At 57.0% G+C, this 115,343-nt stretch carries 95 protein-coding genes, 1 tRNA gene and 9 pseudogenes (3 of these 105 cut by a window edge); 58 read left to right on the top strand and 47 right to left on the bottom strand.

Going from position 1 to position 115,343, the window contains the following annotated elements:
• Positions 1–150, top strand: the final stretch of a protein-coding gene (gene istB / locus C2U47_RS16780) for an IS21-like element ISAs27 family helper ATPase IstB (RefSeq protein ID WP_043851824.1). Its footprint begins 606 nt before the window's first position; only the last 150 of its 756 coding nucleotides appear in the window; its start codon lies off the left edge, out of view; the stop codon is at positions 148–150.
• 247 nt (positions 151–397) lie between these two features.
• Here the strand turns inward: istB (C2U47_RS16780) and C2U47_RS16775 are convergent.
• A pseudogene (locus tag C2U47_RS16775) lies at positions 398–676 on the bottom strand (ATP-binding protein); the annotation flags it as partial.
• A pseudogene (istA, locus tag C2U47_RS16770) lies at positions 673–1,691 on the bottom strand (IS21-like element ISAeme17 family transposase). The pseudogenes C2U47_RS16775 and istA (C2U47_RS16770), both read right to left, overlap by 4 nt.
• Positions 1,692–1,778: 87 nt before the next feature.
• On the opposite strand from istA (C2U47_RS16770), the pseudogene C2U47_RS16765 reads away from it, so the two are divergent.
• From C2U47_RS16765 to istB (C2U47_RS16740), 7 genes and pseudogenes are all read left to right on the top strand, one after another.
• Positions 1,779–2,252, top strand: a pseudogene (locus C2U47_RS16765) (IS30-like element ISAs2 family transposase); the annotation flags it as partial.
• Between the two features lie 8 nt (positions 2,253–2,260).
• Positions 2,261–2,566 (top strand): type I restriction-modification enzyme R subunit C-terminal domain-containing protein, encoded by a 306-nt coding sequence (locus C2U47_RS16760; RefSeq protein ID WP_199766818.1) that lies wholly within the window; start codon positions 2,261–2,263, stop codon positions 2,564–2,566.
• A 62-nt stretch (positions 2,567–2,628) separates the two neighbouring features.
• Positions 2,629–2,775, top strand: a complete 147-nt coding sequence (locus tag C2U47_RS16755; RefSeq protein WP_158657418.1) for a hypothetical protein — start codon at positions 2,629–2,631, stop codon at positions 2,773–2,775.
• 746 nt (positions 2,776–3,521) lie between these two features.
• Positions 3,522–5,792 (top strand): hypothetical protein, encoded by a 2,271-nt coding sequence (locus C2U47_RS22940; protein WP_158657417.1) that lies wholly within the window; start codon positions 3,522–3,524, stop codon positions 5,790–5,792.
• 510 nt (positions 5,793–6,302) lie between these two features.
• Positions 6,303–6,847, top strand: a pseudogene (locus C2U47_RS16750) (IS630-like element ISAhy2 family transposase); the annotation flags it as partial.
• 221 nt (positions 6,848–7,068) lie between these two features.
• A complete protein-coding gene (gene istA / locus C2U47_RS16745) occupies positions 7,069–8,610 on the top strand; it encodes an IS21-like element ISAs29 family transposase (RefSeq protein WP_001274811.1) in 1,542 nt (513 codons plus the stop codon).
• Positions 8,611–8,624: 14 nt separating this feature from the next.
• Positions 8,625–9,380: an IS21-like element ISAs29 family helper ATPase IstB gene (istB, locus tag C2U47_RS16740; RefSeq protein WP_000194037.1), complete on the top strand. Its 756-nt coding sequence runs from the start codon at positions 8,625–8,627 to the stop codon at positions 9,378–9,380.
• A gap of 200 nt (positions 9,381–9,580) precedes the next feature.
• Here istB (C2U47_RS16740) and C2U47_RS16735 read toward each other — a convergent pair.
• The 6 genes from C2U47_RS16735 to C2U47_RS16705 all read right to left on the bottom strand — a co-directional run bounded on the left by C2U47_RS16735 (position 9,581) and on the right by C2U47_RS16705 (position 17,332).
• A protein-coding gene (locus tag C2U47_RS16735) for an IS3 family transposase (RefSeq protein ID WP_103261968.1) occupies positions 9,581–10,785 on the bottom strand; the annotation gives its coding sequence in 2 pieces (ribosomal slippage) (positions 9,581–10,467 and positions 10,467–10,785; 1,206 coding nt in all).
• A 145-nt stretch (positions 10,786–10,930) separates the two neighbouring features.
• A complete protein-coding gene (locus C2U47_RS16730) occupies positions 10,931–11,776 on the bottom strand; it encodes a universal stress protein (RefSeq protein WP_103261755.1) in 846 nt (281 codons plus the stop codon).
• A gap of 19 nt (positions 11,777–11,795) precedes the next feature.
• The gene (locus tag C2U47_RS16725; RefSeq protein WP_103261754.1) at positions 11,796–13,286 is read right to left on the bottom strand and encodes a SulP family inorganic anion transporter; all 1,491 of its coding nucleotides are present in this window, start codon (positions 13,284–13,286) and stop codon (positions 11,796–11,798) included.
• A gap of 694 nt (positions 13,287–13,980) precedes the next feature.
• Entirely contained in the window at positions 13,981–14,388 is a 408-nt protein-coding gene (locus C2U47_RS16720) for an antitoxin Xre/MbcA/ParS toxin-binding domain-containing protein (RefSeq protein WP_258040169.1), read from the bottom strand.
• 443 nt (positions 14,389–14,831) lie between these two features.
• The gene (locus C2U47_RS16715; RefSeq protein WP_011191341.1) at positions 14,832–16,106 is read right to left on the bottom strand and encodes an IS4-like element ISApu2 family transposase; all 1,275 of its coding nucleotides are present in this window, start codon (positions 16,104–16,106) and stop codon (positions 14,832–14,834) included.
• Positions 16,107–16,474: 368 nt separating this feature from the next.
• Positions 16,475–17,332: an IS5 family transposase gene (locus tag C2U47_RS16705; protein ID WP_199766817.1), complete on the bottom strand. Its 858-nt coding sequence runs from the start codon at positions 17,330–17,332 to the stop codon at positions 16,475–16,477.
• A gap of 280 nt (positions 17,333–17,612) precedes the next feature.
• Between C2U47_RS16705 and C2U47_RS16695 the strand changes: the two genes are divergently transcribed.
• The 5 genes from C2U47_RS16695 (at position 17,613) to C2U47_RS16675 (ending at position 23,236) form a co-directional block, all read left to right on the top strand.
• Positions 17,613–17,939 carry a hypothetical protein gene (locus tag C2U47_RS16695; RefSeq protein WP_010675891.1) on the top strand — a complete coding sequence of 109 codons (327 nt, stop codon included), beginning with the start codon at positions 17,613–17,615 and terminating at the stop codon, positions 17,937–17,939.
• A 93-nt stretch (positions 17,940–18,032) separates the two neighbouring features.
• Positions 18,033–20,012, top strand: coding sequence for a copper resistance system multicopper oxidase (locus tag C2U47_RS16690; protein WP_425973269.1), 1,980 nt, complete (start codon positions 18,033–18,035; stop codon positions 20,010–20,012).
• Positions 20,013–20,023: 11 nt separating this feature from the next.
• Positions 20,024–20,881 (top strand): copper resistance protein B, encoded by an 858-nt coding sequence (locus C2U47_RS16685; protein WP_005303868.1) that lies wholly within the window; start codon positions 20,024–20,026, stop codon positions 20,879–20,881.
• A 20-nt stretch (positions 20,882–20,901) separates the two neighbouring features.
• Positions 20,902–21,435: a cupredoxin family protein gene (locus C2U47_RS16680; protein WP_087756363.1), complete on the top strand. Its 534-nt coding sequence runs from the start codon at positions 20,902–20,904 to the stop codon at positions 21,433–21,435.
• Positions 21,436–21,622: 187 nt separating this feature from the next.
• Positions 21,623–23,236, top strand: a complete 1,614-nt coding sequence (locus C2U47_RS16675) for an IS1634-like element ISAs25 family transposase (RefSeq protein ID WP_049636888.1) — start codon at positions 21,623–21,625, stop codon at positions 23,234–23,236.
• A 117-nt stretch (positions 23,237–23,353) separates the two neighbouring features.
• Here C2U47_RS16675 and C2U47_RS23795 read toward each other — a convergent pair.
• A pseudogene (locus C2U47_RS23795) lies at positions 23,354–23,523 on the bottom strand (IS5/IS1182 family transposase); the annotation flags it as partial.
• A 417-nt stretch (positions 23,524–23,940) separates the two neighbouring features.
• On the opposite strand from C2U47_RS23795, the pseudogene C2U47_RS16670 reads away from it, so the two are divergent.
• Positions 23,941–25,488: pseudogene (locus C2U47_RS16670) on the top strand (IS3 family transposase).
• An 18-nt stretch (positions 25,489–25,506) separates the two neighbouring features.
• Here C2U47_RS16670 and C2U47_RS16665 read toward each other — a convergent pair.
• The 3 genes from C2U47_RS16665 to C2U47_RS16655 all read right to left on the bottom strand — a co-directional run bounded on the left by C2U47_RS16665 (position 25,507) and on the right by C2U47_RS16655 (position 28,065).
• Positions 25,507–26,874 carry a heavy metal sensor histidine kinase gene (locus C2U47_RS16665; protein ID WP_103261751.1) on the bottom strand — a complete coding sequence of 456 codons (1,368 nt, stop codon included), beginning with the start codon at positions 26,872–26,874 and terminating at the stop codon, positions 25,507–25,509.
• Positions 26,864–27,550 carry a heavy metal response regulator transcription factor gene (locus C2U47_RS16660; RefSeq protein ID WP_103261750.1) on the bottom strand — a complete coding sequence of 229 codons (687 nt, stop codon included), beginning with the start codon at positions 27,548–27,550 and terminating at the stop codon, positions 26,864–26,866. Before C2U47_RS16660 ends, C2U47_RS16665 begins: the two co-directional genes overlap by 11 nt.
• 191 nt (positions 27,551–27,741) lie before the next feature.
• Positions 27,742–28,065 carry a hypothetical protein gene (locus tag C2U47_RS16655; protein WP_021140715.1) on the bottom strand — a complete coding sequence of 108 codons (324 nt, stop codon included), beginning with the start codon at positions 28,063–28,065 and terminating at the stop codon, positions 27,742–27,744.
• Between the two features lie 439 nt (positions 28,066–28,504).
• Between C2U47_RS16655 and C2U47_RS16650 the strand changes: the two genes are divergently transcribed.
• The 4 genes from C2U47_RS16650 (at position 28,505) to C2U47_RS16635 (ending at position 31,575) form a co-directional block, all read left to right on the top strand.
• Positions 28,505–29,926, top strand: coding sequence for an IS66-like element ISKpn15 family transposase (locus C2U47_RS16650; RefSeq protein WP_032495448.1), 1,422 nt, complete (start codon positions 28,505–28,507; stop codon positions 29,924–29,926).
• Between the two features lie 265 nt (positions 29,927–30,191).
• On the top strand, positions 30,192–30,491 hold the full coding sequence (locus C2U47_RS16645) for a hypothetical protein (protein ID WP_005303889.1): 300 nt from the start codon (positions 30,192–30,194) through the stop codon (positions 30,489–30,491).
• Between the two features lie 351 nt (positions 30,492–30,842).
• Positions 30,843–31,253 carry an H-NS family histone-like protein gene (locus C2U47_RS16640; RefSeq protein ID WP_005303890.1) on the top strand — a complete coding sequence of 137 codons (411 nt, stop codon included), beginning with the start codon at positions 30,843–30,845 and terminating at the stop codon, positions 31,251–31,253.
• A gap of 61 nt (positions 31,254–31,314) precedes the next feature.
• The gene (locus C2U47_RS16635) at positions 31,315–31,575 is read left to right on the top strand and encodes a hypothetical protein (RefSeq protein ID WP_059169912.1); all 261 of its coding nucleotides are present in this window, start codon (positions 31,315–31,317) and stop codon (positions 31,573–31,575) included.
• A gap of 75 nt (positions 31,576–31,650) precedes the next feature.
• On the opposite strand, the gene C2U47_RS16630 is transcribed toward C2U47_RS16635, so the two are convergent.
• The 7 genes and pseudogenes from C2U47_RS16630 to C2U47_RS16605 all read right to left on the bottom strand — a co-directional run bounded on the left by C2U47_RS16630 (position 31,651) and on the right by C2U47_RS16605 (position 38,994).
• A complete protein-coding gene (locus C2U47_RS16630; protein ID WP_233270792.1) occupies positions 31,651–32,478 on the bottom strand; it encodes a Fic family protein in 828 nt (275 codons plus the stop codon).
• Positions 32,479–32,544: 66 nt separating this feature from the next.
• A pseudogene (locus C2U47_RS23360) lies at positions 32,545–32,778 on the bottom strand (DUF4172 domain-containing protein); the annotation flags it as partial.
• Positions 32,779–33,286: 508 nt separating this feature from the next.
• Positions 33,287–34,171 (bottom strand): zinc ribbon domain-containing protein, encoded by an 885-nt coding sequence (locus tag C2U47_RS16625; protein ID WP_158657416.1) that lies wholly within the window; start codon positions 34,169–34,171, stop codon positions 33,287–33,289.
• Positions 34,172–34,210: 39 nt separating this feature from the next.
• Complete coding sequence (locus tag C2U47_RS16620; RefSeq protein ID WP_001809438.1) at positions 34,211–35,242, bottom strand: IS630-like element ISAhy2 family transposase; 1,032 nt, start codon at positions 35,240–35,242, stop codon at positions 34,211–34,213.
• 101 nt (positions 35,243–35,343) lie between these two features.
• Entirely contained in the window at positions 35,344–36,258 is a 915-nt protein-coding gene (locus tag C2U47_RS16615) for a recombinase family protein (protein WP_103261749.1), read from the bottom strand.
• A 473-nt stretch (positions 36,259–36,731) separates the two neighbouring features.
• A pseudogene (locus C2U47_RS16610) lies at positions 36,732–37,648 on the bottom strand (IS5 family transposase).
• A 1,136-nt stretch (positions 37,649–38,784) separates the two neighbouring features.
• A complete protein-coding gene (locus C2U47_RS16605; protein ID WP_103261748.1) occupies positions 38,785–38,994 on the bottom strand; it encodes a hypothetical protein in 210 nt (69 codons plus the stop codon).
• Between the two features lie 299 nt (positions 38,995–39,293).
• Here C2U47_RS16605 and rimO point away from each other — a divergent pair, with 299 nt between their 5' ends.
• From rimO to C2U47_RS16550, 11 genes and pseudogenes are all read left to right on the top strand, one after another.
• Positions 39,294–40,721, top strand: a complete 1,428-nt coding sequence (rimO, locus tag C2U47_RS16600; protein ID WP_233735823.1) for a 30S ribosomal protein S12 methylthiotransferase RimO — start codon at positions 39,294–39,296, stop codon at positions 40,719–40,721.
• Positions 40,722–41,266: 545 nt separating this feature from the next.
• The gene (locus C2U47_RS16595; protein WP_039040531.1) at positions 41,267–42,949 is read left to right on the top strand and encodes an ABC transporter substrate-binding protein; all 1,683 of its coding nucleotides are present in this window, start codon (positions 41,267–41,269) and stop codon (positions 42,947–42,949) included.
• A gap of 117 nt (positions 42,950–43,066) precedes the next feature.
• Positions 43,067–44,050 (top strand): ABC transporter permease, encoded by a 984-nt coding sequence (locus C2U47_RS16590; RefSeq protein ID WP_010673905.1) that lies wholly within the window; start codon positions 43,067–43,069, stop codon positions 44,048–44,050.
• Position 44,051: 1 nt separating this feature from the next.
• A complete protein-coding gene (locus C2U47_RS16585) occupies positions 44,052–44,957 on the top strand; it encodes an ABC transporter permease (protein ID WP_010673904.1) in 906 nt (301 codons plus the stop codon).
• Positions 44,954–45,975: pseudogene (locus tag C2U47_RS16580) on the top strand (ABC transporter ATP-binding protein). The gene C2U47_RS16585 and the pseudogene C2U47_RS16580 overlap by 4 nt, the downstream one beginning before the upstream one ends.
• 11 nt (positions 45,976–45,986) lie before the next feature.
• Complete coding sequence (locus C2U47_RS16575; protein WP_103261747.1) at positions 45,987–46,985, top strand: ABC transporter ATP-binding protein; 999 nt, start codon at positions 45,987–45,989, stop codon at positions 46,983–46,985.
• Between the two features lie 107 nt (positions 46,986–47,092).
• Positions 47,093–48,820 (top strand): glycoside hydrolase family 9 protein, encoded by a 1,728-nt coding sequence (locus C2U47_RS16570; RefSeq protein ID WP_103261746.1) that lies wholly within the window; start codon positions 47,093–47,095, stop codon positions 48,818–48,820.
• A gap of 104 nt (positions 48,821–48,924) precedes the next feature.
• Positions 48,925–49,797 carry a BadF/BadG/BcrA/BcrD ATPase family protein gene (locus tag C2U47_RS16565; RefSeq protein ID WP_103261745.1) on the top strand — a complete coding sequence of 291 codons (873 nt, stop codon included), beginning with the start codon at positions 48,925–48,927 and terminating at the stop codon, positions 49,795–49,797.
• Between the two features lie 67 nt (positions 49,798–49,864).
• Positions 49,865–51,721, top strand: a complete 1,857-nt coding sequence (locus C2U47_RS16560; RefSeq protein WP_103261744.1) for a beta-N-acetylhexosaminidase — start codon at positions 49,865–49,867, stop codon at positions 51,719–51,721.
• 192 nt (positions 51,722–51,913) lie between these two features.
• Entirely contained in the window at positions 51,914–53,467 is a 1,554-nt protein-coding gene (locus C2U47_RS16555; protein ID WP_103261743.1) for a methyl-accepting chemotaxis protein, read from the top strand.
• A gap of 66 nt (positions 53,468–53,533) precedes the next feature.
• Positions 53,534–53,884 carry an MGMT family protein gene (locus C2U47_RS16550; RefSeq protein WP_103261742.1) on the top strand — a complete coding sequence of 117 codons (351 nt, stop codon included), beginning with the start codon at positions 53,534–53,536 and terminating at the stop codon, positions 53,882–53,884.
• A gap of 82 nt (positions 53,885–53,966) precedes the next feature.
• Here the strand turns inward: C2U47_RS16550 and C2U47_RS23105 are convergent, their stop codons facing one another.
• Together C2U47_RS23105 and topA are read right to left on the bottom strand one after the other, a co-directional pair.
• Entirely contained in the window at positions 53,967–54,137 is a 171-nt protein-coding gene (locus C2U47_RS23105; protein ID WP_164882089.1) for a hypothetical protein, read from the bottom strand.
• A 115-nt stretch (positions 54,138–54,252) separates the two neighbouring features.
• On the bottom strand, positions 54,253–56,874 hold the full coding sequence (gene topA, locus C2U47_RS16545) for a type I DNA topoisomerase (protein ID WP_010673895.1): 2,622 nt from the start codon (positions 56,872–56,874) through the stop codon (positions 54,253–54,255).
• A gap of 359 nt (positions 56,875–57,233) precedes the next feature.
• On the opposite strand from topA, the gene astB reads away from it, so the two are divergent.
• On the top strand, positions 57,234–58,571 hold the full coding sequence (gene astB / locus C2U47_RS16540) for an N-succinylarginine dihydrolase (protein WP_103261741.1): 1,338 nt from the start codon (positions 57,234–57,236) through the stop codon (positions 58,569–58,571).
• 230 nt (positions 58,572–58,801) lie between these two features.
• Here astB and sohB read toward each other — a convergent pair whose 3' ends face one another.
• Positions 58,802–59,809 (bottom strand): protease SohB, encoded by a 1,008-nt coding sequence (sohB, locus tag C2U47_RS16535; RefSeq protein WP_042880316.1) that lies wholly within the window; start codon positions 59,807–59,809, stop codon positions 58,802–58,804.
• Positions 59,810–60,033: 224 nt separating this feature from the next.
• Here sohB and C2U47_RS16530 point away from each other — a divergent pair, with 224 nt between their 5' ends.
• Both C2U47_RS16530 and C2U47_RS16525 read left to right on the top strand, forming a co-directional pair.
• Positions 60,034–60,789 (top strand): YciK family oxidoreductase, encoded by a 756-nt coding sequence (locus C2U47_RS16530; protein WP_103261740.1) that lies wholly within the window; start codon positions 60,034–60,036, stop codon positions 60,787–60,789.
• An 89-nt stretch (positions 60,790–60,878) separates the two neighbouring features.
• Positions 60,879–61,763: a LysR family transcriptional regulator gene (locus tag C2U47_RS16525; protein ID WP_042015608.1), complete on the top strand. Its 885-nt coding sequence runs from the start codon at positions 60,879–60,881 to the stop codon at positions 61,761–61,763.
• A gap of 71 nt (positions 61,764–61,834) precedes the next feature.
• Here C2U47_RS16525 and C2U47_RS16520 read toward each other — a convergent pair whose 3' ends face one another.
• A complete protein-coding gene (locus C2U47_RS16520) occupies positions 61,835–63,007 on the bottom strand; it encodes an MFS transporter (protein WP_103261739.1) in 1,173 nt (390 codons plus the stop codon).
• A 164-nt stretch (positions 63,008–63,171) separates the two neighbouring features.
• Here C2U47_RS16520 and C2U47_RS16515 point away from each other — a divergent pair, with 164 nt between their 5' ends.
• Together C2U47_RS16515 and C2U47_RS16510 are read left to right on the top strand one after the other, a co-directional pair.
• Positions 63,172–64,311 (top strand): MalY/PatB family protein, encoded by a 1,140-nt coding sequence (locus C2U47_RS16515; protein ID WP_103261738.1) that lies wholly within the window; start codon positions 63,172–63,174, stop codon positions 64,309–64,311.
• A 148-nt stretch (positions 64,312–64,459) separates the two neighbouring features.
• Positions 64,460–65,806: a TAXI family TRAP transporter solute-binding subunit gene (locus tag C2U47_RS16510; RefSeq protein WP_103261737.1), complete on the top strand. Its 1,347-nt coding sequence runs from the start codon at positions 64,460–64,462 to the stop codon at positions 65,804–65,806.
• Positions 65,807–65,869: 63 nt separating this feature from the next.
• On the opposite strand, the gene C2U47_RS16505 is transcribed toward C2U47_RS16510, so the two are convergent.
• On the bottom strand, positions 65,870–66,772 hold the full coding sequence (locus C2U47_RS16505; protein WP_041212603.1) for a LysR family transcriptional regulator: 903 nt from the start codon (positions 66,770–66,772) through the stop codon (positions 65,870–65,872).
• 190 nt (positions 66,773–66,962) lie between these two features.
• Here C2U47_RS16505 and C2U47_RS16500 point away from each other — a divergent pair, with 190 nt between their 5' ends.
• The 3 genes from C2U47_RS16500 to C2U47_RS16490 all read left to right on the top strand — a co-directional run bounded on the left by C2U47_RS16500 (position 66,963) and on the right by C2U47_RS16490 (position 69,745).
• Positions 66,963–68,219: an adenylosuccinate synthetase gene (locus C2U47_RS16500; protein WP_042880306.1), complete on the top strand. Its 1,257-nt coding sequence runs from the start codon at positions 66,963–66,965 to the stop codon at positions 68,217–68,219.
• Between the two features lie 177 nt (positions 68,220–68,396).
• Positions 68,397–68,930, top strand: a complete 534-nt coding sequence (locus tag C2U47_RS16495) for a YbhB/YbcL family Raf kinase inhibitor-like protein (protein WP_103261736.1) — start codon at positions 68,397–68,399, stop codon at positions 68,928–68,930.
• A gap of 11 nt (positions 68,931–68,941) precedes the next feature.
• Positions 68,942–69,745, top strand: a complete 804-nt coding sequence (locus tag C2U47_RS16490) for a helix-turn-helix transcriptional regulator (protein WP_103261735.1) — start codon at positions 68,942–68,944, stop codon at positions 69,743–69,745.
• Positions 69,746–70,065: 320 nt separating this feature from the next.
• Here C2U47_RS16490 and tyrS read toward each other — a convergent pair whose 3' ends face one another.
• Positions 70,066–71,265 carry a tyrosine--tRNA ligase gene (gene tyrS, locus C2U47_RS16485; RefSeq protein WP_039040151.1) on the bottom strand — a complete coding sequence of 400 codons (1,200 nt, stop codon included), beginning with the start codon at positions 71,263–71,265 and terminating at the stop codon, positions 70,066–70,068.
• A 114-nt stretch (positions 71,266–71,379) separates the two neighbouring features.
• Here tyrS and C2U47_RS16480 point away from each other — a divergent pair, with 114 nt between their 5' ends.
• Together C2U47_RS16480 and C2U47_RS16475 are read left to right on the top strand one after the other, a co-directional pair.
• Positions 71,380–72,690 (top strand): peptidoglycan DD-metalloendopeptidase family protein, encoded by a 1,311-nt coding sequence (locus tag C2U47_RS16480; RefSeq protein WP_103261734.1) that lies wholly within the window; start codon positions 71,380–71,382, stop codon positions 72,688–72,690.
• A gap of 64 nt (positions 72,691–72,754) precedes the next feature.
• Positions 72,755–73,879 carry an anhydro-N-acetylmuramic acid kinase gene (locus C2U47_RS16475; RefSeq protein WP_103261733.1) on the top strand — a complete coding sequence of 375 codons (1,125 nt, stop codon included), beginning with the start codon at positions 72,755–72,757 and terminating at the stop codon, positions 73,877–73,879.
• Positions 73,880–73,991: 112 nt separating this feature from the next.
• Here C2U47_RS16475 and C2U47_RS16470 read toward each other — a convergent pair whose 3' ends face one another.
• A complete protein-coding gene (locus C2U47_RS16470; protein WP_223929890.1) occupies positions 73,992–74,393 on the bottom strand; it encodes a hypothetical protein in 402 nt (133 codons plus the stop codon).
• A gap of 1,208 nt (positions 74,394–75,601) precedes the next feature.
• On the opposite strand from C2U47_RS16470, the gene C2U47_RS16465 reads away from it, so the two are divergent.
• Complete coding sequence (locus tag C2U47_RS16465) at positions 75,602–76,867, top strand: RidA family protein (RefSeq protein ID WP_103261732.1); 1,266 nt, start codon at positions 75,602–75,604, stop codon at positions 76,865–76,867.
• A gap of 63 nt (positions 76,868–76,930) precedes the next feature.
• Here C2U47_RS16465 and C2U47_RS16460 read toward each other — a convergent pair whose 3' ends face one another.
• The 3 genes from C2U47_RS16460 to tkt form a co-directional block, all read right to left on the bottom strand.
• On the bottom strand, positions 76,931–77,572 hold the full coding sequence (locus C2U47_RS16460; RefSeq protein ID WP_103261731.1) for a hypothetical protein: 642 nt from the start codon (positions 77,570–77,572) through the stop codon (positions 76,931–76,933).
• Positions 77,559–78,086: a hypothetical protein gene (locus C2U47_RS16455; RefSeq protein ID WP_199766816.1), complete on the bottom strand. Its 528-nt coding sequence runs from the start codon at positions 78,084–78,086 to the stop codon at positions 77,559–77,561. Before C2U47_RS16455 ends, C2U47_RS16460 begins: the two co-directional genes overlap by 14 nt.
• A 167-nt stretch (positions 78,087–78,253) precedes the next feature.
• Complete coding sequence (tkt, locus tag C2U47_RS16450) at positions 78,254–80,245, bottom strand: transketolase (RefSeq protein ID WP_103261730.1); 1,992 nt, start codon at positions 80,243–80,245, stop codon at positions 78,254–78,256.
• Positions 80,246–80,585: 340 nt separating this feature from the next.
• Here tkt and metK point away from each other — a divergent pair, with 340 nt between their 5' ends.
• From metK to ruvX, 7 genes are all read left to right on the top strand, one after another.
• Positions 80,586–81,737 (top strand): methionine adenosyltransferase, encoded by a 1,152-nt coding sequence (gene metK, locus C2U47_RS16445; protein ID WP_010673869.1) that lies wholly within the window; start codon positions 80,586–80,588, stop codon positions 81,735–81,737.
• A 67-nt stretch (positions 81,738–81,804) separates the two neighbouring features.
• Positions 81,805–82,344 carry a SprT family zinc-dependent metalloprotease gene (locus C2U47_RS16440; RefSeq protein ID WP_103261729.1) on the top strand — a complete coding sequence of 180 codons (540 nt, stop codon included), beginning with the start codon at positions 81,805–81,807 and terminating at the stop codon, positions 82,342–82,344.
• 73 nt (positions 82,345–82,417) lie between these two features.
• A complete protein-coding gene (locus tag C2U47_RS16435) occupies positions 82,418–83,110 on the top strand; it encodes an endonuclease (protein WP_039040144.1) in 693 nt (230 codons plus the stop codon).
• A gap of 129 nt (positions 83,111–83,239) precedes the next feature.
• Positions 83,240–83,971: a 16S rRNA (uracil(1498)-N(3))-methyltransferase gene (rsmE, locus tag C2U47_RS16430; RefSeq protein WP_041212593.1), complete on the top strand. Its 732-nt coding sequence runs from the start codon at positions 83,240–83,242 to the stop codon at positions 83,969–83,971.
• A gap of 123 nt (positions 83,972–84,094) precedes the next feature.
• Positions 84,095–85,045: a glutathione synthase gene (gene gshB, locus C2U47_RS16425; protein WP_048207179.1), complete on the top strand. Its 951-nt coding sequence runs from the start codon at positions 84,095–84,097 to the stop codon at positions 85,043–85,045.
• A 165-nt stretch (positions 85,046–85,210) separates the two neighbouring features.
• Complete coding sequence (locus C2U47_RS16420; protein WP_103261728.1) at positions 85,211–85,765, top strand: YqgE/AlgH family protein; 555 nt, start codon at positions 85,211–85,213, stop codon at positions 85,763–85,765.
• Positions 85,766–85,874: 109 nt separating this feature from the next.
• The gene (gene ruvX / locus C2U47_RS16415; RefSeq protein ID WP_010673863.1) at positions 85,875–86,297 is read left to right on the top strand and encodes a Holliday junction resolvase RuvX; all 423 of its coding nucleotides are present in this window, start codon (positions 85,875–85,877) and stop codon (positions 86,295–86,297) included.
• On the opposite strand, the gene yidZ is transcribed toward ruvX, so the two are convergent.
• The 4 genes from yidZ to C2U47_RS16395 form a co-directional block, all read right to left on the bottom strand.
• Entirely contained in the window at positions 86,294–87,334 is a 1,041-nt protein-coding gene (gene yidZ, locus C2U47_RS16410; RefSeq protein WP_069651514.1) for an HTH-type transcriptional regulator YidZ, read from the bottom strand. The two genes, ruvX and yidZ, sit on opposite strands and share 4 nt — an antisense overlap.
• Before the next feature lie 10 nt (positions 87,335–87,344).
• Complete coding sequence (locus C2U47_RS16405) at positions 87,345–88,511, bottom strand: MdtL family multidrug efflux MFS transporter (RefSeq protein ID WP_103261727.1); 1,167 nt, start codon at positions 88,509–88,511, stop codon at positions 87,345–87,347.
• A 292-nt stretch (positions 88,512–88,803) separates the two neighbouring features.
• The gene (locus tag C2U47_RS16400; protein ID WP_103261726.1) at positions 88,804–89,955 is read right to left on the bottom strand and encodes a CMY-1/MOX family class C beta-lactamase MOX-15; all 1,152 of its coding nucleotides are present in this window, start codon (positions 89,953–89,955) and stop codon (positions 88,804–88,806) included.
• Between the two features lie 179 nt (positions 89,956–90,134).
• Positions 90,135–91,565 (bottom strand): alanine/glycine:cation symporter family protein, encoded by a 1,431-nt coding sequence (locus tag C2U47_RS16395; protein WP_043155782.1) that lies wholly within the window; start codon positions 91,563–91,565, stop codon positions 90,135–90,137.
• A gap of 724 nt (positions 91,566–92,289) precedes the next feature.
• Between C2U47_RS16395 and tal the strand changes: the two genes are divergently transcribed.
• Both tal and C2U47_RS16385 read left to right on the top strand, forming a co-directional pair.
• Positions 92,290–93,240 (top strand): transaldolase, encoded by a 951-nt coding sequence (gene tal / locus C2U47_RS16390; RefSeq protein ID WP_010673859.1) that lies wholly within the window; start codon positions 92,290–92,292, stop codon positions 93,238–93,240.
• A gap of 180 nt (positions 93,241–93,420) precedes the next feature.
• Complete coding sequence (locus C2U47_RS16385) at positions 93,421–93,600, top strand: DUF3545 family protein (protein ID WP_010673858.1); 180 nt, start codon at positions 93,421–93,423, stop codon at positions 93,598–93,600.
• Positions 93,601–93,693: 93 nt separating this feature from the next.
• Here C2U47_RS16385 and C2U47_RS16380 read toward each other — a convergent pair whose 3' ends face one another.
• Both C2U47_RS16380 and ung read right to left on the bottom strand, forming a co-directional pair.
• Positions 93,694–94,239, bottom strand: a complete 546-nt coding sequence (locus tag C2U47_RS16380) for a hemerythrin domain-containing protein (RefSeq protein WP_041212588.1) — start codon at positions 94,237–94,239, stop codon at positions 93,694–93,696.
• Positions 94,240–94,399: 160 nt separating this feature from the next.
• Positions 94,400–95,080 (bottom strand): uracil-DNA glycosylase, encoded by a 681-nt coding sequence (gene ung / locus C2U47_RS16375; RefSeq protein WP_103261725.1) that lies wholly within the window; start codon positions 95,078–95,080, stop codon positions 94,400–94,402.
• Between the two features lie 613 nt (positions 95,081–95,693).
• On the opposite strand from ung, the gene grcA reads away from it, so the two are divergent.
• The gene (grcA, locus tag C2U47_RS16370; RefSeq protein ID WP_010673855.1) at positions 95,694–96,074 is read left to right on the top strand and encodes an autonomous glycyl radical cofactor GrcA; all 381 of its coding nucleotides are present in this window, start codon (positions 95,694–95,696) and stop codon (positions 96,072–96,074) included.
• 79 nt (positions 96,075–96,153) lie between these two features.
• Here grcA and C2U47_RS16365 read toward each other — a convergent pair whose 3' ends face one another.
• From C2U47_RS16365 to hemA, 7 genes are all read right to left on the bottom strand, one after another.
• Complete coding sequence (locus C2U47_RS16365; protein WP_103261724.1) at positions 96,154–97,437, bottom strand: dicarboxylate/amino acid:cation symporter; 1,284 nt, start codon at positions 97,435–97,437, stop codon at positions 96,154–96,156.
• A 286-nt stretch (positions 97,438–97,723) separates the two neighbouring features.
• Entirely contained in the window at positions 97,724–98,578 is an 855-nt protein-coding gene (gene kdsA / locus C2U47_RS16360; protein ID WP_010673853.1) for a 3-deoxy-8-phosphooctulonate synthase, read from the bottom strand.
• Positions 98,579–98,683: 105 nt separating this feature from the next.
• Positions 98,684–99,484, bottom strand: coding sequence for a SirB1 family protein (locus C2U47_RS16355; protein WP_010673852.1), 801 nt, complete (start codon positions 99,482–99,484; stop codon positions 98,684–98,686).
• Positions 99,485–99,495: 11 nt separating this feature from the next.
• Entirely contained in the window at positions 99,496–99,876 is a 381-nt protein-coding gene (locus tag C2U47_RS16350; RefSeq protein WP_010673851.1) for a SirB2 family protein, read from the bottom strand.
• Between the two features lie 43 nt (positions 99,877–99,919).
• A complete protein-coding gene (gene prmC, locus C2U47_RS16345; RefSeq protein WP_010673850.1) occupies positions 99,920–100,753 on the bottom strand; it encodes a peptide chain release factor N(5)-glutamine methyltransferase in 834 nt (277 codons plus the stop codon).
• The gene (gene prfA, locus C2U47_RS16340) at positions 100,753–101,841 is read right to left on the bottom strand and encodes a peptide chain release factor 1 (RefSeq protein ID WP_010673849.1); all 1,089 of its coding nucleotides are present in this window, start codon (positions 101,839–101,841) and stop codon (positions 100,753–100,755) included. Before prfA ends, prmC begins: the two co-directional genes overlap by 1 nt.
• Before the next feature lie 51 nt (positions 101,842–101,892).
• Positions 101,893–103,152, bottom strand: coding sequence for a glutamyl-tRNA reductase (gene hemA, locus C2U47_RS16335; RefSeq protein ID WP_010673848.1), 1,260 nt, complete (start codon positions 103,150–103,152; stop codon positions 101,893–101,895).
• A 125-nt stretch (positions 103,153–103,277) separates the two neighbouring features.
• Here hemA and lolB point away from each other — a divergent pair, with 125 nt between their 5' ends.
• The 8 genes from lolB to C2U47_RS16295 all read left to right on the top strand — a co-directional run bounded on the left by lolB (position 103,278) and on the right by C2U47_RS16295 (position 110,159).
• Positions 103,278–103,856, top strand: a complete 579-nt coding sequence (gene lolB / locus C2U47_RS16330; RefSeq protein WP_069784693.1) for a lipoprotein insertase outer membrane protein LolB — start codon at positions 103,278–103,280, stop codon at positions 103,854–103,856.
• Positions 103,857–103,876: 20 nt separating this feature from the next.
• Positions 103,877–104,755 (top strand): 4-(cytidine 5'-diphospho)-2-C-methyl-D-erythritol kinase, encoded by an 879-nt coding sequence (gene ispE / locus C2U47_RS16325; protein WP_029314128.1) that lies wholly within the window; start codon positions 103,877–103,879, stop codon positions 104,753–104,755.
• Positions 104,735–104,809: transfer RNA gene (locus C2U47_RS16320), tRNA-Gln, on the top strand. The genes ispE and C2U47_RS16320 overlap by 21 nt, the downstream gene beginning before the upstream one ends.
• A gap of 239 nt (positions 104,810–105,048) precedes the next feature.
• A complete protein-coding gene (locus C2U47_RS16315; protein WP_010673845.1) occupies positions 105,049–105,996 on the top strand; it encodes a ribose-phosphate pyrophosphokinase in 948 nt (315 codons plus the stop codon).
• A gap of 249 nt (positions 105,997–106,245) precedes the next feature.
• Positions 106,246–106,842, top strand: a complete 597-nt coding sequence (pth, locus tag C2U47_RS16310) for an aminoacyl-tRNA hydrolase (protein ID WP_010673844.1) — start codon at positions 106,246–106,248, stop codon at positions 106,840–106,842.
• A gap of 132 nt (positions 106,843–106,974) precedes the next feature.
• Positions 106,975–108,066 (top strand): redox-regulated ATPase YchF, encoded by a 1,092-nt coding sequence (gene ychF, locus C2U47_RS16305; protein WP_010673843.1) that lies wholly within the window; start codon positions 106,975–106,977, stop codon positions 108,064–108,066.
• A 163-nt stretch (positions 108,067–108,229) separates the two neighbouring features.
• On the top strand, positions 108,230–109,483 hold the full coding sequence (locus tag C2U47_RS16300) for a tyrosine-type recombinase/integrase (protein ID WP_324792878.1): 1,254 nt from the start codon (positions 108,230–108,232) through the stop codon (positions 109,481–109,483).
• A complete protein-coding gene (locus C2U47_RS16295) occupies positions 109,461–110,159 on the top strand; it encodes a hypothetical protein (RefSeq protein ID WP_103261723.1) in 699 nt (232 codons plus the stop codon). Before C2U47_RS16300 ends, C2U47_RS16295 begins: the two co-directional genes overlap by 23 nt.
• A 27-nt stretch (positions 110,160–110,186) precedes the next feature.
• Here C2U47_RS16295 and C2U47_RS16290 read toward each other — a convergent pair whose 3' ends face one another.
• Positions 110,187–111,821 (bottom strand): type I restriction-modification system subunit M, encoded by a 1,635-nt coding sequence (locus C2U47_RS16290; RefSeq protein WP_103261722.1) that lies wholly within the window; start codon positions 111,819–111,821, stop codon positions 110,187–110,189.
• Positions 111,818–112,948 (bottom strand): AAA family ATPase, encoded by a 1,131-nt coding sequence (locus tag C2U47_RS16285; RefSeq protein WP_103261721.1) that lies wholly within the window; start codon positions 112,946–112,948, stop codon positions 111,818–111,820. The genes C2U47_RS16290 and C2U47_RS16285 overlap by 4 nt, the downstream gene beginning before the upstream one ends.
• A complete protein-coding gene (locus C2U47_RS16280) occupies positions 112,945–114,192 on the bottom strand; it encodes a restriction endonuclease subunit S (protein ID WP_103261720.1) in 1,248 nt (415 codons plus the stop codon). Before C2U47_RS16280 ends, C2U47_RS16285 begins: the two co-directional genes overlap by 4 nt.
• Positions 114,189–115,343 carry the 3' portion of an RNA-binding domain-containing protein gene (locus tag C2U47_RS16275; RefSeq protein ID WP_103261719.1) on the bottom strand. 18 nt of this gene lie beyond the right edge of the window, so only the last 1,155 of its 1,173 coding nucleotides appear in the window; its start codon lies beyond the right edge, outside the window; the stop codon is at positions 114,189–114,191. The genes C2U47_RS16280 and C2U47_RS16275 overlap by 4 nt, the downstream gene beginning before the upstream one ends.
• A protein-coding gene (locus C2U47_RS16270) for a TrlF family AAA-like ATPase (RefSeq protein WP_103261718.1) crosses the window boundary here: on the bottom strand, position 115,343 shows a 1-nt sliver of it. Its footprint extends 2,642 nt past the window's final position; just 1 of its 2,643 coding nucleotides falls inside the window; its start codon lies off the right edge, out of view — the gene reads right to left on this strand; the stop codon is cut by the window's right edge — 1 of its three bases falls inside, at position 115,343. Before C2U47_RS16270 ends, C2U47_RS16275 begins: the two co-directional genes overlap by 19 nt.

Here is a 115,343-nt window from a genome sequence, read left to right as displayed (position 1 = left end):
GTGGAGAAGTGGTACGGGATGATCGGAGAGGCAACCTTCGCCGAGGCGATCTTGGACCGACTGATCCACAGAGCGGTGCGCGTGACCTTAACGGGAGAATCGATGAGAAAACAGGGCGCCAACTTGACCGATGCCGATCAGGCGGAGTAAAAGGAAGACGCTATAAACGCGGGCAGAAAAAAAGTGATCGGCATGATGTTATTGGCTGATCGACATGATGTTATTAGCCAGGATCCACAACTGCCGCGCTGCGCTTGGCTGCTGGCTTGTTCGGTGAGTCGAAAAGATGCCTCCCCTCAAAGCTCAGCTTCTGCTCGCAGAATCCCTGGCCGCATACTTTCCGGAAATGGTGTTCACAGATTCCGGAATCACTGTTCAAATTCACCGGAATACGCATGGCCAACTCCTGCAACTGGCTGCGAGGTGCGCCACTGGCAAAGCCGAAGTCGTACTGCTCCAGCGTTTTGACCACGGGTAACGTGGCCAATTTGAGCAAGGTCTGGCGGGTGCGCTCGGTCCTCAAGGTCTGCTCTGCGTGCAGCAACCACTCCAGATAATCGGCGAAGCTCGCCTCCTCGTTGGCCGCCTTCTGAGCTAGTGTTGACCACTGGGCAGCAATCCCTTCCAAGCGCAGCGCCTGACTCAGGGCCATCAGGCGTTCATGCTGCAAGTTCATACGTTCACCTCCACCAGCAGGTCTTGGTATACCGATAGCGGATGCTGCAAGCTCTCCAGCGGCATGGGGCGCGCGGTGGCCGTGGTGCCGGGACTAACGGGTAGCGCCTGTGGCAGGGGTAGAAAATGAGGCAGCTCTTGTTGCAATCGGATAGCCGGGACTTCACCGGTAGTGCCATGGCTACGCTGGTTGGTGCGATGTCTTGCAACCAGGGGCCGATATGGGCATTGGCGGTTGACACATCTAGCGCCAGTCCTGCCTGCTTGAGGGTGGCTGCTAGTGGGGTGACAAAACTGCGTTTGAGGTAGCCGTTGAAGCGCTCGACCTTGCCTTTGGTCTGGGCCCGGTAGGGACGGCAGACGCGGGGGCGAAAACCGAACTCTTCGGCCAAGGCGAGCAGGGCCGGGTGCCAACGATGGTCACCTTCACCGTAGGCATCCCGTTCGCGGATGATGGTGCTGGCATTATCAAATAGCACCTCCTGCGGGACCCCACCGAAGAAATGACAAGCCTCACGCAGTCCGGTCAACCAGGCATCATTACGTTCGTGATCGAAGAAACGGACATAGCTGGCGCGGCTAAATCCCAGGGTAGCAACAAAGGCCTTTAGAGGCCGATTGCCGCGGCGGATAATGGTGAAATCGACCTGCATCTGTTTACCGGGGGCCGTTTCAAAACGGACGATGGTGCCAGAGGCGTCATGGCGCAGAGGCGATAACCAGGCCTTGAGCTGGGAGAGCCCGCCAGTGTAACCATGCTCTCGCAGTTCCCTGAGCAGAACCGTCGCCGGGATCCAGTGTGGCTTCGCTGCCTGGATACGCGCTTGCAGATAGGGTTTAAAAGGATCGAGCTTGGTTGGTCGGGCTGCTCGGTTGGGATAGATTGGCAGGCCCGGGTTGCGCAGATACTTGCGAACCGTGTTACGGGACACCCGCAATTGCTGGGCGATAGCCCGGATGCTCATGCCCTGACGGGCCAACACTCTGATTTCCACTGTTAACTCCTGGGTCAACATGGGCGTGGCTCAAAAGCCACGATCTTGGCCCAGGTGGGTCAACTTTACTCCGGCGTGAGTGGGTCATTTTTACATCGGCGGTGACACCAGGGCCACAAGCGCTACCGCAAGGGGGCGAGCAGCCTGCGTTCTCCCATCAAGGAAGCCCGCTCTATTGATGAACGGCCGGCTATCGTCGATAGCCGGGAGCGGCTCGGTGATTGGGAGGCGGACACGGTGCTGGGCAAGCAAGGCACAGGTGCACTGGTCACCCTGGTGGAGCGCAAGAGCCGGCTCTATCTGGTCAAGCGGGTCGCGAGCAAACAGGCTGGGGTGGTGCGGGATGCGATAATCGAGATGTTAACGCCCTACATCGAGCAGGTGCATACCATCACCTTTGACAACGGCGGCGAGTTTGCCGAACACAAGGCGATAGAGGAAGCGCTGGGTGCCGAGACTTACTTTGCGCACCCTTACTCTTCGTGGGAGCGCGGTCTGAACGAGAACAGCAATGGGCTGTTGAGGCAGTTTATCCCAAAGGGAACAGACCTGAGAGAGGTCACGGACGAGGATGTCAGGAGAGCGGAGCAGTGACTCAAGCCGATTTGGACGTGCTAGAAGGGTTGTTGCTCGATGCCAGTGGCATGAGTGATGTGGCGACATACCGTGAGCAGATCTTGCAAGACAAGCCATTAGGCACCTTTATTCGAGAATTGGTGGGCCTTGACCTGAACGCAGCCAAAGAGGCTTTTCGCGCCTTTCTTGATGAGGGCGCTTACAACGCCGAACAAATCAACTTTGTTGATCAAGTGATTGATTACCTTGTGCACAACGGCGTGCTAGGGAAGGTGCGAATAAGTCATATGGCACGAGAGCATTTACTGGTAACTCATTGATATTAAATGACTAAAATTTTCATTTTTTGTTCGTGGGATACTTGTTCGCACTTTCCCTAGACATGGCGCAAATCTTCGAGCCACCGTTTACCGACAACCACGGCGAAAGCGCCTACGGCTTTTTTGATGAAGGCAAAGTGGTCGAGTTATTTGGGGTGATTCGTAAGGTGAATGCCAATGCGGTGGTTGAAATGAGTCAATCTGCATAAGGAGTTAGAATTACCTTTCTTGGGAAGGTACGACCCACTCTAGGGAAGGTGCTAACAAGTCACTTGGCACAAAAACACACCATTCTAAATTATTGATATTAAATGGCTAAACTTTTTAGTTTTGGCACATAGGGTACTTATTCGCACCTTCCCTAGCGTACCTTCTCACCCTTAAGTTTAAAAATGGCCACCTTCTCGCAGAGCGAGGAATGCTCCGACATATTGCCTACCTATGACTCAATCGCGAATCGAGCTATAATTTTTGAGTTTTGCACCACTGTGGTGCATCCACACCAGTTACAATAAATCGCCTCAAAGATCGTTCTTGTCACTAGCTACTCATACTACATCGCTGTGTAGTGGCCCTTTGTATCACATCGGTTATTCAGATAGAGCTCTTGCCACCCCTCAAAATTATTAGAGTTTATAGATAGTTTTGCCATTTTAGGGCTCAATTATAATGTTTAACTAATAATTCAAGAAGAAAGTCAAGATATTTTTCTTTACCCTATTGCAAACGCTTTGGAATAAGCATATCGTTCTTTTCGTACATACCAGTCAGTGTATGTAGATACATAATTTATATTTATGAATTTTTCCAAGAGATTAAAAAATCTCTAAGGGGCATACCTACGCAAAATTTTGGGTGTGAATGCTAGAGAAGTATTTAAATATTTAATAACTATAATAAAAGTGTAGCGTTGAAAAACGCCACCATATTATTATAAAAACTAAATGAGGTGGATATGATTGTGTTGAGTTGTGGCGTTAACTGCCAGTTGAAATTTGGGGTTGATGAATCTAACGCGCTGAGGGATAAAATCGTAGAAATTATTGGCGATGGTGAGTCTAGGAATTCAGTAAGATTAATCAGTGACAATAAATCGGGGTTTGATGCAGTGAAAATTGCATTCGATTATAAGATCACAGTCGTGCTGGATGGGCATGAGTTTAAGCCAGGTTCGAACAGGTTCAATCTAGGGGTGACGCTACTCCCATTTGCTAAAAATGAGGTGGAGGAGAAAGAAGCAATTGATTTAGTGGTGACCAGCTCTCATCATTTGTGCCCAGAGAGAATGTCCGAGGTGTCTCTAATTGATGAAGTTAGGTCTCGAACTTGTAATCAATTCCATAATAGAATCGCTGAGGCTATAAAAAACCACCTAAATGCTAAAAAAAATGCAGTATCTTTAGCGCACAATTTCTATACTAAGAATGATAATATTACTGAAACTAATATCGATCTTTGTCACGAAAGATTGTGTCTAGATCGTTTCCCTGGGATTCACATAGTTGTCACTCCGCCAGGGACTGGTAAAACAACTAATTGCCTAATACCCACATTTGACGAGGCTGGGAATAATGGTATGCATCCTATTTTTTTAAATCCATCTCGAGCTTTCAATAATTCTCTGTATCACAATCTGGATAATCGAAACTATCAGACAGATACTCCCAAAAATAAAACCGGTGTCTATGGTGTTAGTCTGAGCATTTTATATAGTAAAAAATATAAGCATATCCGGGATAAGTGCCAAGTTTTGATTATAGATGAGTTTGAGGATGTTTTTAATTTAATGCACTCAGAATTGGGCATGAGAGTCTCAGTTGATGAATACATTGAAAGGATGGATAATTTCAAAAAAATTATTGCTGATGCCAGCACTGTTGTTATTGCCGATGCGTTTTTAAGTCAGGACTCATTTGATTTTATTTCAAATTTAGCTACGCTCAGTAATAAAAAAGTGTTCGTATATAGATCATCCAAACCTAGGAATATGCCAGAAATCTTTTTAACAACTAAACCAGATATTATAAACAAGATCAATGAGCGTGCATCAAGTGGCAAAAAATGTATTGTATTTAGCGACGAGGCACACAATGCAAAAAAATCAAATGTTAACGTATTGGTAAATGCAATAAATACACCAAAAAAAATATTAATCGATGCTGACACTGCTCGTAAATTCCCTAATGGTGCTATAAACAAAAATGTTAGCAGTAAACTGGTGTCAATTTTTACACCGGTTGTGAAAAATGGATTTAGTTTCACAGATAAGGATCTAACATTTACTGCAATTTTTTCAAATGGGCTCGTTCAGCCTAATGATATTATGCAGTTTGTCCACCGAGCGAGGAATGCTAATAATGCATTTTTAGCACTCCTTGGTGGCAAAAATAGGGTATATAAAAATAGCGATCATATCATTACAGAGTTGGTGATGTCAGCGTTGGGGTGTGATTATTCTATTGAACGTTTGCATGAGTATTGCCACAACCCCACATTAATGCATATGGTTAACCGATTGTTTATTCAACATAAATTGTGTTTGGATTATAATTTCACCCTACTAACAATGCTGGAACAACAGGGGTATAAAATTAGCTATCTTTTACCTGAGATGACGATGAGTGATAAAAAAATGCTTGAGTTAGCGGAGTTGAAAACAGAGGAGGAGCGAATTTGCGGGTTATTAAATAGAAGTGAGTTTTATGCTAAAGAGGCTCTTGATATTGAGCACTTTTATAGTGAGGTATTGAGTGAGGAATTGATTAGGTTTGATGATAGAGGAAATACACGCAGAATAATTACAAATAACATTCCATTATATAAGTGTACTGACGATTATAATAGTCAAGAATCAGTAACATTTGCAATGATAAGATCGCTAGCCAATAATTTAAAACTCAGTGACAATTATTGCTACAGTAGTGATGAGGCTGGTAAATTCCTAGCGTGGATTGAGAATGGAAAATTTGAGTTTGGGCATGAACTCATTGCAGTAAAAAAATTCTTTAATAATGACTATTTTATCATTCCATCTAACAGGAAAATTCCAATTAAGTTTTTAGAGTCATTTCTTAAAAATAATTTTGGCTATGAAACTTATATGAGTCAGGAACAAAATTACTATCGTGATGGACCAGGGGCGGGTCGTTCAAAAAGAACTGTAAAAAAAGCGCGTCTGTCAAATGATATTAGAGAGTGGGTTGCTAAAATTATGAGCCGTTACTAAAATAGATCGCTATTGGTATTGCTGTTACTATCAAAAACACCGGTCTTGAACCGGTGTTTTGTACGCTTATCCAGTCTATTTGTTAGGGAAGGTGCTAACAAGTCACTTGGCACAAAAACACACCATTCTAAATTATTGATATTAAATGGCTAAACTTTTTAGTTTTGGCTCATAGGGTACTTATTCGCACCTTCCCTAGCTCGAAGGAATTAAAAATCTGGATTATCTTCGCTGCGAAGCAGCGGAATGTTGAAATTCTTAAATTTTTTAATTGTTCTCAATAATAGTAAATGGACAGTTTTTCGATTTTTTCAAGTGGGGTAAATGAAAAAATCTCAAAAAAAGATGAGGTTGGTTACTTTTGAACCGTTCTTGCGGGGGTTAGCCTATCAGATACCTTGATCTAAATAGCTGTTCCGAATAGTAGATCACAGGAGGAAGGGAACCGTCCAGTTTGTGCGATCTCATTAGTCGCCAAACAAAACAAGCCACACCAAAAGGACTGAGTTGATGCCTATCCTACCACCCCTGCCACGACCACACAACGGCGCCGCATTCACAAAATCATCCATGCCACCCGTGATAAAGGACATGCTCGTCGCTTGATGGCCATCTTGCTGTTACATGAAGGACGCACGATCACCGATGTTCATCACCTTACCGGCGCTGCGCGCTCGACCATCGGTCGTTGGCTTCGGTGGTATCGAGATGAAGGCATAGATGCGCTAGAAGCCTTACCGGCTGGCCGTGCCCCAGTCTTACCTATCGCCAAGATTGTCACCTTACTGGTGCTGCTCATGCAGTTTTCTCCGCAAGATTTTGGTTATCAGCGCAGCCGTTGGTGTACTGAACTATTGGCTATAAAAATCAATCGATTAACAGGGCTCAATGTGGCAGCCTCCACGCTCCGCCGATGGTTACCTCGTATGGGCATTGTCTGGCGCAGGCCCGTGCCGACCTTGCGGATAAAAGACCCAGCCTATCAGGAAAAAATGGCGAATATCGACGCCGCGCTGGCCCGCTGTGATGCCGATAATCCGGTGTTTTATGAGGATTGCATATTCCGGCCGATCATGAACACCAATTCCGATTCAACGTGAACACCATTTCCGGACCAATGTGAACGCTCATTCCGGTTCAACCTGAACACTTCGCCCCTCCTTTCCGGAAACAGTGTTCAACATCCCGGAATCACTGTTCACATTCACCGGAATCATCCTTAACGCATTGATTTAAAAACCTTTGATACGCTCTCCCTTTTGCCAGGGAAGAGCCTATGTCTGCCAAGAGGATTGCAATGCGTAAAATTCGTGAAGTACTGCGACTGCGGCTGGAAGCTGACCTCTCTGTTCGCCAAATCAGTATCTGTACCAAGGTCAGTGTCGGCTCCATCCAGAAACTCCTCAAAAGTGCCCAGGCGCTCGGCCTTACCTGGCCCTTACCTACCGAGCTTGATGATGGCCGACTGGCTGCCCTGTTCTATCCGCAGGCCGATACCACCATCTCGGCCCGCCATGTTGTGCCGGATTGGCCCTCTGTCCATCAGGAGCTCAAGCGCAAGGGGGTCTCCAAACAGCTGCTCTGGGAGGAGTACACCCAGCGCTATCCCAATAGCTGTTACAGCTACTCCCAGTTCTGTGACCGTTACAAGTCCTGGTGTCAGTTGCAAAAGCGCTCCATGCGCCAGATCCACAAGGCGGGGGAAAAGCTCTTTATCGACTACTGCGGGCCCACGGTGCCCATCGTGTCGCCGACCACGGGTGAGGTCCGTCAGGCACAAGTCTTTGTCGCCGTGCTCGGTGCGTCCAACTACACCTTTGCCGAGGCCACCTGGTCACAGTCACTGCCGGACTGGCTGCAAAGCCATGTCCGTGCCTTTGAGTTTTTCGGCGGGACACCGGCACTGCTGATCCCCGACAACCTCAAGAGCGGTGTCAGCAAGGCTTGCCGATACGATCCCGAGCTCAACCCCAGCTACCAGCAGTTGGCCGAGCACTATCAGGTGGCGGTGATGCCAGCTCGTCCTTACAAGCCCAAGGACAAGGCCAAGGCGGAGGTGGGTGTGCAGATCGTCGAGCGCTGGATCCTGGCCCGTCTACGCCATCAGACCTTCTTCTCGCTTGCCGAACTCAACCAGTGCATCCGTGCCTTGCTGAACGAACTCAACGAGCGTCCGTTCAAGCAACTGCCCGGTAACCGACGTGACGCATTTGAGCAGTTGGACCGCCCGGCACTGGGACCACTGCCGGTGCATCCCTATCGCTATGTCGCCATCAAAACGGTCAAGGTCAACATCGACTATCACGTCAGTTATGAGCAGCACCATTACTCGGTGCCACACCAGTATGTGGGTCAGCAACTGGAGCTCCATGCGGGCGATACCCTGCTTCAGGTCTATCACCAGCAACAGCTGGTCGCGAGCCATCCACGTAAAACCATCCCGGGGATGAGCACGCTCCCTGAGCACATGCCGGAACGTCACAGCAAGCAGCAACGCTGGACCCCAGGGCGTCTTAAACAGTGGGCTGCTGACATCGGACCGAGCACCTTGTGCTGGGTTAGCGAACGGTTGGAAGAGAAAGCCCATGCCGAGCAGGCATACCGACTCTGCCTGGGGCTGCTGAGTCTTAGCCGGGAGTATCCGCCATCACGGGTTGAAGCCTGTTGCCAGTTGGCCAACCGGGAAGGTCTGGTGCGACTCAAACAGCTCAAGTCGGTGCTGACCAGTGGCCGCGACCAACTGCCCGCAAGCCCGCTGAGCTACCCAGAGTTACCGCAAGAGCACGAGAACATCCGTGGCCCCCAGAGCTTCCACTAAAGAGGATACGTCCCATGACCCAACAAACGCTGACCCGCTTGAGACACCTGAAACTGACCGGCATGGCGGATGCCGTGCAACAACAACTGGAACAGGCAAGTACCTACGAAGGGCTGCCCTTCATCGAGCGGCTAAGCCTGCTGGTCGAACACGAACAACTGAGCCGGGAGCAGCGTAAACAAGCTCGGCTGGTCAAGCAGGCGAGGCTCAAACTCCAGGCCACGGTGCAAGAGGTGGACTACCAGTCTGCACGCAACCTGGAGCGGTCACAGGTGGCAAACCTGGCCCAAGGAGAGTGGCTGCGCCGGGGCCAGAACCTGCTCATTACCGGCCCCTGTGGCTGCGGAAAAACCTACCTAGCCTGTGCGCTGGGCTACCAAGCCTGTCAGCAGGGGCACAGCACTCGTTACTACCGGCTGCCGCGTCTGCTACTTGAGCTGAGCCAGGCCAAGGTAGATGGCAGTTACGCCAGACTGCTGGGTCAACTGGCAAGGATAGAGCTGCTGATCCTGGATGACTGGGGACTGGAAGCGGTGAATGCCGAGCAGCGCAACGCCCTGCTGGAGATCATGGATGATCGGTACGGGAAATACTCGACGGTCGTGGTCAGTCAGCTGCCAACGGAAGAGTGGTACGCGAGCTTGGGGGACAACACTCTGGCAGATGCGATCCTGGACCGGCTGATGCACAACGCTCACCGGCTGTCACTGAAGGGAGAATCGATGAGAAAGAGGAGAAGTGAGTTGACCCAATCTGAACACTCGAGTTAGAAACGGGGTGACGTGAGCGCGTTAAGGATCAGGGTGTTCACGTTGGCCGGAATGGCTGTTCAACTTCGCCGGAATACGCAGCATGAAACTATCACGCGCAATCATCAATGTAGAGGAATGGCCAGCCTGCTGGCTCGGGTGATTGGGTGACGTCCCATAACACTGGATTTGACCCCATAGGTCCAGACACTTTTTCCCGCTTAGGGTTGTGATACCCGACTGCGCAGAAATTCCCGTGGTGAACGGTATCCCAAGGCGCTGTGCGGGTGGTGCTCGTTATAATGCTCAAACGCGATAGCCAAATTGCCTACCGCTGTTCGGCTATCCGGTTTTGGCATCATCTCGATATAGTCTCGCTTCATCGTCTTCACGAAGCTTTCCGCTATACCGTTACTCTGTGGGCTTCTCACTGCTGTCGTTCTGGGCTCCAACCCGATTTCTCGTGCAAACGCGCGGGTCTCATGGGCTCGATACGCCGAGCCATTATCAGTCAGCCACTCCACCGGTGATGCCGGCAACGAATCCCCAAAGCGACGTTCGACAGACCTCAGCATGACATCTTGCACAGTGTCACTATCGTAACCCCCAGTACTGGCCGCCCAGTCCAACGCTTCCCTATCGCAGCAATCCATGGCGAACGTGACACGTAGTTTTTCACCGTTATCGCAGCGAAACTCGAAGCCATCTGAGCACCACCGTCGATTGCTCTCCTTGACGGCAACACGCCCCTTATGTGCCTGCTGGGCCAATGGTGCAGCTGGTTTTCTTTCCAGCAGCAAGCAATGCTCGCGCATGACGCGATATACCCGCTTAGCGTTTACCACAGGTTGTTCTGTTGCCTCAGACTGACGCCGTAACAGCGCCCAGACCCGGCGATAGCCATAGGAGGGAAGCTCTGCCATCGCCTCCATGATACGGCCAAGTAAGGCTGCATCATCACGCTGGCGATGATGACGACCATCTTGCCAACCCGGTTTTCGATGAACACGAACGGATAGCTGCGCACGCGATACATTAAGAGCCTGGCTCACAGCACTTAATCGTCGTCCCCCGGCAACAAGGGCGCATGCGCAATCCATTTTTTTGCTCGACCATACTCCACGGCTTCTTTGAGGATCTCGTTCTCCATGGTCTTCTTCCCGAGCAGACGCTGAAGCTCTCGGATCTGCTTGATGGCAGCAGCCAACTCGGAAGCAGGAACAACATCCTCACCGGCGGTGATCGCCGTGAGAGACCCTTCTTGGAATTGCTTACGCCATTTGAAAAGCTGGTTTGCGTTGACGTCGTGCAAGCGAGCAACATGAGAGACGGTCATCCCGGGCTCAAAGGTCTGCTGCACGATGGCGATCTTTTCTTGTGGAGTCCGGCGTCGACGGCGCTCGGCCCCTGTTAACACTTCGACCATCTTCTCGTTGTGACTAGTACTGAACATAGCTCCAAGACTACCTCTTAAGTTAAGAGGGGCGAAGTGTCTGGATCTTCAAGGGGCCAATCTAAACACCAACACTCATAGTGGGGAGGATAGTTCCATCCCCCCCACAGCAGAATTATCACCTGAGCAACATTAAAGAAGCATTAGTCTTTTTCAAAATACCTGTTGTCGTACTTCCCACAATGAACTGCCTGATCCGAGAGTGACCGTAAGCCCCCATCACGATAAGGTCGCAGCCCACCTCGGCGGTATGCTGGCAAATCACTGGCACCACCTCTCCTTGCAGCAGCATTGCTTCAACTCTGATACCTGCACTTTTCAACACCTGTTTGGCTTGTGCCAGCTGCCGTTCGTGCTCGTCACTTGGTTCGCCAACCATCACCAGCTCACACTCAAGCCCCTTGAGCAGTAGGCTGCTTGCGATCAACTCCAGTACCTTCTTGGCAGTCGGGCTTGCGTCATAGGCAAACAGGAAGCGGCTTGGGGCCTGAAAGCCCGGCTGCACCACCATGATGGGATTAGCCAGGGTACGGATGACGCTCTCAATATTGCTGCCAATCAATTCGTGGGCATGGGCCGTGCCCTGCTTGCCCATGATCAACATCCGCATACCGGATGAGAGCTCCTGGGTCGTCTCTACCAGCTGGCCGTGGCGTTGCAGGGTCTCGACCCCTGTCATCCCCAAGCCAGCAAGATACTCCTGGCTGCTTTTGAGCAGCATCCGCCCCTGTTCATGGGCGAGGCGGCTGCGTTGATGATCCAGCTCGGCGAGCTCCTGGAGAAGAAGCTCGCGGCTGCCAAGACCAATATTGCCGGAGAGATCGCTGTGTCCTTCAAACTCGTTTTTTTCCAATACGTGCAGCAAGGTGACGGGTAACCCAGTATTGGCAGAGGCCCATGCCGCCGCATCACACACTGCTGTCATGGCTGGGGAGCCATCGATACAGGCAAAAATGTTTGTCATGATGAATTCCTTCTTGTGATCAGTGTCCAGCCAGCAGCTTTTCAACTTCTTCCGGCTTGTCGTGTACACCAAAGCGGTCAACGATGGTCGCGCTTGCTTCGTTCAGACCGATCAGCTCAACCTCGGTGCCCTCACGGCGGAACTTGATGACCACCTTGTCCAGCGCAGTGACAGAACTGATGTCCCAAAAGTGAGCGTGAGTCAGGTCGATCACCACTTTCTCCACCACTTCCTTGAAGTCGAATCCGGCAAAGAACTGCTCGGCACTGGCGAAGAACACTTGGCCGCGCACCAGATAGGTACGTACTTCACCACTGCGCTCACTATCACTTTTGACCAGCATGAAGCGGGCGACCTTGTTGGCGAAGAACAGTGAGGCCAACAGCACACCGACAAATACCCCGAGTGCCAGGTTATGAGTAGCCACAACTACGATAACCGTGGCTACCATCACGATATTGGTGGAGAGCGGGTGCTTTTTGAGATTGCGCAGTGAATCCCAGGAGAACGTCCCGATAGAGACCATGATCATTACGGCCACCAGTGCCGCCATGGGAATTTGGCGGAGCCATTCGTCCATGAACACCACCATCAGTATCAGGATCACCCCCGCAGCAAAGGCCGAGAGGCGGCCACGGCCACCGGATTTGATGTTGATGATGGACTGACCAATCATGGCGCACCCCGCCATGCCACCCATCAGGCCCGCACCGATATTGGCAATCCCCTGGCCCTTGCATTCACGATTGCGGTCGCTCTGGGTATCGGTCAGATCATCGACAATCGCTGCCGTCATCATGGATTCGAGCAGACCGACCACGGCCAGACCTGCGGAATATGGGAAGATGATCGCCAGCGTCTCCAGATTGAGCGGCACTTCGGGCCACAGGAAGATGGGCAGAGTATCGGGCAGCTCGCCCATATCGCCTACAGTACGGATATCGATGCCCATGGTGATGGCGACTGCCGTCAGGATGACGATGCAGAGCAGCGGAGAAGGCACTAGCTTGCCAACCACCGGAATAAGCGGGAACAGATAGATGATGCCAAGGCCAGCTGCTGTCATGGCATAGACCTGCCAGGTGACGTTGGTGAGCTCAGGCAACTGGGCCATAAAGATGAGGATCGCCAGCGCATTGACGAAGCCGGTGACCACGGAACGGGAGACAAACCGCATCAGGCTGCCGAGCTTCAAGTAACCAGCCGCGATCTGGAGTACCCCAGTGAGCAGAGTTGCTGCCAGCAGATATTGCAGGCCATGCTCTTTGACCAGGGTCACCATCAGGAGTGCCATTGCGCCTGTGGCTGCCGAGATCATGCCTGGACGACCGCCAACAAAGGCTATGACCACGGCGATACAGAAGGAGGCATAGAGGCCGACTTTGGGGTCTACTCCAGCAATAATGGAGAAGGCGATGGCTTCTGGGATCAGCGCCAGGGCGACCACGATTCCGGCTAACAGGTCACCACGGATGTTGGAGAACCACTCTTGTCTTGCACGTTCTAGCATGGGGGGATTTTCTCGCTTGTTTAGGATCCATAGCACAACGCACCCATCGACTTGGGGGTCAGATGGAGTTCGGGCAGGATCAGATTGTTGTATTGGGATCTAATGGGTGTAAAAAAGCGCTCCGGTTGTGACAACCAGAGTCAGGCGGCAGGAGCCGCAGAGGGAGGGGTTAGGGCGGCGTTACAGTCACGCCAGTATGCAATTTGTTCATGGGCTGCGGATGATAGCAGAGAAGCGCTTGCACAGGTAGGGTTATCGTGCCTAGCAAAAACACCTTTTAAATTTTCCGCCCTACAGGGCGAATATAACCACATCTTAACTGAGGTTACATTTCTGTTTTCTGTTTTCTGTTTTCTGTTTTCTGTTTTCTGTTTATATGAATCTAATTTATTACTGAGTGATGGAGCATTGATGTCTTAAGCTAAGTTAAGGAACTTTAATTTATCAGTGCTCTTTAAATTTCATTTATTTAAAAAAATAGCTTATGGGGGGGTAGTAAAACTGGTTTCTCTTCGCTGCGCAGCAGCGGAATGTTGAAATGGAAAAAATTAATTTATAGCTCTCATAATTAGTAAATGGACAGTTTTCCGAATTTTTCAAGTGGGGGGATGTGAAAAAGTTTGAAAATAATTCTGTTTGGTGGAAATTTGGCCAATCTGGATGGTTTTATTCTCACCGCCCCCCGACTTATTGCTTATACGCAAACCCCATGCCTAATCCGTCCCACCAGATCGACAACAGCCTGAACCCCCATCGGTGTATTCAGCAATGTGGCTGGAGTCACGCCACCGAGGCCCCAGGCTGGTCTGTTTAGCCATGACAACGCCTTGGCAGTATCGTTCTTGTTGAGGGATAGTGCCGCATCGAGTGCCTGTACAACGCCGTATACCCTAGCACCCTGAGAGATTGATAGGGGGGCCCCAATCCTCAGCTTGCGAGCAACAGTGTGGCGGCTAATGCCTGCTAGGCGGCATATCAAACCTATGTCTGCACTCATCAATTCAGCCAGTCGATGAATGCTGCCAGGAGCTACGCCAGCCATGATCCATAGATGCGACCCCAACGGGTCGCTGGGGATCCCAAGAGAGCTAGATAGCGTCATCACAGAGGCTTCGGTCTTACCTGGATGATAACTGGAATAGGACATGATGAAATCTCCCCTGAACCTACGATACGCGATTACCCTATCCTATCCGTTCAATGTGGCGGTGGCGATGTTTGTTGGATGAGGCACTGGATGCAGAGGTTGAAGAGCCCAATTCGGGTAATACCAACTTTTTCGTGAATCTCTGTGCATAATTCTATCTGGGGTCTTTATGAGACTTGAATTCTCATATATTTACTATGCTATAACCAAGCTAGCTAGCCGAGAGAACATTCAGTGACCATCAATTTTGATTATCGTTGTGGCATCTTAGAGGCAGCCGACACAAAAACTGGCCGAGAATGGTGTTGGTATAAGGGTGATCCCGAGGTTACCAGAACTGAAAATGGCGAGTTATTGAGTTCGATAGGTGTTCCTATCGTAGCCACATGTACAGAACCTTAAGCGGCAAGCGAATTAATAATACCGTCTAACGTGTTGTTTTGCTTGGATTTTCTCTGCCTACTCTTTTTGCCGTTTTTGGATAAATACACCATTGCCCACTCCAACTTCTCTGTTATTTCCTGCCACGCACCATGGATGATGCTCGCCAATATCGGCATTAACCAAAGCGCGCTGTTTTTGGCAATCTTCAACATCGATAACTCCGCGCTGCCAATCAGCGTCAGCGCCAGCCGACGTTTGACCAGCAAGGCCAGCAAACTAGCCCAGATCAAGCCTTCCGCTATCGCTTTTTGTCGTGTCGCGAACGCCTTCAACCGGTTATGTGATTTCAGCTCTTTGAACAACAGTTCGATCTGCCAACGGCAACGATACAATGCCATCACCTTCTCGGCTGGCCATCGCTCACGCGGAAGATTGGTCATCCATATACAGAACCGTTTTTCCTCTGCAAACCAACGTCTTATGAGTCGATATTTATACTTTCCCGAACTCACATCCAGATCCAGAACCTCGGCTCTGCAGCTTCTCCGATCGATATCCTTGAGCTTTTTTCCGAGTAACTTGGGCATTTCCCTGCCGTCCTGTCGGTAAGCTGCCTGTACTTTGGGATTGAGATTTTGACTCCCTCTGACCAGATAGCTTCCTTTGGCTTTGGTCACATCAGCAAAGTACTCGCGGCTGATGTAACCGGCATCCGCCAATAACAGTTTGTTATTTAACGAATTTGCGGCCGGAAGATGCTTGCGCTCCGATTCGGTATCCGCCGTGATACTCATCGATATCGGCGACTGGTCCAGCAAGGACATGGTCATATGACACTCTACCGCAGCGGGGCTGTGCTTATTGAATCGGCCCGGGAAATGTTCTGCCAATTGCGGATGTAACGCGAATGACGACCCGTCCTGCAGCAGTACCTGCTCAAAGCCTGCCAGTCCGTGGGCGTCCGGTAGACACTCCTTGAGGCGTAAGGCGATGGCTCGTTCAACCAGTGCGCGCATGAACAAGGGAAAACCCTGCTTGCGTAACTGGTTGTGAAAGGGTTTATACGCTATTTGGTCAGTATCATGGAGCTGCAACGCATTGAAATGGCGATGCAAACCAGCAATACCATCCACCTTGTCGCAACCAAGCCCTGAGAGCAGAGCCGGGAGTAGTCTCGCAGGCTGGATATCCCGGAGTCGCTGACAAAAACCGGTAAATTTACCGATCCGGTTGAGTTCAGAAGAGCTAAGAAGTTGCTTGAGGTACTGGGTTGCATTGATAATAGTCATGGCTTCGGGCGTGTCGGTTTTTTTTTGCGATTAAATCAGATCACAAACGAAGCCTTTTTTCTATCTATTTCAATTGGTTGTAGCTAAAGATCCTGTACATGATCGTAGCCACTGTTGTTGAGGTGAAAACCCTTATTCGCATGGATACCAAAAAGTAGCCAAAAACAGGTTGCACCATATATAGTCAGTCCGCGTATGATAACTCCTATTCTCATCAGATTAGGGAAGGTGCGAATAAGCGGGGAAATTCTTCTCGGCTGACTCAGTCATTTCATTTCTTCATGTTTGAGCCGTTTTTTCTCCCGTAAATACCTTGAATCAGCCTATTTAGACCGTTTCTTCGCCATTTAAGGCGTTATTCCCAGTTTTTAGTGAGATCTCTCCCACTGACGTATCATTTGGTCCGCCCGAAACAGGTTGGCCAGCGTGAATAACATCGCCAGTTGGTTATCGTTTTTCAGCAACCCCTTGTATCTGGCTTTCACGAAGCCGAACTGTCGCTTGATGATGCGAAATGGGTGCTCCACCTTGGCCCGGATGCTGGCTTTCATGTATTCGATGTTGATGGCCGTTTTGTTCTTGCGTGGATGCTGTTTCAAGGTTCTTACCTTGCCGGGGCGCTCGGCGATCAGCCAGTCCACATCCACCTCGGCCAGCTCCTCGCGCTGTGGCGCCCCTTGGTAGCCGGCATCGGCTGAGACAAATTGCTCCTCTCCATGCAGCAGATTACCCAGCTGATTGAGGTCATGCTCGTTGGCCGCGGTGGTGACTAGGCTGTGGGTCAGGCCACTCTTGGCATCGACCAAGGTGCCTTGAGTCATCATGACGCCTTCTTCGGCCAGCCAGCGATTGATGGTCTTGAACAATTGGCGGGCCAGTTGATGCTGCTCCAGCAGGTGGCGGAAATTCATGATGGTGGTGCGGTCCGGCAAGGCGCTATCCAGGGATAACCGGGCAAACAGACGCATGGAGGCGATTTCGTACAGAGCATCTTCCATCGCGCCATCGCTCAGGTTGTACCAATGCTGCATGCAGTGAATGCGCAGCATGGTTTCCAGCGGATAAGGTCGCCGGCCATTACCAGCCTTGGGATAAAACGGCTCGATGACTTCCACTATGTTTTGCCATGGCAGAATCTGCTCCATGCGGGACAAGAAAATCTCTTTTCTGGTCTGACGGCTCTTACTGCTGAATTCACTGTCGGCGAAGGTGAGCTGATGACTCATGATGAACCCTGTTTCATGGCTCCAAATGACAAATATGATCTCATATCAGGGACTTGTTCGCACCTTCCCTAGAGAAGCCGGGCGATTCATGCTGCATGAACCGAATCTCTATCTGAGCAGGTCAAAAAATAGGGTATGTCCTGATTTAAGGCATCCAGCGTTCCCCAAACACTCTTCAATAGGTTTATTACTAATTTGTAATTTTTGTGACAGCTTCATGTAATGATTCAGAGTATATAGTTAGTCACGTAACTTGAGTCATAATTAAATGAGGTGGTTTATGAATATTAAAATTGGTGCATTCATGGCATGTACGCTGGTCGTCGGAAGCTTCTCCGCCTTTGCTCAGGCTCCTGTGCCTTATAACGTTCGTGCTGGGCACAACATTATATATATGGATTGGAGTGCCAACGCACTTAGTACCGATACTGTGAGTGTATCTACCCTGGATGACACTAAACTGGGTACTGTAATGGCTACTCCTGGGAAGACAAAGCAACTGCAACTCCCCATGGACAAAAGTATCAACACAGTCAAAGTCAGCTACAACGGTGATGTCCATGTGATTGCACTTCAGCATGGAATGGGTAGTGGGCGAAACAGATAAAGCAAATAAAATCATGCTTTAACGTAAGTTTTGCGCATTTTTTATACGCATTGAGAAAAATTACAGTATTGTAATTGTACATTGATTTCTATAATGAGCATCATCGCACATCACAGTTGTGATGAAATGGAGGCGCTTATGAATGATGTTCATAGTAAAAATGGATTTAATCCTTCTATCTCAAGAAGAAAGTTTGTTAAAGGGATTGCTGCTGGCGGAGTTGTGGCATCGATTCCTATGTCAATTAACGCTAAAGAAGAACTGCCGCAAAAGGTTTACAGCTCAGTTTTAAGTGGAACAGTAATCGATCTGGTAGTTGAAGAAGTTGTTGTCAACTTTACTGGAAGTACAAGAATTGCCACGGTTGTCAATCGCTCCATACCTGCACCGACATTACGCTTAAAGGAAGGCGATGAGGTTACTCTTCGTGTTACCAATAAGCTCAGTGAGCCTACCTCTATTCATTGGCATGGTATAATACTTCCATTTGAAATGGATGGCGTACCTGGTATTAGTTTCAATGGTATTAAACCAGGAGAGACATTCACATATAAATTCACGTTGGAACAGTCCGGTACATATTGGTATCACTCTCACTCTGGTTCTCAAGAACAGACGGGAATGTATGGCGCTTTAATTATAGAGCCAAAAGAAGGCGAGATTATATCAGCCGATAGAGATTATGTTGTTCTCTTGTCAGACTGGACAGATGAGCACCCGATGCGAATTTTATCAAAATTGAAATCGCAAAGTGATTACTATAATTTTAATCAGCCTACAGCTATCGACTTCATTAACGATGTCAGCAACAGTGGATTAAAGGTTGCCTTCACCAAACGCCAGATGTGGAATGAAATGAGAATGAATTCTACAGATTTGGCTGACTTATCCTCTGCAACTTTAACCTATTTAATGAACGGAACAACCCCTAATGGAAATTGGACTGGTGTCTTCAATAAAGGTGAGAAGATCAGACTTAGATTTATAAATGGTGCTGGAGGGTCTTTTTACGATGTCAGAATTCCAGGCATAAAAATGACGGTTGTACAAACCGATGGTGTTGATATTGAACCTATAGACGTAGATGAGTTTCGTTTCGGCCCTGGTGAAACTTACGATGTCATTGTTCAACCCATCGATAACGCCCATACGATTTTCGCACAGTCGATGGATCGTACTGGTTTTGCCCGAGGTACGTTGTCGACGGCGATTGGCCTTTCAGCTCCGATTCCTACTGTAGACAAACCTGAGCCTCTTTCAATGGAAGATATGATGGGCTCCATGGACGGAATGGATCACGGCTCCATGGCAGGTATGGATCATGGCTCAATGCCTGGTATGGCATCAGGTGCAATGCCAGCGATGGATCATAGCTCTATGGCAGGTATGGATCATGGCTCAATGCCTGGCATGGCATCGGGGGCAATGCCAGCGATGGATCATAGCTCTATGGCAGGTATGGATCATGGCTCAATGCCTGGCATGGCATCGGGGGCAATGCCAACGATGGATCATAGCTCCATGGCTGGTATGAGTAATGCTACACCGCCAAGCAAGGTTAGGCATGCCAGTACAGAGTTTGGGCCCAGTGTTGATGCGAGGGTAGATACACCAAGACGCAATCTGAATGACCCTGGTGTAGGGCTACGTAATAATGGGAGAAGAGTGCTTACGTTAGCAGACCTGAAAACTAAAGGTGGGCCCATAGATCCAAGACCAGCAGAACGCGAAATTGAACTTCATTTGACTGGAAATATGGAACGCTATACATGGTCGTTTGATGGCGTTGAGTTCGGTAAATCAACACCAATTCATTTTAATTATGGAGAAAGAGTTAGAATTACTCTCCACAATGACACCATGATGACCCATCCCATGCATTTACATGGTATGTGGAGTGAACTTGAGAATGAAGATGGCTCCTTTTTGGCAAGAAAGCACACAATACCTGTGCAGCCAGCACAACGAATTAGTTTTCTTGTGACCGCTGATGCCATTGGCCGTTGGGCTTGGCACTGTCATATTATGTTCCATATGGATGCTGGAATGTTCCGTGAAGTAGTGGTTTCTTGAGGAAATAAATAATGCTAATTCAAAGTATAGTAAAAAATGGAATATGGTTGATCAGCCTTGGGTTATTTGCTTCTCTTTCTTTTTCTGAGGAGTCAAAAGATGCTGTTAGCGGCTATCACCCTGATTTAACCGCATCTGAGGATAGCGAACAAAGAAGCCCTGATGAATATTCTGATGGACTCACACTTAGTTCAGGCCCAAGCCTTTTTGAAGGCAGAGAGCAGCTTTCCTTAGCAGATGAACATACCTTTTCTTCTCTGTTAATTGACAGGCTTGAATATTCAAATGGACGAGAGGAAAATTATGCTTCCTACAAAGCCCTTGCTTGGGTAGGGAAAGACTATCAAAAAATATGGTTTAAATCTGAAGGTGAATATAAAAATTCATTACAGGATACAGAAAACCAAGTTCTTTATGGGTATGCTACATCTGCATACTGGGACATCCTTTTTGGAGCAAGATATGATACATATCAATCTAGAAGCGATAAAGGATGGCTTGCCCTTGGCCTACAAGGATTAGCGCCATATTGGTTTGAGGTTGACTCCTCTTTATTTGTAGATCAGCATGGTCTAATGCTTTTAAGCCTAGAGGCGGAATATGACCTCTTACTTACTCAGAAATTGATACTACAGCCCCAAGCTGCAATGAATATTTACAGTAAAGATAATGATGATATGTCTGTTGGGCGAGGTATCTCAGACATCAGCACTGGCTTGCGGTTACGTTATGAAATAAGTAGGCAGTTTGCTCCTTACATAGGCGTTGAATGGAAAACTCTCGCTGGCAATACATACGATCTAGCAAAAGATCATGGGGAGAGTACATCTGATACGAGATTTATTGCAGGTGCCAGATTCTGGTTCTGATTACATAAGGAAGGTAATGTATGAAATTCAAAATGATTACTGCTGCTGTGATAGTAATTTCTACGGGTGTGATGGCTTCTGAGCAAGGTCATGACATGAACTCAATGAAGAATGGCATGAACCATGACATGAGTTCAATGAAGGGGAATCCAGCTCCTATGGGGCATGACATGGGGAGTATGGCTGGTTCCCCTGGTGTTGCCAAAGATGTGTCTAGAACCATTGACGTATCTATGGATGACACCATGCGGTTTACACCGAAAACGATATCGGTCAAACAAGGTGAAACAATCCGATTCTTTATAAAGAATAATGGAAAACTACCACATGAGTTCGTTCTCGGAACAACCTCAGAGCTCAAAGAGCATGCGGGAATGATGCAACAAATGCAAGGTATGCAGATGAAACATAGCATGCCAAACATGATCTCTCTTGCACCCAGTCAGAAGAGTGCAGTGCTATGGAAATTTGATAAAGCAGGTACAGTATCATTTGCTTGTCTTGTACCTGGTCATATGGAAGCTGGTATGGTTGGAGAGGTTGTCGTTAAATAAGAGGCTATCTGAGCCTATATGAAAATCAAAGAGGGGCCTGTTCAGGCCCCTCTTTGATTTTCATAATTCAGTTCTAAACTTTACGGATAATGATAAAACCGTCATTCCGCACCTGATTTTGCTATTTTCAGTGCTTGACGGCGATCGGCCGTTCTGATCTATTACTCTCTTTTGCAGGTAGATCATCATGGCCGCACCCGCTATCTCGATCCGTAACCTCGATCACCTTGGTTTGGTCGCCGCACTCTGCCAGGAACTGGGCATTGCCCGCATGATCGATGCCTTGCTCCCCAAAACCCCGCCTTTCAAGGTCTCACATGGTGAAGCCTTGGTCGCCATGATAGTGAACGGCCTCGGCTTTCACAGCAGCACCCTGCACATGTTCCCGCAATTCTTCGCTAACAAGCCGGTTGAGCGCCTGATTGGCCCCGGGATCTGTGCTGATGACCTCAATGATGATGTGCTCGGTCGCTGTCTCGATGCCCTCTTTGAGGCCGATGTCAGCGCCTTGTATCAGGTGATGGCGGCGCAAGTTGTCGAGCGGCTGGGGCTCAAAAGCACCGCAGTGCACCTCGATATTACCAGCTTCCACGTCGATGGCGCCTATGACTGTGCCGATGGGGATCTGGTCGGTAAGCTGCAACTGGTGCGTGGTTATAGTCGTGATCACCGGCCAGAGCTGAATCAAGTGATCCTTGAGCTCATCTGTGAAAATCAGGCCGGCCTACCTGTCTATATGCAGGCCCTGAGCGGCAATAGTAATGACACCAAAGCCTTTGCCCAGACCGTTCGTCGCCATTTGAGCAGTCTCAAGGCCGCGCAGGAGTGCCGTTATCTGGTCGGCGATGCCGCACTGTACTGCGCCGATACCTTGCAATTACTGGCGCAACAGCAGCAACTATTTGTGACCCGGGTGCCCGTCACTCTCAATGAGGCAAAGCAGGCCGTGGCAACCATAGGTGCACAACCGCTGACCGCTCTGGGCAATGGCTATCATGGCCGTTGGCAACACGCGAATTATGCCGGGGTCGCGCAACGTTGGTTGCTGGTGCGCAGCGAACAAGCCAGCCACCGCGAGCAGCAGACATTGGCCAAAAACCTGCTCAAAGACAGTACCCGCGAGCTCAAAGCCTTCGCCAAATTGTGTGCCCGACGCTTTGCTTGTGAGGCGGATGCCCAAGCTGAGTTGAGCTGTTTTACCGCCAGCTTGATGCTGCTGCAACTGGATGCCGAAGTGGTAGGTGAACCCGTTTATACAGGACGTGGCAGACCCAAGCGTGGCGAAGAGCCAATTGGCCATCAGTTTCAAATCACTGGGTTGGCGGCAACTAGCCTGGCTTGCGTTGAAGAGGCCCACAACCAGACCGGGGTGTTCATCCTGGCGACCAATGACCACAGCGATACGCTGACCATGGCCGAACTTTTGGCCACCTATAAAGCGCAGCAGAATGTCGAACGGGGCTTTCGTTTTCTCAAGAGCCCGGAGTTTTTAACCTCCTCACTGTACCTGAAAAAGCCGGAGCGGATTGAAGCGTTGCTCATGGTGATGACCTGTAGCCTGATGATTTACGCAGCGTTGGAGCACCGGATCCGGCAGGGATTAGTGGAGCAGAATCGCAGTGTGGCGGATATGAAAAAGAAACCGACCCAGCAGCCGACGGCCCGTTGGATCTTTTTGCGCTTTGGTGGCATCCATGAATATCGACTGGGAGAAGCTCCGCCACAAGTAACGGAGCTAACAGGAGACCAGCAGATCATTTTGGAGGTATTGGGTGAGCGCTATCGGCAAATTTATTCCTAAATCAGGTGCGGAATGTCGGATAAAAATTAACATAATCAACTGCTTTTTATAAGAAGCAGGAAGAACATACATTGAAGTTAATAAATAGAGCTACTGTGAGAAAAAATGGCCCTGCTCCCTATTTTTCAGAAGGAGGTGACACGCTTTGGTGCCATGGTAACCATCAACACTAACCTGCTCTATCTTGCGCCGCAAGTGATTGAGCAAGGTCGGTACAACCGTCTCCAGGCGGGCCTCAGCTGATAGGTGGCCACATCAACAATTGAATGAAACCTGCGCCAAAACCGCTACTTCTCCTCGCTGTAGTTATACGCTTTCATTCGCATTCGCTATGGATTTAGAGTCGAATTGCATCAATCACCTGATACACCAGCGGTCGGCTACTCGTAGTTTATATCCTCCATATTAGCTGGTTTGTTAATAGAACTGTAGCCTGGTTACTGGAGTGGGGCAGCCAGTGAACAGCAAGTTGATGAAGCTATCCAGGGCTTGCAGGAGCAGCCTGAATATGGGCTTGAATATTAACGCAGAATCCCAGCCATGATGGATGCCGCCTGAAGACGTGTTCATTCCTTCAGATGGTCAGGAAAACTATGTTGAGCCAACGCCAGGTTGTATTGTTTCCAGTCCCCCGGTGTCAGAATAGTTGTCGCCTAATCTGAATAATCTAAATGTGAAGACCGGGGGCGGATAAAGAGTGTCGAATGGCTCGTTATTCAAGTGAGCGCAAGGCTGCTTTGCTCAAGAAGCTGCTGCCGCCCATCAATATGTCGGTGGCCGAGTTGGCTCGGCAGGAAAACATCAGCGAGGTCACTCTGTATAATTGGCGCAAACACGCCAAAGACGGAGGGTCTCCTGTGCCCGGGGACAACAAACTGACCGATGAATGGCCCGCCGAGGCCAAGTTCGCCGTCGTGCTGGAAACCGCTGCGCTTTCCGAGATTGAACTCAGTGAGTACTGCCGCCGTAAGGGTCTCTATCCCGAGCAAGTCCAGCAATGGCGCCAAGCCTGTATTCTGGGCCAGCAATCCGCTCGTACCTTACAACAGGCGGAGAAGGCACAGGCCAAAGCGGACAAGAAGCGTATCCGACAACTGGAGCAAGAGCTGCGGCGCAAAGACAAGGCCCTGGCCGAGGCGGCAGCTCTGCTGATATTGCAAAAAAAGCTCGATGCCTACTGGAGCAACGTCGACGAGGACAACTGACCTCGTTGCCAGAGCGGCAGCAATACGTTGCATGGTGGCGCGAAGCGCTTGAAGCTGGCGCCCGCAAGCATCCTGCGGCCGAGGTGTTGGGGCTGAGTCTGCGCACGCTCCAGCGCTGGTTGGCCGGGCCTGAGCTGAGTGCCGATAGGCGACCGGATGCGGTTCGTTCCATACCTGCTCATGCATTGAGCCCAGAGGAGCGGCAGGCCGTGCTGGACGTCTGCAATAGCCAGGAGTTCGCCTCGTTGCCGCCGAGTCAAATTGTGCCACGGCTGGCCGACCAGGGGCGCTACTTGGCCAGTGAGTCGAGCTTCTATCGCATCTTGCGGGCGGCTGACCAGCAGCACAGGCGTGGCCGGAGCCAGCCACCGCGTCATGTGCCGGTACCAACCAGCCATACCGCGACTGGGCCCAATCAAGTGTGGTCCTGGGATATCACCTACTTGCCGTCACTCGTGCGCGGCCAGTATTACTACCTCTATCTGATAGAGGACATCTACCGCCGCAAAGGGGTGGGCTGGGAAGTGCATGAGCAAGAGTGCGGTGAACGGGCGGCGGCGTTGCTGCAACGGAGCATCATCCGCGAGCAGTGCTGGAAGCAGCCGCTGGTCTTGCACTCGGACAACGGCGCGCCAATGAAGTCAGTCACGCTGCTGACCAAGATGCATGACCTGGGTGACACGCCCTCGCGGGGACGGCCTCGGGTCAGCAACGATAATCCGTACTCGGAGTCATTGTTCAGGACGCTGAAGTACTGTCCGCAGTGGCCATCAGACGGCTTTGCCAGTCTGGAAGCGGCCAGGGAGTGGGTGCGCGACTTTATGGCCTGGTATAACGAAGAGCACCGGCATAGCCGTATCCGCTTCGTCACACCCAACGAGCGGCATCGGGGTGACGATAAAGCCCTGCTGTAATGACCCAGCCGTTCCTGCACAACACCCAGCGAGGTGGAGTGGCAAGACGCGATACTGGACACCTATCGGTGCCGTGATGCTAAATCCGGAGCGGCCCGAGAAACCCGAGCCGGAGCAAAAAGAGGCTGCTTAAAACAGCTTTGCGCGACAACTATCTTGAAAAACGCCGAGCTGGGAATAATAAATAAAATGAAATGTAGTCACCACTTAATTTATTCCAAGCCTTTCCTCCATTAACTTCGGTTATCGATTTAACAATCGATAGACCCAACCCGACACTATCGTTATTGCTAGATCTTGATAAATCTGTCCTATAAAATCGATCAAACATTCTCAAGGATTCATCGTAAGATATATCTTTGCATTTGTTCTTTATTTCAATGATAGAATTATTTCCTTCATCGTTTGATATTGAGATGCTAATGGCAGAGTTGCTCTCTGAGTATTTTATTGCGTTAGATATCAGATTGGATATCGAACGACGAAACATTATTTTGTCAGCAAATATAATCTTATTAGTATTTGCAACGTTAAACGTAAGGCTTTTTTCTTCTGCTAAATACATAAAGAAATCTAAAATAGAAGAAAGTTCATTCTCTGAATCTAAAAATTCTTTATTTGCAGAAATCAAACCTTTGTCTGACCTGGCAATCCACAGCATATCGCTAACCATCTTTGCCAAACGCTCAAGCTCTTCCAGAATTGAATATAGGAACTCTTTATATTCGGAGATGCTCCTGTCTTGATTTAACCCAACTTGAGCCTGCATGATTATATTGGTTAATGGGGTTCTTAGTTCATGCGCTACATCATCTGAAAAATCAGATAACTTAACGAAACTATTGTTTAGTTTAGATAGCATGGTATTGAATGAGTCAACCAACTCCCTTAACTCTCTCGGATATTGGTTGGGTTCTAATGTTGAGCTCAACTGTTCAGCCTGAATAGTCGACATATGTTTGCTTAATATATAAATAGGTTTGTGGCCTTGCCTTATACCCAAGTATGTAGACAATATTATGATCGCCCAAACACCAAAGACTATGATTAATAGCTGCATCCTAAAGTCAGACAAAAAATGAGAGTGAACACTTGAGTCTAAATAGAACACGACTGAATAGGAGTTATCATTTTTTTTAAAATTAATGTTTTTACTGAGATATTTATGTGGAGCGGAAGTGTCAGTTTCAGATACATGAATTAGTGTATTGCTGAACTTTCTCAAATTAAAGCTGTCTCGTTTACTCCTATATATATTTTTACCATCTTTTAATATCTCGATATAAAAATTAGAGTCAGGATTGATTGTATCCCAATTGATAATTCTTTGAACTGCATCTATGCGCTTTGAAAACTGCTCGATAATAATCGTTTTGTTATCTATCGTTTCATTATCAAGGTCTAAGAAATGATTTTTGATAGATGTCTCTACCAAAAATAACAAGGAAATCATACTGATCGTTATGGCGACAGAAACAAAAAGCATAGCACGTATAGTTATAGGCATGTTACTCTTCATCGCCAGCACCTTCTAATTTATATCCCATTCCTCGAATAGTATGAATTAATTTTATTTGATAATCATCATCAACCTTGGCTCTTAATCTTCTGATTGCAACATCTATTACATTTGTATCGCTGTCAAAATTCATATCCCATACCAAAGAGGCAATTAATGAGCGAGGTAATACTTCACCATGCCGCCGAGCTAATAACTCAAGTAATAGATATTCTTTAGGGGTGAGATGTAGTTTTTTACCCGACCGCTTAACTGTTCTTGATTTGATGTTTATAATCAAATCTGAAATTGATATAACCTCTTCAATATGATTGTCTTTGGATCGCCTAAGAAGGTTTTTTATTCTGGCTAGTAGTTCAGTGAATGCAAATGGTTTTGAAAGATAATCATCAGCTCCAGACTCTAGCCCCTTTACTCTATCTCCGACACCATCTTTTGCCGTCAGGAACATGACAGGTACTTGAATGTTTATATTTCTAACTTCCTCAAGAAGCTGCCATCCGTTAATCCCAGGTAACATAATATCTAGTATTATTAAGTCAAATTCATGGCTAAGTATATAAAAGCGACCATCAATTCCATTTGTGGCGAGAGTAACAATGTAGCCTGACTCAGTGAGTCCTTTCTTTAAATACTCACCTATCTTTGGCTCATCTTCAACAACTAAAATATTCATTATGTTCTCCAATATGCAGTATTAAGATAGTCAGTAGTCTATGCTACTACATACACTAAAAAATAAAAAAAATCCAGCTGCATCAAGAGTTTCAATGAAGGTTATATCGAAATTATAAAATCTAGAATGATTATTTTTAATGTTTAAAAAACGGCCAGCATAAGCTGGCCGTTTTTTACATGTGGAAGATCTTAACGGTTACTACCGCTTCCCATACCATGCGGGAGAGAGACGTTATGAATGGTTCCTTTATAGTCCACGATAACTTCTGTAATATTTTTATCAGAAGGAAGTGTTAACTGCTTGGTCTTACCAGGGAGAGCCTTCACAACGCCCAGTTTCGTGCCATCGGGGGTGGATACGTCCACGGAGTCAGTAGGCAATGCAGATATTTTCCATTCTACATAGACTACTCCATGCCCTGCTCTAAGATCGAAAGGCATTGGGGCATTAGCGAAAGCCGCTGAACTACTAATCAACATGGTGAGCGCAGCTAAGATGGTCTTGATTTTCATTGGATTACCTCATTTCTTTGTTATTGCACGGTTATCGCTAATCACTATATACAATCAACATTACATGCTGCTGTCAGCAAGATTACATTACCGTAAGGATATAGATCTTTAAGAGGGCAAGTATGTATGATTCACCCTATTGGGGTATGAGAGATGATTTTACACCACCTGGTTTTCCATATTTTGAATATATCTTAAGGGGCATGGCATGATGAAATTTATTGCAATGTTGTTAGGGAAGGTGCGAATAAGTCATATGGCACGAGAGCATTTACTGGTAACCCATTGATATTAAATGACTAAAATTTTCATTTTTTGTTCGTGGGATACTTGTTGTAAGTATTCACCGGAACAGTATTGACACAGGAAAAATGAGACGATCGTCTCTTGATCCCACTTTCCTGCTTGCTTGATCCTGCTCCTTAGATACGCTCCCCCCATGAGCAAAAACACCATGCATTCCGCGGGAATGCCCACCACTCTGGAGCAGGCCAACGAGCTGATTTATAAGCTCCTCGACCGCATCGCCGAGCTGGAGGACCGCCTCAATCAGCACAGCGGCAACTCCTCCAAGCCGCCTTCCAGCGACGGCCCCGGTGCACCGCCGCCGGCCCGCAAGCGTCCGGCGTCCGGCAAGCAACGGGGGGCGCAGCCCGGTCACAAGGGACATCGCCGCGAGCGGCATCCGCTTGATGCCCGCCTGACCCTGGTCCCGCATTACCCTGCCGCCGATTGCGCTTGCTGTGGCGGGGACATGGTGGCCCATGCCAAACCCTATCAGGTTCATCAGGTGTTCGAGCTGCCCGAGGTGAGCTATCTCGTCACCGAACACCAACTGTATCGTGCGACCTGCTCACGGTGTATCGGCACGACCCAGGCCGCACTGCCAGACAACGTCAGCAGCAGCCAGATGGGGGCCAATCTGCTCAGCTACATCGCGCTGCAAAGCGGCCAGTTTCACCAGAGCGTCAGCCAGATACAGCAGCAGCTCAAACAGCATTTCGGCCTGAGTTTTAGCCGGGGCGCCATCAGTGAGGCGCAGGGGCGGGTGAGTGCCATGCTCACCCCGACCTACCAGGCCATCAAGCAGCAGGTGCAGACGGCCACCCACGTTCATGCCGATGAGACCCGGCATCAGCGGGGTGGAGAGCGCCGCTGGATGTGGCTGGCGCTGAGCAAGATAGCCGTCTGCTTCATGACGGCCTATGGCCGTGGTCAGGAGGCGGCCAAGCGGCTGCTGGGCGCCGAGTTTGACGGGGTGCTGGTGACCGACCAGTACGCCGGCTACCGGTTTATCGACGCCGACCAGCGGCAACTGTGCTGGGCCCACGTGGCCCGCAATCTCGTGGCCATCGCCGAGAGTAGCGAGCAGTGCAACCAGCCCATCGGTGCCCGGTTGGTCTTGCTGGCGGATGCGGTGTTTCGTACCCGGCACCGTTGGGAAAGCGGTGCGTTGAGCAAGCAGAAATACCTGCGCAGGCTCGCGCGTTACCGGCAAAGCTGGCGAAGCCAGTTGGAGCGCGGCGCCCTGTTGTGCAGCAAACGCTACCGTGGACGATGCCAGTTGCTGCTGCGGGATGACGAGATGCTGTGGCGGTTTATGACTGACGACGAAATAGCGCTGACCAACAACGAGGCGGAGCGGGCGCTGCGTGGCTATGTGCTCTGGCGCAAGGGTAGCTACGGCGTGTGGTCTCACCGGGGCGAGCTGTTTCGCCAGCGCATCCTGTCGTTGGTGGAGACCGGCAAGCGATTGGGCCGCTGCCCACAGGAGTGGTTGAGGGCCGTGGTCAGGGCGTGCATCGAGAAGACAGATTATCCCATCCCGGCAGAACTGATGCCGTCAACCCCGTCCTGGTGAATAGATACTACTTGTTCGCACTTTCCCTTAGAGGCAGCCGACACAAAAACTGGCCGAGAATGGTGTTGGTATAAGGGTGATCCCGAGGTTACCAGAACTGAAAATGGCGAGTTATTGAGTTCGATAGGTGTTCCTATCGGCGCCACTGTTGTCGAAGTGAAAGCTCTCATTCGCATGGATACCAGAAAGTAACCAAAACAAGTTGCAATATATATAGTGTGTCCGCGTATGATAACTCCTATTCTCATCAGATTAGGAGCGTAGCATGCTCGTAAAAGAAATTGTGCCAACAGAGCAGGTCGTTGACATTCTCTGTGATGTCTGTGGTCGTAGTACAAAAACGAATTTTGGAACCAATCAATACGGCTCGTTATCGGCGGATTTTGGCTATGGTTCCCGTCACGATGGTGAACGTTATAAGGTGCATCTGTGTGAAATGTGCTTTTTCGGTACACTCGCAACAGTGAGGGAGATGCATCGCGGGGAACATATGTTTGACGATGACTATGAGGCTGCAAACCCAGACACATTTGGGCGTGATTATTCTAATAGGGAAATAATATGAGTAATATGCTCCCATACTCTAGTTTGTATGGAGATAAAAATCTCTTATCATCGACTCATTCTGTGAGCCAATGATACTTTTCAATCGGCTCATTTCGTGAGCCGAACAAGATCCTTCATCGGCTCATCTGGTGAGATGGTCTCAACGCTCACTACCACCTAGATTTAATTTTTGGCTACATAGTTTCATAGCAGATTGGAGCTAGGCTATTAAATAGATTCAAGCGCAATTTAGCTCACGATTTTTGAATGATTCTATTTCCAAACTATCTTGGTGCAAAAAACAGTGGAGCTGATGCTGAGATTGAGAGATAATTTTCATGATATAAAAATGTGATACATGAGGCTATCAATGAACGATTTTTTGAAAACACTGATGAATATTCGTAGTCTGCGAGCTGTACTGCGTGAGTTGTCTTATGAGCAGTTGGTCGAGGCTAAAGACAAATTTGACGAAATCTATGCCGAACGTGAGCAGCAAGAGAGCAAATTGAGAGAAGAGTCAGCTGAACGCCTGCAAAAACTGGCTGAGTTTACCGAGCTGCTGAAACAAGCGGGCATAGATCCGAGTGAGCTGGTTGGCACTGCGGCTCCAGCGAAAGCTGATGGTTCAGCCAACAAAGCCAAACGCGCTCCCCGTCCTGCAAAATACAAGTACACCGAAGGCGGTCAGGAGAAGACATGGACTGGCCAGGGGCGCATGCCCAAGGCCATTGCAGACGCTGTTGCGGCTGGAAAAGCACTGGATGACTTCTTGATCTAATGCTGAGAGCCCATGCCTGCTCGGCGTGGGCCTTTAATTCTATCTGTAGTAGGAGCACCGTATGGGGAGGACATTGGAGGATATGATTTCATCCGAATCACCCGAGGTTGTCCAGAGAGCCAAGGCGCTGGCCGAAGAGCAACTGGTACGTCTCAGTGTGACCAAACTGCTTTCAAATCTCGGGCCTGGTGATGTTCCTGCAATAGATCCCGATGTTCTCGATAGTTTGTTATCACTCAAAAGATTAGTTGAGAGCCATGACTGTCGGTTAAGTCTATTCGTTCATATGCCTGACGGCACACATCATGGCGTCAACATTTAACTAAATAGCGTCATTTGTACACCAATCGCAGCTCTCATCTACCAGATGAAATTAACGCCCCATGGCGATGCTTTTTCAAACTCCCTCGGTGTGCAAGCAGATCTGATAGCGTGTATTGCGTCCGCCACCAGGTAATTTCTCAATGCATCCCCTCTCCACCAGTTCAGCCAGATGGCGTGTGGCAGTCGCCTTGCTGACTCCGGCGACTTTTTGATATTGACTGGCACTGATGCCATTTTCAAAACCCTGTTCGCCGCCATCCAGTAAACGATTCAGCACTTTGGTTTGCTCTGGACTCAGACTGTCATGACAGTGCCGCAACCAAAAATGAGCCTTGGCAAGAGAACGAGCAATAACCTGTAATGCCAGCTCTATGGCGTAATCCAGTGTGTCGAGGAACCAACAAAGCCAGGATGTGATATCCAGCGTGCCCTTCTGTGTTGACTCCAGTGCCCGATAGTAGTCAGCCCGCCATTCTAGAATAGCGACTGACATGGCATACAAACGGATGCCCTGGCTGTCAGCCTGTGACAGCGCGAGATCGGTCAATGCCCGCGTGAGCCGCCCATTGCCATCATCAACGGGATGCAGGGTCACGAACCAGAAATGACAGATCGCCGCACGAAGAAGGGGATCTATCGTTGGATCATGCCGAGTCTGGTTAAACCAGAAGATAAACGCGGCCAGTTGATCGTCCAGAGCTGCTCTGGGTGGAGCCTCAAAATGCACGGTAGGGCGATCAACACGCCCAGAGACAACCAGCATCGGCTCATCTCCTCGCAACTGCCCTACGTTCAGTCGCTGCACCGACCATTCGTTGGCGGGGAACAGCCAACGATGCCATTGGTAAAGTCGTTCAATTGTCAGTGGTTGTTCATGGTTGTCGATGGCATCCAGCATCATTGCCGCGAGCCCCTCTGAGCGATCTGACACGGGATAGGACTGAGTTTCTGATCCCCCTAACCGCCTAGCCAGGGAAGAACGCACGGATTGGGCATTGAGACGTTCGCCTTCGATAGCGGACGAGGCGATGATGTTAGCCAATAACGTGTCCAACGTTTGGTCGGGGTTCCCCAACCTGGAATGACTACCGATTAGAATTCCCAACCTGCGTTGCACCTGCCGTAATCTGGGCAATATCTCGCTATCCCGCCAATGAAAATTGGGCCAGTCGGCTTGTTGCCAAATCCAAAATGGTTCCATTATTTCCTCATCCAACGTGCTAGGGTCTCAATAATGAGCCGACCCAGCCCATCATTCGGCTCAATGTTTGAGCCGAATATAACACATGCAGCACACTATCAGAGCAAGTAATGAGGATGGAGAACCAGGCTGAAAATCTCAGACCGGGGCTAATGAAAAACTGGATTTATTGCTGCTGGGTGGCGCTACAGCAATCAGTAGATAGACCAGGCGGGGTATCAGTGCGGTCGGTATCAAAATAAGTTGCGAGATGGGTACTCAGGCGGGTACTCAGTTTCTGAGGGCTTTGGTGAGCTTGCAGCTTACGCTGCATGGGGCCACATCTAAGAAATACTATTAGGGTATCTCCCCCTCGTGCCACCTCGTCTGCTTGTTCAGATACCTGATGGTACGCATCATGATGTCAATATATAGCATTGCTTATCTTCTCAGGAAAATAAGAGAAATCCCACACATCAATCACTAACAAAAATCAAAAATATTACAACCTACCTATTCTCTGCTGAATTTAAAGGACCCAGCTTTCAAATTTTTCAATTGCAGCACGCATTTCCTCACTCATGGCCTGATTCTTTAAGGTACTTACTCTTTCATTGAGATAAAAGTCATCAGAGGTGATAAAATGTGTGCCATTAACCATGTCCAACATCCTAATACACCTTCCATCTTTATCGATACACTCGAAGTTATTGGCAAATCTATTGTAAGCTAGGAATGCATCCTCGTTTTCCTGCTGATGGTGCATATCAAAACCGAAATCAGAAATATATTTATTGTCAATAACAATACCATCAGTCATCATTCCACCAAACAACTCAACCTGTATGTAGAAACAGCTAGTAACAGAATGTACCTTTACGGATTTCACTGTCTTATATATTATATCCCTGACCTCATCTCTTATATCAGCCTGATTATAGTCAATGAAATTACGTGGTATCTGCATATATATATCTGGGTTAATAGAAGCCTCTGTATGACTAATCTCAATGGTCAATTCTTCATTCAACTTTTTACGTTCCCTAGATAATTTATCTAGTCGTTCAGTCAACAGGATATGTATATCCCCCTCTGTGGTCGCCCCCACAGATTGAATCATAATTTCTATTTTTGAACTTATCGACTCTATTTTATTTTTAATCGAAGCAATTTTATTCTCACTTGTATTTTTCTTAGGCTGAAGTATCACGCTGCCAATCAGCAACATTAGTGCATACTCAAAATATCTATTATCAAATGTTGCAGCTGTGCAGCTTTTCACCGAAGTGTCTGACCTTCCGCTGCATTTATAACGGAGCTTTTCATCTTTTTTCCCAGCTTTGCTACGGTAGACCTGTAGCGAACTGCCACAGTTCCCACAAGTTGCGATACGCATTCCAGTAACGATGCCCATCGCGCTTTTCAACTTACTAAATAACTGATCCCAATAGTGCTACACCTTCGCTGTGCCATAGCCATTCCCCGGGAAAGGAGACACGGTATCCATGAAGTGTTTCACTCGGGCCAGCAGGTTTGCCATCCCTCTGCATTGATGATTGCGCGTGATGGTTTCATGTAACTTGTGCCATAGCCGTTCTATGTGATTAACCCAAGGGCTGTAAACTGGCTGGAACACCAGGCAGAACTTGGGATTCTTCTTCAACCATCGCTCGGTCTGTTTGCTTTTGTGAATGATGTAGTTATCGAGGATCAACGTGATGGTTTTGGCTCGTCGGTAGTGGTGGCGCAGCTTTTCCAGCATGGCAATAAACAGCGATGAGTTTTTCTTGATCCCGCTGACGTAAAGTACCCTTCCGTTGCCTGCGTGGAGAACGCCTGCCAGATAATGCTTGGCATTCTGCCCCGGTGTGACAACCCGCTTTTGCTGCGCTCTGAACATCCAGTCGGCTCCTAATTTGGGATTGAGGTCTATATCGACTTCATCCTCATAAAACACCGGATTATCGGCATCACAGCGGGCCAGCGCGGCGTCGATATTCGCCATTTTTTCCTGATAGGCTGGGTCTTTTATCCGCAAGGTCGGCACGGGCCTGCGCCAGACAATGCCCATACGAGGTAACCATCGGCGGAGCGTGGAGGCTGCCACATTGAGCCCTGTTAACCGATTGATTTTTATAGCCAATAGTTCAGTACACCAACGGCTGCGCTGATAACCAAAATCTTGCGGAGAAAACTGCATGAGCAGCACCAGTAAGGTGACAATCTTGGCGATAGGTAAGACTGGGGCACGGCCAGCCGGTAAGGCTTCTAGCGCATCTATGCCTTCATCTCGATACCACCGAAGCCAACGACCGATGGTCGAGCGCGCAGCGCCGGTAAGGTGATGAACATCGGTGATCGTGCGTCCTTCATGTAACAGCAAGATGGCCATCAAGCGACGAGCATGTCCTTTATCACGGGTGGCATGGATGATTTTGTGAATGCGGCGCCGTTGTGGTCGTGGCAGAGGTGGTAGGATAGGCATCAACTCAGTCCTTTGGGTGTGGCTTGTTTTGTTTAGCGACTAATCAGATCGCACAAACTGGACTGAGTTCCCTTCCTCCGGTGATCTACTATTCGGAACAGCTATTTAGCAAACTGTTTTTTTTCACTACGCACACGCTTAGCTTGTGCAAATTCAGCCTCAGTGCAAACAGCCGGATAATAATTTCCCAACAGATGCTCGCGACCATCAATATGAATTATTTTTTCGCCTAAAACTGCTCGATCACTGATAATCTTTTTAATAAGATTTATTCCCCACCCCTCTTTATTAGAATTTTGAGCTATTGTAGGGGGGGTATAGTTTTCATCTAAATACTTTTTAATTGTTATATGTCCCTTCCCTTCTCGAATCATCACAATTACTTCCTTAACTACAGGAAAATAATATGGATGAGGGCGAACAAACCCAGTTGACGTATCAACCCAAAATTTATTTTTACCGAAACCATTAATCGCTGCCGGATAACCATCCGGATCGCGCTCACCATTCTGATGGCGCTTTAAAGCAACACGTGCAGCACCAGTAACTCGGGCAGAAAGTCTATTTGTATAATCGTTGCTGCTTTCAAGTTTAACTATTGAAAAAATCGCGGATATAAGATTGTCTCTTTGATACACAGTCCCATCAATCCATGTATAAACAAGAACATTAGCTGCAAGAACACTGGTTAAATATTTACTAGCTTCCGTTAACGCTAGGCGAGAGAAACGGTCTATATTCTCCATGGCCAATACAGAGCCGGATGCAATTTGACCTGAATGGTATAGTTCAATAAAATCACCTAGACATCCATGCTCGATATTTTCACCTTTACTGGCTGACATTCCGTTATCTGACATATGAACAACAGGCATGCCACTATATTTTTCCCTTGTTGCCTCAACCAACTTCCCCTCAGTCTGGCGTTGTACGCCAGTTTTATTACCGGCGGCCTGCTTATCCGTACTTACACGACTATACAGATATAGAGTTGGTACAGACGACCTTAAATTCATAACATCTCCAAAAATTGATTCTATGACGAGGCTATATATGCTAGATACGCAACTATACTTGTACGCTACCGGTACAGTTGGATTAAATTAAAGCAGGCATGTCTAGACCAGCCGTCCGGCTATGACACAATAACTTAGCGTTGTTCATTTTCTGAACATAAACACTATTGCCGATACACGGCATATAACCACTAGCAAACATTTAAGTAGAAGGTTATATCCAAAAAAACTAGATATCAACCCCCATCAAAAAAAATAATAACCTAACAAGAAAGAAATTATCTATACCCTCTAACATTAATTTCCACTTATATATTTCAGGCTAGAAAGTGCCACGAAGAAGCGAAGACTCCCGTCACATGCCTTCTGGGAGAGTAGTCATACCATCATCAGGGCGATATTTGGCTCTTTCTCAAACTGGCGTTGTTTCCCAAATCAGCCAGCAAGTCATGACTTCCCAGCCCGAGTAACCGCTACACTCGGGACTTTCTGACAGGTAGGCCCAGGGTATTCAGCTTGTTTATGGCGCTTAAATACGCCATGACCTCTCCCACTTGGCCGTTGTAGTTACGCAGACTGATTTTCCCCGTCAGCAACAGCTTGAACCGATACATAGCCGTCTCCGCCAGCGAGCGACGGTGATACCCCGATATCTTCTTCCTGTGCGCCAGCCCTTCCTTGCACATTACCAGCACGGCCTCATTTCTTGGATGCACCTTTTTCCATAACCCCGCGCTCTTGCGAGGCGGGATACAGGCTGTTGCCCCTTTGCGCGAGATAAACTGATGGCTGGCTTTGCTGTCATAGGCGCCATCCGCATAAACATTTCCCAGCTTACGCCGCAGAGGGTTGAGCAAGGTCGGCAGCACCTCGGCATCATGGACATTCTCCAATTATACTTCTGCTGCCAAGATATCGTGGGTCACCGGATCTACCGCCAGATGCAACTTGCGCCAGACTCGCCGCCCTCAGCGCCATGTTTTCTGACCTTCCATTCGCCTCCGCCAAACACCTTCAGACCCGTCGAGTCGATAACCAGGTCGGTGATGCGCCCCTTGCTGGGCTGCCGATAGGCGGCTGTCACCGTGCGGGCCCGCTTGCTGACACAGCTATAGTCCGGTGCGCACAACGGCACATTCATCAACTCGAACAGGGAGTAGAGTAGTCCCTAAGTGGCCCGCAGAGTGAGGTTGAAAATCCCCTTGAGCATCAGGAAGGTACAGATGGTCTGGTCAGTGTAAAGCTGGCTGCGGCCCCGCCGCCCATGATAGTCGTGGTGGAACCAGTCGTTCATGGCGGCGGCATCAACCCAGAAGGTGAGTGAACCACGGTTAATCAAAGACTTGTTGTATTTAGGCCAGTTGGTGATGGTGTGAAGCGATGTGGTCATGATGCAGACTTGAAGAGGATGGTGGTGATCAGATCACCAAGTCCTCAGTTAGTTCCATTCAAGCCGCATCGATTTGGGAAACAACGCCTCTAAAACTACGCTTGCTCAAGCGCTAGATGAAGATCGCGTATATTCCGGTATAGATAGCAATAGACTTCCAATCATAAAAAATGCTTGACTGAAGTCCTTGACGGCGTAGCACCGAGAATATGGTGGTCAGCCGATGAGGATGGTAAAAATTAACAGGAATAACGTGACTGCGTAAAGAAATTACTTAATGATATTGAATGTCATTTCTTTGGCCAACTGGCAAATCTGGAAGATCTGCACATTTCGGTTCTGTTTTCTGTTTTCTGTTTTCTGTTTTCTGTTTTCTGTTTTCTGTTACTCAGTGATAGCGTACTTATTGCATGAGCCATGCTTAATGAACTTCAATTTATAAGAGAGACCTTCATATCTTTTCTTCAATAAAAAAACCGGCGAGGGCTAGTAAAACTGGTTTCTCTTCGCTGCGTAGCAGCGGAATGTTGAAACGATAAAATTTCATTACCGCTCTTATTATTAGTAAATGGACAGTTTTTATAATTTTTCAAGTGGGGGTATGTGAAAAATGTTGAAAACCACCTCTTTTGATTAAACTGTAACCAAAAATGCTGATCTTTACCTACCCTCCCGTCGACTTATTGCTGATTGACAGACCCCATGCTCAATCCGTCCCATCAGGTCGACAATTACCTGCCCCCTTATCGGTGTAGTCAGGAGTTGCTCTGCTTACGAGCAACTCCTGATACTTGAAGCGCTACTACTGTAACTCAATGAAGAAAAGCTTATCGACTTCTAGAGTTGCCCCCTTGAAGATCCAGACACTTCACCCCTCTTAACTTGACCGAGGTAGTCTGGAACTATGTTCAGTACTAGCATAATCATCCATAGGAGCAACACATCTATACGGGCTAGGAATGACTCCTTGCGGGTTTTACGGCGTGTTCCATTGAACTCGCAATCCGCTAACTCATGCTGAACCTCATCCCTGTTGCCATGTGGGGATCATGGTCGCAGACCGAGGAACTGTTCGCACATTCATTTGCTTGTGCCTGTTATCGTATATTCAGTCATTGTCACTGCGGATAGCATCATCAACGCAATAAATTGATATTGAATTGAACATATCCTTCATGTTTAAGGCTGATTGGCTGCACCGAGGAAAACGCAATCACGCTGTCGCGCGGATTCAGGAGTACACCGATTACCACGCCGATGAGGTTGGAAATCAACTCGACCAGCTCGGCTTTGTCACCAAGCAGGTAAAGGGCAGTGAAGTCCGCAGCGACCAGCAAGATGAACACACCAGACTGCGATCCATGACGCAGGTTGCAATCAAATAGGCACTGCCTGACTGTTTAGTGTAGGTCTCCCGCACATGCTGGCGGCCGTAGATGGCTTGAGGACTGCGAGGCAGAACTCGTAACCGAGGCCCCTGTCGTTGATGATCGCATCGTCTTCACCTCATAGGAAAAGACACAAAATATCGAACATTGAAATCTAATATTACAGGTTAAAAAATGCACACATCACTTCTTCCTCTTTCCTGCTCATCAGGTATAATCCGCCATCTTTTTTTTGCATCAGTGACCAGCGACACCCTATGACTGTCAACCGTTTTGACCCCAGCTCAGAGAGCCTGACGCCTGCAACCACGCCGGCTCAGCCATTGGACAACCAACCTGTCCAACAAGCAACTTCCAGCATTATTAGGTCTCACCACCCAAGGATTGGTTTTGTGAGCTTGGGATGCCCCAAAAACCTGGTCGATTCCGAACGCATCCTGACCCAGCTGCGTACCGAAGGGTACGACGTGGTGCCCAGCTATGACGATGCGGAGCTGGTGGTAGTCAACACCTGCGGCTTCATCGACAGCGCGGTGCAGGAGTCCCTGGAAGCCATCGGCGAGGCCCTGGCCGAGAACGGCAAGGTGATCGTCACCGGCTGCCTGGGTGCCAAAGAGAACCAGATCCGCGAGATCCACCCCAAGGTGCTCGAGATCACCGGTCCGCACGCCTATGAAGAGGTGCTGGGCCACGTCCACAAATACGTGGAAAAACCCACCCACAACCCCTTCACCAGCCTGGTGCCGGCCCACGGCGTCAAGCTGACCCCGCGCCACTACGCCTATCTCAAGATTTCCGAAGGCTGCAACCACCGCTGCACCTTCTGCATCATTCCCTCCATGCGCGGGGATCTGGTGAGCCGCCCCATCGGCGAAGTGCTGGCCGAAGCCAAGCGCCTGAAAGAGGCTGGCGTGAAGGAGATCCTGGTGATCTCCCAGGACACCTCCGCCTACGGCGTGGACGTCAAGCACCGCACCGGTTTCTACGACGGCATGCCGGTCAAGACCAGCATGGTGGCCCTGTGCGAAGAGCTGGCCAAGCTCGGTATGTGGGTGCGCCTGCACTACGTCTACCCGTACCCGCACGTGGATGACGTCATCCCCCTGATGCGCGACGGCAAAATCCTCCCCTACCTCGACATCCCGCTGCAGCACGCCAGCCCGCGCATCCTCAAATTGATGAAGCGCCCCGGCTCCGTCGAGCGCACCCTGGAGCGGATCCAGAAGTGGCGCGAGATCTGCCCCGAGATCACCCTGCGCTCCACCTTCATCGTCGGCTTCCCCGGCGAGACCGAGGAAGAGTTCCAGATGCTGCTGGACTTCATTGACAAGGCGGAACTGGACAGGGTTGGCTGCTTCAAATACAGCCCGGTCGAGGGTGCCAAGGCCAACGAGCTGCCGGATCCGGTGCCGGCCGAGGTGCAGGAAGAACGCTTCCAGCGCTTCATGGAGCTGCAACAGCAGGTCTCCATCCGCAAGCTGGCCCGTAAAGTGGGCAAAGAGATGCTGGTGCTGATCGACGAGGTGGACGAAGAGGGTGCCACCGGCCGCTCCGCCGCCGATGCCCCCGAGATCGACGGCCTGGTCTACCTGAACGGTGAAACCGGCCTCAAGCCCGGCGACATGGTCAAGGTCCGCATCGACGAAGCGGACGAGTACGACCTCTGGGCCAGCCTGGTGGAATAATCACGCCACTCCCCCTCAAAGCCAGTCGGTCTCACCGACTGGCTTTTTTAATGTCCGCCGCCCGTCAGGCTCTTGCATGCCCCCCTGTCATCCCCTGTGCCGCCCCTCGTCACCGGTCTCCCTCTCCTTGCTCTTTTCGCACGTGCCCGTGAACCAGCGCACACTTCTCTCCGCCCACATGAGCCGCTTGTTTCCTGCGCAAAAATAAGCAGTGTCAACGGGGAAAAAACGAGCACGATCCAGCTCACATTATCGTTGCCACAGGGAGTGGAAAGGTGACTTTTTACTTTGTGAGAATTAATGCAACTTTATAATTTAAAAGGATTTAAAATGCATTTTGACGATAATGACGTGCGCCGTGCAATTTTTACGATATCGACGAAATGAAGAGTTGTTGTTTTCCTGTTAATTCTGCTTTTCTAAGGGCGTTGGACGACACAACTACAAGGGTGCAAAACCTGACCAACAGCGAGGGCCGGTATCCAAGCATGCGATGTCGGTGCTCCATTCCAAAACCATGGAAGACCAATAAGAAAGGAAAAAATATGCTTGCCAAAGTATCCAAAATCGCAACCTCAGTCATGCTGGGAACTCTGCTTGCCGGTGCCACCGGCACAGCCATGGCCGCCGACAACAAGACGGTGCTGACCCTGGTTGCCCAGCAGGAAACCGCATGGGTCAAGAACTTCAACCCCTTCCTGCAAGCGGGTCTGCTCCACACCACCCGTCACTTCATCTATGAGCCGCTGGTGATCTTCAACGATATGCAGGGTGGCAAACCCGTCTATCGTCTGGCTACCCACTACGCCTTCAGCGATGATCTGAAATCCGTCACCTTCGACCTGCGCGAAGGGGTCAAGTGGTCCGATGGTGAAGCCTTCACCGCCGACGACATCCTCTTCTCCTTCAACCTGGTCAAGGCCAACAAGGCGCTGGACGAGCGCTCCATCTGGACTCAGATCAAGGGTGTCGAGAAGCTGGGTGACCACAAGGTCAAATTCGACCTGGCCGAGGTCAACACCAACGTGGTGAACGACCTGGTGCTGGTGCCCATCGTACCGGAGCATCAGTGGAAGTCGGTGAAAGACCCGGTGGCCTTCACCAACGACAAGCCGGTCGGGACCGGTCCCTTCACCGAAGTGGACAACTTCTCCGCCCAGCTCTACACCCAGTGCCGCAACCCGCACTACTGGGACAACGCCAGCCTCTCCATCGACTGCCTGCGCATGCCGCAGATGGCCACCAACGACCAGGTACTGGCCGCCGTGATGAAGGGTGACGTGGACTGGTTCGGCTCCTTCGTGCCGGACATCGAGCGTCTCTACGTCGGCAACGATCCCAAGAACAACAAGTACTGGTTCCCCGCCTCCGGCACAGTGGCGTTCAACGTCAACTTCCAGAGCAAGAACCCGGGCAACCACGAAGCCTTCAACGACATCAACTTCCGCCGCGCCTTCTCCATGGCCATGGACCGCCAGTCCATGGTGGACATCGCGGGCTACGGCTACCCCACCGTCAACGAGTACCCGTCAGGGCTTGGCAAGGCATTCGCTTCCTGGGACAACCCGGACGTCGAGAAGAAGTACGGCAAGTACAACAAGTTCGACCTGGAAGGGGCCAAGGCCCTGCTGAAACAGGCGGGCTACAAGGACTGTGACGGCGACAAGTTCCTCGACACCCCGAGCTGCAAGAAGATCGAGTTCAAGGTGCTGGTGCCAAACGGCTGGACCGACTGGGTCAACACCGTCCAGATCGGGGTCGAAGGCCTGCAGGCCCTGGGCCTGAACGCCAAGACCGCCACTCCGGAAGCCACCGTCTGGACCGAGTCCCTGATCACCGGTGACTTCGACGTCGCCCTGCAGGGTTACTTTGCCGGTGCCAACCCGCACAAGTACTTCGAGACCGCCTTCCACTCCCGCAACATGGGTGAGCGCGGCAACCGCTTCGCGGCGCCCCGCTACAAGGATCCCGAGCTCGACAAGCTGATCGACGACTTCACCCAGACCGCCGATGCGGCCAAGCAGAAGGAGATCATGTTCGCCATCCAGGAGCGTGTCGGGGCCAACCAGACCATCATCCCGGTGTTCAACAACCCGACCTGGTACGAATACAGCACCAAGCGCTTCAATGGCTGGTTCAGTGCCGACAACCCGGTCGCCAAGCCGCAGGTACACCCGGACACTCCGGAGCGTCTGCTGCACGTGCTGTCACTCAAGCCAAACAGCTAATCACCCCGGCCCCCTGCGGGGGGCCCTCTTCCCCGCCATGTCTTCCATCCCCCGCACCTGCCGGGGTTGGGGGAGCTTTGCCCGGCGCGGGGCAGGCTTGCAGTAAAAGGTATCACCATGGGATTTATACTTAGACGCTTCTCCTTCTATCTGGTCGCCTTCCTGGTGGCCGCCACCATCAACTTCCTGCTACCCAGAGCCATGCCGGGGGACCCCGTCTCCGTCATGTTTGCCCGGGCCGGCGCCATGATGGAACCCGCCGCACTGGAAGCCCTCAAAGCCACCTTCGGTTTCGTGGACGGCCCCATCGGCACCCAGTTTCTCACCTATGTGAAGAGCGTCTTCACCTGGGATCTCGGCACCTCGGTGCGCTACTACCCCCAACCGGTTGCCGACGTCCTCGGCCGCGCCATCGGCTGGACCCTGTTCCTGGTGGGCACCTCCACCATTCTGAGCTTCTCCATCGGCTCCATCGTCGGCATCTTCGCCGCCTGGTACCGGGGCGGACGCATGGACAGCATCCTCTCCCCGCTCACTCTGGTGATGCAGGCCATCCCCCCCGTGGTGGTCTCTCTGCTCGCCCTCTTCCTGTTCGGAGTGAGCCTCGGCTGGTTGCCCATCGGCTACGCCTACAGCCCCGAGATCCCCGCCGATTTTGGCTGGGAACACATCAAGAGCATCCTGCTGCACGCCATCATGCCGGTGGGCACCCTGGCCGCGGTGCAGGTAGGGGGCTTTCTCATCACCATGCGCAACAACATGATCAACCTGCTGGGCGAGGACTACATCACCATGGCCAAGGCCAAGGGGCTCTCCAGCAACCGGGTGATCTTCAACTACGGCGCCCGCAACGCCGTGCTGCCCAGCGTCACCGCCCTCTCCATGGCACTCGGTTTCGTCATCGGCGGATCCCTCATCACCGAGGTGATCTTCAACTACCCCGGCCTGGGACTGACCCTCTATCAGGGCATCCTGGCCCGTGACTACCCCCTCATCCAGGGGCAACTGCTCATCATGACCATCACCATGCTCAGCTTCAATTTCCTGGCGGACGTGCTCTACGTCTTCCTGGATCCCCGTCTGCGTACAGGAGGCAAATAAGATGCGTATGCCGACTATCTTGAAAATCCTGCTGGGTAACAAGAAGGCCGCCTTCGGCCTCGCCATCGTGGTCACCTTCGTGCTGATGGCCCTGTTCGCCCCGCTGCTCGCCAGCAACGAACCCACCAAGCGGGTCGCCCGCCCCCACCAGCCCCCCAGCGTGGAGCTGGTGATGGGTTCCAACCGCATGGGCCACGATCTCTGGGCCCAGTTCACCAACGGCGCCCGCATCTCCCTGATGGTGGGCTTCGGGGCAGGCCTGCTGGTGTGCGCCCTGGCCATCACGGTGGGCATCACCGCCGGCTACTTCGGCGGCGTGGTGGACGAGTGCCTCACCTTCCTGATGAACGTGGTGCTGGTGATCCCGAACCTCCCCCTGTTGCTGGTGCTGGCGAGCTTCATCGGAGAGGCCTCCCCCATGGTGATCGCCCTCATCATAGGGTTGACCTCCTGGGCCTATGGTGCCCGGGTCATCCGCGCCCAGACCCTGGCCCTGCGGGAGAAGGAGTTCGTCATCGCCGCCGAGGTGCTGGGTGAACCGGCCTGGCGCATCATCCTGGTGGAGATACTGCCGAACCTCATCTCCATCATCGGGGTGAGCTTCATCGGGTCCATCATCTACGCCATCGTCACCGAGGCGACCCTGGAGTTCCTGGGGCTCGGCGACCCCACCGTCGTGAGCTGGGGCATCATGCTCTACAACGCCCAGACCTCGAGCGCCATCCTGGTGGGCGCCTGGTGGGAGATCCTGGCCCCCTGCTTCGCCATCGCAACGCTCGGTGCCGGCCTGGCCATGCTCAACTTCGCCATCGACGAAATCGCCAACCCGCAGCTTCGTTCCCACAAGGGCCTGCGTCGCTGGAAGCAGCTTGCCACTCCCATCACTGCTCAGGAGAAGACAGCATGAAGCCGCAACAACCCCTGCTGTCGGTGCGCCAGCTCTGCGTCGACTACATCACCGAAAGCGGCGACGTGCGCGCCGTCAATTCGGTCAGTTTTGACATCATGCCGGGTGAGGTGTTCGGCCTCGCCGGCGAGTCCGGCTGCGGCAAGTCCACGGTCGCCTTCTCGGTAGCTAGGCTGCACAAGCCGCCCGCCTACATCAGCGGCGGCGAGATCCTGTTCAAGGGAGAGAACATCCTCGCCTTCGACGACGAGCGACTGCGCAGCTACCGCTGGCGCCAGGCGAGCGTGGTGTTCCAGTCCGCCATGAATGCGCTCAACCCCGTGCTGCGCATGGAGGAGCAGTTCTGCGACGTGCTCTTGGCCCACAACCCCGGCATGACCCGCTATGAGGCGATCAAGCGCGCCCAGGAGCTGCTGGAGATCGTCGACATCCACCCGAGCCGGCTCAAGGACTACCCGCACCAGTTCTCCGGCGGCATGCGCCAGCGGCTGGTGATCGCCATCGCCATGGCCCTCAACCCCGAGCTGCTCATCATGGACGAACCCACCACGGCGCTCGATGTGGTGGTGCAGCGGGAGATCCTGCAGAAGGTCTATGCACTGAAAGAGAAGTTCAACTTCTCCATCCTCTTCATCACCCACGACCTCTCCTTGATGGTCGAATTTTGCGATCGCATCGGCATCATGTACGCGGGGGAACTGGTGGAAGTGGCGCCGGCCAAGGCGATCCTGACCGCGCCCCTGCACCCCTACACCCGGGGCCTTGGCAACTCCTTCCCCCCCTGCATGGGCCCAAGACCGTGCTGGAGGGGATCCCTGGCAGCCCCCTCAACCTGCTGGAGGTGCCGGTCGGCTGCCGCTTCCAGGCACGCTGCGCCAAGGTGCACGCGCGCTGCCGCCAGGAATACACCCGGCTGGCCGAGATCCGGCCCGGCCAACAGGCTGCCTGCCACCTTCATGAGGCAGCAGAGGAACAACCGGATCTTCCGATCCATCTGGACAAGGCCGCTGGCTGTTAAGGATGTCTGTCATGCAAATCGCCCAAACCGACGCGCCCATCATCGAGGTCCAGCACCTCTACAAGGACTTCGCCGTCAACTCCAACGCCATCAAGAGCGGCAAGATGCGGGCGCTGTCCGACATCACCTTCAACCTGCACCGGGGCCGCGCCCTGGCAGTGGTGGGGGAATCCGGCTCCGGCAAGAGCACCATCGCCAAGATCATCGCCAAGATGTACAAGCTCTCCAACGGCCGCATCCTCTACCGTGGCCGCGACCTGGAGGAGTTCAACAAGGGCACCGCCCTGCTGGACTATCGCCAGAGCGTGCAGATGGTGTGGCAGGATCCGTTCGGTTCATTGAATCCGACCCACACCATCTACCACCACATCGCCCGCCCCCTGCTGCTGCACAGCAAGGTGAGCGACAAGCGGGATCTGCCCGACATGGTCTATGGCCTCCTTGAAAAGGTGGGGCTGACCCCCGCCAAGGCGACCGCGGCCAAGTACCCGCACCAGCTCTCCGGCGGCCAGCGCCAGCGGGTCAACATCGCCCGCAACCTGGCGGTGGAGGCGGAAGTGGTGCTGGCGGACGAACCCACCTCCATGCTCGACGTCTCCATTCGCATCGGCATCCTCAACCTGATGGAGCAGATGAAGAGCGAGCTCGGCGTCTCCATGCTCTACATCACCCACGACATCGCCACCGCCCGCTACGTGGCGGAAGATCTGGCGGTGATGTACGTGGGTCACATGGTGGAGTGGGGAGAGGTGGACGAGATCCTGCACCACCCCCAGCACCCCTACACCCAGTTGCTCATCTCGGCGGTGCCGGACCCCGAGAAGAGCATCCACGCCGAGCTGGAGGGGGGCCGCAAGGGGGAGATCCCGCTCTGGACCCCGGAATCCCGTGGCTGTCCCTTTGCCGGGCGCTGCCATCAGGCCATGCCCCGTTGCAAGGAGAGCCTGCCGCCGGTGACCCGGCTCGCCGACAACCACTTCGTGCGCTGCTACCTCCACGAACAGGGGTAAGCAGGCCCGCGGCCGGGCGCCGTCGCCCGGCCATGCCTCGCGTCGGGGCCGCAAGGCCCCGCAATGAGCCTCGCCCGCCAGGGGCGAGCCTTCGGAGTAAGACCTTGATGGAACTTTTGATCAACCAGGTGGGTTACGAATGTGACGGGGAGAAGAGCGCCCTGCTGCAGTGCGGCGCCGACCTCGATATCTGCGGCCACGTCAGGTTGCTGCGCCAGGAGGACGACCACCTCCTGCTGGAGACGCCGCTGGTGGCGGCGGGGAGCGTCCCCGGCTGGCAGGGGCGCCACTACTGGCGGGCCGATTTCTCCGCCTTCACCGAGCCCGGCCACTACCGGCTGGAGGCCGTCGTGACCACGGAAGCGCAGGAGCGCCTGGTGCGCTCCCCCCCCTTTGCCATCGGCCGGGGGCTGCTGGCGCGCCGCTGCCTCTCCGATGTCATCCACTACTTCAAGGGACAACGCGCCAGCGGTACCTTCGACCGGGCCGACCGCAGGGCACGCCTCTTTGGCACCGATCAGCGCCGGGACGTACATGGCGGCTGGTTCGACGCCAGCGGCGACATGAGCAAGTACCTGAGTCACCTCTCCTACGCCAACTACCTCAATCCCCAGCAGACCCCCATGGTGGTCTGGTCCCTGCTCAAGTGCAGGGAACTCCTGGCGACACGTCGCGACATCGACGGGATGAACCTGTGTAAACGGCTCAATGACGAGGGGCTGCACGGGGCGGATTTTCTCTGCCGGATGCAGGACGAGAGCGGCTTCTTCTACATGACCCTGTTCGACAAGTGGAGCAAGGATCCCGAGCAGCGAGAGCTGTGCGCCTATTCGACCCAGCAGGGGATCAAGTCCGCCCGCTGGCAGGCGGGTTTTCGCCAGGGGGGCGGCATGACCATCGCCGCCCTGGCCCGCGCCGCCCGGGAACCGAGTGGCGGCGACCTTGACACAAGCCAGTACGCCGACGCGGCCAGCCGCGGCTACCTGCACCTGCGCGAGCACAACCTCGCCTACCTGGACGACAGGGTCGAGAACATCATCGACGACTACTGCGCCCTGCTGGCGGCGGTCGAGCTCACCAGAACGCTGGGCGCCGAGTGGCTCGCCGAGGCACGGGATCGGGCCGGCCGGCTGTGCGCCCGCCAGCGCGCCCACCCCGATCTCGGCCACCATTGGGCCGCCAACGACGATGGCTCTCGCCCCTACTACCACGCCGCCGAGGCGGGCCTGCCGGTACTGGCGCTGCTGGAGTATCTCGCCATCGAGCCGGATCCGGCGCGCCAGTGGGCGGCCAGGACCGTCGCCGAGCAGGCCCTGGCGGCCGAGCTGGCCCTCGCGGCCCGGGCAGGCAATCCCTTCGCCCTCGCCCGCCAGTATGTGAAAGGGGTCGATGAGGCGCCCCGGGTGAGCTTCTTTATGCCCCATCACAACGAGTCGGGTTACTGGTGGCAGGGGGAGAACGCCCGGCTGGCATCGCTCGCCACCATGGCGTTTGCTGCCGCGCAGCACCTGCCCGGGCAGAGCGCACTGCTGCGCACCTTCGGCCAGCAGCAGCTCGACTGGATCCTGGGGAGAAACCCCTTCAACGCCTGCATGCTGGCGGGTCAGGGCATCAACAACCCGGAATACACCGCCGGCTACCCCAATGCACAGGGGGGGATCTGCAACGGCATCACCGCCGGCTTCGATGACGAAAATGACGTGGCCTTTATTCCAGAGGCGTACAAGGATCGGCTGGATCAGAACTGGCGCTGGGGGGAGCAATGGATCCCGCACGCCGCCTGGTTCGCCCTGGCCATCACCTGGCAGAGCGCACAAGGAGGCCACCATGATTGAGAGCGGTTCACCCATCACTGGCACCGGGGAGAGCCCTGGCTCCTCCATACCGCCAGCCAGGTTTACCCTGGCCATCACCTGGCAAAGCGCGCAGGGAGGCCCCCATGATTGAGTTCTGGGTCGGGGTGGACGGCGGCGGCACCCACACCCGGGCCCGCATTCGCAACAACGCAGGCAAGCTGCTCGGCGAGGGGCGCGCCGCCGGCTCCAATCTGGAGCTGGGCATCGCCCTCGCCCACGGCCATGTGCTGGCTGCCATCGATCAGGCCCGCATCGACGCGGGTCTGCCCAGGGAGAGCGAACAGCGGATGGGAGTCGGGCTCGCACTCGCCTCCGCCGAGCTCGCCGACTGCTACCACGCCATGCTGACCATGCCCTTCCCGTTTGCGCGGGTGAAGCTCACCTCCGATGCCTTTGGTGCCTGCCTCGGCGCCTTCGACGGCCAGGAGGGGGCCATCCTGATCGCGGGCACCGGCTCGGCGGGGCTCATCTACCGGGAGGGACGCCTTCGCACCTGCTCGGGTCGCGGATTCCCCGTCTCGGATCTCGGCAGCGGCGCCTGGCTCGGGCTGCGCGCCATCCAGCAATCCCTGCTCTGCCACGACGGCATCCTGCCCCCCAGCACCCTGGCGGTGCGCCTGATGGATCACTTCAAGCGGGATCAGGCCGAGGTGGTGCGCTGGGCTGCGCGTGCCATCCCGGCCGACTATGGCCGCTTCGCCCCCTGGGTGTTCGATGCCGCGAGCGACGGGGACGATCTCGCCACCGCCCTGCTGGATGAGACCTGTGCCCAGCTCGCCATGCTGCTGGAGGGCATGACCCAGCTCGGGGCAGACCGGATCGCCCTGCTGGGCGGCATCGGCACGCGCCTCACCCCCCGTCTGGGCCACTTCCATCTGGTCGCCCCCAAGCGCGACGCGCTGGAGGGGGCCATCCTGCTTGCCAGGACGGAGGCGCTGCCATGTCTGCATCCCTGAGCCTTGCCGGGCCGACAACACCTGCGGGACAGGCTCCCGTTTCCTTCACCCCATCAGAGGAATTCCCATGTCCGCACCCCTGATCCACACCCGGGTCGATCACCGTGACGGTGACGATGTCTGGTTTCGCTTCACCCTGAGCCAACGACCAGCAGCCCCCTGGAAACTCCACTTCTGCCTCGCCCGCCAGATCGATCCCCACTCGATCGAAGGGGGCTCCCTGGAGCGCCAGAGCGGCAGTTACAAGGTCATGGTGCCCCATGAGGGGGTGAGCGAGCTGCGCTTCTGCTGTCGCAGCACCCCGCTCAAGCATGACTCCGATATGCCCAAGGGTTTCTTCCTGAGCCTGGAGAGCAAGGGACAGCTGCAACCCCTGGTGCTGGAGGGGGAAGACCTTGGCCTGACCAACCCGCCCTCCCCGGGACCCGACCTGCCACAGGTGGAGGCCGTCAACGGCCTCGTGCCCCAGCCCGCCCACCTGATTTATACAGAAGGCAACTTCCGGCTGGCCGAGCGGGCCCACGTCGACGGCCCCGTTCCCCTCGCCTCCCTGCTCGCCCATTTCAACGAGCTGACAGGCCTGGCCCTGACCCAGGATCACGATGCGGAGATCCACCTCGTCGAGGCGACACTTCCCCCCGAGGGGTATGAGCTCACCATCACCCCTGAGGAGATCGTCATCCGGGCCGCCGGCGAGGCGGGCTGGCGCCACGGGCTGGTGAGCCTGGCCCAGTGGGCGCTGCAACACGGAGAGAGCCTGCCCTGCCTGACGGTGCGGGATGCACCGCGCTTCGGTTTTCGCGGCATCTTCCTCGACTGTGCCCGCCACTTCCACTCCATCGCCACCCTCAAGCGCCTGCTCAAGCAGATGAGCCTCTACAAGTTCAACCGCTTCCACTGGCACCTGACCGATGACGAGGGGTGGCGCCTGGAGATCAAGGCCTTCCCCCAGCTGACCGCCGTGGGAGCCTGGCGCGGCCATGGCCTGGCGGTGGGGCCCCAGCTGAGCGGTGGCCCCGATCCCTACGGCGGCTACTACACCCAGAGCGAGGTGCGCGAGCTGGTCGCCTACGCCGCCGGGCTTGGCATCACCATCATTCCGGAGATAGACATCCCGGGTCACTGCCACGCGGCCATCAAGGCGCTGCCCGAGCTGCTGCGGGAAGAGGCGGACCACTCCCGCTACCTCTCGGTGCAATATTTCGACGACAACGTGCTTAACCCGGCCCTGCCCGGCACCTACCGGTTCCTGGACGCCGTGATGGACGAGGTGTGCGATCTCTTCCCCGGGAGTCAGGTTCACATGGGGGGGGACGAAGTGCCCACCGGCGTCTGGACCGACAGTCCCGCCTGCCAGCAGCTGATGGCCGAGCAAGGGTATCAGGATTGCCGCGAGCTGCAGGGCCACCTGCTGCGCCACTGCCAGCAGTACCTGGCTGGCAGGGGCAAGCAGATGCTGGGGTGGGAGGAGATACTGCACGGTGACAAGGTGAGCCGGGAGGCCACCGTCTTCGCCTGGACCAGCTTCCAGGCCGGCCTGGATGCCGCCGCATCCGGTTACCCCGTGGTGATGGCGCCTGCCCAGCACCTCTATCTGGATCTCGCCTGGAGTCAGGACATCCACGAGCCGGGACTCTACTGGGCGGGTACCCTCAACCTGGCGCAGGTGCATGCATGCGATCCTGCCCCGGCCGATTTCCATGCCAACGATAACATCTTGGGGGTGCTGAGCCCCTTGTGGTCGGAACTGATCACCTCTCGCGATCGTCTCGACTACATGTTGTTCCCGCGCATGCTGGCCACGGCAGAGGTGGCCTGGAGCACTCCCGCCCGCAAGGTGTGGGAGCACTTCGTCGCCCGTCTGCCCGGCCAGCTGCACATCCTCGACCAGTTGCAAGTGCGTTACCGGGTGCCACAGAGGTAGTGTTATCTTTTTCTTTTCGGCGACCTTTTGGTCGCCGTTTTTTTACCCATCGACAACAAAAACCCAACCTAGCCCCTACTTTTCATCTGCCTTTGTTGGCAAAATAAGGCCCCCGATGAAACCAGACAGGGGATGCACCTCCCTGCGGTTCCGCCACAATAACAATCAGCAAACAGATCGGAGCTTACCCTTATGGCCCGCAAACACGCCCAGGTCGTGGACAGTGAAGTGGAATTTCCCGCCGACGTGCAACTCGTTTCCACCACGGATCTGCGCGGCGTCATTACCTACGCCAACCCCGCCTTCTGCCGCATCGCCGGTTACCAGGTCGATGAACTGGTCGGCCACAACCACAACCTGGTTCGCCACCCCGACATGCCCAAGGCCGCCTTCGCCGACCTCTGGGATCGCCTCAAGGAGGGCAACCCCTGGCGGGGAGTGGTGAAAAACCGCTGCAAGGATGGCCGCTATTACTGGGTCGACGCCTACGTCACCCCCATCTACGAGCACGGCAAGATAAGCGGCTACCAGTCGGTGCGCTGCAAGCCAGACCCCCAGCTCAAGCAGGCTGCCGCCCAGGCCTATCGGGCCCTGCTTTCGGCCGAGCAACGGGGCACCCCGGCTCGCCCCTCGCTGCGCCGTTTCAGGCCGCTGATGCTCGGCCTGCCGCTGCTGGCGCTGCTGGTCTGGGCCGCCCTCACCCAGGGCCCCCTCACCGCGCTGCTGATGCTGCTTCCCCCCCTCGTCATTGCGGGCGCCTACTGGCGCGAGCTCATCGCCTTGCCCCGCTATCTCAGGCAGCTCGGTCAACAATATGACAGCCTGACCCGGCTGGTCTATTCGGGGGATGCACCGGGTGCCATCGCCGATTTTCACCTGAAGATGCTGCAGGCCCGGATCCGCACCGTGCTGGGGCGGGTCGACGATGCCACCCATCCGCTTCAGGCCCTGGCAACCGATCTGCAGGACTCCTCACACCGCGCCTTCCTCGACATCAACGAGCAGGATGCCCAGACTCAGCAGATGGCGGCCGCCATGACCCAGATGGCCAGCACCGCCCACGAAATCGCCCGCAACATCCAGGACACCAACGGCCAGGTGACCGAGGCGCGCAGCAGTTGCCAGAGCACGGTGGAACAGCTGGACCAGACCCAGCAGCAGATGACCAGGCTGGCCAGCCAGGCGGAGCAGGCCTTCCACTCCGCGGTGGAGCTCGCCAGCGAGTCGGAGCGCATTGGCAGCGTGATGGGTGAAATCCAGGGCATCGCCGAGCAGACCAACCTGCTGGCCCTCAACGCCGCCATCGAGGCCGCCCGTGCCGGAGAGCAGGGGCGCGGCTTTGCGGTGGTGGCGGACGAGGTGCGCACCCTGTCGACCCGTACCCACAAGGCGACCGAGCAGATCCAGGGCAGCATCAGCCAGATCCAGCACACCCTGGAGCGCTGGCAGGGCATGATGCAGGACAACCTGGCCCAGACCCGGGAATGTGTCGAGATGACCCGCCAGGGATCAGGCAACCTGCACCTGGTGCTGGGTGAAATCGATCTGGTGACCGAATTCTCCACCCAGATCGCCGCCGCCGCGGAGCAGCAGCAGGTGGTGGTGGAGGAGATCAGCCGCAACATCCACCAGATCTCCGAATACTCCCGCGCCAACAGCCAGAAGATCCAGGCGGTGGACGACTCCAGCCAGGAGCTGCTCAGGCGGGCCCGCGAGCTCAGGGGACTGAGCCAGACCTTCGGCTGACAGATTGCAAGCCCCATGACAGAAGCGCCACAATGGCGCTTCTGCTGTTTTTGACGAGCCATCATCATGAGAACGAACGCGCCCCCTCTGGACAAGAAGGCCCGCATCGAGGCGATCCTGGCCCTGATCCCCCCCGGCCGCGTGGTGAGCTACGGCCAGGTGGCGGACCTCGCGGGCCTGCCCGGACGGGCACGATTGGTGGGAAAAGTCTTGCGGGAGACCGACAAGGTGCTGCCCTGGCACCGGGTGCTGGGGGCGGCAGGCACCATTTCGCTGCCAAAAGGATCCGCAGGCTTTGACAAGCAAGCGGGGCTGCTGCAGGAGGAGGGGGTGCCCGTGATTGGCGGGCGGGTCAGGATGCGGGAGTGGCAGTGGCAGCCCGACCTGGCCGAGCTGCTCTTTCTGGTTCCCTTCTGACGAGGCTGGCAGCCCCGAAGGGATGGAGGCTCTTGCAACAAAGGGAGGGCCTCTGTGATCGCCCTCCGTCACGTTCTCTTCCCTAGTCGCTGGCAATGGGCCCCAGAATGTCATCGCTGCGCACCTGTACCGGGATGGTCTCATCCTCCCGTTGCAAGAGCACCAGCAGACTCTGTCTGTCCACCTCCAGCACATAGGCCGTCCCTTCACGGGTCAGGCAGGTCATGCCCGGCCGTATTTCATGTATCTCCATGACAACTCCCTGTCTTGCGCTGCCATCCATGCAGCCATTCCAGTATATCGCCATCCACCAGCAAAGAAGCCCCTCGCAAGGGGCCTCTTTCATCATGCTGTGAGCGGCGTCGCCATCAGGCTTTCTTCGCCTTGGGCAGGCTCTCCTGCCATTTTCCGTTGTCGTAATGGGCTGTCCAGCCGGTCGCCTTGCCGTTGACCTCGGTCATCACGTACTGCTCCTTGGTCTTGCGGCTGAAGCGCACCACGGAGGCGTTTCCGTCAGGATCTGACGCCGGGGCGTCCGCCAGGTACTGGTGCTTGGGAGAGAGGCGATCGCGGAAGCGCTTGAGCTCCTCCACCAGGGGCGCACGGGTCTCGCGGGATTTGGGGAAGTTGCTGGCGGCGAGGAACAGGCCGGCAGCGCCATCCCGCAGCACGAAGTGGGCGTCGGACTGGGTGCATTTCAGCTCGGGCAGGGGTACCGGATCCTCTTTCGGCGGCGCAATGTCGCCATTTTTCAGGATCTTGCGGGTGTTCTTGCAGCTCTCGTTGGTGCAACCCATGTATTTGCCGAAGCGGCCGTTCTTGAGTTGCATCTCGGAGCCGCAGCGATCGCATTCGATGCTCGGCCCTTCGTAGCCCTTGAGCTTGAACTGCCCCTGCTCCACCTCGTAGCCATCGCAATCCGGGTTGCGACCGCAGACGTGCAACTTGCGGCTGTCGTCGATGATGTAGGCGTCCATGGCGGTGCCGCAGATCCCGCAGCGATGCTTGGCTCGCAGCGCATCGGTTTCCGCCTCGTCCCCGTCGGTGGCGGAGACGAACTCGTCCGCACTGACCAGGTTGATGGTCTTCTTGCAGCGCTCCTTGGGCGGCAGGGCATAGCCGGAGCAGCCGAGGAACACCCCGGTGGTGGCGGTACGGATACCCATCTTGCGGCCACAATCCGGGCAGTCGATGTCGGTCAGCACCATCTGGTTGGCACGCATGCCTCCCTCTTCATGGGGCTTGTCAGCCTGCTCCAGCTCCTGGGTGAACTCGGCGTAGAAGGCGTCGAGCACCTTCTTCCACTCCAGGCTCCCCTCGGCGATGCCGTCGAGCTTGTCTTCCATCTTGGCGGTGAACTCGTAGTTCATCAGCTCGACGAAGTTCTCCACCAGGCGGTCGGTGACGATCTCCCCCATCTTCTCGGCGAAGAAGCGGCGGCTCTCGACCCGCACATACCCACGGTCGACGATGGTGGAGATGATGGAGGCGTAAGTGGACGGACGGCCGATGCCGCGCTTTTCCAGCTCGCGCACCAGGGCCGCTTCGGTGAAGCGGGCGGGCGGCTTGGTGAAGTGCTGGCGCGGATCCAGCTTGACCAGTTTCAGCACCTCACCGACGGTCACCGCCGGCAGCTGGCTGTCTTCACCCTTGCGGCCCATGGGCGGCAGGGCCTTGGTCCAGCCGGCGAAGCGCAGGGTGCGACCGCGCGCCTTGAGCTCGAACTCCCCTGCCTTGACGGTCAGGGTGGAGGAGTCGTACTGGGCCGGGGTCATCTGGCAGGCGACAAACTGGCGCCAGATGAGGTCATAGAGCCGCATGGCATCGGGCTCCATCCCTTCCAGCATCTCGGCGGTCACCTGGACACTGGAGGGGCGGATCGCCTCGTGGGCCTCCTGGGCATTGGCCTTGGCGCCGTAGAGGTTCGGCTCGCTCGGCAGGTAGGCGGCACCATACTGCTCGCCGATGTATTCCCGCACCGCGTCCACCGCCTCTTTGCTGAGGTTGGTGGAGTCGGTACGCATATAGGTGATGTAACCCGCTTCATAGAGACGCTGGGCCATCATCATGGTCTTCTTGACCCCGAAGCTCAGACGAGTAGAAGCCGCCTGCTGCAGGGTAGAGGTGATGAAGGGAGCGGACGGCTTGGAGCCGGTCGGCTTGTCTTCCCGGTTGACCACCTTGTAGTCGACCCCTTCCAGAGCCGCCACGGCGGCGAAGGTCTCGGCCTGGGTCACCGGCTTGAAGTCGGCACCATTGCGGCTGACCACCTCCATGCGCAGCTCGCTCTTCTCGGCGGTGAGCAGGTCGGCGTTGAGATCCCAGAACTCCACCGGCACGAACGCCTTGATCTCGCGCTCCTTGTCGACGATGAGGCGCACCGCGACGGATTGCACCCGACCGGCGGAGAGGCCGCGGGCCAGCTTCTTCCACAAGAGCGGGGAGACCATGTAGCCCACCACCCGGTCGAGGAAACGACGGGCCTGCTGGGCGTTGACGCGATGAATGTTCAGCTCGGACGGCTGGGCGAACGCCTCCTGGATGGCGCTCTTGGTGATCTCGTTGAACACCACGCGCTTGTAGCGGCTGTCGTCGCCACCGATGATCTCGCGCAGGTGCCAGGCGATCGCTTCCCCCTCTCTATCCAAGTCGGTTGCGAGATAGATGGTGTCGGCCTTGGCTGCCAGACTTTGCAACTCGCTGACCACTTTTTCCTTGCCGGGCAAAATCTGGTAGTTGGCCTGCCAGCCTGCGGTCGGGTTGATGCCCATCCTTGAGAACAGGGCGTTGCGATCCTTGGCCGCCTTCTCGGATTCGCTGAGCTTGATGCCGCGAATGACAGGTTTTTTGGGCTCGGTGCTGGCGCTGCCGCTGGTCGGCAGATCGCGCACGTGGCCTACGCTGGATTTCACCACGTAGTCCTTGCCCAAATATTTGTTGATGGTCTTGGCCTTGGCCGGAGACTCCACGATGACCAGTGATTTGCCCATGCTGTAACTATTATCCTCATTGCACCCGACGGGGTTGGCGTGCGGTTTTGTGGGGCTGTATAAGAGATTTGACGGGAAAAAGCAATCTTGCGGGTCAATTTGCCCGACAGCCCGAACCGCCCTGCTGCTTTATTTATTAATGCGAAGCCGGGGCGCGGGAAGCAACCGCTTTTTTGTTTTTATGCTATATCCCCCCTTTTTTAGATTGGAAATGACATATCCAGCCACCCTTGTGACATAAAAACCCATTCTGGTTATCAGCTTGTTACAAAGGATGAAATCTCTTTATAATGGCCGTACACCGCAGCTTTGTGCGCGGAAGGAACCGCTCCCCATATAAAAATCGAAAGGATGTGATCATGAAGCACTTCGAGGTCAACTTCGACGGCCTGGTCGGCCCCACCCACAACTATGCCGGCCTCTCCTATGGCAACGTCGCCTCCCAGAGCAACGCCAAAGAGGCCTCCAACCCCAAGGAAGCGGCCAAGCAGGGGCTGCGCAAGATGAAGGCGCTGACCGACCTCGGCATGGTACAGGGAGTGCTGGCCCCCCAGGAGAGGCCGGATCTCGCGACCCTGCGCCGCCTGGGCTTCACCGGCAACGACGCCAGCGTCCTGGCCCAGGCTGCCAGACAGGCCCCCGCCGTGCTGGCCGCCTGCTACTCCGCCTCCAGCATGTGGACTGCCAACGCCGCCACCGTCTCCCCGAGCGCCGACACCCAGGATGGCCGCATTCACTTCACCCCCGCCAACCTGACCAACAAGTTCCACCGCTCCCTGGAGCCCGAGGTGACCGGGCGCATCCTGCGGGCCGTGTTCAACAACGATCGCCACTTCTATCACCACCAGCATCTGCCGGAGAACGACCACTTCGGTGACGAAGGCGCCGCCAACCACACCCGGCTGTGCCGCGCCTATGGCGAAGCGGGGGTCGAGCTGTTCGTCTATGGCCGCAGCGCCTTCGACGTCTCCCAGCCCGCCCCCAAACGCTACCCGGCCCGCCAGACCCTGGAAGCGAGCCAGGCCATCGCCCGCCTGCATGGCCTTGGGGATGAGAGCGCCGTCTTTATCCAGCAGAACCCGGACGTGATCGATCAGGGGGTGTTCCACAACGACGTCATCGCGGTGGGCAACCAGAACGTGCTCTTCTTCCACCAGCAGGCGTTCCTCCATACCGACGCTGCGCTGGCCGAGGTGCGTACCAAGTTCGGCGACGGGGAACTGCACTTCATCGAGGTGCCGACCAGCGAAGTGTCGGTGCAGGATGCGGTGAAATCCTACCTGTTCAACACCCAGATCCTCACCCTGCCATCCGGCGAGATGGCGATCATCGCCCCCACCGAATGCCGCGACAACCCGGCGGTGTCCGCCTATCTGGCCAGGCTGGTGACCCAGGGCACCCCCATCAAGGACGTCCACTACATGGACGTGAAGCAGAGCATGAGAAACGGCGGCGGCCCCGCCTGTCTGCGCCTGCGGGTCGCCATGAACGACACCGAGCTCGCCGCGGTCAACCCGGCCTGCCTCATCACCGACAGCCAGTTTGCCCGCCTGGATCAGTGGGTCGAGAAGCACTATCGCGACAGCCTGGCGCTGGACGATCTGCGCGACCCCTCCCTGGTGCTGGAGACCCGCACCGCCCTGGACGAGCTGACCCAGATCTTGAAACTGGGTTCCGTCTATCCCTTCCAACGCTGAGGTGCGCCATCGGCCTGCAGAGCCGACGCAATAAAAAAAGAGAGCCGGGCAATGCCCGGCTCTCTTTTTAGTCCTTTGCACTGAGCTATAAAACCTGTTCACGAGCTGTAGCGAGAGATCGTCAGCAAGGTGAAGAGCAGCGAAGGAACCGGAGTGTGTAGATACACATGAGGATTCCGAGCAGCACATGAGCCTTGATCACGACCTCGCAGTAAGCTCGAAACAGGTTCTCAGCGCCAGGGGCTCTGCTGCCACAGACGGCCGAGGGCCCCCTCCAGCCCCAGTGCCGCCTGCTTGCCAAGCTTCTGGGTCAGGCTCCTGGGTTTGCTGTAGCGGATGCCGACCACCTTGTGATGGCTGGCCTGGGCCAGCAGGTAGTCATCGCTGGTGCAAAGCGCATCCACCAGTCCGAGCTGCTTGGCCTGGCTCGCCAGCCAATGCTCGCCGGTGGTCACCTTGTCGATGTCGAGACCGGGTCTGTGCTCGGCCACGAAGGCCTTGAACTGTTCGTGGATGGCCCCCAGCTCCTCGCGAAACTTCTCCCGCCCCAGATCGTCGTTCTCGCCGAACATGGTGATGGTGCGCTTGTACTGGCCTGCGGTGTGCATCTCGAATTCGATGTCGTGCTTCTTGAGCAGCTTGTTGAAGTTCGGCATCTGGGCAATCACCCCGATGGAGCCGACGATGGCGAACGGCGCCGCCAGGATCTTGTCCGCGACGCAGGCCATCATGTAGCCACCGCTCGCCGCCACCTTGTCGATGGCCACGGTCAGCGTGATGTCCTTGTCCCGCAGCCGCTGCAACTGGGAGGCGGCCAGGCCGTAGCCGTGCACCACGCCGCCGCCGGATTCGAGGCGCAGCAGCACTTCGTCCCCGGGCCGGGCCACGCCTATCACGGCACTCACCTCTTCCCGCAGGGAGGCCACTTCCTTGGCATCCATGCTGCCGTTGAAGTCGATGACGAACAGCCGGCTGCGCTCATCCTCTCCCTTGGCTTTGGCCTTGTGCTCGGCCTTGCGGGTCTTCTCCATCTGCTTGCGCTCGGCCTTGCCTGCCAGGGCTGCCTGCAGTTGATGGCGCCCCTGCTCCAGCTCGCCGGAGAGATCCGTCACCACCAGTTCCCCCTTGCGGGATTTGGGCTGGCGGCTGCTCGCCACCATCAGGATGACGGCGCCGATGGCCAGCAAGAAGGTGAGGGTCTTGGCCAGAAACAGGCCGTATTCGGTCAAAAATGCCACTTGATGCTCCGCTCAATGTCCGGTTTTTTCACATAGTAAGGAGTTTGCCCCCCTCGCGCAAAAACTCTGCCACCTCCCGTGCCAAAGACGGAGGGATCGACGCTATCGCCCTGTTTTATTCACATTTTTGCCGTCTCATACTGGTCAACTGCCGGGCCGGGTCAGTACACTTACCCACTCGATTCGTTGCGCCAAGCCGCCAGGCATTGTTAACAGGAGTCCACATGCTCGACTATCAGGCCCCCCGTGATCTGCTCAAGGACAAGGTCATTCTGGTGACGGGTGCCGGTGACGGCATCGGCCGCGAAGCGGCCCTCACCTATGCGGCCCACGGTGCCACCGTGATCCTGCTCGGGCGTACCAGTGCCAAGCTGGAGGCGGTCTACGACCAGATTGAAGCGGCCGGTCACCCCCTGCCCGCCATCGTGCCGGTGGACTTGAAAGGGGCTACTGCCGCCCACTACCGCGGCATGGCGGAGACCTTCGCCCAGCAGTTCGGCCGCCTCGATGGCGTGCTGTTCAACGCCGGCCTGCTCGGCACCCTGTCGCCGTTCGAACACATTCAGGAGCAGGAGTGGGACGAGGTGATGCAGGTCAACGTCAAATCCGAATTCCTGCTGACCCAGGCGCTGCTGCCCCTCCTTCGCCAGACCGCCAAGGAGCACGGCGAGGCGTCCATCGTCTACACCTCCTCCAGCGTGGGCCGCAAGGGGCGCGCCTACTGGGGCACTTATGCCATTTCCAAGTTCGCCGTCGAGGGGATGATGGAGGTGCTGGCGGACGAGCTGGAGAACACCAGGGTGCGGGTCAACACCCTGAACCCGGGCGGCACCCGCACCAGGATGCGGGCCAGCGCCTTCCCGGCGGAAGATCCGCAAACCCTCAAGACCCCGGCCGATCTGATGCCCCTCTATCTCTACCTGATGGGGCGTGACAGTCAGGGCCAGAGCGGCAAGACCTTCGTGGCCCAGCCCAAATAAATCAACAAATCAACCGGATGGGATTACAGTGAAGAGGGGGTGCCAAGGCGCGCCCTGTTGAATCCCATCGGCCCCAGACAGGTTGCACTATGTTTCGTCCCAAGAGCACGTTTGAGCAATGGCGGATCTTTCAGGCAGTGGTGGACTGCGGCGGTTATGCCCAGGCTGCCGAGGCGCTGAACAAGAGCCAATCCTCCCTCAATCATGCGGTTGCCAAGCTGCAACAGAGTCTGGGGGTGGCCCTGCTGGAGGTGCGGGGACGCAAGGCGGTGCTGACGCCGGCGGGGGAGATCTTCCTCAAGCGGGCGCGCCAGCTCAGCCAGCAGGTGGAAGAGCTGGAGAACCTGGCCAACAACCTGGAGCGGCAGTGGGAGCCGCAGATCAACCTCTATGTGTCCGTGGTGCAGCCGCGGGAGCGCCTCTACCGGGCGCTGGCCCACTTCTACCCCCGCAGCCGCGGTTGCCGCATCAACCTGCATGAGCGGATCCACTGCCACTTCAATGCGCTGCAGGCAGGAGATCTGATGCTCTCCGAGCACCTGCCCCAGGATCGCACCGGCCTGCCGCTGGACGAAGTCTGTCTGCTTCCTCTGTGCGCAGCGGGCCACCCCCTTGCGGAGCAGGGAGAGCCCATCACCGCCGAGGTGCTGGCCAGCCACAACCAGATAAGCCTGCATCCCCCCATCCACCGCTCGGTGGACTGGAACGATGCGGACGACACCGGCTGGAAGGCGACCCACTATCACGAGGTGCTCAACATGGTGCGCCTTGGCATGGGTTACGCCTGGGTGCCCCGCCACCTGGTGCAGGAGGAGCTCGCCGAGGGCTCGCTGGTGCAGCTCGATCTCACCGGCGGCAACGAACGCTATCTCTACACCTACCTGCTCACCCCCTCGGTGGAGGCGCTGGGGCCGGCGGCCGAGCTGTTGCTGCGCTGCCTGCGCATCGAATACCAGGGAGACAACCCCAGGTAAGGCCGCTTCTTCCCCGCACGACCGGGGCACTGGTGCCGGCACATCCGGGCATCGGCTCCCCTTTGCATCCCTTATACGTTGGGGACCCGCCAGCAGGCGGCCAGCGCCATCAGCGCCAGGGCCGCCGCCACCATGAAGACCCCGTGGAAGCTCCAGAGCTCCGCCACCGTCCCCGCGATGGCCCCCGCCATGATGGAGCCGGTGCGGATGCTGTTGGAAAAGAGCGTGGTCGCCACCCCGGCGCGCCCCGGCATCAGGTCCTGGAAATAGGACATGCCGATGCCGGCCACGATGCCGATGAAGATGGCATTGAGCAGTTGCAGCGCAATGAGGGCATGCTGGCTCGACAGGGTCACGAGACCGCCATAGAAACCGACCCCGGCCAGCACCGCCAGCAGCATCATGGGCCGCTTGCCGAAGCGCCGGGTGTAGTAGCCCGCCAGCAGCATGAAGGGGATCTCCAGGGCCGCCGCCGTGCCCATCAGCAAACCGGCCAGCTTCTCCTCCAGCCCCAGCTCGCGGGTGATGTAGAGGGGCATGTTGATGAGGTACATGCTGTTGCAGGTCCACATCAGGGTGGAGGCGATGAAGAGCGCCCGCACCGATGGATCCCGCCAGCTGCTCACCCGCTCCACCTCGTTGTCCATCACCGGCAGCGGCAGGGAGGGAAGCCAGCGCCACACCACGAAGGCGCAGATGACATAGGCCAGCGCCGAGGCCAGATACATCACCTTGAAGCCGTAGCCGATGGCGAGCGCGAAGGCGATGGGTGGCCCTATCACCCAGGCCAGGGAGAACTGGGCCCGCAGCACCGAGCTGAACATGTCGGCCTGTTTGTTGCGGCTGTCGGCGTATTCCCGCGCCAGGGCGAACAGCTGCGGGCTGGCGGTGGCGGTCAGGCTCGCCAGCAGCACCCCCAGGCTCACCAGCAACCAGTACTGCCGGTTCCAGGCAAACAGCAGGGAGAGCACGATGCCGGCAAAGCAGCAGCGCAGGATCAGCTGCTTGCGATCCCCCTTGTTGTCGGAGCGGTGGCCGAGCCACTGGCTGATGAGGATGCCGATCACCGCGTTCACCGTGTAGAAGAGCCCCACCAGGAAGGGGCGCACCTGCACCTCCTCGGCCAGAAACAGGCTCAAGGTCGGCACCTGCAGCGCCACCGCCACCCCGGTCATGAAGGTCACGGCGAGAAACGAGAGAGAGACGGGATCCGGCCTCTTGCGGGCAGCAGACAGCAAACTCATAGAGATACCATTGATATGGAAGAAAAAAAGGAGCCAGATGCGGGCGGGCTTGGCGTATGGCGGCGGCTATTTTATGCCATTATCAACAGCTACCTCAAGGGTTGCGGGGGGGCGTCCAAGTCCGTACATTGGAAGCCCATCCAGCGCCAGTACAAGGATTTAACATGTTTGATTTTGACCGGGAAATAGATCGCAGCGGTACCATGAGCCTGAAATGGGACAAATACAAGGGTCAGGATGTCCTGCCCATGTGGGTCGCAGACACCGACTTCGTCTCTCCCCCCGCCGTACTGGAGGCCCTTACCAAACGGGTCGCCCACGGCATCTTCGGCTATTCGCGCCCCTCTCCCCGGCTCATCGAACTGATCGTATCGCGTCTGGCCAGCCGCTATGGCTGGACCATCCAGCCCGAATGGCTCGTCTTCCTGCCCGGGGTGGTGCCGGGCCTCAATCTCGCCTGCAAGGCCTGGAGCCAGCACGGGCGCGGCATCATCACCCCCAAGCCGGTCTACTACCCCTTCCTGCAGGCGCCGGGCTTCAATGACCGCCCCCTGCTCACCGTCCCCGTGGTGGAGGAAGAAGGTCGCTGGGTGCTGGATCTCGAAGAGCTTGAGCGTCAGGCCCCCTCGGCGGATCTGCTGCTGCTGTGCAACCCCCACAACCCGGGCGGCACCGTCTTCACCCGGGAAGAGCTGCTGGCCATTGACGCCATCGCAGAGCGCCACAACCTGGTGATCTGCTCCGACGAAATCCACTGCGACCTGCTGCTGGACAAGGATGCCCGCCACATCCCCTATGGTGCCCTGAGCCCGGAGGCGGCCGAACGCTCCGCCGTCATGATGGCACCGAGCAAGACCTTCAACATCGCAGGGCTGTGCTGCTCCTTCGCCGTGATCCCCAATGCCCGCCTGCGGCTCAAGCTGCAACAGGCGATGCGCGGCATCAGCGCCGACGTCAATCTGCTGGGGTTCGTGGCGGCCGAGGCGGCCTATGAGGGGGGCGAGCAGTGGCTGAATGAACAGCTCGACTACCTGGCCGGCAACCTGGCCCTGATCGAGCAGGCCGTGACCCGCTGGCCCGGCGTCAAGCTGGCCCGCAACCAGGCCACCTACCTCGCCTGGATCGACATGAGCGCCCTGGGCCTGGACGATCCCGTCGCCTTCTTCGAACAGGCGGGCGTGGGTCTCTCCCCCGGTGCCCAGTTCGGCAACGGCCAGTTCGTGCGGCTCAACTTTGGCTGCACCCGGGCCCGTCTCACCGAGGCCCTGGCCCGCATGGAGAAAGCCATTCTCCAGACCCGCTAGCGAACCGTCCCGGGCGGCGGCCCCAGGCCGCCCGGTGCGCGCAAAAGCGGTAAAATCCGTTCAGCTTCCCGTCTGATACGGATAAGATGAGGCTCATCACGGGATGAGCCCACCTCCTCCTCATGTTCAGCCACGGTTTCGGTCCACTATGCGCCCATTCGCCTTCTCTGCCCTGTTGCGTCTGTCACGTACCGCCCTGCCCTGGCTCGCGGCCGTGCTGGCGCCCTCCCTCTTCGCCTCCCCCGCCTATGTCACCATCGGCACGGGAGCCCTCAACGGCGTCTACTACCCGACAGGAGGCGCTATCTGCCGCCTGCTCAACGAGGAGAGTGCCCGCCACGGCCTGCACTGCACGGTGCAGAGTACCTCGGGCTCCATCGCCAATCTGGCGGCGCTCGCCAAGGGAGAGGTACAGCTCGCCCTGATGCAGTCGGATGTGCTCTACCATGCGGTGCACGGCAGCGGCCCCTTCGCGGGCCAGGCCCCGGACGATCAGCTGCGCAGCCTCTTGCGGCTCCACAAGGAGTCCCTGACCCTGATTGCCAGCGCCACCAGCAACATCACCACCCTGGCCGACATCAAGGGCAAGCGGGTCGATGTCGGCGCCCCCAACTCCGGGGACAGGGTCACCAGCCGGGCCCTGCTCGATGCCATGGGGTGGCGGATCGCCGACTTCAGCCGCCCGCCCGTGATCTCCCCGGGCAACCGGCTGGAGGGGCTCTGTGACGGCACCCTGGATGCCGCCTTCGTGGTCGCCGGTCACCCCAATCAGGCCATCGGCGATCTCACCGGCCGCTGTCAGGCCCGCCTCATTCCCATCGAGGGGGAACAGGTGGACAAGCTGCTCAAGCAGCACCCCTACTATGATCGCAGCCGCATCGGCGCCAACCTCTATCCGGGGCAGACAAGCGGCGTCAATACCTTCGCCGTCACCGCCGAACTGGTGGCGCTGGCCAGTCTGCCCGAGAGCGAGGTGCGCACCCTGCGGGACGTGCTGAACGAGCGGCTCAAGCAGTTCACCCGGCTGCATCCGGCACTGACCACCCTCACCTGGGAAGGCATGCAGGCGGGCAGCATCGCCCTGCTCCATCCCGGCATGCTGGATGCCGTGCCCACCCTCCCGGCGGACACCCTCACGGCATCCGGGGCCGGGGCGACCTCGGGTGCCCTGCCGACCTTGCCCCCGGCGAGCAGCGCGGCCACACCGTCCGATGGGACAGGCTACCCGAAAGGCACCGCGCCACTGGAGGGGTCCGACACCTTGCCGGAGCAGCCGGCCGCCGCGACCCTCTCAACCAGTTCGGGGGCGACCTCCACCAACCAGGCCCCGGCCCTGACCGAGCCGCCCACACCAGGCAGCGCAACCCTGGCGCCAGGCCATCCCCTGACCCCGCCTGAAACGCCCGCCTCGTCGGCAACGCCGCTGGAGGCGCCATCACCGGAGGCCATGCCGCCCAGCCACGCGGTGGGGACCACAGCCCCCGCCGGGCAATGAACACCAACCAAGAGGCCACCCCAGGGGTGGCCTCTTGGTTATCGGGAACGGGCGCCTGGCCTGTCACGGCGCCAGCAGCAGCGCCGGATTCTGGATCTCCTCCTCCACCCAGTGCAGCAGTTGCTTGATGGCCCGCGACAGCACCTGGTTCTGGCGCACCACGTACCCCAGGCTGGTACCGGGAAAATCGGTGAGCCGGGTCACCGGGGCGGTCAGCTTGAGCCTGGGGTGAAGGGAGAAATCCGGCACGATGGCGACGCCAAAGCCCGCCTCGGCCCAGTCGAGCTGGGCATCCACGCTCCCCACCTCCATGATGCGGCAGCTCGGCAGGCCGAGCAGGGGCAGGGAGGGGTCGATCAATGCCCGGGTCCGGGTGTCGTGCCCCAGCAGGATCAGGGTCGGCTCGTCCAGAGGATCGCTCTCTCCCGAGCTGGCCCGCGCCTGCCAGCGGGCCAGGCCGTGCCCCAGGGCACACCAGGTCACCTGCTGCAACTCGGTGTAGAAGAGCGGCTCGCTGCGCTTTTGTGCCATCACGAAGCCCAGATCCGCCTTGCCCGCCCGCACCAGATCCGCCGCCTGATCCGAGGTGGTGTTGAACAGGGTGAGGTCGATACCGGGGAAGGCCTGCTTGAAGCGCTGGAACGGCTGGATGAGCAGCAGGCGCGAGATGATGTCGCTGGCGGCGATGGCGAGCGTCCCCTGGCTCAACTGGCTCAGGGCATTGAGATCGGACTGGCAGAGCTGCAACTCGTTGATGGCGCGCTCGGCGCTTTGCAGCAGCCGCTCCCCCGCCTGGGTCAGGCGAAACGGGCTGCGCTCCACCAGCTTGACCCGGGTCGCCTGCTCCAGGTTCTTGAGGTGCAGGCTCACATTGGGTTGCGTCATGTGCAGTTCGGTGGCCGTCTGGCCGAAGTGCTGCAACCGGGCCAGGGTGACGAAGGTGTGCAGCCAGTGAATGTCCAGCATGGGGTTCCTCTTCTCCCGGGTCGATGGCAGGGCCAGCGCCGCCAGGGCACGGTCACCACGAAAGGGAGCGCGGTGTCGATAATTGCACCGGAATTATATGGCTTCCTTATCGGAATTATAAAGATAATTAATTTTTCTAATCCTCACGGGGCTCCTAGGATGGACGCCTAACGTCTTAGGAGAAAGAGTCATGTCGTCTATCGTAGTCGTAGGTGCTAACTGGGGTGATGAAGGCAAAGGCCGCATCGTCGATTATCTGGCAGGCCAGGCTGGCGCCAGTATTCGTTTCCAGGGCGGCAACAACGCCGGCCACACCGTGGTCAACGATCTGGGCACCTTCAAGCTGCACCAGGTGCCGAGCGGCGTCTTCAACCCGGATTGCCTGGTCGTGCTGGGCCCCGGCATGGTGATCAGCCCCGAGAAGCTCACCGTCGAGCTGGAAGAGGTCAAGGCCTCCGGCGTCATTCCCAAGCTCGCCATCTCTGACCGTGCCACCCTCTGCCTGCCGCTGCACGCGCTGGAAGACACCTTGGAAGAGCAACGCCTGGGTGACGGCGCCTACGGCTCCACCCGTCAGGGCATCGCCCCGGCTTACGGTGATCGGGTCATGAAAAAGGCGATCCTGGTGGGCTGGCTGAAACAGCCGGACGTGCTGGTCGAGCGCATCCAGTTCATGCTGGACTGGAAACTGCCGCAGATGAAGGCTCTCTATCCGGACTTCGAATTCACCCAGACCGCCCAGGAGATGGCCGACTGGCTGCTGGAAGTGTCCGCTCCCTGGCTGGACGCCGTCTGCAACGTCAGCATGCCCCTCAAGGCGCTGCAAGCCGAAGGCAAGACCCTGCTGTTCGAAGCCCAGCTGGGTGCCGGCCGTGATCTCATCTACGGCGAATACCCCTGGGTCACCTCCTCCCACGTTTCCGGCGCCTACGCCGGCATCGGTGGCGGTCTGCCGGGCCTGCGCCCGGAGCGCGTCATCGCCGTGGCCAAGGCCTTCAGCTCCTCCGTCGGTACCGGCACCCTGCTGACCGCCATGGAGAACCAGGACGAGTTCCGCAAGATCACCAACGAGTTCGGCGCCACCACCGGCCGTCCCCGTGACGTGGGTTACTTCGATGCCGTCGCCACCAAGAACGGCGTCGAGCTGCAGGCGGCCACCGAAGTGGCCCTGACCAAGCTGGACTGCCTGACCGGTCTGCCGGATCTGAAGATCTGCGTGGCCTACGAAGGTGCCCACACCGAGAACCCGATCTGGCCGCAGACCGCCGCCCTCACCCCCGTCTACGAGAAGATGGAGAGCTGGAGCGAAGACATCAGCGCCTGCCGCACCTTCGCCGAGCTGCCCAAGGCTGCCCAGGACTATGTGCTGCGCATCGAAGCCCTGCTGGGCGTGCCGGTGCCCATGGTCTCCGTCGGCCCGGGCCGTGACGAGATGATCCTGCGCTAAGACCCCTCGCCTCTCCCAAAAACCGGCATCCCAGGATGCCGGTTTTTTTATGCCCCTCAAAACCCCCGAACAGCTCACAAAAGCCGCCTCCATGGCATAATTTGAGCCATACGGGCACTCTGTTTTGAGCCAGCCCCCTTAGAGTGAATGCCATATTCACACAAAGGAGTGCCCATCATGAGATCCCCCATTATCCCGCTGCTGCCCCTGCTCTGCCTCGCGGCCCTGCCCGCCGGCGCCATGACCCTCAAGAGTACCGACATCCGCGAGGGTGAACCCATGGACAAGGTCTTCAGCTTCAACGGCTTTGGTTGCAGCGGCGAGAACCGCTCCCCCCAGTTGAGCTGGCAGAGCCTGCCCGCCGGCACCCAGAGCGTCGCCATCACCGCCTATGACCCGGACGCCCCCACCGGCAGCGGCTGGTGGCACTGGCTGGTGGTGAACCTGCCGGCCAGCCAGAGCGAGCTGCCGAACAATGCCTCCGGCAAGATCAAGCAGGGGCTGGAGCTTGGCACCGACTACGGTACCCAGGGTTATGGCGGCCCCTGCCCGCCCGCCGGTCACGGCATGCACCGCTACCAGTTCACCGTCTGGGCCCTGCCCAAGGCGCTGGAGGTGAAGGCCAACACCCCGCCCGCCATGGTAGGCTACATGCTCAACAGCCTGGCCCTTGGCAAGGCCACCCTGACCGCCACCTTCACCACCCCCTAGGAGCCCGCCCGATGAGCACGCCCCTGCTGCAACTGAATCACTACTTCGGGATCCGCCAGCAGCCCCTGCGCCGGGTGCTCATCTACGCGCCGACCCTCATCTGGGTGCAGCAGGGCCGCAAGCAGCTGTGGTGGCGGGAGCAGCGCCTCTCCTTTGACAAGGAGAGCTGGCTGCTGATCCCGGCGGGTCACCGGCTCACCTTCGTCAACCAGCCGGAGCAGGGCACGTTTCGCTCCCAGGCGCTCACCCTGCTGGCCCCGCCACCGGCCGAGTGGCTGGCAGAGAGCACCCTCGATCTCCTCAAGCCACCGGCCATCAGGGTGACGCCGGCCCTCGCCTTCTGCTTCGATCTCGTCACCACCATGGCGCAGCGGCAGCTCTGCGAGACGGCCCAGACCCAGCTGCTGCAAGGGTTTTATGGCGAGCTCAGGGCAGCGGGGGGCCTTGGCCTGCTCTTTCCTGCCACCACCATGACCCTGGGGGAGCGGCTGGCCCGTTACCTCAGCGTGGAGCCTGGTCTTGATCACCGGCTGGAGACGGTAGCGACCCACTTCGCCATGAGCCGCGCCTCTCTGGTCCGCAAGCTGGCCGCCGAGGGACGCAGCTTTCGCCAGGTGCTGACCCAGGTTCGCCTGGGGCACGCCCTCACCCTGCTGCAACAGGGGCTCACTCCGCTTCAGACCGCCCTCGCCTGTGGCTACGACTCCCCCGGCCGCTTTGCCGCGCGCTTCAAGGAGGAGTTCGGCCTGACCCCCCACCAATACCTGCGTACCTGCCCCGGGAGCCATGCCGCTCGCCAGGTAGGAGAACGCTGATCGCCCCTCTCCTTTGCATGGCATCGAACGCCATTCTGCACCCAAAAAACAAAAAGGCCTCCGCAAGGGAGCAATGCTGTTCAGATAAGCACTTTTTTGACTGATTATTCATAAATTGGATTTGAGTTGAGGGGGCAAGGCTGTGTCCAGTCGATCTTCCTCCAGCCTTTATCCAGCGGGGCTTGCAATAGAAAGAGGGAGGCATCATGCCTCCCTCGATTTTTTGTCCTGATACTACGTGGACTGGAACTCAAATTCTCTTAAGTGAACAGCATTGCCGCAAGGGAGGCCTTTCTTATGGCAGCGCCGCAGGTGGCGACTTACTTCACGGTCACCCGGGCAAACTTGCGCTTGCCAACCTGGTAGACGGCGGTACCGGCACCGATGAGTGCCTTGCCATCGTCCAGCTTCTCGCCATCAACCTTCACCGCGCCCTGCTTGATCATGCGCAGCGCTTCGGAGGTGGTGGCCACCAGATCGGCGTCTTTGAGCAGGTTGGCAATCGCCAGCCCTTCCCCTTCCAGTGCCAGTTCGACTTCCGGCATGTCGTCCGGAATGGCGTTCTTGGAGAAGCGCTGGGTGAAGTCTTCGTGGGCCGCTTCGGCCGCCGCTTCATCGTGATAACGGGCGATGATCTCTTTGGCCAGCCAGATCTTCACGTCGCGCGGGTTGAGGGTGCCGGCGGCGATACCTGCCTTGAACTCTTCAATCTCGGCGAGCGGACGGAAGGAGAGCAGCTCGTAGTAGTTCCACATCAGATCGTCGGTGATGGACATGATCTTGCCGAACATCTCCCCCGGGGCATCGTGCACGCCGATGTAGTTGGCAGCGGACTTGGACATCTTCTTGACGCCATCCAGGCCTACCAGCAGCGGCATCATCAGCACGCACTGGGTCGCCATGCCCGCATCTTTTTGCAGCTCGCGGCCCATCAGCAGGTTGAACTTCTGATCGGTACCGCCGAGCTCGACGTCCGCCTTCAGCGCGACCGAGTCATAGCCTTGCAGCAGCGGATAGAGGAATTCGTGAATGGCGATGGACTGGCCGTTGCTGTAGCGCTTCTTGAAGTCGTCGCGCTCCATCATGCGGGCCACGGTCTGCTTGGCCGCCAGCTTGATCATGCCGGTCGCGCCCAGCTCACTCAGCCAGGTGGAGTTGTACTCGATGCGGGTCTTGGCCGGGTCGAGGATCTTGAACGCCTGCTCGGCATAGGTGAGGGCGTTGTGCTTGATGGCCTCTTCGGAGAGCGGCGGACGGGTGGCGTTCTTGCCGGAGGGGTCACCCACCATGGCGGTGAAGTCACCGATCAGCAGGATCACTTCATGGCCCAGATCCTGGAAGGTCTTCAGCTTGTTGAGGATCACGGTATGACCCAGGTGGATGTCCGGCGCGGTCGGGTCCATCCCCAGCTTGATGCGCAGGGGGCGCCCTTCCTTCAACTTGGCGATCAGTTCTTCTTCAACCAGAATTTCTTCCGCTCCGCGCTTGATCTCGGCTAGCGCCACCTCGAGCTGGGACATTTTTTGACTCTCCAATCACGATTCCACAGGGCCAGACATATTACTGGAATGGCGGGCCAATTGGAAAGGCGGTAAACTCCGACCTTCTTCCGGGTTCAACTTTGTCTGCTTCTCATGGTCCTTTGGCACGCCTTCAACTCTCTCCCTCACTGGCACCGCAAGATGGTGCTTATCCTGAGCATCATGGTGATGATGCTGGCGGCCTGGCCGAGCGAACAGGCAGTCGCCACCCGGGTCGATGACAACGACAACGAACTGGCCGTCGAGCAGCAGGTCGACGAGGAGGCCCAGCTGGCACGGGCCGAGCCCGTCACCCCGCCCAAACCGCGCTATGTCACCAGACAGGTGAAGGTGCGCAGCGGCGACAACATGGGGCTCATCTTCCAGCGCCTGGGCCTCAGCACCACGGATCTGCACCTCATCGACCAGCTCGAGGGCACGGATACCCTGCGCCTGCTCAAACCCGGTCAGGAGCTCACCTTCAAGCTCACCAAGGGCGGCGAGCTGCACAGCCTCTACTACCCCCACAGCCTGGAGCAGGCGCTCAAGGTGAACCGCCGGGATGACGGCTTCGTGGCCAGGCCGGTGAAGATCGAGCTCGACACCCGCGAACAGGTGGCCCAGGGGGAGATCCGCTCCAGCTTCTGGGGCGCCGCCGTCGAAGCGGGCATGACGGAAGACCAGATCATGGATCTCGCCGCCATCTTCGGCTGGGACATCGACTTTGCCCAGGACCTGCAACCGGGGGACAGCTTCCGGGTGGTCTACCAGGACAAATACCAGGATGACGAGCGGGTTGCCTCCGGCGACATCCTGGCCGCCGAGTTCGTCAACCAGGGGGCCATCTACCGCGCCGTGCTGAACACGGATGGCAACTACTACACCCCGGACGGCAAGGCGATGCGCAAGAGCTTCCTGCGCGCGCCGGTCAACTTCAAATACATCAGCTCCAACTTCAATCCGCGCCGCCTTCACCCGGTCACCGGCAAGGTGCGTCCCCACAACGGCATCGACTACGTGGCGCCGGTGGGGACCCCCATCATGGCGGCGGGCGGCGGCAGCGTGGTGGCTGCCGGCTACAACCAGTTCAACGGCAACTACGTCTTCATCAAGCACGCTGGCAACTACGTGACCAAGTACCTGCACCTCTCCAAGCGCACCGTCAACAAGGGGCAGCGAGTGAAGCAGGGCCAGACCATCGGCCTGCTCGGTGGCACCGGCCGGGTCACAGGCCCGCACCTGCACTATGAATTCGTGGTGGGCGGCGTGCACAAAAACCCGCGCACCCTCAACCTGCCCCAGGCGGAGTCTCTCAGCGGGCGGGCGCTGGCCAGCTTCAAGGCCCAGGCCATGCCCCAGCTGGCCAAGCTGGACAGCCCCGAGCTGCAACTGGCCAGAAACAAGGGCAACGGTGACGACAGCTGACCGCTGTCGACCAAGGTGGAACACGGTATCGGACGGTTCCCCCGCATCATTGAAAGGGGTTGTCATGACTGAACGCTATATAGGCTTGATGTCCGGTACCAGCATGGATGGTATCGACGCCGTGCTGGTGCAGATCGAGGGGGATGCTCTGCGGGTCGAGGCGGCCCTCTGCCATCCCTGGCCTGTCGATACGGCTCGCACCCTGCACGCCCTCTGCACCCCGGGGGAGAACGAAATCGACCGCATGGGGGTCGCCGATAACCTGGTGGCCCGCGAATTTGCCGCCGCCACCCAGGCCCTGCTCGCCAAGGCGGCGCTGACTCCCAAGGAGATTCGCGCCATCGGCAGTCACGGCCAGACCATACGCCACCGCCCTGCCCTCGGCTTTACCCTGCAAATAGGCAACGCGGCCCTGCTGGCGGCCCTGACCGGCATCGACGTGGTGGCCGATTTTCGCACCATGGACATGGCCCTCGGCGGTCAGGGGGCCCCCCTGGTGCCCGCCTTCCATCAGGCGCTCTTTGCCCGCCCCGACGCCCTTCGGGTGGTGCTGAACCTCGGCGGCATTGCCAATATCTCGGTGCTGCCCGGCCAGGCCGACGGGGGGGCGGGTTCAGGGGTATATGGCTTCGATACCGGCCCCGCCAACACCCTGCTCGACGGCTGGTATCGCCGCCACCAGCCCCACGGTAACAGCTATGATGCCGGTGGCCAGTGGGCCGCCAGCGGCAGGCTTATCCCTGCGCTGCTGGAGCAGTTGCTGGCTCACCCCTACTTCGCCGCCCCCGCCCCCAAGAGCACGGGGCGTGAGATGTTCACCCTCGACTGGCTCGATGGCGAGCTGGACGGCTGCGCATACGCCCCCGCAGATGTGCAGCGTACCCTGCAATCCCTCACCTGCCACAGCATCGCCCGCCAGTTGCCCACCCACCGTGATGCGCCAACCCGGCCCGAGCTGTTTGTCTGCGGCGGCGGCGCCCACAACGCCCCGCTGCTGGCGGAGCTGGCCAGCCTGCTGCCCGACTGGCATCTGACCAGTACCGCCCAGCTCGGCCTTGCACCGGACTGGGTGGAAGGGGCCGCCTTTGCCTGGCTGGCACAACGCTTTATCCAGCGAAAGCCGGGCAACCTGCCTGCGGTGACCGGTGCGAGCCGCCCGGCGGTACTGGGCGCCCTCTATCCCGCCTGAGCCGCTTCCCGAGCGCCCTCCCCCCTAATGGAACAAGCCCGAACAGGTGCACCTGATCGGGCTTGTTGTTATGCCTGGCGCCAGATGGCGCAGACCCGTCACTCTGTGCTCCCTACCCGAGCCGCTCTTTCAACCTGGCCGCCTGCGCCTTGAAGGTCTCATAATCGGCGACATGCCGACTCCTGGCGGCGGTGATCCACTGCACGCCCGTCTCGTCGGCGTGGGAAAATTCGATGCAAAACTCATATTTCGCGCTGGAGAGCAGCCCCATCAGGGCGCCAGACAGAAAACCCACCAGGGGCAGGAAGAGCACGATGAGCCAGTTGCCCGCCTGCTCGTAGGAAGGGGTGAAGTAAAAGAGCACACTGGAGGTGACCACTCCCAGCAACAAGGTCTTCTTGAGCCTATCCATCCAGCCGAGTGCTTTTACCTGCACGCCGACGATGCGGCCCAGATCGTAGCGATCCTTGTTCACCCTCAGTGTGTTGTCCGACTGTTCAATGGCAATGGCCATCCTGATACTCCGTCCTGTTGGCTATGGCGATAAGGGGTTGCCGTGGCGGCCCCGGATTGTGCATCCCGAGGGCATGACGGGACCAGCGGCCAGCCACGGGGCGATGGGCGGCACCTCCCCCAACAGGAACACACGCTGCGCATGGTATCGTATGGCGCCAAACATCAAAAGACGTTCACATCAAAAGGCGAGGTGGATCACCTTCTGCCCGACCCTTGTCCCCCGTGCAGCCGTTGGCTTTTCTGGCCATCCTCTCTTGGGCAAGGTAGCCGGGGGATCAGGGGTCAGTGAGATAACAGCCCCGTGATGACCATCAGCAGGGGCGGGCCGATGGGATGGCGCCATGGACCCGCACCTCGAGAGCACTCCCATGGCCCTAGAAGGCCCACTTCAGGAAGCGGTTTACCTGGCGCTTGACCGGTGCACAGAGCGGCGGTTTGGGAGGATCCAGGTTGATCTGTCTGCGGCCCACCCCTCGCTCCCTCCCCTTGCCTGCTTCTGCGTCCTGTGGGCGGGCTGTGTTCGCGCCGCTGAAAAGATATGGCATAGGCGGTGTGGCGACCCGCCCATGTCAGCCTCCGCCGCAGGGGCTAAAATGCGCCCTCTCTTTCTCCCGTATTTATGTCATGACCTGTTGCCATGCAAAGAGGGTGAATGTTATTTCAGTGTGCTCGCCGCAGCATATTTTGGCGGCGCTGAACAGGGCGTCGAGAGAGCGATAAATAGATAGCTATGCAAAACCGGGAGAATAAGCTGCAATTTCGCCAAAAGTATTAACGGAGGATTCACAGGCTGTAACCCTGATACGCGACAATATGGCGCTATCTGGTTCCACTTTCATGGTAAAGCGGGATCATCATCACCTTTATTTGCCATGCCCGTCATGAATTGAATCGCAAAATGAATATATTTCACTCTGTTGAGCCACCTCATAGAAACAGGATCCCGGTTTGCATCCCCGGATAACCGCCCCCTAGAATTCTCCCGTCTGAATCACCAGGCCAACTTCTCTCCCTTGTCTGTTGCACGCGCTGTCTGCATCGAAACAGGGCTCGACACTGTGATGATCGTTCTCCTTTTCTCCGTCGCCCTGCGGCGGGAACGGGCAACTGTTGCCGCAATATCACGAGTCATCAGCGTGCCGTATTCGGCCAGGGAAGAACAATGCGGCCCGGACCCTACATCAAAAACGAAAAAGGAGTATCGCCATGAGTGGTACCATCATCAAGTCAGCCAGAAATACCCCCAATGCGCCTCAGGATCTGGGGCCCTATACCCAGAGAGTGGCCTTCTCCCACTACAACAATATTGCCGCCCAGCTTCCGGTCGACCCGAAAACGGGCGCGCTGGTCGCAGGGGATATCCAGGCGCAGGCCAGGCAGTGTCTCACCAATATCCAGGCCATCGTCCAGAGCATTGGCCACGGCATGGAGGACATGGTGAAGGTGACTCTGTTCCTCGCGGACATCGCCGACCTCGATGCCGTCAACGCCGTCTATCGGGCATTCTTCCCCCACTCGCTGCCGACCCGTACAGTGCTGGCGGTGGCCGGTCTGCCGCTCGGCGCCAGGGTGCAGATGGACGCCCTGCTCTCCAACGGGGAAGGCACCTTCCCCCAGGCTCCCTGCCCGCTGCTCAAACTCGCCCGCAATAGCGCCCACGCCCCGCAGGATCCGCTCTCCAGCCAGAGCGTCGCCTTCTCCCATTACAACAATATCGGTGCCCAGCTGCCCCTCGACCCCGCCTCCGGCGCCCTGGTTGACGGTGGCATTCGCGAACAGGCGGCCCAGTGCCTGCGCAATATCAAAACCGTGCTGGAGAGCATCGACGTGCCCTTCGACGACATCGTCAAGGTGACTGTCTATCTTACCAATCTGGCGGATCTCGACGCCGTCAACGAGGTCTACACCACCTTCTTCCCGGACTCCGCCATCGCCCGTGCCGTCGCCTATCTGCCCGCCCGCTCTGTGGTCAGTGCCGCCGCCCTGCCGCTGGGCGCCCGGGTGCAGATGGATGCGGTCATCTCCCACGGTGACGGCACCCCGCCCCAGCTGGTGGAAGACAGACACAATCTGGTGATCCGTGCCCGCAATACCGACAAGGCACCGAGAAGCCCGCTGCATAGCCAGAGCGTCGCCTTCTCCCACTACAACCATATCGCCGGCCAGTTGCCGCTCGACATGACCACCGGCAAGGTGCTGACCGGTTGCGTCAAGGAGCAGACCGCCCAGTGCCTCGGCCATATCAAGACTATTGTGGAGAGCATCGGCCACGTGATGGACGATATCGTCAAGGTCAATATCCAGCTTGCCAACATCGCGGATCTGGCGGAGGTGGATACCATCTACGCCAAATATTTCCCGGGCTATCTGCCTGCCCGCACCGTGATTGGCGTGAGCGAGCTGCCCGCCGGCGCCCTGGTGCAGATGGATGCGGTGATGTCCAACGCCGAAAGCACCCCGCCGCAGGTGTAACACGTTGCTTTAACGATTAAAAGGCGCCGGCTTAGGCCGGTGCCTTTATCAAAAACAACTAGTTTAGATATTCAATCCTGAATAGGCAGATATAACGTTCCCAATCTCTTTAATATTTATATCACGTCTCCAGTTCCATCTTTTATTTACGTTTTTAGAGATTAAATATAAATAGCGAAGAAATTGAGATGGAAGAAGCGGCCTATTACAATAATATTCGTCCCCATTCTCATTTCTGAACCAAATATAGCCATGTGTAGTATCAAAGAGAGTATCATCATCAACTTGTGTTAATGAACATTCCATCGATAATAATGACTCGAAACGATCAGTTGAAGCAACACAATGTATATGTGCATGAACGATACAACCACCAGAGTGATCACAACTCGATCCTGCCCCACTTTCAAAAAAGAACAAACGCTCTTTAAAACGTTCAAGATAATAATCACTTAAGGCATCAATAATAAACTCAACTTCACCCTTCAATTCGCCTTCTATAAGTGCAAAGCTATTTACATGTTTTTTTGGCACTATCATAACATGAGATTTATCTAATGGACCAAAGCTAGGGATGACACAGAACCCCCTAGTTTCCATCAGTACATTTTTCCCATGTTTGACTAGCTCACCATAATCACGATATTCAATTTGTTCTAAATCACCAGCCAACTCTATGCAAATATTACAGTTATTTTTTTCCATCAGAAACCTTCGGTACAATTTTCTCTGCCCACCCAGCCAAACGGCTTAACACCAGATCAGAGAAATAGCCAAGCAAAAAACTAAGCGAGAATGCAATTTTCCCTGTATTCATATTGTCAATTTGAATGGGAATGATCCTTGATGATATCAATAGATATGTTGAAAACGCCACAATAGCAGATAAAAAAGGAGTCAACACTCTCCAATAAAACTTATGAGGTTGCCATGGAAAACTATATTGATCGCTTTTTCCTCTAGCCGTAACTCTATAAAACCATTTGGCATCATAGACCCAACCTCCCAAAAAACCACCAAAAATAGAGAAAAGCATTACTTTGTCAGAATATACAATACCCAATTTACTAGAAAAAATCTGCAATAGAAAAGTTGCGATCAATGTAATAAAAAACAAAACAACCAAATAAAAGAACTCGAAAATAATTTGAGACTTATCTGTCTCAAAAAACGGCACACATTCCCTTCCTTCAACTCCATTTTCTATTTTAGGTTCCAATATAAATCACCTCTAAACTGGTTAAGATTCTTTATCTATTACCTTTTGAAACTCAATAAAACAATACCTGAATTCATCTCTATTTTGAATGATTAAACCATTGTCAGCCAACAAAAAAGCGCCTCCCGAGGGAGGCGCTTTTCAATTCAGTATCAAGCAATCAGCGATTACAGGGATTCAGCGGTCGCAACCACGTTTTCCACGGTAAAGCCGAATTCCTTGAACAGCAGCTCGGCCGGGGCGGACTCACCGAAGGTGCGCATGCCGATGATCTTGCCGCCAAAGCCCACGTACTTGTACCAGTAGTCGGCGATGCCCGCTTCGATGGCCACACGCTTGGTGACGGCGGCCGGCAGGACGGACTCCTTGTACTCGGCGGACTGGGCATCGAACACGTCGGTAGACGGGATGGAGACCACGCGCACGGCACGACCCTTGGCAGTCAGCTGCTCATAGGCAGCCATGGCCAGCTCCACTTCGGAACCGGTGGCGATCAGGATCAGCTCCGGGGTACCGGCGCAATCCTTCAGCACGTAACCACCCTTGGCGGCATCGGCCAGTTGCTGGGCGGTGCGGTCCATCTGGGCCAGGTTCTGACGGGAGAAGATCAGGGAGGTCGGGCCGTCGGTACGCTCGATGGCGTGTTTCCAGGCGATGGCGGACTCTACCTGATCACACGGGCGCCAGGTGCTCATGTTCGGGGTCAGACGCAGGGAGGCGATCTGCTCGACCGGCTGGTGAGTCGGGCCATCTTCACCCAGACCGATGGAGTCGTGGGTGTAGACGAAGATGGCGCGCTGCTTCATCAGGGCGGCCATGCGCAGGGCGTTGCGGGCGTACTCCATGAACATCAGGAAGGTGGCGCCGTAGGGGATGAAACCACCGTGCAGGGCGATGCCGTTCATGATGGCGGACATGCCGAACTCGCGCACGCCGTAGTGGATGTAGTTGCCTGCGGCGCTCTCGGGAGTCAGGGACTTGGAGCCGGACCACATGGTCAGGTTGGACGGCGCGAGATCCGCGGAGCCGCCCATGAATTCCGGCAGCAGCTTGCCGAAGGCTTCCAGGGAGTTCTGGGACGCTTTACGGGTCGCGATCTTGGCCGGGTTGGCCTGCAGGGTTTCGATGATCTTGGCGGATTCAGCAGCCCAGTTGGCCGGCAGCTCGCCAGTGGTGCGGCGCTTGAATTCGGCAGCCAGGGCCGGGTGAGCGGCTTCATAGGCAGCGAACTTGGCAGCCCAGTCGGATTCGAGCTTGGCGCCCTTCTCCTGACCGTTCCACTCGGCGGCGATGTCGGACGGGATGACGAACGGCGCGTGGTCCCACTTCAGGAAGGCACGGGCGGCGGCGATCTCGTCGTTGCCCAGCGGTGCGCCGTGGCAGTCGTGGGAGCCGGACTTGTTCGGGGAACCGTAGCCGATGATGGTGCGGCAGCAGATCAGGGTCGGCTTGCCGGTCTCGGCCTTGGCGGCTTCGATGGCGGCGTTGATGGCTTCCGGGTTGTGACCGTCAACGGCCGGGATGACGTGCCAGCCGTAGGCTTCGAAGCGCTTGGGAGTGTCGTCGGTGAACCAGCCTTCTACGTGACCGTCGATGGAGATGCCGTTGTCATCCCAGAACGCGATCAGCTTGCCCAGACCCAGGGTGCCGGCCAGGGAGCAGGCTTCGTGGGAGATACCTTCCATCAGGCAGCCGTCGCCCATGAAGGCGTAGGTGTAGTGGTCGACGATGTCGTGACCCGGCTGGTTGAACTGCTCGGCCATGGCCTTCTCGGCGATCGCCATGCCCACGGCGTTGGTGATGCCCTGACCCAGCGGACCGGTGGTGGTTTCAACGCCCGGCGCATAACCGTACTCCGGGTGACCCGGGGTGCGAGAGTGCAGTTGGCGGAAGTTTTTCAGATCGTCGATGGAGAGGTCATAACCGGAGAGGTGCAGCAGGGAGTACAGCAGCATGGAGCCGTGGCCGTTGGAGAGAATGAAACGGTCGCGGTCGGCCCACTTGGGGTTGTTCGGGTTGTGTTTGAGGTGGCTGCGCCACAGCACTTCAGCGATATCCGCCATTCCCATGGGGGCGCCCGGGTGACCGGAGTTGGCTTTTTGAACGGCATCCATACTCAATGCACGAATGGCATTGGCAAGCTCTTTACGAGAAGGCATCTGTATCTCCTGCGATTGCTTCATTTGATGGCCAAGATTAAGGCGCGTTATTGTCCCAGCAGGGGGCGCGGCGTGCAAATATTATCTGGGCGAATAAAGTGGCTTTGGGAGCACAATCGCTTTTCTGGGCGGGGAAAACGATTCAATCCGCCCCCTGCCTTACCTCCATGGAGGTGGATCCCTTCCCCATCCCGCCCCCGGCGGCTCCACCCCCAAATAGTGCTGGCAATCACCGGATGACCTATTTAAAATAGACGTCCAGATGTAGATACCTCTACAGTCATCCTGTCATTATCCGGTTATGGCCAAGGCGATAACCCTTACGAATCGAGAACCAAACATGGCAAAGCTGTTTACTTCCGAGTCGGTCTCCGAAGGCCATCCCGATAAAATCGCCGACCAGATCTCCGATGCGGTGCTGGACGCCATCCTGCAGCAGGACACCAAGGCGCGCGTCGCCTGCGAAACCCTGGTCAAGACCGGCATGGTGATGGTAGCCGGCGAAGTGACCACCTCTGCCTGGGTCGACATCGAACAGATCGTGCGCGACACCGTGCGCGAGATTGGTTACACCCACTCCGACATGGGCTTCGACGCCGACTCCTGCGCCGTGCTGAACGCCATCGGCAAACAGTCTCCGGACATCAACCAGGGCGTCGACCGTACCGACCCGCTGGAGCAAGGTGCAGGTGACCAGGGCCTGATGTTCGGCTACGCCACCAACGAAACCGACGTGCTGATGCCCGCGCCCATCACCTATTCCCACCTGCTGGTGAAGCGTCAGGCAGAAGTGCGCAAGAATGGCACCCTGCCGTGGCTGCGTCCGGACGCCAAGAGCCAGCTGACCTTCGCCTACGACGACGCAGGCAAGATCCTGGGTGTCGATGCCGTGGTGCTCTCCACCCAGCATTGCGACTCCATCAGCCACAGCGATCTGGTGGAAGCGGTGCGCGAAGAGATCATCAAGCCGGTGCTGCCCGCCGAGTGGATCAACAAGGACACCAAGTACTTCATCAACCCGACCGGTCGTTTCGTCATCGGCGGTCCCATGGGTGACTGCGGTCTGACCGGTCGCAAGATCATCGTCGACACCTACGGCGGCATGGCCCGTCACGGTGGTGGCGCCTTCTCCGGCAAGGATCCGTCCAAGGTGGACCGCTCCGCCGCCTACGCCGCCCGCTACGTGGCCAAGAACATCGTGGCCGCAGGTCTCGCGGATCGCTGTGAAGTGCAGGTCTCCTACGCCATCGGCGTGGCCGAGCCCACCTCCATCAGCGTCGAAACCTTCGGTACCGGCAAGGTGGCCGAAGCCCTGCTGGTCAAGCTGGTGCGCGAGTTCTTCGAGCTGCGCCCCTATGGTCTCATCGAGATGCTGGATCTGAAGCGCCCGATCTACCAGGCAACCGCCGCTTACGGCCACTTCGGCCGCGACGAGTTCCCCTGGGAGAAGACCGACAAGGCTGAGCTGCTGCGCGCTGCCGCCGGCCTGTAAGGCTCGAGGTTGTGATAAAAGGGGAGCCTGGCTCCCCTTTTGCTTTTGTGTCCGTCCCGAGGATCCCATGCCTGCCACTGCCACCCGGCTTGACCCCGCCCTCATCGAGACGCTGCTCGCACGCGTCGATGCCTGCTTTGTGCAGGCCGAAACGCGCCTTGGCCGCACCTTTCCCCGCCCGCAAGTCCATTGCAACATGCGGGGCCGGGCGGCAGGATCGGCGCGGCTGCAAACCTGGGAGCTGCGTTTCAATCCGGCGCTCTATCAGGCCAATCAGCAGGCGTTTATCAGGGAAGTGGTGCCCCACGAGGTGGCGCACCTGCTGGTCTATGCGCTCTGGGGAGAGGGGCGCGGCAAGAGCCGGGTACTGCCCCACGGTCGCCAGTGGCAGTCGGTGATGCGGGAGCTGTTCGGTCTCGAACCCAGCACCACCCACAGCTTCGATCTGGGGGTGCTGGCCCAGCGCACCTTCGTGTATGTCTGCGCCTGCCAGCAGCATCCCCTCTCCGTGCGCCGCCACAACAAGGTGATACGCGGCGAGGCCCGCTATCACTGCCGCCGCTGTCGCCAGCCCCTGGTGTGGCAGCGCGACACGACGGCGGATTGAGTCACCCCGTGTCGCGCTCCTGTGATAGGGTGCGCGCTTACTTCATTCAACTGTCTCATTGCCAAGGATATTCATGTTTCGCCCTCTGCTCTCCCTCTGCCTGGCCCTGCTGGTCAGCGCCCCGGCCCATGCCGACAACATCCAGACCTTTCGCGCCGCCAAGCAGGATCTGAACAAGCTCTACCAGAGCCACCCCGTCACCTTCTACTGCGGCTGCAACATCAAGTTCAGCGGCAAGAAGATGGCCCCCGACTGGGAGAGCTGCGGCTACCTGCCGCGCAAGCAGGCCGAGCGGGCCTCCCGCATCGAATGGGAGCACGTGGTGCCCGCCTGGGAGTTCGGCCACCAGCTCCAGTGCTGGCAGGACGGGGGTCGCAAGAATTGCGGCAAGAGCGACGAGTTCAACAGGATGGAGGGAGACATGCACAACCTCTTCCCCGCCATCGGCGAAGTGAACGGTGATCGGGCGAACTTCCGCTTCAGCGACTGGAACGGCAAACCGAACCAGTACGGCAAGTGCCAGATGCTGGTGGACTTCAAGGAGCGCCAGGTGCAGCCGCCCAAGGGGCCGGTGCGTGGACAGATCGCCCGCGCCTACCTCTACATGAGCCAGCAGTACGGACTGCGTCTGGCGGCCCAGCAGCGCAAGCTTTACGAAGCCTGGGACAGGCAGTATCCGGCTGATCGCTGGGAGTGCGAGCGCAACCGCCGTATCGGCAAGCTGCAGGGCAATACCAATCCCTTCATTGAAAAGCAGTGCCAATAACCCCATTTGACCAGGGAGGGGGAGCGTCCCCCTCCTCCTGAATCCCTTCACTCTCTGCCTCGCGAGCCTTGCTCGCCGCCGTGCAGTAGGGTATTGAAGGGTTTCCAAGCAAGAGACTGACTATCAGCCATGCGCATTCCACGTATCTATGAACCGGCCAGCCTGCAGGTTGGCCAGACCCTCGCCCTGTCGGAAGACGGTGCCAATCACATCGGCCGCGTGCTGCGCATGCAGCCGGGCCAGCAGCTCGAGCTGTTCAACGGCGACGGCCACCAGTACCCCGCCACCATCACCAGTGTGGGCAAGAAGTCCGTTGAGGTGACCATCGACAGTTGCGAGACCCGCTCGGTGGAGTCCCCCCTTGCCATCCACCTGGGTCAGGTGATCAGCCGCGGCGACAAGATGGACTTCACCATCCAGAAATCGGTGGAGCTCGGCGTCACCTGCATCACGCCCCTCTTCTCCGAGCGCTGCGGCGTCAAGCTGCCCGCCGATCGGCTCGAGAAAAAGCGCGAGCAGTGGCAAAAAGTGGTGATCAGCGCCTGCGAGCAGTGCGGCCGCAATACCGTGCCCGAGGTGCGCATGCCGATGGAGCTGGACGCCTGGCTGGCGGAAGAGACCCAGGAGCTCAAGCTCAACCTGCACCCGCGCGCCCCTTACAGCATCAACACCCTGCCCATCCCCGAGCACGGCGTGCGCCTGCTGATCGGCCCGGAAGGGGGCTTGTCCGGCGACGAGATCGCCCGTACCGTGCAGGAAGATTTCAAGGAGATGCTGCTGGGGCCGCGGGTGCTGCGCACCGAAACCGCCGCCCTGACGGCGATTACTGCGCTTCAGTGCCGCTTTGGCGATCTGGCCTGACAGCCGACCCCACCCCGGCCCTCCCCTTCGCAGGGGAGGGAGCAACAGGCCCCTCCCCCTTGTGAAGGGGGAGGCAGGGAGGGGGTCATCACATCCAATCGAGCCATTAGGAAGGAAACTCGGATGACCATTAAACTCGGCATCGTGATGGACCCCATCTCGGCCATCAACATCAAGAAGGACTCCAGCTTCGCCATGCTCGAAGAGGCGCAAAAGCGCGGCTACGAGCTGTTCTATCTGGAGATGAAGGATCTCTACATGGAGGCCGGTCGCGCCTTCGGTACCATGCGTCCGCTCACCGTCAAATATGACTATGCCGACTGGTATAGCCTGGGCGAGGTGGTGGATCAGCCGCTCTCCAGCCTGGATGTGATCCTGATGCGCAAGGATCCCCCCTTCGACACCGAGTTCATCTACGCCACCTACATGCTGGAGCGGGCCGAGGATGAGGGCTGCCTCATCGTCAACAAGCCCCAGAGCCTGCGCGACGCCAACGAGAAGCTCTACACCGCCTGGTTTGCCGAGCACACCCCGACCACGCTCGTCACTCGCAGAGCAGACAAGCTGCGGGCCTTCCACGCCAGGCACAAGGACGTCATCCTCAAGCCGCTGGACGGCATGGGCGGCGCCTCCATCTTCCGCATGAAGGAGGATGACGCCAACGTCGGCGTCATCATCGAGACATTAACCTCTCACGGCAGCCAGTACTGCATGGCGCAGACCTATCTGCCCGCCATCAAGGATGGCGACAAGCGGGTACTGGTGGTGGATGGCGAGCCGGTACCTTACTGCCTGGCCCGCATTCCGGCCCAAGGTGAGACCCGTGGCAACCTGGCGGCCGGTGGCCGTGGCGAGGCCCGCCCCTTGAGTGAAGCGGACTGGGCCATCGCCCGCGCGGTGGGCCCGACGCTGAAAGAGAAGGGGCTCATCTTCGTCGGCCTCGACATCATCGGCGATCGCCTGACCGAGATTAACGTCACCAGCCCGACCTGCATCCGCGAGATTGAGGCGGCCTTCGACGTCTCCATTACCGGCATGCTGATGGACGCCATCGAGCGCCGACTGGGCCGCTGACCCCTTGCCCGGCGACCCGTTGCCGCCGCGAGGACACACACACAAGGGGCCGTGAGGGCCCCTTTGACTGCCGCCCTCCTGCCGGCAAAAAGCGGTTTTGCCCGCCGCCATCAACTGCCATAATCACCCCAAATACCTTTGCACGCTAAGAGATACATACGCTCCATGCAAACACTGCAAAATCATTTTCTGCTCGCCATGCCGAGCCTCACGGACGCCTATTTCCAGCGCTCCCTGGTCTATCTGTGCGAACACAGCAGCGAAGGCGCCATGGGACTGGTGGTCAACATTCCGGTCGACATGGCCCTGGACGCCATGCTGACCAAGCTCAACCTCAATCCCCCCGCCACCGCCGAGATGAAACAGCCGGTGTTGCAGGGGGGGCCGGTGCACGGGGATCGCGGCTTCGTGTTGCACAGCTTCCGCCCGGGCTTCAATTCCACCCTGCAGGTGAGCGACGAGATGATGGTCACCACCTCCAAGGACATCCTGGAGACCCTGGGCACCGACGAGGCGCCGGACCACTGGCTGGTAGCGCTCGGTTACGCCGGCTGGAGTGCAGGCCAGCTCGAGCAGGAGCTGGTGGATGGCGCCTGGCTGGTGATCCCCCCCAATCCCAAGCTGGTCTTCGATACCCCCATCCACCTGCGCTGGCAGCAAGCCGCCGCGAGCATTGGGGTCAACCCCCTGCACCTCTCCAGCCAGGTGGGCCATAGCTGACACCCCGGCCCTCCCCTCCGGGGGAGGCGGCACGCTCCCCCCTCACGAGCAGGGGAGACAGGGAGGGGGCTTCCCCCCTTCATTTATCCATCCATTTCGAGGAGACCCCATGTCATCACGCAGCATCATGGGCTTTGACTACGGCACCAAGAGCATCGGTGTCGCCATCGGCCAGGAGCTCACGGGCAGCGCCCGCCCCCTTCGCTCCCTCAAGGCGAACGACGGCATCCCCAACTGGGACGAGATAGAGAAGCTGATCAAGGAGTGGCAACCGGATCTGCTGATCGTCGGTCTGCCGCTCAACATGGATGGCACGGACCAGGAGATCACGGTGCGGGCTCGCAAATTCGGCAATCGCCTGCACGGCCGCTTCGGCAAACCGGTGGAGTTCAAGGACGAGCGGCTCACCACCACGGATGCCCGCGCCCGCCTGTTTGAACGTGGCGGCTACAAGGCGCTGGACAAGGGGAGCGTGGACGGCGTCTCCGCCCAGCTCATCGTCGAAGCCTGGATGGAAGAGCAGTACGACTAAACCGGGGATCCTCCTCCCCCTTGCTTCTCTTTCACCGCCCCGCTCCCCATGGGCCCGCCCCAGGCAAAACGCGTCATCCCCGCTGCGGCCAGGCCATAGAGCCGCCGGATCTCCCCCCGCAACCACATCACCTTGGCATCCTGATTGTGGCGCTTGTGCCACAGCAGGATGAAGGCGATCTCCAGCTGGGCATAGAGAGACTCTTCCAGCGGCAACGGCATGGGGATGAGGTCGGGGTGGTGTCTGGCGGCATAGTCCGCGCAATATGAAGGCACCACGGCGATCAGCTCGTGGCTCTTTTGGGCGGCGATATGCAGCGCTTGCTCGAAGCTCGCCACCATGATGGGCACCTGCCGCCTGTGGCCTTCGTCCTCCAGCAGATCGTCCAGTGCCCAGCTGTCGCTGGCCTCCCACACCACGCTCACCTGGGGGCAGGCCAGAAAGCGGGTCAGCGACCACGTCTGCCCGAGCAAGGGGTGATCCTTGCGCAGGAACACCACGGGACGATCGCAGAACAGCACCTCGTGATCGATGTAATAGGGCAGCCGGTTGACCCTGGCATGGGAGCGGCCGTGGGTCTCCCGGGCACAGAAGCCGAGATCCGCCTCCCCGTTGACGATGTCGTTGAGAGAGTGGTGATCCCAGCCCAGCATCCTGACCACAGAGTGGGGGTACTTCTGGTAGATGGTCGTGGGCAGCTCGCTCAGGAAGCTGATGCCGAAGGGGGACTCCATCACCAGACTGAAGCGGGCCCCCTCGGGGATCGCCTCGCTGTTGAGGGTGCTGATGCTCTCGGTGAGCTGGAACCAGGTCTTGAGCTCCTCCGCCAGGGTCAGGGAGAGATTGGTCGGCTGCAAGCCCTGACGCACGCGCACGAAGAGGGGGTCCCCGAACCAGTCCCGCAGCTTGCCGAGCGCCTTGCTCACCGCCGACGGGGTGACACACAGCTTCTTGGCCGCCCCCGCGACGCTGCGCTCCTGCATCAGGTGCCTGAAGACCACCAGCAGGTTCAAATCGAGTTCACCCAGATTGCGCATCTCTTCTCTCCTATCCCCGAGCCCGGACTCGCCGTACCGCACGCCATGGTAGCAGCACCTTGACCACCAGGTAACCGAGCAGCGCCAGCAGGAGTGCCAGGATCAGCATCCAGAGCGCAGGCATCCCCAGATGGCCCATCCCCCAGATGAAGAGCCCGGACAACCCTATCTGCATGATGCAGAGCAGGGCACTGGCCGATGCCACCTGCTCCCCGCACACATCCAGCGCCTCCCCCATCGCCACTCCGAACCCGCAGGAAAAACCGATACAGACCAGGGCACACCCCGCCAGCAGCCAGGACAGGCCGCCTTCGGGCCCGCTGCTGCACAACAGGGCGAGCAAAGCCAGCAGGTAGGCGAGGTGGGAGAGCGCCAGCACCCTTGCCTTGCCGAGCCAGCGCAGCAGCAAGGGGGTCAGGAAGGAAGCGGACATGCTCACCCCGGCCATCACCATCATCAGCCGGGTGTACTGCTCGGGAGGCAGACCGAACGTGGTCATCAGGACAAGGGGCGAGACGCTCACATAGACCAGGATGGCGGTCACGCTGGCGCTGGTCAGCAAGGCGCGCAGCATGAAGGGGGCCATGCCCAGCAGGACCAGCGGCGATGCCCCCGCAGGCTGGCGGGCGGGGCGGGTCTCCTTGAGCAGTCGCAGGTTGACCAGGGCGCTGATGGCGGCCACCAGCGCCATGCCCACGAAGATGCCGCGCCACTCGAAGTGCGACAGGATGAGATAACCGAGTACGGGAGCCAGCACCGGAATGACGCAGATCACGCCGTTGATGAGGGAGAGGGCCATCGCGAGGCGCGCCTGGCTCAGCACATCCCGCAGCACGGTGAAGGTCATGATGTAGAGCGCTCCAGCGCCCACCCCTTGCCAGAAACGCCCCAGATAAAACTGGGCGATGCCGGTCGCCTCCGCCGCCACCAGGGAGGCGACCACGAAGATGAGGGCGCCCCCCAGTACCACGGGGCGCCTGCCATGGCGATCCGCCAGCATGCCCCCCGGCAGCACGGTAGCCGCCATGCCCAGCAGATAGATGGAAAAAGCGGTGTGGATCTGCGCCTCGCTCCCCTGCAGGGTTTGCGCAATGCGGGGGACGGCCACCAGATAGAGATCGATCCCGAGGGGATAGAGGATGATCATCAGAAAAGTACACAGCAGAAACATACCCATGAAGGCTCCATAGCAGCAGGTTTCACCATCACAGGTGCGCTGTCAGCGAGATTGACAACTCAATCCTGCAAAAGCAGAGGAAGATGCCAGGCACTATAGAGCGGGCGGCCTGCCGGGGCCTAGTGACGAGATGGCACTCGGTGGATGCCAATCCGGACATCTCCCGCAGGAGAGGTCCGGATTGGCATGCTCATCGACCCGCCCCCTGCCAGGTCGCGCTTGAGGGGTCGGGTCCGAGGTAACGGGCACGCCGCGATGCGACGTGCCCTCAAGGCTCAGCGAAGGCGCACCATTACCTGGCCAGTTTCGTCAGGATGGCGTGGGCCGCCTTGATGCGCGCCTCGTTGGGGTAGTTGCGATTGGCCAGCATGACGATGCCAATCCCTTTGGCCGGCACGAAGGCCACATAGGCCCCGAAGCCGTTGGTCGAGCCGGTCTTGTTGAAGAGCACAGGGTGCCCTGTTGCAGCGGGCGCGGGCGCCGCCGGGTTGGCATTGTAAATCATCGCCGGGGAGTTGCCCGCCAGCAGCGTCTGCTCGCTGACGGGATAGGCGTAACGCTCCCAGCCCAGTCCCTGGGTCATCTCCCCCACCGCATACTGGCCCTGGTGAGTCAGGTCGATGGCCTGCTGCATGGCCGCATTATCCACCCCGCTGATGTTCGCCTTCACAAAGCGCAGCAGATCCGCCGAGCTGGTCTTGATGCCGTAGGCCTCGTCCGCCAGCATGCCGGGAGTGACGCGGATGGGCTTGTCCTCCTTCGAGTAGCCGTAGGCGTAGTGCCCCATGGCCTGCTCGGGCACAGTGAGGTAGGTATGGTACAGGCCAAGCCCCGGCAGGATCGTCTGCTCCATCAGGCGATCGAACGGCTGCTTCATGCTGCTCGCCGCCAGATAGCCAAAGAGCCCGATGCTGGGGTTGGCGTACTGGCGATGGGAACCCGGCGAGTAGGCTGGGGTCCACTGGCGGTAGTAGGCCTGCATCTTCTCGAGCGAATCCACCTCCTCGGGGAATTGCAGCGGCAAGCCGCCCGCGCTGTAGGTAGCCAGCTCCCCCATGGTGATGTTGTCAAAGGCGGATCCCTTGAGCCAGGGGGCGAACAGACTCGCCTTGTCATCGAGCTCGAAGCCCCCCTGCACCACGGCGTAGGCCCCCAGCGTCGCGGTCAGGGTCTTGCTCACGGAGCCTATCTCGAACAGGGTCTGCTCGCTGACACCGACTGCGCGCTCCCGATCGGCCACACCGTAGTTGAAATAGTGGGCCTTGCCATCCTTGAGCACGGCCACCGCCATGCCCGGGATCCTGTGCTCCTTGAGCAGCGGCCGGATGCTGGCATCCACCACGGGGCGCAGGGGATCGGTCGCCGCCTTGTCACCGGCATGAGCCAGACCGGCCCACATCAGGGTGGCCAGAGCGCCCCACAGGATGGATTGTCGTTGTTGCATTGCATGTCTCCTGACTGTCGTTAGCAAGGTATCGCCATGGCGGCGAGTGATGAACCCAGCATAGTCCCGCGAGGTGTGCTGCCGATGAGGCTCTGTGAAGTCAGTGTGAAGCCGCCCCCTCTTTTTACCCATGAAAAAGGGGAGCCATGGCTCCCCTTCAATCACCTTGCAACGCAGGCTTATTTCTTGCCCGGGTTGTCCCAGATCCCCTCTTCCAGCTGGCTGCGCAGCTCGGGGTATTTGTTGGCATCGAAGGTCGGCACGCGGCCCACCTTGAGCTGGTCGTTGTAGTCCTTGGCCAGCTTGATGGCGACGCCGGAGAGCAGCAGGATGGCCACCAGGTTGACGATGGCCATCAGCCCCATGGAGACATCCGCCAGAGCCCACACGGTCGGCAGTTCGCCCACGGATCCGAACATCACCATGCCCAGCACGAACATCCGGAACAGCATCAGGCCACCCTTGTGGTTGTGCTCGAGGAACACCAGGTTGGTCTCCGCATAGGAGTAATTCGCCACGATGGAGGTGAAGGCGAAGAAGAAGATGGCCGCTGCGATGAAGATGTTGCCACCGCCGCCCACCTGGGAGGAGAGCGCGCGCTGGGTCAGCTCGACACCGGTCACGCCGGAGCCCGGCTCGAACTGGCCGGACATCAGGATGATGGCGGCAGTACAGGTACAGATGACGATGGTATCGAGGAAGACCCCCAGCATCTGCACATAACCCTGGGAGGCCGGGTGCGGCGGATAGGGGGTGGCGGTGGCGGCAGCATTGGGGGCAGAGCCCATGCCCGCCTCGTTGGAGAAGAGGCCGCGCTTGATGCCGTTGATCATCGCCTGGGAGATGGCATAGCCCATGGCGCCGGAACCTGCCTGCTCGATGCCGAACGCAGACTTGATGATGAGGGCGAAAATACCCGGCAGCTCGCTGATGTTCATGAACACCACGAACAGCGCCATCAGGATATAAGCGATCGCCATGAAGGGCACCACCAGCTCGGCAAAGCGGGCGATGCCGCGAATGCCGCCGAAGATGATGAGACCGGAGAGCACCACCAGGGCCAGACCGCTCACCCAGTCAGGGATGCCGAAGGCGACGTTCATGGCCAGGCTGATGGAATTGGCCTGCACCGCGTTGAACACCAGACCGAAGGCCAGCAGCAGGCAGAGGGAGAAGACCACCCCCATCCAGCGCATGCCGAGGCCGCGCTCCATGTAGTAGGCGGGACCGCCCCGATAGTTGCCATCCTCATCCTTGACCTTGTAGAGCTGGGCCAGGGTGCTCTCCACGAAGGCGGTGGCCATACCGATGAAGGCGATCAGCCACATCCAGAAGACGGCGCCAGGGCCACCCAGATAGATGGCGACGGCCACACCGGCCAGATTGCCCGTCCCGACACGGGCCGCCAGGCTGGTACACAGAGCCTGGAAGGAGGAGATGCCGGCGCTGTCGGATTTGCGACTGTTGCGCAGGACCGAGAACATGTGGCCGAAGTGGCGGATCTGGATAAAGCCCAGACGGAAGGTAAAGAAGATACCGACCCCGATCAGCAGGTAAATGAGCACGGCTCCCCACATCAGGTCGTTAATCATTGCAATCAAGGTGTCCATAATTCTCTCGTTGTTATCACATCCATGGCCAGTCTGCGCTGACCGCTCTCTGTCAATTTCCGAACCAGCATTGCGCCGAAGGGGCGGAATCTAGCATAGCGAGGGAATTCAGAATAGTGACAGGGCTCACTGGGGAGACAAAAAACGAGCAATCTGATGCAAAAAAGCTTCATTTAGCACGCAATAAATCAACAAAAATTGATGTGCAACCCAGCCCCTCACAAATTAGAGCCAATAGAGAACCATTTTACAACTCATCCCATGGGGGTAAAAACCGCTGAGTGAAACGACATCAGGGAGACAAGCGTTTGCCTCTCATGCCTCATCGGCAAGGGGTTGTAACGCAAAACGTTTTACACGTAATTAAATTTCAAGTAGCTGACAGAACTATTTATGTGACCTCCCGCACAAATTCATGAATCCACCAAAATAATTGCGCTTTTCCATGTCGGAGCCAGCCGCCACACCATGAATAAAACTCGTTTTTTATCAAACACTTTCACCAGACAGCCGGTACCGCTTTCACCACCTGGCTGATTCGCATACAAGCTCCCCTATTGCAGGATGCGCCACATCCGTATTAATTAGGCAGGCAATGACGATGGGGCCTGCCCATCGCCCCTTTCTGAGCCTGAGCCGCCGGGATCTTGTAATTTAATTTCAGAACTGCCGTCTCATGCCCGCCACCCTGGGATTGCTCCCTCATAAAGAGATGATATTTGCCATGGCCGATAAATTGACCCAGCTGAAAGCCCTGACCACAGTGGTTGCCGATACCGGCGACATCGAAGCCATCAAGCGCTACCAGCCCATCGATGCCACCACCAACCCCTCTCTGGTACTCAAGGCCTCCGAGATCCCCGAGTACGCAGCCCTGATCCAGGACGCCATTGCCTGGGCCAAATCCCAGAGCCAGGACAAGGCACAGCAAATCATCGACGCAGGCGACAAGCTGGCGGTCAACATCGGCCTCGAAGTGCTGAAAATTGTCCCGGGCCGCATCTCCACCGAAGTGGACGCCCGCCTCTCCTTCGACACCGATGCCAGCATCGCCAAGGCCCGCAAGCTGATCCGCCTCTACAACGAAGCCGGCATCAGCAATGATCGCATCCTGATCAAGCTGGCCTCCACCTGGGAAGGGATCCGTGCCGCCGAGGTGCTGGAGAAAGAGGGTATCCAGTGCAACCTGACCCTGCTGTTCTCCTTCGCCCAGGCCCGCGCCTGTGCCGAAGCCGGCGCCTTCCTCATCTCCCCGTTCGTGGGCCGCATCCTCGACTGGTACAAGGCCAAGAACGGCCGTGACTACACCGCCAGTGAAGATCCGGGCGTGGTCTCCGTCACCGCCATCTACAACTACTACAAGCAGCACGACTACCCGACCGTTGTCATGGGCGCGAGCTTCCGCAACACCGGCGAAATCCTGGAACTGGCCGGCTGCGACCGCCTGACCATTGGCCCCGCTTTGCTGGAAGAGCTGAGCAAGGCCGAAGGCACCGTGGTGCGCAAGCTGGACTACACCGGCGAGCGCACAGCCAAACCGGCCCCGATGACCGAAGCCGAATTCCGCTGGGAGCTGAACCAGGACGCCATGGCCGTCGAGAAACTGGGGGAAGGCATCCGCCTGTTCGCCATCGACCAGGGCAAGCTGGAAACCATGCTGGCAAGCCATCTGTAAGGCCGCTCGCCACACGGCTCTCACAGAGCGAAGTGGCACCGCAAAAACCGGGCTCCCGAAAGGGCAGCCCGGTTTTTTTGTGCCAGTTTCCGGTTGTCACAACTTCGTCATAAAAACGTTTTATTTTCAAAGGCGTCGTGTTATACGGATGGTGAAAACCATAAAACCAAGGAGGGAGCCATGGACATGTTCAACTTCGATTTTGACGAGGTCGTTGAGCTGGGTTCACGTAGCCGCGGGACAACGGGAAAAAAACGCAAATGGCGTGAGATTGAGGCGCTTAAAGACAAGCACCGCCTGCAAAAGGAGCTGCAGGCCATCGACATCGCCTATGAAGGATCGGACGACCTGGAGCTCTGATACGCCCACGTCGCCCATGTTTCACTCCAGCGAGTGGAGCCATAAAAACAGCGCCCCGGATTGACCGGGGCGCTGTTTTTATGGGTGATCCTGTCAGGCTGCAGGCAGCGAGAGCTGTTTGGCCAGCGCCTGGAAGTGCTGGCTCACCTCCGCCCCGAACAGGGGATCATTGATGGCCCGGTTCTGCCAGAGCTGTTCGAGATGACGCCAGTCATCCTCGGTCAGGGAGTCGCGCAGATGGGGGAAGATGACCCCTTCCTCATAGTTCATGTGCGCCTCCTGCTGCTCGATGAACTGCTCCAGACGGGCCACGAACTGATCCAGCGGGATGACCGCATCCATCAGGATCATCTCCACCATCTCCTTGAGCTCGGTCCCTGCATCCAGCAGACGGGCGTGCTCCTCGTGCAGCCGGTTGGCCACTTCCCCCTCCACCACCCTGTATTTCAGGTAGTAGTCATAAATCATGTCTTCCTTCGGGTGGTGGTACTTGTCGGATACCTCGCGCAGATAATCCACCACATCCCGCAGCAGGAAGTAGCTCACCGGCTGCTCATTGCGAATGGCCGCCAGCTTTTGCTTGAGCAGCGTCAGCAACCGGGTGATGTTGAGGTGGTCCTTATGCAGACTGGATAACATGGGCACTCCTTGCACTGAAATGAGAAAACGTCTGTCTCGAGTATACGGTCATTTATTGCCTGAACTTTGCACTCAATCAAGTCGGATGCAGACAGCGGCTGCACCAGCCTCTCACCACAGGGGGCACAGGGGAGACCATTTCCCCTGTGCATTCACGGCGTCAGGCCGCCGGATCGGCGCAGACCGAGAGCCAGTCGATGGGACTGCGTCCTTGCTGGACCAGCAGGCGATTGGCCTCGGAGAAGTGGCCGCAACCGATGAAACCGCGATGGGCAGAGAGCGGGCTGGGATGGGGGGCGCTCAGCACATGGTGGCGCGACCGGTCGATGAAGCGCCCTTTCTTCTGGGCATGAGCCCCCCACAGCAGGAAGACGACTCCCTGGCAATGGGCATTGATCCGCTCGATGACTCGATCGGTAAAAGTCTCCCACCCCAGGTGGGCGTGAGAGTGCGCCATGCCCGCCTGTACCGTCAGCACCGTATTGAGCAGTAGCACTCCCTGTCTGGCCCAGGATTCCAGGAAGCCGTGATTGGGTGTGACAAAACCCGGCAGATCCCGCTGCATCTCCTTGTAGATGTTGACGAGGGACGGCGGCGTGCGCACTCCGGGCAAGACGGAGAAACAGAGGCCGTGCGCCTGGTCCGGGCCGTGATAGGGATCCTGCCCCAGAATCACCACCTTGACGTCATCCAGCTCGGTCAGTTTGAAGGCATTGAATACCTCGGTCGCCGGGGGATAGATCACCTTGCCCGCCTCCCGCTCGGCCCTGACGGTGGCCAGGGTGGCCATGAAATACGCCTGCTCTTTCTCCGAACCAATCACATCTTTCCAGGTCAGCACACCCGTCTCCTCTCGTTGCGAATCCACTCCTTCCATCCTGGCTGGCATGCCAGCCTCTCCCTCTCCCCACTCCCCGCCTTCTGTCCAGCTTGGCACCGCTATCTCCTCGGTCAATAGAGCAAGGGGCTCAGGATAGGGTCCTCGCCCCCAAGACGCAACCGCATGGAGGTCAGGCTCAGCCTTGCCAGCCTGGGAAGTGGCGGCGGCGTTCACGGGCAATGACCGGTACTGCGTCGACACAGGAATAACAGGACGTCCTTCGGACAGGCCTCTGGGCAGGCCGGTTTTCGCTGACGCCAGAAATAAACCCTAAAGGTGTAGTTAAATTACTAGATATGAATAATAAAAAATGCATAATTCATATATCTTACAAAAACAGAAAAATGATCTGTTTTTGATTCAACTCAATGATTTAATCCCTTTCAATGCACGCAAAATGGGGTTTTATTGATTTGGATCAATTTTCGTAATATTACCGTCGTGGTATATATGGCCCCAACGAAGTAAAGGTGTAAGGCAAGGCCCCGTTAAATCATTCCTTCCAAGAAGTGGTTTAAAAACATCAGGGTAATGTGCTTACCGTTGAATCCGCTTTCCTATGAGGAGTCATACCATGATCAAGGGCATCCAAATCACCCAGTCCGCCAACGCCGCTCTGCTGAACTCTTTCTGGCTGCTGGACGAAGAGAAACAACAGGCTCGCTGCATCTGCGCCAAGGGCGACAGCTTTGCCGCCGATCAGGAAGTCAGCCTCTCCGACCTGGGTCAATTCGAATACCGTGAACTGCCGGTTCAGCAAGAGCCTGTGGTCGAAGGGGGTCAGCACCTGAACGTCAACGTACTGCGCCGCGAAACCCTGGAAGACGCCATCGCCAACCCGGAAAAATACCCGCAGCTCACCATCCGCGTCTCCGGTTACGCCGTGCGTTTCAACGCCCTGACCCCGGAGCAGCAGCGCGACGTGGTCACCCGCACCTTCACCCAGAGCCTGTAAGGCGCCCTGCGTAAAGAGATAAAAAAACGGCCCCCTCGGGCCGTTTTTTCATGGGTGATGATCACCGCCGGAACCTGGGTCAGCTTCGCAGGTCCACCGGCATTGCCACCACGGGTTTCGCCAGGGCGTCCTGCATGGTGGCCTCGTCGAGCTGATCGCAGTAACGGGCCACCACCAGGGTCGCCACCCCGTTGCCGATGAGGTTGGTCAGAGCGCGCGCCTCCGACATGAAGCGATCAATCCCGAGGATCAGCGCCAGCCCGGCCAGCGGCAGATGCCCTACCGCCGAGATGGTGGCTGCCAGCACGATGAAGCCACTCCCCGTGACTCCGGCCGCCCCCTTGGAGGAGATAAGCAGCACCACCAGCAGGGTGAGCTGATGGAACAGGTCCAGCGGGGTGTTGGTCGCCTGGGCGATGAAGACGGCTGCCATGGTCAGATAGATGGAGGTGCCGTCTAGGTTGAATGAGTAACCGGTCGGGATCACCAGACCCACCACCGATTTCTTGCAGCCCAGCGCCTCCATTTTCACCAGCATACGCGGCAATACGGATTCCGACGAGGATGTTCCGAGCACGATCAACAGCTCTTCCCGGATATAGGCAATAAAGCGCACAATGCTGAAGCCATTGGCTTTGGCGATACTGCCGAGCACCAGAAAAATAAACAGCAGGCAGGTCAGATAGAAGCTAGCAATTAATTGCCCCAGCTGCACCAAAGAACCAATACCGTATTTCCCTATGGTGAATGCCATGGCACCAAATGCCCCGATCGGCGCCAGTTTCATGATCATGTTGATGATGCCGAAAATAACCTGAGAGAAACCATCGATGATATTGAAGATGGGTTTTCCCTTCTCCCCGATATGATGCAGGGAAAATCCGAACAGGACGGCAAACAGCAACACCTGAAGTATATTGCCGCCGGCAAAGGCACCGATGATGCTGGCCGGTATCACATCCAGCAGGAAGGGAATTATCCCCTGGGACTGGGCCTGATCCGCATAGACGGAGATGGCGCTGGCATCCAGCGAGGAGGGGTCCACGTTCATGCCGACCCCGGGTTGCAGCAGGTTGACCACGCACAGGCCGATGATCAGCGCCAGGGTGCTCACCACCTCGAAATAGATGAGCGCGATGGCCCCCGTCTTGCCGACTGCCTTCATGCTCTCCATGCCGGCGATCCCCGTCACCACGGTACAGAAAATAACGGGGGCAATGATCATCTTGATCAATTTCACGAAACCATCGCCGAGGGGTTTCATATCGGCGCCCAGGCTCGGATAGAAGTGCCCCAGCAATATTCCGATGGTGATGGCCAATATCACCTGAAAGTAGAGGCTGCTGACTATTTTCTTGTGCATGCTCAACGTCCTGTTAATTAATTGACACGGGCGATGGCAAAAAACGCGTGCAGGGATCCGCGGCGAGACAGTTCACACCTCTCACCCGGTTCATGCCATTTCGCCATTCCGACGGCGGCACTTTCACACGTTATAAGAATCAATTTAGCGACATCAATCACACAATATATTTAACATCATTAACACCACAGCAACCTTGCAGTAATGACCATGAAGCGGCGCCATGTGAAGACGGAAGAAATAAAAATGCCCCGCAGAGCGGGGCATTTTTCAACCTAAGCCTGGATCAGACCGAAGTATCGAGGGGCTCGAAGCCCTTGACCAGATCGTCGATGGCCTTCATCTGCTTGAGGAAGCCTTCCAGCTTCTCCAGCGGCAGGGCGCTCGGACCGTCGCAGCGGGCGACCTTGGGATCCGGGTGGGATTCGATGAACAGGCCTGCCAGGCCCACCGCCATGCCGGCACGGGCCAGCTCGGCCACCTGCTCGCGGCGACCACCGGAGGCGGCGCCCAGGGGGTCACGGCACTGCAGGGAGTGGGTCACGTCGAAGATGACGGGGTAGCCACCCGTGCTCTTCTTCATGACGCCCAGACCCAGCATGTCCACCACCAGGTTGTCATAGCCGAAGTTGACGCCGCGTTCGCACAGGATAAGGCGATCGTTGCCGCACTCCTCGAACTTGTCGGTGATGTTCTTCATCTGGCTCGGGCTCAGGAACTGCGGCTTCTTGATGTTGATGACGTTGCCGGTGCGGGCCATAGCCTCCACCAGATCGGTCTGGCGCGCCAGGAAGGCGGGCAGCTGGATGACGTCGACCACCTCCGCCACCGGCTTGGCCTGATGGGGCTCGTGCAGGTCTGAGATCACCGGCATGCCGAAGGTCGCTTTCAGCTCCTGGAAGATCTTCATCCCCTCTTCCAGACCCGGGCCACGATAGGAGTGGATGGAGGAACGGTTGGCCTTGTCCCAGCTCGCCTTGAACACGAACGGGATGCCCAGCTTGCTGGTCACTTCCACGTACTTCTCGCACACCGCCATCGCCATGTCGCGGGACTCCAGCACGTTCATGCCGCCGAACAGCACGAAGGGCTTGTCGTTGGCGACGTCGATCTGGTTGATCTTGATATTCTTCTGTTCCATCTCAGGCTTCCTTAGGTAAAAGGGCTCGGGGCTTGAATCCACATCCGGCCGCTGTGCCCTGGGCACGGCGGCCTCGATATTCTTCCGCTTGATTTCCCAGCCCCCTCAATGGAGTGGCTTGGGGCTCAGATCCAGACTGGCCAGCTGGGTTTTCAGCACGTCGGCCACGGGATCGTCGGGGCATTGTTCAATAAAGTACTCGAAATCGTCGGCGGCGAAGCGCGGGCAATCGAGCTGCTCGTAGATGAAGCCCCGATCCCGCGTCTCCAGCGGATCGCCGGGTTTCATGCGCAGCAGCAGCTCGCTGCAGCGCAGCGCCTCCGTCATCCGCTCCTCCCGCAGCAGGGCCCCCTTGCTGACGTTGAGCAACCGTTCGATGATCTCCCACTGCCCCGATGGCTGCAGGTGGTCGTCGCTCAGGCTCGCCAGGTTGCCGAGGGCGCCGCGCAGCAGCAGCTCGATGCGGTGCCGGCTCAGCTCGTCCCCATTGAAGGGGTCCACATAGACCTCCCCTTCCAGGCCGGCGAAGCTCAGCAGGAAGTGGCCGGGGAAGCAGATCCCCTCCACATCCAGCCCTATCTTGCGACCCAGCTGGATGATGAGGATGCCGAGGCTGACCGGGATCCCCTTGCGCCTTGCCAGCACCTGGTTCAGGTCGCAGTTGGCCGCCGAGAAGTAATCCTGCCAGTCGCCGCGAAACCCCAGGGTCTGGTAGAACCCCTGCAGCAGCTGGCGGCGCACCTCGTCGCAGTCCCCCTCGGCAATCGCCTCGTCCAGCCAGGCATCGAGGCGGGCCAGCTCGGCCTCCCCGCTCCCACCCTGTCCCCGGATCTCGTCGCTCACCGACAGCGCCAGCTCGGCGATGTCATGGGCTTCGAAATCGGTCCATTCGTCCACGCGTATCATCGTCGTCATCCCTAACCGAACAGGCTGGCCTGCTTTTGTACCGCCAGCTTGGCGATAAAGAAGATCCACCCCAGGGCGCCCAGGAAGGCAAACCAGCGGATGCCGTTGCTGCGCGCCAGGCGCAGGGCCATCATGGCCAGAAACATCACCACCAGCACCGCGGTCAGCTTCTCGCTGAGCCAGGGAATGGCGTTGTTGAGGGGGTTGAGGTCCAGCACCATGCACAACAGCACGCCGGAGAGCACCACCAGGCCGTTGAGCCAGCCGCTCACCCTGAGGGTACGGGCCCCCGCCAGGGCGGAGCCGGTCTGCGACCAGTAAAAGCGCAGGATAAACATCAGCACGGCCCCGGCTATCAGGGCGAGGTGCAGATGCTTGAGCACAACATACATAACATTTCCTTGCACGGGGGCGGGAAGAGCCCGCCCGTCATCGTCAACGAGCCAGCCGCCCCAGGGTCACTCGCTCGTTATCACCGTAATCGCGCACGGTTTCCACCTGGTCGTAGCCTTGCTGCAACAGGAGTTGACGCACCAATGCCCCCTGCTCCCAGCCGTGCTCCAGCAGGAGCCAGCCACCGGGAACCAGGTGGGCAGGTGCGCCTGCCACGATGAGGCGGATGTCCGCCAGCCCCTGCTCGTCCGCCACCAGGGCGGAGCGGGGCTCGAAGCGCACGTCCCCCTCGTCGAGATGAGGATCCGCCCCGTCGATGTAGGGCGGGTTGGAGACGATCATCGCAAAGCGCGGAGCACCCGAGAGCGGCTCGAACCAGCTGCCGTCCCGCACCGTGACGGGCAAGCCCAGCGCGGCGCTGTTGGCGCGGGCCAGGGCGGCGGCCTCCGGCATCCTGTCCACGGCCCATACATCGGCATCCGGTCGCTCGGACTTGAGCGCGAGCGCGATGGCGCCGGTCCCTGTGCCGAGATCCAGCAGGGCGCAGGGGCCTGCTGGCAGGCGCGCCAGCGCCTGCTCCACCAGCACCTCGGTATCCGGGCGCGGGATCAGAGTGGCCGGGCTCACTTTCAGCGGCAGGGACCAGAACTCCCGCTCGCCGATGAGGTGGGCGATGGGTTCGCCCTGGAGGCGGCGCGCCAGCCAGCCCGCCAGGGTCGCCTGCTGGGCGGCATCGAGCTCGCGCTCCGGCCAGGTCATCAGGTAGCCGCGCCGGCACTCCAGCAGATGGCAGAGCAGGGCATCGGCGTCGGCGCGGGGGGATTCCCCGGAGGCCAGGGTCGCCATGATATGGGCACGGGCCTGCTGGATCTGCATCAGTTGCTCTCGGCCAGGGAGGCGAGCTGATCCGCCTGATACTCCTGCACCAGGGGGGTGATCACGCAGTCCAGATCTCCCTCCAGGATTTCGCCCAGGCGATACAGGGTGAGGTTGATCCGGTGCTCGGAGAGGCGTCCCTGGGGGTAGTTGTAGGTGCGGATGCGCTCGGAGCGATCCCCGGAGCCCACCAGGTTGCGGCGGGTGCTCTGCTCGGCGGCGCGGTGGCGCTCGTCCTCGGCCGCCTGCAGGCGGGCCGAGAGCACCGACATCGCCTTGGCGCGGTTCTTGTGCTGGGAGCGCTCGTCCTGGCACTCCACCACCAGGCCGGTGGGCAGGTGGGTGATGCGGATGGCCGAGTCGGTCTTGTTGACGTGCTGGCCGCCGGCCCCGGAGGCGCGGAAGGTGTCGATCTTCAGCTCCGAGGGGTTGATTTCGATCTGCTCGGCCTCCGGCACTTCCGGCAGCACGGCGACGGTGCAGGCGGAGGTGTGCACCCGGCCCTGGGACTCGGTCTCCGGCACCCGCTGCACCCGGTGACCGCCGGATTCGAACTTGAGGCGGCCGTAGACGTGCTCGCCGTCCACCTTGGCGATCACCTCCTTGTAGCCGCCGTGCTCGCCCTCGTTGCAGCTGACGATGGAGACACGCCAGCCCTGGCGCTCGGCGTAGCGGGAATACATGCGGAACAGATCCCCCGCGAAGATGGCCGCCTCGTCACCACCGGCGCCGGCGCGGATCTCCAGATAGCAGTTGTTGTCATCCTTGGGATCCCGCGGCAGCAGCATCACCTGCAGCGCCTGCTCCTGCTCCTCGAAGGCCGCCTTGGCGAGCGGCAGCTCCTCCTGCGCCATCTCGCGCAGGTCGGCATCCTCCTCCTCCAGCATCAGCCGGGTGGTCTCTAGGTTCTCTTCGGCCTGACGGAAACGCTGGAAGGCGTGGACTATGTCTTCCAGCTGGGCATATTCCCGGGTCAGGGCACGGTATCTGTCCTGATCCGAGGCCACCCCGGGCTCGCCGAGCAGGGCCTGTACTTCTTCGTGGCGCTCGATGAGGCCTTCCAGCTTTCTGATCAATGACGGGTTCATGACTCTTGGATTCTCGATGGAGGACGGGACGGCCAAGGGGCCGCCCCAACACTATGATTCTTGTGACAATCCCAGCACCTGACGCAGCTGGGCCAGCTTGTGGGCATCCCCCTGGGCGGCGGCCTGGCGCAGGGCCTGGGTCGGTGCGTGGATCAACTTGTTGGTGAGGCGGTGCGCCATGGCCCTGAGGGCCTGCTCGGCATTCTCGCCCTGTTGCAGGGCCAGCAGGGCGCGCTGCAGCTCTTCATCGGCCACCTGCTGGGACTGGTGACGGTAATCGCGGATGAGATCCACCGAGTGCTGGCTGCGATACCAGCCCATGAAGTCGTCGCGCTCTTCCTGGACGATGAGCTCCGCCTCGGCGGCCGCCCGCTTGCGGGTCTCGAGGTTCTGCTCGATGATGCCCTGCAGGTCGTCCACCGTGTAGAGGTAGGCGTCGGAGAGCTCGTCCACCTCGGCCTCGATGTCACGCGGCACGGCGATGTCCACCAGGAACATGGGCCTGAAGCGGCGGGCCTTCAGCGCCCGCTCCACCATGCCCTTGCCGAGGATGGGAAGGGGGCTGGCGGTGGAGCTGATGACGATGTCCGCCTCGTGCAGGTAGTCCGGGATCTCTTCGAGCGTCATTACCTGGGCACCGAACTCCTCTGCCAGCAACTGGGCCCGTTGCAGGGTGCGGTTCGCCACCATCATCCGGGTCACGCTCTGCTCGCGCAGATGGCGGGCCACCAGTTCGATGGTTTCGCCGGCGCCCACCAGCAGCACCTTGGTCTGGGAGAGATCGGAGAAGATACGGCGGGCCAGGCTCACGGCGGCGAAGGCTACCGACACCGCGCTGGCGCCGATCTCGGTGTCAGTGCGCACCCGTTTGGCCACCGAGAAGGATTTCTGGAACAGGCGCTCCAGGGATCCTTTCACCGCATCCGCCTGCTGGGCGTGGGCGTAGGATTGCTTGATCTGCCCCAGGATCTGCGGCTCCCCGAGCACCAGGGAGTCGAGGCCGCAGGCCACCCGCATCAGGTGCCGCACCGCTTCCTCGTCCTGGTGCCGGTAGATGGCGGAGAGCACCTCGCTCGCCTCCAGCGCGTGGAACCGCTGCAACCAGTTCAGCACCTGCTCCCCCTGCCCCTGCTCCAGGCTGCAATAGAGCTCAGTGCGGTTGCAGGTGGAGACGATCACCGCCTCGCTGACGCCAGGCTGCTCCACCAGCTCACGCAGGGCGCGATCGATGCGGTCCGGGCCAAAGGCGACCCGCTCCCGCAAGGCGACACTGGCGGTGTTGTGGTTGATTCCGAGGGCAAGCAGACTCATGGGTGGGTGATGATCGTTTCATGCACAGGGTGTAGAGGCCGACAATTGTACGAGAAAGGGTAAGTCTTTAAAAGCAATACGGCCGCCCCTTATACTGTCGCAAACCTCATCTGCGGAGCTCCACCTTGTTGTTGCGTATCTTCTCCCTCGCCTGCCTGCTGGTGCTGGCGGGCTGTACCACCACCCAACCCCAGCGGGATCAGGTCAACTGGCAGCAGGAGCGCGCCCGCCTCGAACGCCTCACACACTGGCAGTTGTCGGGCAAGATGGCCATCATCACCGCCCGCCAGAAGGGCAGCGCCCGCCTCAACTGGCAGCAGAACGGCGACGACTACCGCCTCAACCTCACCAGCCTGATCGGCACCCATATCCTGGAGCTCTCCCGCACCGGGGGCGAGGTGACCCTGCTCGACAACGACGGCAGGCTGCACCAGAGCCAGGATGCCGAGGCGCTCGTCTACCAGCTCACCGGCTGGCACATTCCGGTGGCCGGGCTGCCGGAGTGGATCAAGGGGCTGCCGGGCAACGCCGAGTTCGAGCTCAATCCCGACGCCAGCCTCGCCAGTGTGCGCGATGGCCAGTGGCAGATCCTCTACGGCGATTACCGGGACCAGGACGGCTACCGCCTGCCGCACCTGCTGACCATGACGGGCCAGGAGAGCCGCCTCAAGTTGCAGATCAACCAGTGGACGCTGGCACAGTGATGGCGCAGGAGCACAGCACCATGATGAAGCCTGGCCAGATCCGCTGGCCCGCCCCGGCCAAGCTCAACCTCTTCCTGCACGTCAACGGCCGCCGCCCCGACGGCTATCACGAGCTGCAGACCCTGTTCATCTTCCTCAGCCACGGCGACTGGCTGGAGTTCGAGGTGATCCCGGGTAGCGACCAGCTCACCCTGAGCCCCGCCATTCCCGGCGTGCCCGATGAACAGAACCTCATCATCCGCGCCGCCCGCCTGCTGCAAACCAGGCTGCCGAGCCCCCAGGGGGCCCATATCCGGCTGGAGAAGGTGCTGCCCATGGGCGGCGGCATCGGCGGGGGCTCGTCCGATGCCGCCACCACGCTCGTGGCCCTGAACCATCTCTGGCAGGCGGGCCTCGGCGAGGATGAGCTGGCGCAGCTCGGCGTGCAGCTCGGCGCCGACGTGCCGGTGTTCGTGCGCGGCCGGGCCGCCTTTGCAGAAGGAGTGGGCGAGCGACTGCAACCGGTCGAGGTGCCCGCTGCCTGGTATCTGGTGCTCAAGCCCGACTGCCATGTGGCAACGGCGGCCGTGTTTCAGGATCCGGAACTGCCTCGCGACACCCCCAAGATGACCCTGGGCAATCTGCTGGAAGGGGAGTGGAAAAACGATTGCGAATTGCTGGTGAAAAAGCGCCACCCCGAGGTTGCCAATGCGCTCGGCTGGTTGCTAGAATACGCGCCGTCAAGAATGACGGGCACTGGCGCCTGCGTCTTTGCTCAATTTGAAGACGAAATGGCTGCTCGGAAGGTGTTGGCCAAAGTGCCGGAAGGCTGGGATGGGTTTGTCGCCAAGGGCGAGAACATATCACCACTCTTCGCCACTTTGCAACAAGTCAGTGATTGGGGTATCGCCAAGCGGTAAGGCAGCGGGTTTTGATCTCGCCATTCCTAGGTTCGAATCCTAGTACCCCAGCCAACTCTCTCCTTGTTGAGGCCGTATCGGGAGGTGTTGACCTCGTCGATGTGTCTTGGGCCAATCTGACGCGATGGCGCTCAAGGTGGATTCCCGTCCACCCACCCTGCGGGTGATGAGACGCCATCCTCGACATCGCCCAGAGACCTTGTCCGTCATCTTGCTAAATCGTTTGCCCCCAAACGATACGGGTCTAAAATCAGACTCCCCACATACTGGATGCAACCCCGAGGTTTCAAACCGTGCCTGACATGAAGCTGTTTGCTGGTAACGCAACGCCGGAACTAGCCCAGAAGATCGCAGATCGCCTGTTTATCAAACTCGGCAATGCTGCCGTAGGTCGCTTTAGCGACGGCGAGATCAGCGTACAGATCAACGAGAATGTACGCGGTGGCGATATCTTCATCATTCAATCCACCTGTGCCCCGACCAACGACAATTTGATGGAATTGATCGTCATGGTGGATGCACTGCGTCGTGCTTCAGCTGGCCGTATCACTGCCGTTATCCCCTACTTTGGTTATGCCCGTCAGGACCGCCGCGTCCGCTCCGCCCGTGTGCCCATCACCGCCAAGGTCGTCGCCGACTTCCTCTCCAGCGTGGGTGTGGACCGTGTGCTGACCGTTGACCTGCATGCCGAGCAGATCCAGGGCTTCTTCGACGTCCCCGTCGACAACGTGTTCGGCAGCCCGGTGCTGCTGGAAGACATGAAGGCCAAGAACCTCGAATCCCCCGTGGTCGTGTCACCGGACATCGGCGGCGTAGTCCGTGCCCGTGCCATCGCCAAGCTGCTGGACGACACCGACATCGCCATCATCGACAAGCGTCGTCCCCGTCCGAACGTCTCCCAGGTCATGCACCTGATCGGCGACGTAGCCGGTCGTGACTGCGTCATCGTCGACGACATGATCGACACCGGCGGCACCCTGTGCAAAGCGGCCGAAGCGCTGAAAGAGCGTGGTGCCAAGCGCGTGTTCGCCTATGCGACCCACCCTGTCTTCTCCGGCACCGCCGTTGAAAACATCAAGAATTCGGTCATCGACGAGCTGATCATCACCGACTCCATCCCGCTCACCCCGGAGATGAAGGCAGTCGGCAAGGTCAAGCAGCTGACCCTCTCCTCCGTGCTGGCCGAAGCGATTCGCCGCATCAGCAACGAAGAGTCCATCTCTGCCATGTTCGAGCATTGATAGACCCTGTTGTGACAAAAACCGCCGAATGGCGGTTTTTGTTTTTTTGGGTGCCTGGCGCCAGCCGCCAGCCTCCACTCGGCAAGAGACGAAAACCTCGGACGAGCCACCCCACCCGAGCCCTTCTGTCCGGCTTTTCCCCGACCTTGCCGCACTTTGGTTGAGTGATCGCCACTCGGCGGCTAGAATATTGCGTCCCATTGCCCCGGGTCATCCGCCCATGGCAAGTAGCGAGTGAAGACATCAAGCGTGACAAGTCAAATCAAACTGATTGTCGGGCTGGGTAATCCCGGCCCCGAATATGCCAAGACCCGCCACAATGCGGGCGCCTGGTATGTGGAGCAACTGGCACGCTGGCACAACGTCAGCCTGCGCGAAGAGCCCAAGTTCTTCGGCCACACCGCCCGCATCCAGGTGGATGGCCAGGATGTGCGGCTGCTCATCCCGAACACCTACATGAACCTCTCCGGCAAGGCGGTGGCCGCGCTCGCCCGCTTCTACCAGATCGAGCCGGAAGCCATGCTGGTGGCCCACGATGAGCTGGACCTGCCTCCCGGCATCGCCAAGTTCAAGCAAGGGGGCGGTCACGGCGGCCATAACGGCCTCAAGGACATCATCGCCAGGATGGGCAACAACAATAACTTCTTCCGGCTGCGCCTTGGCATCGGCCATCCGGGCGCCAAGGAGCTGGTCGCCGGCTTCGTGCTGACCAAGGCGCCCAGCAGTGAGCAGAGTCTGATCGAGGCCGCGCTGGACGAGTCCCTGCGCGCCACCGACATCCTGTTCAAGCAGGACATGACCAAGGCCATGAATCGCCTGCACAGTTTCAAGGCCGAGAAAGTCTAGGCCTTCAGCCTGCATCGCCAGGCAGTTCAAGATGACCGGCCCCCTGGCGAGATCCCTCGCCTCGGGGTCAAGCAACACGACACGGGCCGCCCGCGCGGCCCCTTGAAGCATCCACCAACAAGGTAACAATCCATGGGTTTTAAATGCGGTATCGTGGGCCTGCCCAATGTAGGCAAATCCACCCTGTTCAATGCGCTGACCAAGGCCGGCATCGAAGCCGCCAACTTCCCGTTCTGCACCATTGAGCCGAACACGGGTGTGGTCCCCATGCCGGATCCTCGCCTCGACCAGCTGGCGGCCATCATCAATCCGCAGCGTGTCGTGCCGACCACCATGGAGTTCGTGGACATCGCCGGCCTGGTGGCCGGTGCCTCCAAGGGCGAAGGCCTTGGCAACCAGTTCCTCGCCAACATCCGTGAAACCGAAGCCATCGGTCACGTGGTGCGCTGCTTCGAGGACGAGAACATCGTCCACGTGGCGGGCAAGGTCTCCCCGGCCGACGACATCGAGGTGATCAACACCGAGCTGGCCCTCTCCGACCTGGATGCCTGCGAGCGCGCCATCAATCGCCAGTCCAAGCGTGCCAAGGGCGGCGACAAGGATGCCAAGCTGGAAGTGGAAGTGCTGGAGAAGATCAAGGTTGCCCTGGAAAACGGCCAGATGATCCGCGGCATGAAGCTGGACAAGGATGAGCTGGACGCCGTCAGCCACCTCAACTTCCTGACCCTCAAACCCACCATGTACATCGCCAACGTGGCGGAAGATGGCTTCGAGAACAACCCCTACCTGGATCAGGTCCGTGAGATAGCCGCCGCCGAAAACGCCGTTGTCGTGGTCGTCTGCTGCGCCATCGAGGCGGACATCGCCGAGCTGGACGACGAAGACCGCGCCGAGTTCATGGCGGATCTGGGCATCGAGGAGCCGGGCCTGAACCGGGTGATCCGCTCCGGATACGAGCTGCTCAAGTTGCAGACCTACTTCACCGCCGGTGTGAAAGAAGTGCGCGCCTGGACCATTCCGGTAGGCGCCACCGCCCCGCAGGCCGCTGGCAAGATCCACACCGACTTCGAAAAAGGCTTTATTCGCGCCCAGACCATCGCCTTCGACGACTTTATCACCTACAAGGGTGAGCAAGGCGCCAAGGAAGCAGGCAAGATGCGCGCGGAAGGGAAAGACTACATCGTCAAGGATGGCGATATCATGAACTTCCTGTTCAACGTCTGAGTCAAATAAGCCATTTCACAAGATTTCATCAGATTACCCTGAAGTCCTAAAATAGCGTAAAAACCCCGGAATACCGGGGTTTTTACTTTCTAGAGATTGCATAAGGCTACTCTACCTTACCATCTCAAAGTGACTACATTGGTGTATACAAACATTGAACTGAATGACGAATGGTGTATATGATGATCCTATCATTCATCTTCTCAGATCCCGTAATACCATGCTGACAGATGCCCACTGCCGTGCTGCTAAGCCAAAGGAGCAGCTTTACCGCTTGAACGACCTACGTGGCCTCTACCTTGAAGTGAAGCCCAACGGAGTGAAAGCTTGGCGTTACCGCTTCAAGCTCGCGGGCAAGGGCTCATGGTTTGCACTCGGCGATTACCCTCTCGTCAGCTTGGCCGAGGCACGTGCCAAGTGCGATGAGGCACGTAAGCTGGTCAAACAAGGGATCAATCCCGTTCAGAACCGGCAGCTGGAGCGCCTAAAACGCGAGCACGATTCCGCCAATACCTTTGAGGCAATAGCTAAAGAGTGGCTAGCTCTGCGGGACTGGGAGGAGGTCACCAAGAAGCGTCGCCTGGATATGCTGGAGCGGGTTGTTTTCCCCAGCATCGGTAAGCTACCGGTAAGAGACATAACACCAGCTCACGTTCTCGATATCCTAACTAGGACAGTGAAGCGTGGCGCACCGACAGTTGCAGCCGAAGCAAAGCGCACCATGTCCGGCATTTTCGAGCTGGCGGTTGCAACCCTACGAGCAGATACCGATCCGGTATGGCCTGTCCGGAAGGCACTACCTGCCAACAAGACGCAGCATAAAACCGCACTGACTACTACGCAGATCGGCAAGCTGCTCAATGACTTCGACAACCACCGCTGCGGCTATCAGGTCAATTTCTGCATACAGTTGATGTGGTGGACACTGGCACGACCGAGCGAGGCGGCAGAGGCGGAATGGACCGAATTCGATCTCGACGCAGCGCTTTGGACGATCCCGGCCCGGCGTATGAAAGCCCGCCGCGAGCATGTGGTTCCACTACCGGCCCAGACTGTGCAAATGCTGCACCGCCTACATGCTATCAGCGGCGACAGAATCCACCTGTTTCCCGGCAGGGATGACCGAAACAAGCCAATGTCGGTACACTCGATCCGACAGGCGCTCAAAGTGCTGGGCTGGAGCGGCACCTACAGCCCGCATGGCACCAGAACCACGGGCAGCACTCGCTTAAATGAAATGGGCTATCGCCCCGATGCCATAGAGGCGCAACTTGCCCATGCAGAACCCAACTCGGTACGCCGCACGTACAACCATGCCACCTACCTAGAAGAGCGGCGAGATATGATGCAAGCATGGGCGGACAAACTCGAACTCTGGAAGCGGGAGAGCGCAGGTGAAGTCAGTCGAGCACAGTGAGTACCTGCCCGACACAGAGGCAGGGCGCTCATTATTCAGAGAGCGCCTGATTGACAAAATTCAGCAACATCATGATTTCAAGCTGCTGCCAGGCAAAATTCAGTCGAGCTTCTTTGATGAGTTAGCTGCACTCACCCTCTTCGGCACCAACAACTGTTCAGTGGAGACATATAGCCCAAGGATACGCGGACTCGAAAAACTGGCCGACAGTTATCGCAGGGTCGCCAACAGCATTGCCCTGCTGTCGGAAATAGATGAACTGGTCATCGATGATGCGTTCCAACACAGCATGCCTTTGCAACAGCAAAAGAACCTGATGCGACAATTGGCTGCTCAGGTTGATGGCCTGATAGGCGCTATGCGCCAGACGCCCTCCGGCACGTCTGAGCGTTTTTTGCTAAGACTGCAGGGAGCGAGCTTGTTGAGGCAATTAGACAAGCTGGGAGTAGCCTGCAAGATCAATAATGACTTTCACAAAACCATCCAAGTTGATGTGGCGCACCACGAGGATGGCGAGAGCACACAGCCCTTTCTTCCGGATTTGTCGCAGAGCATGACACTTGCCATGCTCTGCACCATGCTGGTTCTCTTCAACAATGGCCAGGTCGTTGAATGGAGCTACTGCCGCAGACTGCTGCAGGAGGGAAAGAAAGCCTTTCAATCAAGCAGCAGTTGATTAATTTACTTGGCGCAAGCACATCGTTCAAGGCAGCAAAGGCAATCCTAGTTCAGCTAGGTACTGATTGTGCCGTTCCTTGGCATCGGCGATCTTCTTCTCTGCAGCCTGTAGGTCCGCGTGCACCGCAGCGAGGTCGATCTCTTCTTCGGCTTCCGCCGTGCTTACATAGCGCGAGATATTGAGATTGAAATCGTTCTTCTCGATTTCATCCATGCTTACCCGACGCGAGTAGCGAAGTTCTTCCTTGCGGAACTGGTATGTCTCGATGATCTTCTCGATGTGCCCAATCTCTCCGTTAGTCATCTCATCGGTCCGCAGCAACTGGTTCTGGCGTTTGCCCTTCTCAAAATGATCCGCGGCATTGATGAACAGCACATCGTCGTGCTTCTTGCATTTCTTCAACACCAGAATGCACACAGGAATGCCAGTGGAGAAAAATAGATTAGCAGGCAAACCGATCACAGTATCGATGTGGCCGTCTTTCAGCAGCTTAGTGCGGATGCGCGCCTCAGCACTACCACGGAACAGCACGCCATGAGGTAGGATAATGGCCATTACACCGTCCTGCTTCAGGAAATGAAAGCCGTGCAGCAGGAAAGCGAAATCAGCAGCCGACTTGGGTGCCAGACCATAGTTTTTGAAGCGGATATCATCGCCAAGAGCCTCGCTAGGTTCCCAGCGGTAGCTGAATGGTGGGTTAGCTACCACAGCATCGAACTTCGGCACCTTGGCCGGGTTAGTCTCGCGCAGCATGTCCCACTCGTTGAGCAGGGTGTCGCCGTGGAAGATATCAAACTCAGAATCTTTCACCCCATGTAGCAGCATGTTCATACGCGCCAAGTTGTAGGTGGTGATGTTCTTCTCCTGCCCGTAAATCTTGCCGATACCATGCTGCCCCATAAGGCGGCGCACGTTGAGCAACAACGAGCCGGAACCGCAGGCAAAATCAAGAACGGTGTCAAGGTGGGGGCGCTTGCCCGTTGCCGGATCCTGACTGTCCAGCGTAACAATAGCTGACAAAATATCTGATATACGCTGCGGGGTGTAAAACTCGCCAGCTTTCTTGCCAGATCCTGCTGCGAACTGACCAATCAGGTATTCATAGGCATCACCAAGCATGTCGCTATCAGTGCAAAATTGCATTAGACCTTCGGCAATCTTGCTGATTATTTTGCTCAGCTGGGCATTTCGCTCAATGTAGGTTTTACCCAATTTATCAGAGGCGAGGTTGACTTCAGAAAACAACCCTCTGAAAGTACTCGCAAAGGATTCATTTTCTATATATTTAAAACCGGCTTGCAGTGTTTCTAACAATCCAATGTCTTGGATTCGAGCTAACTCGGAAATACTATTCCATAGATAGTCCGGATGAATTACATAGTGCACCTTGCGGCGCATCTGCTTTTCAAACTCTTTTGTATCATCGGAATTTTGCTCGTACCAAACAGCTAGCGGCGCACGACGATCATCTAGTGCTAAAGTCGGGTAATCCGATCCCAGCTCTTTCTTGGCGGCTGCATCATAGTTATCTGACAGATAGCGCAAGAAGAGAAACGCCAGCATATAGTCGCGAAAGTCATCCGCATTCATTGCGCCACGCAGTTGATCAGCGATGGCCCAAAGGGTCTTACCCAGCTTTTGTTTTTCGAATTCAGTCATGATGTACCTGCTGTTCCCACCTCAGAAACTTGAGGGAGTAAATCGGGATTGAAGGGATAGCGTTTCAAGAACGCGTCCAGAATTTTTTTGAAATAAACTTTGTTCTCTTCCAGCATTGGCTGGGGTTCGAACAACGAATAATTGCCGTGACTCAAAATATTGATAAGCCGTGCGTACAAGACCCCGTTCGGGTCGTCTGCATCGTCAGTTGGTATGCAGGCTGAAAAGTTTGAAAAACCGTGGAAACTCGCAGACTTCTCTAGCACGGAGCGCAACATGTTGAAATGGTATGTGTAAAGTTCACCGGATTGCTCAGCTACGTACAACTCGCGCAGTAAGGCTACATGATGAAAGAAAGGCGTTGCCCCCGTGTAGGCTAGAGAGTAGGAGCCATCGGCCTTGGCTCGTGAAAGGAAGTGTGCGGATACCTTCTTTGATTTGCGTGCATCCAATTCATTGTGCATGACATTAAAAAACAATGGATGATGCGACGATATCACCACTTTCAACTGGTTGTCTGACTTACTCAACAATTGAGCCAAGTGGTTCCCCACGGTGATAGCATTGTGCTCGTCCAGCGACGAAATTGGGTCGTCTACATATAAGTACTTCACCCATTGGTACGCCTCGATATCGGCGTCCATCGCCAATTCGACCACAGCCAGAAAAAAACACCAGATGAAGATGTTTTCCTCGCCACGTGACACCTTGATGTTGTCAACGGCCTGTCCATCCACCAAGCGCGAAAAGCGCACCGCCCACTCTGGGCCCTCGGTGTCGATACGGAAGTCGAAATCCGCATAACGCCGCAGCAATGGGCGGATGCGATTATCCATCTCCAGATCGAACAGCCCCTGAAAGAAACGCGAATCCCTGTTGAGCAGCAAGCGCCGGTCCGCATCGCCGACCAAATCATTGTTCCAGTGGAACAGATCTTCGGTAAAAGCATTGAAATACAGGGTATCGCGGGCCTCGGCCTGTTTGCCCATGTCCTTGAAGGCAATGGACAGCCGCGTCTTGCCGGTGCCGTTGTAGGCATAGAGCAGGATGGTTTTTTTGTTTTCAAGTTCGCCGCGCAGATAAGTAGCAAGAACCCGAAGGTCGGCAAAGTTCTGGGCTGGTTTCATGCTAGCGCCTGGTTAAGCATTGGGAATAACTGCTGCATCAGACCCATTTTATGGTTTCTCAGGTCGTCCAGCTTCCGAGACTGCGAGTCAATCAGCGTATCAAGCGAGGAGAGGCAAAAGGCTATCCGCTGCTGCTCGGCAAGCGGTGGAACCATGGCGCCAAATGCAAGCAAGTCCTCTCGATTGATCTTAGGTATCCTGCCCCGCGCAGAGTGCTTCTTTGCGTACTCGACAAACGATTCGGACCTCAGCAAATAGATTAGGAACTCTCGAAGTAGCGTGTCGGAGGACGGACGTATTGGGTATATGTCTGCGCTACAGATGCCCCTAAAGTCAGGAGCCGCAACTTTGTTAAGCGCAGGCCTGATCTTCGAGTAAAGGATGTCTCGCTCATCAAAGGAGTACTTCCCACTGATAACGCCGTCCTCACTTGCTGACCTCAGGCCCTGAAGGTTGCCCGTATCTGATTCGATGTTCTCGCCACCAACGTGAGGCAAGTTACAGTATGGGGCCTCGGTTGGGTCAACCTGGCCGGACGCAATTTCGATCAGTCGTTCGAGCGGTATATTTTCCCACCCCCCACAGCCCCAAAACTCTGGAAACCGCAGCCGTGGCACGGTTTCATCTCCGCAGGGGAAAAGTTGCTGCATCAGACCCTTTTTGTGAATCTTGAGGGCATCCAGCTTCCGAACTTCTGCCGTAATTAGATCATCGACAGAAGACAGGCAGTCAGCGATTTTTTGTTGCTCTCGCGCTTCTGCTGGATATGGAACATCGATCCGTGAAAATGCTTCGAATTTAAGGTTTAGCGTGTCTTTAACCAAACCTTGCGAATACTTCCTAAATTGTCGGATGAGAGATGCGGTCTTGAAGTGGTAAGAGAAGAAAACGCTGCTTATTCCCTCGACTGGTACACAAACCGTATAAGCTGGGCTGATTAATCCTTCCAGGCCGACATAAGCGCTTCGACCTTCCCACATCCTCATCGTGTTGTAGGCAATATCTCCAGGTACTACTCTGAGATATTTGGATTTGTCTGCGCTTGAGTTGTTCTTCCGGTTTGTATCTTCTTGAGGAACTATCCCTTTCTTGTCCATCAGCGACAGTAACGGCAGATTAGTCTGACCGGCCTCTTGACGTTCTGAGAACAGTCGTCCCAGAGGGGCTTGAACCCACTCCCCAGCATCCCGAAACTCGGGAAACCGCAACAGAGGCACCAACGGCTGTTTATCATTACTTCTCATACAGCTTGCTCCTGTGGACGCGTCACGATGACCTTGAACAGATTGCCAGCCCTATCGTCGATCAGTTCGATCTGCGGCCAAGTCCGCAAAGCACGCAACAGGCCACTACCCAGTCCCCGATACGGCAAAAGCTTGGCGGCGAAGGACGCCAGAATCGGGTTGCGCATATTGGAATTACCTGCCTTGATGTTCTCGATGGTCAGGTTGTTGGGTAAGTGACCGGGGCTGAGGATCTCGACCCGATCGACAAACACCAATACGCGCACCGGAGCACTGACGAAGTAATCACGGTGGATGAGAGCATTGGCGACCAGCTCTTCCCACACGATGCGCGGTATCTCGGATTGGCCCTGAGAATTGAAACCCTGATCGCCCTGCGCTGCACGAGTGTTGGCAATGATGAAACCCAGCGTCTGCTGGAACACATCAGCCAGCTTTCCGGTGATATCGCGGCTGTCGATGTAACGCTGATCTTCAATCTCATCGCCGACAAAGGCCACCGCCTTGACGATAAAAGCTGGCAGCGCGAACTGGGGTGCTTTGGCAAACAATAAGCAACCCGCCACATTGAGCTGCCCCTGATTCATCAGGTTCATATTGGTCAGCAACTGTGGCAGTGGCTGGTCGTGCTGCGCAAGCGGTTCGCCGAATTGTCTATCAAAAAATGTTTCGAAGTACGGCAAATCTATGTCTCCAGCTCCGAGTCTGGCGACAGGAGTTTCGTCTGCGTGTACCGAGCCGGCCTGTTGAAATAGGCGCAGGATTTCTTCACGGTCATTGACTCTGCGCTTGTCTGCCCCTTTTTTCACCCAGATTGAGAGAGCGCCGTCCTGAGCCACCATGTAAGGCTTACTAATCCCCTCTGGTACGGTAAGAACTAACACGATCCCATTTGGGTGGGACACGTTTTCGGTTAGAGGAACCATTGCCGGACGCACATTGTTGGTTGCAGCATTGGCAATTAATTGATTGAGGCGGGCTACGTCGTCGTTGGACAGCCCACGCACCGAACCATCATCATTCACGCCAATGAAAATCCTTCCCCCCGAAGAGTTGCTGAAGGCGACCACTTCTGCAGCAAGTGAATTAGCATTGGTGATATCTGCTTTGAACTGATGGTGGCTATCCTCTCCCCTGCTGAGGATATCGAT

It is taken from the genome of Aeromonas sp. ASNIH7, from assembly GCF_002903485.1.
Lineage (GTDB): Bacteria > Pseudomonadota > Gammaproteobacteria > Enterobacterales > Aeromonadaceae > Aeromonas > Aeromonas caviae.
The sequence above is the reverse complement of the archived record's forward strand: the minus strand, read 5'-3'. Positions and strand labels throughout refer to the sequence as shown.

What these genes read in the sequence shown, in the direction of transcription:
- C2U47_RS16755 (WP_158657418.1), top strand. Translation starts at nt 2,629, where the DNA reads ATGGCGCAAATCTTCGAGCCACCGTTTACCGACAACCACGGCGAAAGC.
- C2U47_RS22940 (WP_158657417.1), top strand. Translation starts at nt 3,522, where the DNA reads ATGATTGTGTTGAGTTGTGGCGTTAACTGCCAGTTGAAATTTGGGGTT.
- istA (WP_001274811.1), top strand. Translation starts at nt 7,069, where the DNA reads ATGTCTGCCAAGAGGATTGCAATGCGTAAAATTCGTGAAGTACTGCGA.
- istB (WP_000194037.1), top strand. Translation starts at nt 8,625, where the DNA reads ATGACCCAACAAACGCTGACCCGCTTGAGACACCTGAAACTGACCGGC.
- C2U47_RS16730 (WP_103261755.1), bottom strand. Translation starts at nt 11,776, where the DNA reads ATGACAAACATTTTTGCCTGTATCGATGGCTCCCCAGCCATGACAGCA.
- C2U47_RS16725 (WP_103261754.1), bottom strand. Translation starts at nt 13,286, where the DNA reads ATGCTAGAACGTGCAAGACAAGAGTGGTTCTCCAACATCCGTGGTGAC.
- C2U47_RS16720 (WP_258040169.1), bottom strand. Translation starts at nt 14,388, where the DNA reads ATGACGCTATCTAGCTCTCTTGGGATCCCCAGCGACCCGTTGGGGTCG.
- C2U47_RS16715 (WP_011191341.1), bottom strand. Translation starts at nt 16,106, where the DNA reads ATGACTATTATCAATGCAACCCAGTACCTCAAGCAACTTCTTAGCTCT.
- C2U47_RS16705 (WP_199766817.1), bottom strand. Translation starts at nt 17,332, where the DNA reads ATGAGTCATCAGCTCACCTTCGCCGACAGTGAATTCAGCAGTAAGAGC.
- C2U47_RS16695 (WP_010675891.1), top strand. Translation starts at nt 17,613, where the DNA reads ATGAATATTAAAATTGGTGCATTCATGGCATGTACGCTGGTCGTCGGA.
- C2U47_RS16690 (WP_425973269.1), top strand. Translation starts at nt 18,033, where the DNA reads ATGAGCATCATCGCACATCACAGTTGTGATGAAATGGAGGCGCTTATG.
- C2U47_RS16685 (WP_005303868.1), top strand. Translation starts at nt 20,024, where the DNA reads ATGCTAATTCAAAGTATAGTAAAAAATGGAATATGGTTGATCAGCCTT.
- C2U47_RS16680 (WP_087756363.1), top strand. Translation starts at nt 20,902, where the DNA reads ATGAAATTCAAAATGATTACTGCTGCTGTGATAGTAATTTCTACGGGT.
- C2U47_RS16675 (WP_049636888.1), top strand. Translation starts at nt 21,623, where the DNA reads ATGGCCGCACCCGCTATCTCGATCCGTAACCTCGATCACCTTGGTTTG.
- C2U47_RS16665 (WP_103261751.1), bottom strand. Translation starts at nt 26,874, where the DNA reads ATGAAGAGTAACATGCCTATAACTATACGTGCTATGCTTTTTGTTTCT.
- C2U47_RS16660 (WP_103261750.1), bottom strand. Translation starts at nt 27,550, where the DNA reads ATGAATATTTTAGTTGTTGAAGATGAGCCAAAGATAGGTGAGTATTTA.
- C2U47_RS16655 (WP_021140715.1), bottom strand. Translation starts at nt 28,065, where the DNA reads ATGAAAATCAAGACCATCTTAGCTGCGCTCACCATGTTGATTAGTAGT.
- C2U47_RS16650 (WP_032495448.1), top strand. Translation starts at nt 28,505, where the DNA reads ATGAGCAAAAACACCATGCATTCCGCGGGAATGCCCACCACTCTGGAG.
- C2U47_RS16645 (WP_005303889.1), top strand. Translation starts at nt 30,192, where the DNA reads ATGCTCGTAAAAGAAATTGTGCCAACAGAGCAGGTCGTTGACATTCTC.
- C2U47_RS16640 (WP_005303890.1), top strand. Translation starts at nt 30,843, where the DNA reads ATGAACGATTTTTTGAAAACACTGATGAATATTCGTAGTCTGCGAGCT.
- C2U47_RS16635 (WP_059169912.1), top strand. Translation starts at nt 31,315, where the DNA reads ATGGGGAGGACATTGGAGGATATGATTTCATCCGAATCACCCGAGGTT.
- C2U47_RS16630 (WP_233270792.1), bottom strand. Translation starts at nt 32,478, where the DNA reads ATGATGCTGGATGCCATCGACAACCATGAACAACCACTGACAATTGAA.
- C2U47_RS16625 (WP_158657416.1), bottom strand. Translation starts at nt 34,171, where the DNA reads ATGGGCATCGTTACTGGAATGCGTATCGCAACTTGTGGGAACTGTGGC.
- C2U47_RS16620 (WP_001809438.1), bottom strand. Translation starts at nt 35,242, where the DNA reads ATGCCTATCCTACCACCTCTGCCACGACCACAACGGCGCCGCATTCAC.
- C2U47_RS16615 (WP_103261749.1), bottom strand. Translation starts at nt 36,258, where the DNA reads ATGAATTTAAGGTCGTCTGTACCAACTCTATATCTGTATAGTCGTGTA.
- rimO (WP_233735823.1), top strand. Translation starts at nt 39,294, where the DNA reads ATGACTGTCAACCGTTTTGACCCCAGCTCAGAGAGCCTGACGCCTGCA.
- C2U47_RS16595 (WP_039040531.1), top strand. Translation starts at nt 41,267, where the DNA reads ATGCTTGCCAAAGTATCCAAAATCGCAACCTCAGTCATGCTGGGAACT.
- C2U47_RS16590 (WP_010673905.1), top strand. Translation starts at nt 43,067, where the DNA reads ATGGGATTTATACTTAGACGCTTCTCCTTCTATCTGGTCGCCTTCCTG.
- C2U47_RS16585 (WP_010673904.1), top strand. Translation starts at nt 44,052, where the DNA reads ATGCGTATGCCGACTATCTTGAAAATCCTGCTGGGTAACAAGAAGGCC.
- C2U47_RS16575 (WP_103261747.1), top strand. Translation starts at nt 45,987, where the DNA reads ATGCAAATCGCCCAAACCGACGCGCCCATCATCGAGGTCCAGCACCTC.
- C2U47_RS16570 (WP_103261746.1), top strand. Translation starts at nt 47,093, where the DNA reads ATGGAACTTTTGATCAACCAGGTGGGTTACGAATGTGACGGGGAGAAG.
- C2U47_RS16565 (WP_103261745.1), top strand. Translation starts at nt 48,925, where the DNA reads ATGATTGAGTTCTGGGTCGGGGTGGACGGCGGCGGCACCCACACCCGG.
- C2U47_RS16560 (WP_103261744.1), top strand. Translation starts at nt 49,865, where the DNA reads ATGTCCGCACCCCTGATCCACACCCGGGTCGATCACCGTGACGGTGAC.
- C2U47_RS16555 (WP_103261743.1), top strand. Translation starts at nt 51,914, where the DNA reads ATGGCCCGCAAACACGCCCAGGTCGTGGACAGTGAAGTGGAATTTCCC.
- C2U47_RS16550 (WP_103261742.1), top strand. Translation starts at nt 53,534, where the DNA reads ATGAGAACGAACGCGCCCCCTCTGGACAAGAAGGCCCGCATCGAGGCG.
- C2U47_RS23105 (WP_164882089.1), bottom strand. Translation starts at nt 54,137, where the DNA reads ATGGAGATACATGAAATACGGCCGGGCATGACCTGCCTGACCCGTGAA.
- topA (WP_010673895.1), bottom strand. Translation starts at nt 56,874, where the DNA reads ATGGGCAAATCACTGGTCATCGTGGAGTCTCCGGCCAAGGCCAAGACC.
- astB (WP_103261741.1), top strand. Translation starts at nt 57,234, where the DNA reads ATGAAGCACTTCGAGGTCAACTTCGACGGCCTGGTCGGCCCCACCCAC.
- C2U47_RS16530 (WP_103261740.1), top strand. Translation starts at nt 60,034, where the DNA reads ATGCTCGACTATCAGGCCCCCCGTGATCTGCTCAAGGACAAGGTCATT.
- C2U47_RS16525 (WP_042015608.1), top strand. Translation starts at nt 60,879, where the DNA reads ATGTTTCGTCCCAAGAGCACGTTTGAGCAATGGCGGATCTTTCAGGCA.
- C2U47_RS16520 (WP_103261739.1), bottom strand. Translation starts at nt 63,007, where the DNA reads ATGAGTTTGCTGTCTGCTGCCCGCAAGAGGCCGGATCCCGTCTCTCTC.
- C2U47_RS16515 (WP_103261738.1), top strand. Translation starts at nt 63,172, where the DNA reads ATGTTTGATTTTGACCGGGAAATAGATCGCAGCGGTACCATGAGCCTG.
- C2U47_RS16510 (WP_103261737.1), top strand. Translation starts at nt 64,460, where the DNA reads ATGCGCCCATTCGCCTTCTCTGCCCTGTTGCGTCTGTCACGTACCGCC.
- C2U47_RS16505 (WP_041212603.1), bottom strand. Translation starts at nt 66,772, where the DNA reads ATGCTGGACATTCACTGGCTGCACACCTTCGTCACCCTGGCCCGGTTG.
- C2U47_RS16500 (WP_042880306.1), top strand. Translation starts at nt 66,963, where the DNA reads ATGTCGTCTATCGTAGTCGTAGGTGCTAACTGGGGTGATGAAGGCAAA.
- C2U47_RS16495 (WP_103261736.1), top strand. Translation starts at nt 68,397, where the DNA reads ATGAGATCCCCCATTATCCCGCTGCTGCCCCTGCTCTGCCTCGCGGCC.
- C2U47_RS16490 (WP_103261735.1), top strand. Translation starts at nt 68,942, where the DNA reads ATGAGCACGCCCCTGCTGCAACTGAATCACTACTTCGGGATCCGCCAG.
- tyrS (WP_039040151.1), bottom strand. Translation starts at nt 71,265, where the DNA reads ATGTCCCAGCTCGAGGTGGCGCTAGCCGAGATCAAGCGCGGAGCGGAA.
- C2U47_RS16480 (WP_103261734.1), top strand. Translation starts at nt 71,380, where the DNA reads ATGGTCCTTTGGCACGCCTTCAACTCTCTCCCTCACTGGCACCGCAAG.
- C2U47_RS16475 (WP_103261733.1), top strand. Translation starts at nt 72,755, where the DNA reads ATGACTGAACGCTATATAGGCTTGATGTCCGGTACCAGCATGGATGGT.
- C2U47_RS16470 (WP_223929890.1), bottom strand. Translation starts at nt 74,393, where the DNA reads ATGGCCATTGCCATTGAACAGTCGGACAACACACTGAGGGTGAACAAG.
- C2U47_RS16465 (WP_103261732.1), top strand. Translation starts at nt 75,602, where the DNA reads ATGAGTGGTACCATCATCAAGTCAGCCAGAAATACCCCCAATGCGCCT.
- C2U47_RS16460 (WP_103261731.1), bottom strand. Translation starts at nt 77,572, where the DNA reads ATGGAAAAAAATAACTGTAATATTTGCATAGAGTTGGCTGGTGATTTA.
- tkt (WP_103261730.1), bottom strand. Translation starts at nt 80,245, where the DNA reads ATGCCTTCTCGTAAAGAGCTTGCCAATGCCATTCGTGCATTGAGTATG.
- metK (WP_010673869.1), top strand. Translation starts at nt 80,586, where the DNA reads ATGGCAAAGCTGTTTACTTCCGAGTCGGTCTCCGAAGGCCATCCCGAT.
- C2U47_RS16440 (WP_103261729.1), top strand. Translation starts at nt 81,805, where the DNA reads ATGCCTGCCACTGCCACCCGGCTTGACCCCGCCCTCATCGAGACGCTG.
- C2U47_RS16435 (WP_039040144.1), top strand. Translation starts at nt 82,418, where the DNA reads ATGTTTCGCCCTCTGCTCTCCCTCTGCCTGGCCCTGCTGGTCAGCGCC.
- rsmE (WP_041212593.1), top strand. Translation starts at nt 83,240, where the DNA reads ATGCGCATTCCACGTATCTATGAACCGGCCAGCCTGCAGGTTGGCCAG.
- gshB (WP_048207179.1), top strand. Translation starts at nt 84,095, where the DNA reads ATGACCATTAAACTCGGCATCGTGATGGACCCCATCTCGGCCATCAAC.
- C2U47_RS16420 (WP_103261728.1), top strand. Translation starts at nt 85,211, where the DNA reads ATGCAAACACTGCAAAATCATTTTCTGCTCGCCATGCCGAGCCTCACG.
- ruvX (WP_010673863.1), top strand. Translation starts at nt 85,875, where the DNA reads ATGTCATCACGCAGCATCATGGGCTTTGACTACGGCACCAAGAGCATC.
- yidZ (WP_069651514.1), bottom strand. Translation starts at nt 87,334, where the DNA reads ATGCGCAATCTGGGTGAACTCGATTTGAACCTGCTGGTGGTCTTCAGG.
- C2U47_RS16405 (WP_103261727.1), bottom strand. Translation starts at nt 88,511, where the DNA reads ATGGGTATGTTTCTGCTGTGTACTTTTCTGATGATCATCCTCTATCCC.
- C2U47_RS16400 (WP_103261726.1), bottom strand. Translation starts at nt 89,955, where the DNA reads ATGCAACAACGACAATCCATCCTGTGGGGCGCTCTGGCCACCCTGATG.
- C2U47_RS16395 (WP_043155782.1), bottom strand. Translation starts at nt 91,565, where the DNA reads ATGGACACCTTGATTGCAATGATTAACGACCTGATGTGGGGAGCCGTG.
- tal (WP_010673859.1), top strand. Translation starts at nt 92,290, where the DNA reads ATGGCCGATAAATTGACCCAGCTGAAAGCCCTGACCACAGTGGTTGCC.
- C2U47_RS16385 (WP_010673858.1), top strand. Translation starts at nt 93,421, where the DNA reads ATGGACATGTTCAACTTCGATTTTGACGAGGTCGTTGAGCTGGGTTCA.
- C2U47_RS16380 (WP_041212588.1), bottom strand. Translation starts at nt 94,239, where the DNA reads ATGTTATCCAGTCTGCATAAGGACCACCTCAACATCACCCGGTTGCTG.
- grcA (WP_010673855.1), top strand. Translation starts at nt 95,694, where the DNA reads ATGATCAAGGGCATCCAAATCACCCAGTCCGCCAACGCCGCTCTGCTG.
- C2U47_RS16365 (WP_103261724.1), bottom strand. Translation starts at nt 97,437, where the DNA reads ATGCACAAGAAAATAGTCAGCAGCCTCTACTTTCAGGTGATATTGGCC.
- kdsA (WP_010673853.1), bottom strand. Translation starts at nt 98,578, where the DNA reads ATGGAACAGAAGAATATCAAGATCAACCAGATCGACGTCGCCAACGAC.
- C2U47_RS16355 (WP_010673852.1), bottom strand. Translation starts at nt 99,484, where the DNA reads ATGATACGCGTGGACGAATGGACCGATTTCGAAGCCCATGACATCGCC.
- C2U47_RS16350 (WP_010673851.1), bottom strand. Translation starts at nt 99,876, where the DNA reads ATGTATGTTGTGCTCAAGCATCTGCACCTCGCCCTGATAGCCGGGGCC.
- prmC (WP_010673850.1), bottom strand. Translation starts at nt 100,753, where the DNA reads ATGCAGATCCAGCAGGCCCGTGCCCATATCATGGCGACCCTGGCCTCC.
- prfA (WP_010673849.1), bottom strand. Translation starts at nt 101,841, where the DNA reads ATGAACCCGTCATTGATCAGAAAGCTGGAAGGCCTCATCGAGCGCCAC.
- hemA (WP_010673848.1), bottom strand. Translation starts at nt 103,152, where the DNA reads ATGAGTCTGCTTGCCCTCGGAATCAACCACAACACCGCCAGTGTCGCC.
- ispE (WP_029314128.1), top strand. Translation starts at nt 103,877, where the DNA reads ATGATGAAGCCTGGCCAGATCCGCTGGCCCGCCCCGGCCAAGCTCAAC.
- ychF (WP_010673843.1), top strand. Translation starts at nt 106,975, where the DNA reads ATGGGTTTTAAATGCGGTATCGTGGGCCTGCCCAATGTAGGCAAATCC.
- C2U47_RS16300 (WP_324792878.1), top strand. Translation starts at nt 108,230, where the DNA reads ATGACGAATGGTGTATATGATGATCCTATCATTCATCTTCTCAGATCC.
- C2U47_RS16290 (WP_103261722.1), bottom strand. Translation starts at nt 111,821, where the DNA reads ATGACTGAATTCGAAAAACAAAAGCTGGGTAAGACCCTTTGGGCCATC.
- C2U47_RS16285 (WP_103261721.1), bottom strand. Translation starts at nt 112,948, where the DNA reads ATGAAACCAGCCCAGAACTTTGCCGACCTTCGGGTTCTTGCTACTTAT.
- C2U47_RS16280 (WP_103261720.1), bottom strand. Translation starts at nt 114,192, where the DNA reads ATGAGAAGTAATGATAAACAGCCGTTGGTGCCTCTGTTGCGGTTTCCC.